The organism is Kribbella sp. NPDC059898, from assembly GCF_042730855.1.
Taxonomy (GTDB): domain Bacteria; phylum Actinomycetota; class Actinomycetes; order Propionibacteriales; family Kribbellaceae; genus Kribbella.
This window is the reverse complement of the sequence record NZ_JBHWKR010000009.1, coordinates 280,184-362,504: the sequence shown is the minus strand read 5'-3', so window position 1 is coordinate 362,504 and position 82,321 is coordinate 280,184. Positions and strand designations below refer to the sequence as shown.

The 82,321-nt window shown below is 68.9% G+C and carries 72 protein-coding genes and 1 pseudogene; 39 read left to right on the top strand and 34 right to left on the bottom strand.

Going from position 1 to position 82,321, the window contains the following annotated elements:
• Positions 1–1,767 (top strand): annotated as a pseudogene (locus tag ACFV9C_RS27990) (hypothetical protein); the annotation flags it as partial.
• 2,224 nt (positions 1,768–3,991) lie between these two features.
• Here the strand turns inward: ACFV9C_RS27990 and ACFV9C_RS27985 are convergent.
• Positions 3,992–4,357: a hypothetical protein gene (locus ACFV9C_RS27985; protein WP_380198273.1), complete on the bottom strand. Its 366-nt coding sequence runs from the start codon at positions 4,355–4,357 to the stop codon at positions 3,992–3,994.
• Between the two features lie 173 nt (positions 4,358–4,530).
• On the opposite strand from ACFV9C_RS27985, the gene ACFV9C_RS27980 reads away from it, so the two are divergent.
• Positions 4,531–5,118 (top strand): helix-turn-helix domain-containing protein, encoded by a 588-nt coding sequence (locus ACFV9C_RS27980; protein ID WP_380198268.1) that lies wholly within the window; start codon positions 4,531–4,533, stop codon positions 5,116–5,118.
• 11 nt (positions 5,119–5,129) lie between these two features.
• A complete protein-coding gene (locus tag ACFV9C_RS27975; protein ID WP_380198267.1) occupies positions 5,130–6,398 on the top strand; it encodes an MFS transporter in 1,269 nt (422 codons plus the stop codon).
• Here ACFV9C_RS27975 and ACFV9C_RS27970 read toward each other — a convergent pair.
• A complete protein-coding gene (locus tag ACFV9C_RS27970; RefSeq protein WP_380198266.1) occupies positions 6,328–7,431 on the bottom strand; it encodes a hypothetical protein in 1,104 nt (367 codons plus the stop codon). The two genes, ACFV9C_RS27975 and ACFV9C_RS27970, sit on opposite strands and share 71 nt — an antisense overlap.
• Before the next feature lie 100 nt (positions 7,432–7,531).
• Positions 7,532–8,857: an FAD-binding oxidoreductase gene (locus ACFV9C_RS27965; RefSeq protein WP_380198264.1), complete on the bottom strand. Its 1,326-nt coding sequence runs from the start codon at positions 8,855–8,857 to the stop codon at positions 7,532–7,534.
• Between the two features lie 259 nt (positions 8,858–9,116).
• On the opposite strand from ACFV9C_RS27965, the gene ACFV9C_RS27960 reads away from it, so the two are divergent.
• On the top strand, positions 9,117–9,875 hold the full coding sequence (locus ACFV9C_RS27960; RefSeq protein WP_380198263.1) for a response regulator transcription factor: 759 nt from the start codon (positions 9,117–9,119) through the stop codon (positions 9,873–9,875).
• Here ACFV9C_RS27960 and ACFV9C_RS27955 read toward each other — a convergent pair.
• Positions 9,862–11,418, bottom strand: a complete 1,557-nt coding sequence (locus tag ACFV9C_RS27955) for an acyltransferase (RefSeq protein WP_380198262.1) — start codon at positions 11,416–11,418, stop codon at positions 9,862–9,864. The genes ACFV9C_RS27960 and ACFV9C_RS27955 overlap by 14 nt on opposite strands.
• Before the next feature lie 107 nt (positions 11,419–11,525).
• On the opposite strand from ACFV9C_RS27955, the gene ACFV9C_RS27950 reads away from it, so the two are divergent.
• The 4 genes from ACFV9C_RS27950 (at position 11,526) to ACFV9C_RS27935 (ending at position 15,856) form a co-directional block, all read left to right on the top strand.
• Entirely contained in the window at positions 11,526–12,626 is a 1,101-nt protein-coding gene (locus ACFV9C_RS27950; protein WP_380198261.1) for a LacI family DNA-binding transcriptional regulator, read from the top strand.
• A 116-nt stretch (positions 12,627–12,742) separates the two neighbouring features.
• The gene (locus ACFV9C_RS27945; RefSeq protein WP_380198260.1) at positions 12,743–14,056 is read left to right on the top strand and encodes an ABC transporter substrate-binding protein; all 1,314 of its coding nucleotides are present in this window, start codon (positions 12,743–12,745) and stop codon (positions 14,054–14,056) included.
• Between the two features lie 2 nt (positions 14,057–14,058).
• The gene (locus ACFV9C_RS27940; protein ID WP_380198259.1) at positions 14,059–15,024 is read left to right on the top strand and encodes a carbohydrate ABC transporter permease; all 966 of its coding nucleotides are present in this window, start codon (positions 14,059–14,061) and stop codon (positions 15,022–15,024) included.
• Positions 15,017–15,856 (top strand): carbohydrate ABC transporter permease, encoded by an 840-nt coding sequence (locus ACFV9C_RS27935; protein WP_380198257.1) that lies wholly within the window; start codon positions 15,017–15,019, stop codon positions 15,854–15,856. Before ACFV9C_RS27940 ends, ACFV9C_RS27935 begins: the two co-directional genes overlap by 8 nt.
• Here the strand turns inward: ACFV9C_RS27935 and efeB are convergent.
• From efeB to thpR, 4 genes are read right to left on the bottom strand one after another with little or no spacing between them, the layout of a single operon-like run.
• Complete coding sequence (gene efeB, locus ACFV9C_RS27930) at positions 15,849–17,099, bottom strand: iron uptake transporter deferrochelatase/peroxidase subunit (protein ID WP_380198255.1); 1,251 nt, start codon at positions 17,097–17,099, stop codon at positions 15,849–15,851. The two genes, ACFV9C_RS27935 and efeB, sit on opposite strands and share 8 nt — an antisense overlap.
• On the bottom strand, positions 17,096–18,235 hold the full coding sequence (gene efeO, locus ACFV9C_RS27925) for an iron uptake system protein EfeO (RefSeq protein ID WP_380198254.1): 1,140 nt from the start codon (positions 18,233–18,235) through the stop codon (positions 17,096–17,098). Before efeO ends, efeB begins: the two co-directional genes overlap by 4 nt.
• 14 nt (positions 18,236–18,249) lie before the next feature.
• Positions 18,250–19,098, bottom strand: a complete 849-nt coding sequence (efeU, locus tag ACFV9C_RS27920) for an iron uptake transporter permease EfeU (protein WP_380198252.1) — start codon at positions 19,096–19,098, stop codon at positions 18,250–18,252.
• Between the two features lie 45 nt (positions 19,099–19,143).
• A complete protein-coding gene (gene thpR, locus ACFV9C_RS27915; protein ID WP_380198250.1) occupies positions 19,144–19,707 on the bottom strand; it encodes an RNA 2',3'-cyclic phosphodiesterase in 564 nt (187 codons plus the stop codon).
• A gap of 34 nt (positions 19,708–19,741) precedes the next feature.
• Between thpR and ACFV9C_RS27910 the strand changes: the two genes are divergently transcribed.
• Entirely contained in the window at positions 19,742–21,178 is a 1,437-nt protein-coding gene (locus ACFV9C_RS27910) for an LLM class flavin-dependent oxidoreductase (RefSeq protein WP_380198248.1), read from the top strand.
• A 438-nt stretch (positions 21,179–21,616) separates the two neighbouring features.
• Here ACFV9C_RS27910 and ACFV9C_RS27905 read toward each other — a convergent pair whose 3' ends face one another.
• Positions 21,617–21,835: a hypothetical protein gene (locus tag ACFV9C_RS27905; RefSeq protein WP_380198246.1), complete on the bottom strand. Its 219-nt coding sequence runs from the start codon at positions 21,833–21,835 to the stop codon at positions 21,617–21,619.
• A gap of 287 nt (positions 21,836–22,122) precedes the next feature.
• On the opposite strand from ACFV9C_RS27905, the gene ACFV9C_RS27900 reads away from it, so the two are divergent.
• The gene (locus ACFV9C_RS27900) at positions 22,123–23,301 is read left to right on the top strand and encodes a helix-turn-helix domain-containing protein (protein WP_380198244.1); all 1,179 of its coding nucleotides are present in this window, start codon (positions 22,123–22,125) and stop codon (positions 23,299–23,301) included.
• 145 nt (positions 23,302–23,446) lie between these two features.
• Here ACFV9C_RS27900 and ACFV9C_RS27895 read toward each other — a convergent pair whose 3' ends face one another.
• Positions 23,447–24,850 (bottom strand): mycothione reductase, encoded by a 1,404-nt coding sequence (locus tag ACFV9C_RS27895; RefSeq protein WP_380198242.1) that lies wholly within the window; start codon positions 24,848–24,850, stop codon positions 23,447–23,449.
• A 54-nt stretch (positions 24,851–24,904) separates the two neighbouring features.
• On the opposite strand from ACFV9C_RS27895, the gene ACFV9C_RS27890 reads away from it, so the two are divergent.
• On the top strand, positions 24,905–25,606 hold the full coding sequence (locus ACFV9C_RS27890) for a DUF4429 domain-containing protein (protein WP_380198240.1): 702 nt from the start codon (positions 24,905–24,907) through the stop codon (positions 25,604–25,606).
• On the opposite strand, the gene ACFV9C_RS27885 is transcribed toward ACFV9C_RS27890, so the two are convergent.
• Together ACFV9C_RS27885 and ACFV9C_RS27880 are read right to left on the bottom strand one after the other, a co-directional pair.
• Positions 25,603–26,913 carry an MFS transporter gene (locus ACFV9C_RS27885; RefSeq protein WP_380198238.1) on the bottom strand — a complete coding sequence of 437 codons (1,311 nt, stop codon included), beginning with the start codon at positions 26,911–26,913 and terminating at the stop codon, positions 25,603–25,605. The two genes, ACFV9C_RS27890 and ACFV9C_RS27885, sit on opposite strands and share 4 nt — an antisense overlap.
• The gene (locus ACFV9C_RS27880; RefSeq protein ID WP_380198237.1) at positions 26,910–27,359 is read right to left on the bottom strand and encodes a MarR family winged helix-turn-helix transcriptional regulator; all 450 of its coding nucleotides are present in this window, start codon (positions 27,357–27,359) and stop codon (positions 26,910–26,912) included. Before ACFV9C_RS27880 ends, ACFV9C_RS27885 begins: the two co-directional genes overlap by 4 nt.
• Positions 27,360–27,441: 82 nt before the next feature.
• Between ACFV9C_RS27880 and ACFV9C_RS27875 the strand changes: the two genes are divergently transcribed.
• A complete protein-coding gene (locus ACFV9C_RS27875) occupies positions 27,442–28,539 on the top strand; it encodes a hypothetical protein (protein ID WP_380198234.1) in 1,098 nt (365 codons plus the stop codon).
• Here the strand turns inward: ACFV9C_RS27875 and ACFV9C_RS27870 are convergent.
• Together ACFV9C_RS27870 and ACFV9C_RS27865 are read right to left on the bottom strand one after the other, a co-directional pair.
• The gene (locus ACFV9C_RS27870) at positions 28,466–30,535 is read right to left on the bottom strand and encodes a prolyl oligopeptidase family serine peptidase (protein WP_380198231.1); all 2,070 of its coding nucleotides are present in this window, start codon (positions 30,533–30,535) and stop codon (positions 28,466–28,468) included. The two genes, ACFV9C_RS27875 and ACFV9C_RS27870, sit on opposite strands and share 74 nt — an antisense overlap.
• Before the next feature lie 5 nt (positions 30,536–30,540).
• Positions 30,541–32,013, bottom strand: a complete 1,473-nt coding sequence (locus ACFV9C_RS27865) for an NCS2 family permease (RefSeq protein ID WP_380198228.1) — start codon at positions 32,011–32,013, stop codon at positions 30,541–30,543.
• 73 nt (positions 32,014–32,086) lie between these two features.
• On the opposite strand from ACFV9C_RS27865, the gene ACFV9C_RS27860 reads away from it, so the two are divergent.
• Positions 32,087–32,395 carry a DUF2530 domain-containing protein gene (locus ACFV9C_RS27860; RefSeq protein WP_380198226.1) on the top strand — a complete coding sequence of 103 codons (309 nt, stop codon included), beginning with the start codon at positions 32,087–32,089 and terminating at the stop codon, positions 32,393–32,395.
• A gap of 4 nt (positions 32,396–32,399) precedes the next feature.
• Here ACFV9C_RS27860 and ACFV9C_RS27855 read toward each other — a convergent pair whose 3' ends face one another.
• Complete coding sequence (locus ACFV9C_RS27855) at positions 32,400–33,182, bottom strand: DUF3027 domain-containing protein (RefSeq protein WP_380198223.1); 783 nt, start codon at positions 33,180–33,182, stop codon at positions 32,400–32,402.
• A 107-nt stretch (positions 33,183–33,289) separates the two neighbouring features.
• Here ACFV9C_RS27855 and ACFV9C_RS27850 point away from each other — a divergent pair, with 107 nt between their 5' ends.
• Complete coding sequence (locus ACFV9C_RS27850) at positions 33,290–35,137, top strand: MFS transporter (protein WP_380198222.1); 1,848 nt, start codon at positions 33,290–33,292, stop codon at positions 35,135–35,137.
• Between the two features lie 6 nt (positions 35,138–35,143).
• Here the strand turns inward: ACFV9C_RS27850 and ACFV9C_RS27845 are convergent, their stop codons facing one another.
• Positions 35,144–36,673, bottom strand: coding sequence for an MFS transporter (locus tag ACFV9C_RS27845; RefSeq protein WP_380198221.1), 1,530 nt, complete (start codon positions 36,671–36,673; stop codon positions 35,144–35,146).
• Positions 36,674–36,774: 101 nt separating this feature from the next.
• Between ACFV9C_RS27845 and ACFV9C_RS27840 the strand changes: the two genes are divergently transcribed.
• Positions 36,775–37,503, top strand: coding sequence for a TetR/AcrR family transcriptional regulator (locus tag ACFV9C_RS27840; protein ID WP_380198220.1), 729 nt, complete (start codon positions 36,775–36,777; stop codon positions 37,501–37,503).
• Positions 37,504–37,505: 2 nt separating this feature from the next.
• Here the strand turns inward: ACFV9C_RS27840 and ACFV9C_RS27835 are convergent, their stop codons facing one another.
• The gene (locus tag ACFV9C_RS27835) at positions 37,506–37,889 is read right to left on the bottom strand and encodes a cold-shock protein (protein WP_380198218.1); all 384 of its coding nucleotides are present in this window, start codon (positions 37,887–37,889) and stop codon (positions 37,506–37,508) included.
• Positions 37,890–37,995: 106 nt separating this feature from the next.
• A complete protein-coding gene (gene larE, locus ACFV9C_RS27830) occupies positions 37,996–39,471 on the bottom strand; it encodes an ATP-dependent sacrificial sulfur transferase LarE (RefSeq protein ID WP_380198216.1) in 1,476 nt (491 codons plus the stop codon).
• A gap of 111 nt (positions 39,472–39,582) precedes the next feature.
• On the opposite strand from larE, the gene ACFV9C_RS27825 reads away from it, so the two are divergent.
• Genes ACFV9C_RS27825 through ACFV9C_RS27815 form a run of 3 tightly spaced genes read left to right on the top strand, consistent with a single transcriptional unit; the run spans position 39,583 to position 42,108 of the window.
• The gene (locus tag ACFV9C_RS27825) at positions 39,583–40,512 is read left to right on the top strand and encodes a TauD/TfdA dioxygenase family protein (RefSeq protein ID WP_380198215.1); all 930 of its coding nucleotides are present in this window, start codon (positions 39,583–39,585) and stop codon (positions 40,510–40,512) included.
• Positions 40,513–40,567: 55 nt separating this feature from the next.
• On the top strand, positions 40,568–41,161 hold the full coding sequence (locus ACFV9C_RS27820; RefSeq protein ID WP_380198213.1) for a TetR family transcriptional regulator: 594 nt from the start codon (positions 40,568–40,570) through the stop codon (positions 41,159–41,161).
• The gene (locus tag ACFV9C_RS27815) at positions 41,158–42,108 is read left to right on the top strand and encodes a R2-like ligand-binding oxidase (protein ID WP_380198211.1); all 951 of its coding nucleotides are present in this window, start codon (positions 41,158–41,160) and stop codon (positions 42,106–42,108) included. Before ACFV9C_RS27820 ends, ACFV9C_RS27815 begins: the two co-directional genes overlap by 4 nt.
• A 173-nt stretch (positions 42,109–42,281) precedes the next feature.
• Here ACFV9C_RS27815 and ACFV9C_RS27810 read toward each other — a convergent pair whose 3' ends face one another.
• From ACFV9C_RS27810 to ACFV9C_RS27770, 9 genes are all read right to left on the bottom strand, one after another.
• Positions 42,282–43,343 carry an MSMEG_0565 family glycosyltransferase gene (locus ACFV9C_RS27810; RefSeq protein ID WP_380198209.1) on the bottom strand — a complete coding sequence of 354 codons (1,062 nt, stop codon included), beginning with the start codon at positions 43,341–43,343 and terminating at the stop codon, positions 42,282–42,284.
• Complete coding sequence (locus tag ACFV9C_RS27805) at positions 43,343–44,161, bottom strand: carbon-nitrogen hydrolase family protein (RefSeq protein WP_380198207.1); 819 nt, start codon at positions 44,159–44,161, stop codon at positions 43,343–43,345. Before ACFV9C_RS27805 ends, ACFV9C_RS27810 begins: the two co-directional genes overlap by 1 nt.
• A complete protein-coding gene (locus ACFV9C_RS27800; RefSeq protein ID WP_380198205.1) occupies positions 44,152–44,979 on the bottom strand; it encodes a carbon-nitrogen hydrolase family protein in 828 nt (275 codons plus the stop codon). The genes ACFV9C_RS27805 and ACFV9C_RS27800 overlap by 10 nt, the downstream gene beginning before the upstream one ends.
• The gene (locus ACFV9C_RS27795; protein ID WP_380198272.1) at positions 44,976–46,331 is read right to left on the bottom strand and encodes an MSMEG_0567/sll0787 family protein; all 1,356 of its coding nucleotides are present in this window, start codon (positions 46,329–46,331) and stop codon (positions 44,976–44,978) included. The genes ACFV9C_RS27800 and ACFV9C_RS27795 overlap by 4 nt, the downstream gene beginning before the upstream one ends.
• A gap of 44 nt (positions 46,332–46,375) precedes the next feature.
• On the bottom strand, positions 46,376–47,443 hold the full coding sequence (locus ACFV9C_RS27790; RefSeq protein WP_380198203.1) for an MSMEG_0568 family radical SAM protein: 1,068 nt from the start codon (positions 47,441–47,443) through the stop codon (positions 46,376–46,378).
• Positions 47,444–47,455: 12 nt separating this feature from the next.
• A complete protein-coding gene (locus ACFV9C_RS27785) occupies positions 47,456–47,977 on the bottom strand; it encodes an MSMEG_0572/Sll0783 family nitrogen starvation response protein (protein WP_360379116.1) in 522 nt (173 codons plus the stop codon).
• A 17-nt stretch (positions 47,978–47,994) separates the two neighbouring features.
• Positions 47,995–48,813 carry an amidohydrolase family protein gene (locus ACFV9C_RS27780; protein ID WP_380198199.1) on the bottom strand — a complete coding sequence of 273 codons (819 nt, stop codon included), beginning with the start codon at positions 48,811–48,813 and terminating at the stop codon, positions 47,995–47,997.
• Position 48,814: 1 nt separating this feature from the next.
• Positions 48,815–50,071, bottom strand: a complete 1,257-nt coding sequence (locus tag ACFV9C_RS27775) for an MSMEG_0569 family flavin-dependent oxidoreductase (protein ID WP_380198197.1) — start codon at positions 50,069–50,071, stop codon at positions 48,815–48,817.
• A gap of 131 nt (positions 50,072–50,202) precedes the next feature.
• Positions 50,203–50,628 carry a winged helix-turn-helix transcriptional regulator gene (locus tag ACFV9C_RS27770; RefSeq protein WP_380198194.1) on the bottom strand — a complete coding sequence of 142 codons (426 nt, stop codon included), beginning with the start codon at positions 50,626–50,628 and terminating at the stop codon, positions 50,203–50,205.
• A gap of 50 nt (positions 50,629–50,678) precedes the next feature.
• Here ACFV9C_RS27770 and ACFV9C_RS27765 point away from each other — a divergent pair, with 50 nt between their 5' ends.
• Positions 50,679–51,845: an MFS transporter gene (locus ACFV9C_RS27765; RefSeq protein ID WP_380198192.1), complete on the top strand. Its 1,167-nt coding sequence runs from the start codon at positions 50,679–50,681 to the stop codon at positions 51,843–51,845.
• Here the strand turns inward: ACFV9C_RS27765 and ACFV9C_RS27760 are convergent.
• Entirely contained in the window at positions 51,781–53,403 is a 1,623-nt protein-coding gene (locus tag ACFV9C_RS27760) for an AMP-binding protein (protein WP_380198191.1), read from the bottom strand. The two genes, ACFV9C_RS27765 and ACFV9C_RS27760, sit on opposite strands and share 65 nt — an antisense overlap.
• A 154-nt stretch (positions 53,404–53,557) precedes the next feature.
• Here ACFV9C_RS27760 and ACFV9C_RS27755 point away from each other — a divergent pair, with 154 nt between their 5' ends.
• Genes ACFV9C_RS27755 through ACFV9C_RS27730 form a run of 6 tightly spaced genes read left to right on the top strand, consistent with a single transcriptional unit; the run spans position 53,558 to position 58,804 of the window.
• A complete protein-coding gene (locus ACFV9C_RS27755; RefSeq protein ID WP_380198190.1) occupies positions 53,558–55,015 on the top strand; it encodes a restriction endonuclease in 1,458 nt (485 codons plus the stop codon).
• A gap of 57 nt (positions 55,016–55,072) precedes the next feature.
• Entirely contained in the window at positions 55,073–55,702 is a 630-nt protein-coding gene (locus tag ACFV9C_RS27750) for a nucleotidyltransferase domain-containing protein (protein WP_380198188.1), read from the top strand.
• Entirely contained in the window at positions 55,702–56,079 is a 378-nt protein-coding gene (locus ACFV9C_RS27745; RefSeq protein ID WP_380198186.1) for a HEPN domain-containing protein, read from the top strand. Before ACFV9C_RS27750 ends, ACFV9C_RS27745 begins: the two co-directional genes overlap by 1 nt.
• A gap of 33 nt (positions 56,080–56,112) precedes the next feature.
• Positions 56,113–56,721: an SIMPL domain-containing protein gene (locus ACFV9C_RS27740; protein ID WP_380198183.1), complete on the top strand. Its 609-nt coding sequence runs from the start codon at positions 56,113–56,115 to the stop codon at positions 56,719–56,721.
• 60 nt (positions 56,722–56,781) lie between these two features.
• Complete coding sequence (locus ACFV9C_RS27735) at positions 56,782–58,017, top strand: Nramp family divalent metal transporter (protein ID WP_380198181.1); 1,236 nt, start codon at positions 56,782–56,784, stop codon at positions 58,015–58,017.
• Between the two features lie 19 nt (positions 58,018–58,036).
• Complete coding sequence (locus ACFV9C_RS27730) at positions 58,037–58,804, top strand: metallophosphoesterase (RefSeq protein WP_380198179.1); 768 nt, start codon at positions 58,037–58,039, stop codon at positions 58,802–58,804.
• On the opposite strand, the gene ACFV9C_RS27725 is transcribed toward ACFV9C_RS27730, so the two are convergent.
• On the bottom strand, positions 58,778–59,341 hold the full coding sequence (locus tag ACFV9C_RS27725; RefSeq protein ID WP_380198176.1) for a TetR/AcrR family transcriptional regulator: 564 nt from the start codon (positions 59,339–59,341) through the stop codon (positions 58,778–58,780). The genes ACFV9C_RS27730 and ACFV9C_RS27725 overlap by 27 nt on opposite strands.
• Before the next feature lie 76 nt (positions 59,342–59,417).
• Between ACFV9C_RS27725 and ACFV9C_RS27720 the strand changes: the two genes are divergently transcribed.
• Together ACFV9C_RS27720 and ACFV9C_RS27715 are read left to right on the top strand one after the other, a co-directional pair.
• Positions 59,418–60,467, top strand: a complete 1,050-nt coding sequence (locus ACFV9C_RS27720) for a hypothetical protein (protein ID WP_380198174.1) — start codon at positions 59,418–59,420, stop codon at positions 60,465–60,467.
• A gap of 41 nt (positions 60,468–60,508) precedes the next feature.
• Positions 60,509–60,871, top strand: a complete 363-nt coding sequence (locus ACFV9C_RS27715) for a DUF427 domain-containing protein (protein ID WP_380198171.1) — start codon at positions 60,509–60,511, stop codon at positions 60,869–60,871.
• Here ACFV9C_RS27715 and ACFV9C_RS27710 read toward each other — a convergent pair.
• Positions 60,861–61,628: an alpha/beta fold hydrolase gene (locus ACFV9C_RS27710; protein ID WP_380198170.1), complete on the bottom strand. Its 768-nt coding sequence runs from the start codon at positions 61,626–61,628 to the stop codon at positions 60,861–60,863. The two genes, ACFV9C_RS27715 and ACFV9C_RS27710, sit on opposite strands and share 11 nt — an antisense overlap.
• A 102-nt stretch (positions 61,629–61,730) precedes the next feature.
• Between ACFV9C_RS27710 and ACFV9C_RS27705 the strand changes: the two genes are divergently transcribed.
• The 5 genes from ACFV9C_RS27705 to ACFV9C_RS27685 are packed head-to-tail and all read left to right on the top strand — an operon-like array spanning position 61,731 to position 67,522.
• Positions 61,731–62,513 carry a GNAT family N-acetyltransferase gene (locus ACFV9C_RS27705; RefSeq protein WP_380198168.1) on the top strand — a complete coding sequence of 261 codons (783 nt, stop codon included), beginning with the start codon at positions 61,731–61,733 and terminating at the stop codon, positions 62,511–62,513.
• Positions 62,510–63,037: a kinase gene (locus tag ACFV9C_RS27700; RefSeq protein ID WP_380198166.1), complete on the top strand. Its 528-nt coding sequence runs from the start codon at positions 62,510–62,512 to the stop codon at positions 63,035–63,037. The genes ACFV9C_RS27705 and ACFV9C_RS27700 overlap by 4 nt, the downstream gene beginning before the upstream one ends.
• On the top strand, positions 63,034–65,316 hold the full coding sequence (locus tag ACFV9C_RS27695; protein WP_380198164.1) for a helicase-associated domain-containing protein: 2,283 nt from the start codon (positions 63,034–63,036) through the stop codon (positions 65,314–65,316). Before ACFV9C_RS27700 ends, ACFV9C_RS27695 begins: the two co-directional genes overlap by 4 nt.
• A 56-nt stretch (positions 65,317–65,372) precedes the next feature.
• Positions 65,373–67,013: a DNA repair helicase XPB gene (locus tag ACFV9C_RS27690; RefSeq protein ID WP_380198162.1), complete on the top strand. Its 1,641-nt coding sequence runs from the start codon at positions 65,373–65,375 to the stop codon at positions 67,011–67,013.
• Positions 67,010–67,522 (top strand): HD domain-containing protein, encoded by a 513-nt coding sequence (locus tag ACFV9C_RS27685; RefSeq protein ID WP_380198160.1) that lies wholly within the window; start codon positions 67,010–67,012, stop codon positions 67,520–67,522. Before ACFV9C_RS27690 ends, ACFV9C_RS27685 begins: the two co-directional genes overlap by 4 nt.
• Before the next feature lie 4 nt (positions 67,523–67,526).
• Here ACFV9C_RS27685 and ACFV9C_RS27680 read toward each other — a convergent pair whose 3' ends face one another.
• The 3 genes from ACFV9C_RS27680 to ACFV9C_RS27670 are packed head-to-tail and all read right to left on the bottom strand — an operon-like array spanning position 67,527 to position 70,260.
• Positions 67,527–68,237, bottom strand: a complete 711-nt coding sequence (locus ACFV9C_RS27680; protein ID WP_380198158.1) for a FadR/GntR family transcriptional regulator — start codon at positions 68,235–68,237, stop codon at positions 67,527–67,529.
• Positions 68,238–68,268: 31 nt separating this feature from the next.
• Positions 68,269–69,201 carry a dihydrodipicolinate synthase family protein gene (locus tag ACFV9C_RS27675; RefSeq protein WP_380198155.1) on the bottom strand — a complete coding sequence of 311 codons (933 nt, stop codon included), beginning with the start codon at positions 69,199–69,201 and terminating at the stop codon, positions 68,269–68,271.
• A 15-nt stretch (positions 69,202–69,216) separates the two neighbouring features.
• Positions 69,217–70,260 (bottom strand): exo-alpha-sialidase, encoded by a 1,044-nt coding sequence (locus tag ACFV9C_RS27670; protein WP_380198153.1) that lies wholly within the window; start codon positions 70,258–70,260, stop codon positions 69,217–69,219.
• Between the two features lie 47 nt (positions 70,261–70,307).
• Here ACFV9C_RS27670 and ACFV9C_RS27665 point away from each other — a divergent pair, with 47 nt between their 5' ends.
• From ACFV9C_RS27665 to ACFV9C_RS27650, 4 genes are all read left to right on the top strand, one after another.
• Positions 70,308–71,930 carry an extracellular solute-binding protein gene (locus ACFV9C_RS27665; RefSeq protein ID WP_380198151.1) on the top strand — a complete coding sequence of 541 codons (1,623 nt, stop codon included), beginning with the start codon at positions 70,308–70,310 and terminating at the stop codon, positions 71,928–71,930.
• Positions 71,930–72,874 carry an ABC transporter permease subunit gene (locus tag ACFV9C_RS27660; RefSeq protein ID WP_380198149.1) on the top strand — a complete coding sequence of 315 codons (945 nt, stop codon included), beginning with the start codon at positions 71,930–71,932 and terminating at the stop codon, positions 72,872–72,874. The genes ACFV9C_RS27665 and ACFV9C_RS27660 overlap by 1 nt, the downstream gene beginning before the upstream one ends.
• Positions 72,871–73,758 carry a carbohydrate ABC transporter permease gene (locus tag ACFV9C_RS27655; protein WP_380198147.1) on the top strand — a complete coding sequence of 296 codons (888 nt, stop codon included), beginning with the start codon at positions 72,871–72,873 and terminating at the stop codon, positions 73,756–73,758. Before ACFV9C_RS27660 ends, ACFV9C_RS27655 begins: the two co-directional genes overlap by 4 nt.
• A 72-nt stretch (positions 73,759–73,830) precedes the next feature.
• Complete coding sequence (locus ACFV9C_RS27650) at positions 73,831–75,837, top strand: HelD family protein (RefSeq protein WP_380198145.1); 2,007 nt, start codon at positions 73,831–73,833, stop codon at positions 75,835–75,837.
• On the opposite strand, the gene ACFV9C_RS27645 is transcribed toward ACFV9C_RS27650, so the two are convergent.
• On the bottom strand, positions 75,826–77,016 hold the full coding sequence (locus ACFV9C_RS27645) for an MFS transporter (protein WP_380198144.1): 1,191 nt from the start codon (positions 77,014–77,016) through the stop codon (positions 75,826–75,828). The genes ACFV9C_RS27650 and ACFV9C_RS27645 overlap by 12 nt on opposite strands.
• A gap of 88 nt (positions 77,017–77,104) precedes the next feature.
• Here ACFV9C_RS27645 and ACFV9C_RS27640 point away from each other — a divergent pair, with 88 nt between their 5' ends.
• The 3 genes from ACFV9C_RS27640 to ACFV9C_RS27630 all read left to right on the top strand — a co-directional run bounded on the left by ACFV9C_RS27640 (position 77,105) and on the right by ACFV9C_RS27630 (position 82,281).
• Positions 77,105–77,416, top strand: a complete 312-nt coding sequence (locus tag ACFV9C_RS27640) for an ArsR/SmtB family transcription factor (RefSeq protein WP_380198142.1) — start codon at positions 77,105–77,107, stop codon at positions 77,414–77,416.
• A 67-nt stretch (positions 77,417–77,483) separates the two neighbouring features.
• Complete coding sequence (locus ACFV9C_RS27635) at positions 77,484–79,733, top strand: PQQ-binding-like beta-propeller repeat protein (protein ID WP_380198140.1); 2,250 nt, start codon at positions 77,484–77,486, stop codon at positions 79,731–79,733.
• 172 nt (positions 79,734–79,905) lie between these two features.
• Positions 79,906–82,281: a hypothetical protein gene (locus ACFV9C_RS27630; RefSeq protein WP_380198138.1), complete on the top strand. Its 2,376-nt coding sequence runs from the start codon at positions 79,906–79,908 to the stop codon at positions 82,279–82,281.
• The last annotated feature ends 40 nt before the right edge of the window (positions 82,282–82,321 follow it).

Below are 82,321 nucleotides of genomic sequence, written 5' to 3'. Positions count from 1 at the left end.
GGCCGGTTGAAGAAGATCGTCACCGCCGCCCTGTGGCAAGCCGACCCCGAACAAGCCCAAGCCGCCGCCGAGGCCGCCGCGAAAACCCGCGGCGTGTTCGTCGCGCAGTCCGATCCCGACGACGACCACGGCACGAAGCGCATCTTCATCCGCGCCGCCACCGGCGCCGTCATCCGCTTCGACGCCACCGTCGACGAACTCGCCCAAGCACTGAAAGCCCTAGGCGACACCGACACCCTCGACGAACGCCGCGCGAAGGCCATCGATTGGCTCGCCGACCCCGCCGCCGCCGACCGCCTCCTCCAACTCGCCCGCCACCTCGCCCGCACCACCCGAACCAACCAGGGTGAGACCAGCACCCATGGCCAAGACGCCCCCTCCGCGGCCGAGATCCTCAAGCCACCTGAGCAGCCTGAGCCGCATGAACAGCCCGAGCCACGTGCGCCCCGGCATAGTCACACGGCTGCCGACCAGATCCCGACCGCAGCCGACCACGACGACCGGGACTACCGCGACGACTGCCAGGCCCCTGCCACCGACGCCACCAACCCCGCAGACGATCTGGACAGCGAGCCCGGCACGTACGAGACGCACCCTGACAACGCCACGTTCGCCACCGCTGGGTACTACACCGCTGGGTACTACACCGCTGGGTACTACACCGGTGGGTACTACACCGGCGATGCGGACGCTGAGTACGACATCAACAACACCGGCAACGTGGACGACGAGCCTGCCACCGACGGCACGCGCGACGTCGACGGTCGACCCAACACGGACGACGCGGACTACGCGGGCGATGCGGGCGATGCGTACGGCATGGACCATGACAACGAGAAGCAGGCTGAGCGTGCCGCGAGAGTCGACGGACCTGCGGGTGCTGGGGGTGCTGTGGATGCTGCGGGTGCTGAGGGCAAGGAGTTCACGCGGCGGGCGCTCGCCGACACGCTCAAGGCGCGGTTGGCTGCGATCAAACGCGACGCCCACAGCAACGGGCCCGGCGCAGGCGCAGGCACGGGCAGGCGGAACCGGCACACCCTCTACGTTCATCTCACCGACAACACCCTCGCCACCGGCACCGGTGTACTGCGCACCGAAGACCTCGGCCCACTCCTGGCAAGCCAACTCAGCGAACTGCTCGGCCACGACCAGGTGATCGTCAAACCGGTGATCGACCTGCACGACCAGGTCAGCGTCGACTGCTACGAGATCCCCGACCGGATCCGCGAACGAGTACGACTACGCCATCCGGTCGACATGTTCCCCTACGGCGGTCGTGAATCCACCGCCTCGATGGACCTTGACCACATCACGCCGTACAAGCACGCCCGCACCCCCGACCACACCAGCCAGAACCACACCGGCCAGGACCCCAGCAACCAGACAGACACCAGCCCCGATCCCTCCAACGACCTGGACGGCGCCGGCCGATCGGACTGCGTCGCGCGATCCGGCTCCCCAGCACCGGACAGCCGGAGAGGTCTGTCTCCAGACGCCAGGCCACCCGGACGAACAACGGCGCCGGCGCCGCCCGGACGGGCGGGGCAGACCAGTGTCGACAACCTCATACCGCAAGGACGACTCCACCACCGCGCCAAGACCTTCGGCGGCTGGCGCAACAGGCGGCTGCCCGGCGGAGGAATCGAGTGGATCAGTCCCCACGGGTTCACCTTCCTGGTCGACCACACCGGGACCCACCCGCTGTCACTCGGTCTGCCCGCGGCGAGCCCCCTGGGAGATCCCGTAGATCGCGACGCCACGGACTGAGGCTGCAGGTATCCCACCGCACCAGCAGCCGACAATCCAGCCCGCTCGTTCTCCATGAAGAGCCGCCACGTCAATCCCTGCGAGTCACAGTTGCGGGTGGTCCTGCAACGACAGGATCCTTCGCGGGCCACAGGGTCTACGGGAGGCAGACAACGCTGCCCAGCCTCACAGCAGAGTCGCTCGCCTGGTACGCCCATTGCTCTGCATCCCCAGGGGTTGCGAACCCGATGGATGCGAGAACTCCTCGCCCCGGACTCTGTGCTCCCGTTGACATCCCGCCACCTCAGAACAACACCTCGACAGAGCAACACAGCCCCGTTGCTGAGTCGAGCCGTCACTCTCAGACGTGACATGGTCGGCAGGTCGACTCCGGCGACACGTGGCAACGATGAGACATGGCCACGATCAGCTGTCACACGAGAGCTCGCTCCAGTCGCGTGACTCAAGCCGAGCATTCACCGACAACCTGTGCGTGGCCAAGGAGCGCCGGTATCCGGCCAGCCTTCCAACCAAGACTGCGGTCAGGTCGCTGCAGGCGCATGCCCGGCAGCATCTCCAGCACGCCCGCAATCACGTGGAGCAGACCATCCGCCGCCGGCGTCTAACCCACGACCACACCAGGACGAAGGTGGATCGGCAGGCGACACATCAGCCTTCTGCGTCCCACCTCGCGAACCCCGTGCATCCGCCGGAGGTACGCAACCAGCAGCACCTCCTTGGCCCCGTCAACCAATTGCTCGCCGTCGCCAGCATCTGCCCGGGCTGAGAAGGCATGCACTCAGTGCGGTACGCCCGGGCCGGCCGCACCCACGACGACGGACCGCTCCGCGCCCGATGCGTCCTCTCAGGCGCCCGTCCGAACGAGCTCGTGATTCGCCGCCGGCCCGCACCCGAAGTACGCCATGCCGCGCAACGCTGGAGGAGGTCATAACACGGTCCGCAAATCGTTGCGGGTAAGGCCTACATGGACAAAGACGGAGCATCCAAGACGGCGGACCGCTACTGGCACCGGCGAACCACCTCACGCCTCGCCGAAGTCCGTACCCCGACAACGCTTTCTAACCACGGCCAACGAAGTCGGAATGCCGGCACGGGCTCGCGGCGTCAGACGCACTCCACAACGTCCGGCACGCCGGCAGCTGGGCTCAACTGCAGCTGGCAGCTCCCAGCTCACCCGCAAGGCGGTCCCGCGCTTGCCCAGGGCCCACACCCGACACCACGTCTGCATCCCGCAGGCGACTCTGAGAGACAGTCGCCAGCTCTCCGTTCCCTCACCCCGGCCACGGGCAGACCAGTTGCCGAGACGGCGGCTTCCTCGCGCGCCCCTGAGCCATGTCGTACTTCACTACCGGATGCGTCCGGCTGCACCTTCCGCGCCGCCGCAGTCAGCCCGAGTCGCGGTTCCCGCACCAGTCCCACATCCGCTCAGTGGCGGCGGCATACCGATCGGGGCGGCGGCCCTTCCACGGGTATCCAGGAACCACCTCACGCTTCGCCGACGGTCAGCGCCGGCAGCGCCTCCTGCGCGAGGCCAAAGTGGCGGAAGACAGTCGCCGCTCCATCCATCAGGCACCCCACGTCCACGGGAAGTCGGCAGGCGAGGCGGCGGCCTTTCCACGCACACCCCGCGAACCACCTCATGCTTCGCCGACAGCCGCTAGAAGAGCAGTCGCCACCCCTTCCGCCCCGCAAGCACCTCACGTCTACGAAGGACCGATCAGCTGAGGCCGCGGCATTTCCTCGCACACCCCGCGGATGGGGATGCTTCGCCGGGGCCCGCGCACGGCGGCACCTCCTGCGCGCCGCCGGAGGCGGCCAGAAAACAGTCGCCGGTGCCCTGCAAGCAGCCCTCGCCCAGGGGAAGGCAGCAGCCCTGGCGGCACTTCCACACATACACACACCCCGAACCACGTCTTGCTTCGCCGGAGAACTGCGCCGGAGGCGCCTCGTGCACGCCGCCGGAGGCGGCCGGAGGACAGTCGCCGCCCACTCCATCCAGCAAGCACCCCACGTCCACTGGAAGCCAGCAGCCGAGGCGGCGGCCTTCCACGCACACCCCCGCGGAAAATAGATGCTTCGCCGAGGCCCGCGCACTGCAATGCATTCTGCGCGCCGGCGGAGGCGGCTGGAAGGACAGTCGTCGCTCGCCTTGTCTCGCAGGCGCCTCACGTGGGCGGACGATCCATCGGTTGGGGCGGCGGCCTTTGCATGTACGGCTGGCGGGCTAGGCGGGTGGGGTGGTTGGGGTGGGGTCTTCTTCGAGGATGCCGATGGTTCTCAGGCGGGAGATGATGCCGCCTTCCTGGCGGCCGAGGGTTTCGGTGAGGTCTTCCAGGGAGGCGCCGTTGTTGTACATGTCGGTGAGGGTTTCGGTGTCTTCGGGGGTCCACTGGCGGAAGGCGTTGGGGGCGGTTTGGCGGGCCTTCTGGATCTTGCGGGTCATGGAATTGGGGTTGATGGGCTCCAGGGATCGGATCCGGGACTGGCGGTGGCGGCCTACCTCCTCGCCCTTCTGCCAGAAGATCACTGCTCCGTTGTCGAAGGTCATCAGGTCGGCGGGGACGTCGCAGTAGTCGGCCTCGTCGAGCATCACGCGCATCATCTCTGGGGTTCCTCTTTCGGTCCTGAGGGATCTGGTCGGCAGAGAAGATGCCCGGATCCGCGGCACCTCGGCAGACGATCTGGAAGCTGTGGACAACCGATCGCACAACCAGTTTGCAAAAACTCTTTGCAAAGAGTCTTTGCAGTCGTAGAGTCGGTGTCATGAGCGACAAGAGCAGCAACGAGGCGCCACGGACGGTTCGGCTGGATCGGGAGTTGGTGCGGGCGCTGGCACATCCGATGCGGAACCGGATTCTGGGGTTGCTCCGGGTGTACGGGCCGCAGACCGCGACCACGCTGGCCGGGCGGCTAGGGGTGAACACCGGGGCGACCAGCTACCACCTGCGGCAGCTCGCGGAGGCCGGGCTGGTGGCGGAGGACGACAGCCGGGGCAACGCGCGCGACCGGTGGTGGAAGGCGGCGCATCAGGGGACCGAGTTCGACAAGGCCGAGCTGCTGGACCAAGAGCCGGAGCTGGCGCTGGGCTTCCTGCACGGTGTCGGGCAGACGTACGCCGAAAACATCTTCAGCTTCATCGACGCGATGCAGACGATGCCGGCGGACTGGCGGGACGCGAGTGTGCTGTCGGACTACTTCTTCCACCTGCGCGCCGACCAGCTCGACGCGATGATGCACGAGGTGCTGGCGGTTCTGGAGAAGTACAAGACGCCCGACCTGACCGCTCCCCTGCCGGACGGCGCCGAGCAGGTGACCGTCCAGATCCAGGCGTTCCCTCGCGAGACGCGGTAGGAGGACCAGCAGTGAGGCAATCGAAGCCGTTGGTCGCGTTCCTGGTGGCGAACGTGGTGTCGATCTGCGGCACCCGCGTCAGCGCCATCGCGATCCCCTGGTTCGTACTGATCACCACGGGCTCGCCCGTCAAGACCGGTCTGGTTGCCCTGGCCGAGATGGCGCCGCTGGTCGTCGTGAAGGCCGTGGGCGGCCCGATGATCGACAAGGTCGGCGCCCGTCGGATCAGCGTCCTGGCAGACACCGCCAGTACGGGCGTGGTTGCCCTGGTACCACTCCTGCACACCCTCGGTCTGCTGCACTTTCCAACGCTGCTGGCGCTTGTCGCGGTCGCCGGCGCGCTCCGCGGGCCAGGGGATTCCGCCAAGGAGACCCTGATCCCGGACATCGCCCGGGCCGCCAGGGTCCCGCTCGAGCGGGTGACAGGCCTGGAGAGTACGACGGAACGCCTGGCCGGCTTCTTCGCGTACGCACTGGCCGGCGGACTGATCACGCTGGTCGGAGCAGTCAACGCACTGTGGATCGACGCCGCGTCGTTCGGCATCTGCGCCGTACTCATCGCCCGCTGGATCCCCAAGCAGGACGGGCAGCCGGTCAGCAACGAGGAGGCGTACGGGCGGCGCCTGCTGGAAGGCTGGCAGTTCCTCCGCAGCGACAGGTTGCTGCTGCCGCTGGTCGTGATGATTGCCGTCACCAACCTGCTCGACGCCGCGACCAGCACGGTATTACTGCCGGTCTGGATCAAAGAACACGGCTACGGGCCTGGGCACACCAGTCTGATCCTCACCTCGTTCGGCGTGACCGCAACGGCGTTCGCCCTACTCGCGTCGGCGATCGGCGATCGCATACCGCGCAAGCTCGTGTTCACGCTGGCCTTCCTGATCGCCGGCGCCCCGCGCTTCGTGGCAATGGCGACCGATGCACCGGTGTGGGCGTTGATGGCCGTGTACGCCGTGGGCGGCATCGGCGCCGGCTTCATCAACCCGGTATTAGGTGCGATCCGGGTCGAACGGATCCCCAGTCACCTGCTCGGCCGGGTCAACTCGCTGTCCAACGCGGCCTGCTGGACCGGCGTACCGCTGGGAGGTGTGGCGGCCGGTGCGGCGATCGCTGCGATCGGCCTGGCGCCCGCGCTGCTGGCAGGTGGTGTGATCTATCTGATCGCCACCATGTCGCCGGTGCTGATCGGCCGCCACGAGAGCTGGAAAGCTACACCGGATCCGACGGGTCCTCCGGGAACGGCGGCAGATCCGGCCCCGGTGGCAGCCGGTGCGTCTTAGCCTTCGCACTGTCGTCCACCGCTCGCCGCATGCGGTCCCGCTCGGCCCGCAGCAGCCCCAGCATCACCAGGTCCAGCAGCATCCCCCCGGCGGCCGCGAACTGCGTAGCGGCGAACTGGAAGACCTGTGTCATCAGCAACGACACCAGCACCGCCAGCTCGAACAGCCGGACCGCCCGCGCCCGGTTGGCCTTCCGCAACGCCAGCGCACCACGCACCGTGAAGGTTGCCGACAGCAAGCTCCCGGCCGTCACGCCCAGCACTGGAAGGGTGTTGAGCCCGTTCCCCAGTACGGCGGCGATGACGAGCTCACCGACCACCTGGATGGCCAGTACGGCGACCGCGACCGTCGGGGCCTTCGGGTGCGTGGCCAGCCGCTCGAAGCCGCGCTGGACCGCCTGCCAGGCCGCGTCCACCGGGGCGGCCAGCTCCACCTCGTCCGGCGGGCAGGCCGCCAGTAGGTCGGCGGTCTCCCGGCGGCCGCCGATCTCGCGAGGCACCTGGCCCAGCAGCTCGGACGCCTCCGCCCGGCGGCGGCGGGACAGGCCGCCCGCGACACCCTCGACGGCGTGGTCGATGACGTTCGCGAGCTCCTCCCGCGGGTCGATCGGCCGCCGGGTGGTGAGGAAGCGGAAACCCAGCACGATCAGGACGAAGACGATGTACACGATCGCCGCGGTCGGCTTGTAGAAGTAGTTGTTGTCCGAGGTGACGAACTTCCCGACCTCGTCGATGAACAGCCCGAACCCGATCCCGCCGATCGTCGCCGCGGCCGGCCGGACCACCGGGCCGACGTACCCGAGGAGCAGCGAGATGGCGACGAACATCAGCAGCCCGCCGGGCAGTACGTGCGCGATGTGCAGGCCCTTGCCGCCGATCTGCGGGTACCCGCTCAGGCTGAGCAGCAGCCGCGTGATCAGCACCGTCGCCACCCCGGACACCACGAACGTCGTCAGGTGCTCCCCCGACCGCACGTTGCGGACCATCCCGGCCCGCATCAGGTACGACGAACGTTCACCGGCGGAGGTGGTCATGCGGTGACGTTACCGGAGGAAGGCTGCCACCACGACGATGGCGACCAAGGCTGCCAGTACGAGGGAGGTCACCAGTCGGCGCGTGCGGGGGTCCACGTGGTCAGGGTAGGCGGAAGTTCCCTACGAACGTGTCATCGGGGTCCACCCGCTGCTTGATGTCCCGCAACCGGGCCAGGTCCGCCGGGCTGTAACAGTCGTCCAACGAGCCCCACGCAGACAGACCGGTCGGCGACATGTCACCGGCATGCCACGGAGTCAGCGCCTCCTGGAACTTCTGGAGCACGGCGATCGCCTGGGGGTCCTGCACGATCGAGACAGCCAGCAGCATGTACTGCGCTGCCGGGTCAGTCGCCGCCACACCAGGGCGTTCGGCGTCAGCACTGGCGCGGAGGTGCCGTACCTGGACCTGGAAGATCAACGATGGCTGACCGCAGTACTCGAGCAAGGTGCAGATCAGGTCCGGTGTGAGCTCGTCGAACGTACTGGTGATCAGCGAAAGCGCCTGCGGTGGCGCCGGCACCGAGTTGAACTCTCCGACGCCGCTGGGCTGCAGTGACTGCACCGTGTCGCTCACAGGCGTGCCCGCTGCCCTGACTGTCGAGAGAGCCGCTTCCAACGCTTCCGGCTGGTACGGCGTCATCCCGTCGACCATGCAGAACGACTTGCCCCGTACGCCCTCCGGCACCGCCGGTACGTCGGGATAGTGGACCAGGTACGCCCACAGCGTCACCTGCGACGCCGCCTCCTGCGTAGCCTTTCCGTACGCCGTGAGCACCTGCTCGGCCTGCTCGATCGGGAACATCAACCGTGCGCCGGTGATCGCCGGTGCCAGATGCAGATCGACCTCCGCAGCGGTCACCACGCCGAAGTTCCCACCGCCGCCGCGCAGCGCCCACATGAGGTCCGCGTCGGACGCGTCGTCGATCCATCGGCGCTCCCCGGCCGCATCGACGATCTCCGCGGCCCGCAGGCTCGCCGCACCGCTCCCGTACGGCCGGGAGAACCAGGAGGACCCACCGCCGGTGCAGAAGCCGACCACGGAGATGTTCCCGGTCGAGCCAGGCAGTCCGGTCAATCCCGTACCGTCCAGCGCAGTCTGTACGGCTCCCCAGCGCACGCCAGCACCGATCCGCGCCACCCGGGCATCCGAGTCGATCCAGATGTCGTCCAGTGCGTCTGTGCGTACGACGATCGTCCCGTCCAACGCACGGGTGGCACCATGGCCGCCCGCTTGCGGAGCCACCTTCAGCCCGTGCGCACCGGCGTACGCGACCGTGTGCTCGACGTCGCTCGGGCCGGCTGCCACCACCACCGCACGAGGCCGCTGGTCGACCGAGAGGTTCCACGCACGCCTGACCTGCTCCCAGTCCGGGTCGTCCGGTGTCACGAGCCGTCCAGTCAGCACCTGCTGCAAGTCTTCGAACATGCCCACCACCATCCCGCCAACCGGCCCGTACCGGTACCCCTGGTTTCTGGGATGCCTGCGTGACCCGTCGCGGGCGACACTGGAACGGTGAAGACCTACCACGCGGAGTCCGCGCGGGCCGGGATCGAGGCGGCCGCGGTGGCCGGCCTGTCCTGGGAGGACTTCGGACTGACGGCGATCGAGCTGCTGGAGCGGGCGATCCCGAACGACGGCATCTGCCTGGGGCCGGCCGGAGCTGAGCGCCCGGCACCGGGACGTGGTGGCGAAGACCGGGCTGCGGCACGAGATGCGCGGCACGATGCGATCCAGCGGCCGGATGTGGGGCTTCTACACGATCTACCGCGAGCTCGGGCGTACCGGGTTCTCCCCGGCCGAGGCCGGGTTCATGCACCGGCTCGAACCGGTGCTGACCCGTGGACTGCGACGCGGACTGATCACCGCCGAGGTTGAGCGGCAGGACAGCGGTGCGGCCGTCGTGATCGTCGACGCAACCGACCGGATCGTCTCTGCGACACCGGCCGCCGAGGAGCGGATCACCGACCTTGGTGGTGCGGTCTGGGACCGCCTGCCCGTGGCTGTCGCCATCGTGGTGTCAGCGGCGCGCGGCGTACCCGGACTGGCCACGCAAGTCCCTAGAATGCGGCTCCGCAGCCAGTCCGGCCAGTGGCTGACTGTTCACGCCGCCCAGGTCCGTGGGCCGAACGGGCTCACGCAGGACATCGCCGTGACGATCGAACCGGCCGGTGCGGCCGCGGTGATCCCGTTGATCGTCGCAGCGTACGGACTGACCGAACGGGAGCAGACCGTCGTACAGCACGTGCTGAGCGGCGCAGGCACGAACGAGATCGCGCGGCGTCTGAACCTGTCTCCTTACACCGTGCAGGACCACGTCAAGGCGGTGTTCGACAAGATGGGTGTGTCGTCACGAGGAGAGCTCACGTCACGGCTGTTCCTCGACCACTATGCCGGACGGCTCGGTCAGGACGTCGGAGCGGACGGGTGGTTCAGCGAAGGCTGACGAGGGGCTCCGGTCGGTGGACGCCTCGTGGGCGGTAGCCGAGCGCGTCTGACACGCCGAGGTAGTCGGACAGCAGCCAGATGATCGCCAGCCACATCTCCGTCCCCTGCAACCCCGGGATCGCCCGGTCGTCGGTCCCGTCCGGCGCGAACGCGAACCCGGCGCCGTCGACCCACCGCGGCAGGATCGCCCGCAGTTGCTGCTCGGCCCAGCGACGCCCCTCTGCCTCGCCGTACGACGTCTGCTTGCGCGCCAGCCACAGCGGGTGGATGACGTCGAGTACGTTGCAGGCGTTGTAGTTGTCGCCGGTGAACATCCGCTGATCGTTGCTGTGCGCAAGCACTGTGGCGACGGCCTGCTCGGGGTACGGCAGCGGGAGGCCGAACTGCGCGTACGTGCCGCGGGTCAGGCGGTAGAAACCGTTCACAATCTGGAGCAGGCCGTCGTCCGGATGCGGCGATCCCCACATCCCGGTCTTCGGGTCGACGCGGGTGTGCAGCCAGCCCATCAGCAGCTCGAGATGGCCCGGTACGCCGCCGTTCTGCAGCGCCAGCGCCGTACCGAGCGAGTCGATGCCGGAGCCCGCCGTCCAGGCTCTTCTTGCCCAGGGCAACTTGTCGAGTTCCGCGACCTCGAAGCTGGTGTCGATCGGGTGCTCGAAGTCGCTGCCGAGGAGGCGGAGCGCGTAGCCGACGCAGAGGATGTGATAGTTCGTAGGGCCTTCCAGGACAGTGATTTCGGACGTCGACGAGCGGAGGAGATCGACCAGGTCGTCGCGCGTGTGGCCGGCCGGGGTACGGCGTACCAGCAGGTCGGCGATCTCGACGGCGTCGCACCACGGGCGGATCTCCGGCGCGCGCTCCGGACCGGGACGGTCGACGAAGCGCGCGCCGTCCCAGCAGCGCGCGAGTACGTCGTCGGTCTGCGCGCGCGCCTTCGCGGCGAACGCGGTCAGCAGAGTGGGCAGATCACCTGACATGGATGCTCCTGTCCGCGAGCGGAGGACGCGAGCCGGGTTGCCGGCCGCGACCGAGTTGGCCGGGATGTTCCTGGTGACGACCGCGCCGGCGCCGATGATGCTGTGCGGGCCGACCGTGACGCCGTCCAGGATCGTCACGTTCGACCCGATCCAGACGTCGTCGCCGATCGTGATGCCGAGCGCGGTGTGCGGCTGCGTGAAGATCGGCTCGCCCGGCGCGGTGCCGTGGTTGAACGCGAGCAGCGACGTGTGCGCGCCGATCCGGACGCCGTCGCCGATCGTCACCACACCGCGGACGGCCGCGAACGGGTTGATCGTCGAGTCCGAGCCGAGCGTGATCCGCCCGGTGACGTAGGCGTGCGCGGCGATGTACGAACGCTCCCCCATCCGGAGGTCGTCGCAGTACACCGCCGCCGACTCCGCGACATACACGTCGGCGGCCAACGAGACCGACCCGCCGAGCCGCGCCTGCCGTTCGGACTGCCGGTCGCGCTCGGCGGCGGAGGCCTTCCGGGCGTACTCCCAGGGCAGGAAATCGAGGCGCAACGGCTCGTTCGGCAACATGGGAAAACGCTATCCAAATCTCCCGGTGAACGCTAGGCCGGGGAGGCCGCTGCTAATCTCCGGTCTGACATGAGCACTTTTCCGTCTGCGCGAGGGGTGGCCGGGCGATGACGACGAGCGGATCCACCGCGGACGGCGACGCCGGCACCGACGGCGCCGACGGCCCACCGAACGGCACGCGCCGCAGTCATCGCGTCACGATCAGCGATCTCGCCCGCCGGTTGCAGATCTCCAAGGCGTCGGTCTCGTACGCGCTGAACGGCCGCGCCGGCGTCAGCGAGGAGACCCGGCAGCGGGTGCTCGACCTGGCCGAGGAGCTCGGCTTCCACCCGAACTCCGCCGCGGTCGCGCTGTCCGCGAGCCGGACCCGGACGATCGGGATCGTGATCGCCCGGGACCCCACGCTGATCTCCACCGAGGCGTTCTACATGCGCACACTGGTTGGCATCGAGCAGTACCTGAACGAGGTCGACTCCTCGCTGCTGCTCCGGCTCACCGGCGAGCACGGCGAGGACCTCGACGTACTGCGGCGTTGGTCGCGCCAAGGCCGCGTCGACGGGTTCATCCTGTTCGACGAGCTCGAGGACGACCAGCGGATCCCGCTGCTGAAGGAACTCGGCGTACCGTGCGTCGTGGTCAGCTCGAACGAGCCGGACGACTCGGTCGGGCGATTGATCAGCTCGTCGTCGGAAACGGTCGACCTGATCCTGGACCACCTGGTCGGGCTCGGGCACACCGACATCGCGCACATCAGCGGGCCGTTCACGTTCATCCACGAGCGGTCGCGGGTGCAGACGCTGCACGAGGGCGGGGTGCGGCGCGGGATCACCGTGCGGCACGTCGAGGGCAGCTACCGGTACGACGACGGGGCCGAGCTCACCCGGCAACTGCTGACCGGGCCGAACCCGCCGACGGCGATCGTGCTGGGGAACGACCTGATGGCGGTCGCGGCGCTGCGGGTCGCGATGGATCTCGGTACGGCGGTGCCGGAGCAGGTGTCGGTGGTGGCGTGGGACGACTCGCCGCTGTGCGAGCTGGCGCGGCCGGGGATCACCGCGGTCGACCAGAAGACGATGGAGCGGGGGCGGGCGGCGGCGGATCTGCTGCTGCGGATCGTCACCGGCAACTCCACGCTGCACGAAGAGGCGCCGGCGGGCGCACTGCGGGTACGGGAGTCCTCCGGCCCCTCCCAGGTCACGAGGTCGTAACGAACACGCTTCTACTGAACCGGTTAGGGTTTCGAAACTTAACCGGTTAGGTCAGTATGGGGCCGATCCGCCCCCGCAGGTCCGCGGGGGCTCGCAACGGGACGAGGGAGTCCGACGTGAGACTGCGTTCGCTTGTAGCCGCGGTGGCTGCGACCGCCATGGGAGTCAGCCTGGCCGCCTGTGGTGGTGGCAGCAAGAACGACTCCTCCGGCGGCAGTTCCGGGGACCAGACGCTGACCTACTGGGCCAGCAACCAGGGCACCAGCCTGGACAACGACAAGGAGGTGCTGACCCCGGTCCTGCAGAAGTTCACCCAGGACACCGGCATCAAGGTCAACCTCGAGGTGATCGGCTGGAACGACCTGCAGACCCGGATCCAGACCGCGATCACCTCCGGCCAGGCGCCGGACGTGGTCAACATCGGCAACACCTGGGCCGCCTCGCTGCAGGCCACCGACGCGTTCCTGCCGTTCGACGGCGACGCGATGACCGCGATCGGTGGCAAGGACAAGTTCGTGCCGACGGCTCTGGCGACCGGCGGCAAGGAAGGCACCGACCCGACCTCGGTCCCGCTCTACGGTCTGGCCTACGGCCTGTACTACAACAAGGCGATGTTCGCCGCGGCCGGGCTGCAGCCGCCGAAGACCTGGGAGGACATGGTCACCGACGCCAAGAAGCTGACCATCCCGGGCAAGCAGTGGGGTATGGCGCTGGCGGCCGGCAGCTACACCGAGAACGTGCACTTCGCGTTCATCGACGCCGCGCAGAACAAGGCCGACTGGTTCGGCAGCGACGGCAAGCCGACGTTCACCGGTGACGGCAACGTCCAGGGCGTGCTGCGGTACCTCGACCTGATGCAGAAGGACAAGGTCGCGAACCCGTCGAACGCGCAGTACGACAACGGCACCAAGTCGGTGAACGACTTCGCGACGAAGAAGGTCGCGATGGTGATCAACCAGAACAACGCCGACTCCTCGATCGTCGCGAACGGGATGAAGGCCGGCGAGTACGGCGTCGTACCGTTCCCGGCGCCGTCCGGTGGCGAGCAGGTCGCCAGCCACGTCGCGGGCATCAACCTGTCGGTGTTCAAGAACACCAAGCACAAGGACGCGGCGCTGAAGTTCGTGAAGTACATGACCGACGCGACCACGCAGAGCACGCTGGACAAGCCGTTCTCCGCGCTGCCGGTGCTGAAGGACGCCAAGCCGAACTTCACCACCGACGCCGCCGAGGCCGCGACCTTCCAGGACATCTACAACACGAAGTCCAAGCCGCTGCCGCTGGTGCCGGCCGAGGACCAGTTCGAGAGCACCGTCGGCAAGGCGATGAACTCGATGTTCGCGAAGATCGCAACCGGCGGGACGGTGAGCGCCGACGACGTGAAGGCGGCGCTGAAGACCGCTGAGGACCAGGTGGCGGCGAGCAGCTGACGATGGCCGTCGCAACCGAGACCGCGGCTCCGGCGCAGACCAAGCGCCGGGGCCGCCCCGAGCACCGTCCGGGACTGAACCGGTGGCTGCCGTACGCACTGCTCGCCCCGGCGGTCCTGCTGGAACTGCTCATCCACATCATCCCGATGCTGGTCGGGATCTGGATGAGCTTCGTGAAGCTGACCAAGTTCTTCATCGCGAACTGGTCCTCCGCGCCCGGCGCCGGACTGAACAACTACAAGGTCGCGCTCGACTTCAACAACGCCGTCGGGCAGGGACTGCTGAAGTCCTTCGGCGTCACGATCGTGTTCTCGCTGGTCACGGTCGCGTTCTCGTGGGTGCTCGGGATGGCGGCCGCGGTCGCGTTGCAGCCCGAGTTCCGCGGCCGCGGCGCCGTACGGACGCTGTTCCTGGTGCCGTACGCGCTCCCGGCGTACGCCGGAATCCTGACCTGGAACTTCATGCTCCAGCGGGACACCGGGGCGGTGAACCACGTCCTGCACCAGCTGCACCTGAGCGACGGCAAGACGTTCTGGCTGATCGGCGGCAACGCGCTGGTCGCACTGATCACGGTGGCCGGGTGGAAGCTGTGGACGTTCGCGTTCCTCACCCTGATGGCCGGCATGCAGAGCATCCCGCGGGACCTGTACGAGGCCGCGTCGGTGGACGGCGCCGGCAACATCCGGCAGTGGCGCAACATCACGCTGCCGTCGCTGCGTCCGGTGAACCTCGTGCTGGTGCTTGTGCTGTTCCTGTGGACGTTCAGCGACTTCAACACGCCGTACGTGCTGTTCGGTACGGCACAGCCGCCGGCCGGTGACCTGATCACGTTCCACATCTACAACGCGTCGTTCCTGACCTGGAACTTCGGTACCGGTGCGGCGATGTCCGTGCTGCTGCTGATCTTCCTGATGATCGTCACCGGCATTTATCTGCTCGTCACCGGAAGGAGGACGCGTCGTGCGTGAGACCAGAGGCTTCAAGATCTACCGCGGCGTCACGCTGACCGTGCTCGGGCTGTTCGTGCTGGTCCCGCTGTACGTGATGGTCACGTCGTCGCTGAAACCGCTGAAGGACGTGCAGGGCGCGTTCACCTGGTGGCCGTCGAACCTCACTCTGGCGCCGTTCGTGGACATGTGGAAGACGGTGCCGCTGGCGAAGTACTTCGTGAACTCGACGATCGTGTCGGTGTCGGCGACGGTGTTCTCGGTGGCGATCGCCATTCTGGCCGCGTTCGCGGTGTCGCGGTTCAAGTTCCGCGGGCGGACGGTGTTCACCACGACGGTGCTGTCCACCCAGATGTTCCCGGGCGTGCTGTTCCTGCTGCCGCTGTTCCTGATCTTCGTGAACATCAACAACTCGTTCGGGCTGCAGCTGGTCGGGACGCGGCTCGGGCTGATCATCACGTACCTGACGTTCAGCCTGCCGTTCTCGATCTGGATGCTGGCCGGGTACTTCGACAGCATCCCGCGCGAGCTCGACGAGGCCGCACTCGTGGACGGGTGCGGTCCGATGGGCGCGCTCTGGCGGGTCGTCCTGCCGGCCGCGCGGCCCGGGGTGATCGCCGTGGCGATCTACTCGTTCATGACCGCGTGGGGCGAGGTCCTGTTCGCGTCGGTGATGACCACCGAGGCGAACCGGACACTGTCGGTCGGGCTGCGGCAGTACTCGACGCAGACCAACATCTACTGGAACCAGATCATGGCCGCCGCCCTGGTGGTCAGCGTTCCCGTCGTCATCGGCTTCCTGCTCGCACAACGCCACTTCGTCGCCGGCGTCACCGCGGGCGCGGTCAAGTAAACAGCTTGTCGCCCCAGAACCCACCCGGCTGCACGCCGGGTGGGCAGGCGAAGATGCCACTGCCTACGTGATGGATGTACTCGTTCATCTTGTCGTTCTTGGCCAGCTGGTTCTGGATCGGGATGAACTGTTTGCGCGGGTCGCGCTGGTAGGCGAGGAAGAACAGGCCGGCGTCCAGGCGGCCCAGGCCGTCGGAGCCGTCGACGAAGTTGTAGCCGCGGCGGAGGAGTTCGGCGCCGTTGTTGAAGTCCGGATGCGCGAGCCGGACGTGCGAGTCGGCCGGCACCTTCGGTTCGCCGTCGGAGTTCTTCGCGGCGAAGTCGATCGCGTCGAACTCGTCCGCCTTGCCGAGCGGGGCGCCGGTGCCCTTGCCGCGGCCGACGACCGCCTCCTGCTCGCCGAGCGACGTACGGTCCCAGATCTCGATGTTCATCCGGATCCGGCGCGACACCAGGTACGAGCCGCCGACCATCCAGTCGGGGCCGTCCTCGGGCTGCACCCAGAGCTGCTGCTCGAGCTTGGCGGCGTCCTCGAGTTTGAGGTTGTTCGTGCCGTCCTTGAAGCCGAACAGGTTCCGCGGGGTGGCCTGGGCGCGGGACGTCGACGACGTCCGGCCGAAGCCGAGCTGGGAGTAGCGGACGACCGTACGGCCGAAGCCGATCCGGGCGAGGTTGCGGATCGCGTGCACCGCGACCTGGGGGTCGTCGGAGCAGGCCTGTACGGCGATGTCGCCGTACGAGCGGGCTTCCTCGAGGTCGTCGCCGATGAAGTGCGGGAGGTCGACGAGGGCCTTCGGGCGTTTCGCGGCGAGGCCGAAGCGCTGGTCGAACAGGGACGGGCCGAAGCCGACGGTGATCGTCAGGTGCGCCGGCGGCAGGCCGACGGCCTCGCCGGTGTCCTCCGGGGGTGCCTCGTCCGGGCCGTTCACGGCGCCGTACTGGCCGATGTCGCGACCGGCGGTGAGGAGCGCGGCCGCGGCGGTCCATTCCTTGAGCAGCGCGATCAGCTCTTCGCGCTTGGTCGTCGTCACGTCGAACGCCGCGAAGTGCAGCCGATCCTGCACCGGCGTGGTGATCCCCGCCTGATGCGGCCCATGAAACTCCACTGGCCCGTTGTTGTCCGCCGCCTGTGACTTGTCGGTCGCGAGCGCCGAGTGCGCGGCGTATCCGGCGACCCCGGTGGCAACAGCAGCACCCGCGGCCCCGAACAGGCCGCGCCTCGAAATCCCCTTACCGTCGGTCATTTCTTTGCGATTACTCCGGCTACCTGGCTGACCGGTTCGGCGAGGCCGTCCACTACGGCGCCGAGGGCCTTCTTTTCGGGCTCCGACGCGGTGTAGGGCTTGAAGCCGTCGCCGGTGCGGTACTTGTCGAGGGCGGTGAAGACTGCCTTGAAGTTCGTGTCGAGCTGGGTGACGAGGGCCGCGTCGCGGGTCTGCAGGGCGGGGCGGAGGGCCTGGATCGCCGCCTGGGAGCCTTCGACGTTCGCCTGGAAGTCCCACAGGTCGGTGTGCGAGTAGCGGTCCTCCTCGCCGGTGACCTTGCCGCGGGCTACCTCGTCGAGGAGTTCCTTGGCCCCGTTCGCCATCTGCAGCGGGTTGAACTTCACGGCCTTCGCCTTCGCCACGACCGTCTTCACGTCGGTGAGCAGCTGGTCGGCGTACTTCTCCATGCCCTTGGTGCTGTTGGAGACCCAGAGCGCCTGCTCGATCCGGTGGTACCCGGTCCACTCGGTGCCGGGCTCGACGTCGTTCACCCGGGCGTCGATCTTCGGATCGAGGTTGCCGAACGACTCCGCGACCGGCTCGATCCGCTCCCAGTACGTCCGTGACACCGGGTACAGCGCCTTCGCCTTCGCCACGTCGCCGGCCTTCACCGCGGCGGTGAACTCGGCCGTCTTCTGCTCCAGCGCGACCGCCTGCGAGTTCACGTACCGCTGGTAGCTCTCGGTCGCCTGCTTCAGCGCTGCGTCCTCGGACGTCTGCGCGGGCGCGTCACCGGTGACGGTCAGGTCGCCGCGGATGCCGTCGCCGACCATCCCGGGCTTGCAGACCGCCTGGTACTTCCCGGTCGGCAGCTCGACGATCAGGTCCCGCTTCAGCCCGGGGCCGATGTTCTCGACCTCGCCCATCACCCGGTCGCCGTCGGCGTACACGTAGAACTCGGTGATCTTGCTGCCGCCGTTCGAGATCGAGAACGTACTCGTCCCGGACTTCACGTCCCGGCGGCTGAGGTCGCAGGCCGAGTCGGACGCCTTCACCGACACCGGACCGGTGCCGTCGTCCTTCGCGGCCGGCTCGTTCTTCGCACACGCGGACAGCGCGGCGAGACCGATGACGGCACCAACGATCGAGGCCTTGCGGCCGAATGACGCAGACATGTTTCTCCTGAGGTTCAGGCCGCTTTGTGGGCGGTCGTCGCCGGCACGGCAGGCGGGGTGGAACTCTTCACCGGGCGGAAGTACAGGAACAGCACCGGCACGAGATAGACGACCCAGGCGGTCGCTTCCAGCACGGTCGGTGCCGGGTTGAAGTTGAAGATGCCCTTCAGCAGTACGCCGTACCAGCTGGCCGGCGGGATCACGTGCGAGACGTCGAACGCGAGATGGCCGATCCCGGGCAGGATGCCGGCCTCCTGCAGGTCGTGGAAGCCGTACGCGAAGATGCCGGCCGCGACCAGCACCAGCACCGCACCGGTCCACTTGAAGAACACCGCGAGGTTGACCTTCACCGCGCCCTTGTAGATCGCGATCCCGAGCAGCACCGAGGTGGCGAGGCCGAGCAGTACACCGATCAGCGGTACGGCGGTGGTCGCGGTGGCGGCGGACGCGTACACGATGAACGCGGTCTCGATGCTCTCCCGGAAGACCGCGAGGAAGGCCAGGATGACGACCGCGCGGGAGCCGACCTCGAGCGCCTGGCCCATCCGGTCGCGGAGCTCCTTGGCGATGCTCCGGGACGCCTTGCGCATCCAGAAGATCATCCAGGTGACGAAGCCGACCGCGAGGATCGACATCACGCCGCCGACGGTCTCCTGGGTGGTGAACGACTTCGCGGTCAGCGCGGTGACGAACTGCAGCAGGCCCCAGGCGGCGGCCGCCACGGCGAGGGCCGTGGCGACACCGATCCAGACCAGTTTGAGCCGATCCCGATGCCCGGACTTGACCAGGAACGTCGCGAGGATGCTGACCACCAGCGACGCCTCGAGTCCTTCACGCAGACCGATCAGATAGTTCGCGAGCATGGCGGGAGACCTTCGTCTTCTTAGGTACGGCTAACCTTGATGAGGTTAGCCTAAGAAGTCCCATTCGCCTACCGTGACGTACGCCGCACTGTGGCCCGGGCCCTCGCCCAGCCGGGACTCGATCAGCTGCAGACTGCCCGCGGTCCACGCCGGGCCCTGGTAGTTCTCGAAGATCCGCACCCACTTGGTCACGTCCAACTGCCGGCGCAGCCGCGCGAGCGTCAGGTGCGGCGTGAACTTGCGTCCCTCGACCTCGACCCCGGCCCGGTTGGCCGCGGCGCGGGTGGTCGTCGACAGGTGTTTGAGTGACTCGCTGTCGTCGCGGACCCCGGCGTACAGCACCCGGGCATCCGGTACGCCGGGGAACGCGCCGGCTCCGGCGATCTCCAACTCGAACGGCCGCTGCCGTCCCGCGGCCCGCTCCAGCCGCTCCTCCAGCTCCTCGGTCTTCCAGTCCGGTACGTCGCCGAGGAACGCCAGCGTGATGTGCCAGTGCTCGTCCGACGCCCAGCGGATGTCGTCGTCCGGATGCTCCCGGCGGGGCTCGACGAACTTGCTCAGATCCTCCACAACCTCGTTTGGTGGCACCACGGCCACGAACAATCGCATCCGAAAATGCTAGCGGTGGTGGAAACTGCATTTCATGGAGCTCAAGTTGCCCGCGCCGTGTCTGGTGATCCTGGCCGGTCCCGGGGCGGCGGGGAAGTCGACGTGGGCCGCTGAGCACTTCGCGCCGGAGTTGATCGTTTCCAGTGATCGGTTGCGGGCGCTGGTGGGGTCCGGCGAGGACGACATCGCCGCCAGTACGGACGCTTTCGCGTTGCTGGAGGAGGTGGTGGAGCAACGAATCGGCCGCCGGTTGACGACTGTGATCGACACCCTGGGACTGGATCGGGAACGGCGGGTGCGCTGGTTGGCGGCGGCGCGGGATGCGGGGATGGCATGTGTCGCGGTGGCGTTCGACACGCCGGCCGACGAGTGCCGGCGGCGGAACCGGGAGCGGGCGGAGAAGCGGATTCCGGCCGACGTGCTGACCTCGCAGTTGCGGGCGTGGCGGGGCGTCAAGGGCGAACTCGCGGGTGAGGGGTACGACGACCTACTCGAGCCGGCCGCGGCGCGGGTCGTGCCGACGGCGTTCGTCGAGTCGGGGGCGGCGCGGGCGCGGCAGTCGGAGGCGCCGGTGGGGTTGCGGTTCGGGCTGCAGCTGAGCTCGTACACGCACAAGGGGCCGACGGCGGAGTGGATCCGGGAGGTCGCGGGGCGGGCCGAGGCGGCTGGGTTCGACGCGATCTACGTGATGGACCACTTCCGGCAGATTCCGCAGGTGGGGCGGGCCTGGGAGGACTTCCTGGAGAGCTGGACGACGCTCGGGTATCTCGCGGCGTGTACGACGCGGGTTCGGCTGGGCACGTTGGTTTCGGGGATCACGTACCGGAATGTCGCGCATCTGGGGAAGATCGCGGCGACGCTCGACGTGTTGAGTGGTGGGAGGGCCGTGTGTGGGGTCGGGCTGGCGTGGTTCGAGGCCGAGCACAAGGCGTACGGGTGGACGTTTCCGTCGGTGAGTGAACGGTATGCGCTGCTGGAGGATGCGTTGCAGCTGCTGCCCGTTTTATGGGGACCGGGCAACAAACCCTTCCACGGCAAAGTGCTCGACGTACCGGACACCACTTGTTATCCGCGTCCCCTGCAAGAGCATTTGCCTTTGCTGGTTGGTGGGAGCGGGCCCAGGACCCTCCGGCTGGCAAGCCGCTACGCGGATGCGGTGAACGTCTTCGGCGACGTGGCCGCAGTACGCGAACGAGCAAAGCAGCTGAGGAAACCGATCGAACTCACGCACCTCTCGACGACGCTGGTAGGAAAGGACGGCAACCAGCTCGACCAGTTGATCCGTACCCTCCGCCCGCGCAACGTCAACCCGGAGAAGTACGCCGCAACCGTCAACGCGGGAACGGTCGACGACCAGATCGGGCGGTTCCGGGAACTGTCCGAGGCCGGGGTGTCCGAGGTGATGCTCAGCCTCCCCGACCTCGAGACCGTCGAGGTCGTCGCCGACGTGATCTCAGCCTTCCGGATGTAGACAGCAGGTCATGGGACCGTCAGACAGGTGGCTGGAATCCTGGCAGCTTCCCCTCGCCGCCGCAGGTTCGGCACTCCTCGAGGACCCATGCGGTAGCGGCCGGCCCGGACGGCTGGTTGCCTTGCATGTGGACGATCCCGCGAGCAACGCGGATACCACCGCTGCCCTCACATGTCGGGCAGATCGTGTTTATCGTCCCCGGTTCGTCCACCCTGATCCTCCACACTGCGGACACGGATACTGCACGTTCTCAGTCGTCATCTTGCCGTTCTTCATCCGCGCCTCCCGCTTGTGTTTCCACCCCGTACCTCTGCACGACGGGCAGACCTGCTGCGGTGGCCGGTTGTCTCTCGGCATCTCGTCTCCTTCGATCGTAGCTCAGCAGTTGGTACGGCGGGGCGGCGCGGATGCAGGGGTCAGCACGCCGCCCCACCGGGTCTACAGTTGGCCCGCCTCTTCGCGGTACAGGTCCGCGAGCTCGCGTAGGCGGCTGACGTCGAGGCTCGCAGCCTCGGTCTTGTCTACGAGCCGGTCGGCGTGGAACGCCGCACAGTCCATGCCGTCGTTGAACCCCGCGTCGTACCCGCGCGCCCACGGCGACCAGCGCTTCCGTACGACGAGCCAGAAGTAGACGCGATCCGGCAGCAACCTACGCATCAAGCCACTCAGCCCCCCGTCGCGTCGCGGTGGCAGCCGCGGTGCCACCTGAGCACGCACAGCGCCGCGGTCTCCGGGTGCACGCCGTCGCACGGTTCGTTCGCGATCTCCTGTGCCGATCGCATCTCTGGCCACCGGTCACCGTCGGGAACCGGTGCCGGCGGTAGTCGCGGTGCTTCCCCCCTGTCCACTCAACCCCGTCACTCATGGTCACAGGCTGCCGCGTTCCACGCCCGTCGGCGACAGTTCCCGCGTATCCCTCCGCATCGGAAGACAGGGATACGCACATGGGTAACACTGGGGACATGACGTTCGGGAGCCGACTCCGTGAATACCGTAACCATCGCGGGTGGTCACTGGCGGATCTCGCTCGGGCTACAAACTTCAGCCGTAGCTACCTCTCGAACGTGGAGAACGGGCGCAAGATGCCCACCGAGCACCTCGCCCGTGCTTGTGACGCAGCGCTCCGCGCCAAAGGCGCTCTCATCGTGGCCGCGAAGGGCGCCGACGTTCTCCGGCTGGAGCAGATGCCTTGGCAGACGGCCGAACTCGTTCACCGTATGCGCGCCAGCGACACGACCACCGACACCCTGGAAGTCCTGCACTCCACGGTCCAAGAGCTGTGCTGTCAATACAATCGCCGCGACGCCCTGGAGCTTCGCCAGGAGGCTCACGAGTGGTTGAAACGGGTTTCAGCCCTGCTCAGCCGCCCCGTTGGCCTGAAGGCTCATCAGGAGCTATTGGTGGCCGCGGGCTACCTCGCGCTCCTCGCCGGATGCGTCGAATACGACCTCGGCCTCATGACCGCCGCCGAGTCGACCCGAATTGCCGCGCAACAGCTCGGCGAAGAGGCCGGCCACCCGGAAATTGTTGGCTGGGGCCATGAAATGACAGCATGGTTCGCGCTCACGCAAGGTCGGTTTCCCCAGGCGGTCGCCGCCGCTCGCCGCGGTCAGGCAGCAGCGGGTACGTCGAGCGTGCACGTCCAGCTCATCGCCCAGGAGGCCAAGGCCCGCGCTCGTCTCGGTGAATCCGGGTTGGCGGATCTTCTTGCTGAGGGTCGCGCGATGCTCGACGGCATGCCGTATCCCGACCGCCCGGACAACCATTTCAAGATCGACCCCGCGAAATGGGACTACTACGCGATGGACGTCCACCGGATGGCGGGAGACGACGACCTCGCCGGCGATTACGCACGTGCGGTCATCCGCGACAACACCGCGCCCGACGGCACCGAGCTGAGCCCGATGCGGATTGCCGAGAGTCGCCTTACCCTCGCGTTCGTGGCCGGCCGCGACGGCGATCTGGAGCAGGCCGTCAACCTCGGTCGCGAAGGGCTGAAGGCCGGTCGCCAGAGTCGCGTGCACCTCTACATGGTGGCCCACGAACTGAACCACGAACTGCGAAGCCGATACGCCGGCGAAGCACTTGTACGGGACTTCGGCGAGTCACTCCGCACAGGCTGACTGCCTGCCGACAAGCTCGATCTCAACACACCGAGGTCGGCGGCAGGCGACGGGCTTCCGGCCGATCACCGTAGCCGACCACCTCTCTGAATCCCTTCTTTTCTTTGCTCTTGTTCTTTGGTCTTCCCTTCCTTTGCCTTTGTCTTCAGCGTTTCGGGTGTACGTCCAGCTTCAGCAGCGCGTTCTCGAGTAGCTCCGGCATTGCCGGGTGGATCCAGTACTGGCCGCGGGCCATCGTGTAGGCGTCGAGGCCGAAGCTCATCGCCTGGATGACCGGCTGGATCACGGTCGGCGCCTGCGGGCCGATGATGTGGCAGCCGATGATCTGCCCGGTTGCGCGGTCGGCGATGACCTTGGCGAAGCCGGTGGTGTCCTCCATGGCCCAGCCGTAGGCGATGTCGGCGTACCGCTGGATCGCTGTCACATAAGGGATCCCGCGTTCCTGTGCCTGCTGCTCGGTGAGCCCGACGGAGGCGATCTGGGGTGAGCTGAAGACCGCGTGCGGGACGAAGCGGTGGTCGGACTCGATCCGGTCGTCGGGGTTCAGCAGGTTGTGCTTCACCACCCTGGCCTCGTGGTTCGCGACGTGCTTCAGCTGGTGCGGGTTCGTCACGTCGCCGAGCGCGTAGATGCCCTCGACGTTCGTCTCCTGGTATTTGTCGACCACCACGCGGCCGGCGCTGTCGACGTCGACGCCGGTCGCGGCGAGGTTCAGCAGGTCCGAGTTCGGTTCGCGGCCGACCGCGATCAGCAGTTCGTCGACGACCAGTTCGTCGGTGCCGTCCGGGTGCAGCATCTTGATCCGTACCGTGCCGTCGTCCTGCCGCGAGACGTGCACGGTCTCGTGGTTCAGCCGTACGTCGTACTTCTGCCGCGCGATCTCCGTGTACCGCGCGGCCACCTCGGCGTCCTCGGACCGGAGCAGCTCCGCGGACCGGGCCACGATCGTCACCTCGACGCCGAACGCCCCGAACACGTGCGCGAACTCGGCCGCGACGAACCCGCTGCCGATGATCGCGATCCGGCGCGGCAGCTCGTCGAGCCGCATGATCGTGTTCGAGGTGTGGTACCCGGTCTCCTCGAGCCCTGGGATCGGCGGGACGATCGGCCGGCTGCCCGTCGCGATCACGAACCGCTCGCCGCCGAACACGCTGGTCGACCCGTCCTTGTTGTCGACCGTCAGCTCCTTGAACCCGGTGAACCGCCCGGTCCCGTCGTACATGTGCACGTTCGCGTTGTCCGCGTTGTGGTGCCGGTACTCGGAGCCGCCGGCGGAGATCGGGTCGATCCGGCCGAAGATCCGGTCCCGTACGTCGGTCCAGCGGACGTCCAGCAGCTGCTCGTCGACGCCGTACCGCGAGCTCACCGCCGGGGTCGCGGCGACGTCGGCGGCGTGCACGAACATCTTGGTCGGGATGCAGCCGAAGTTCAGGCAGGTGCCGCCGAACGTCCCGCGCTCGACGATCGCCACCTTCCGGTCCGCGAACCGCCGGTTCACGATCGTGTTCCCAGAGCCGGTCCCGATGACGACGAGGTCGTAAGTGGTCACACCCCATTGTGCGCGTTACCTGCAATCGACCCGCTCACCAGGGAGAATGGGTAGGTGGCAGGTGGTGAGCTGGCGAGCATGAACGGCACGGTGGTCTGGGACGGCGTCGGGACCCTACGGATCCGGTACGACCGGACGCCGACGGGGCTCGAACCGATGGCCGGCTCGCTGTTCGCGCGCTTGGGCGAACGGGTGCTGCCGGTCGAGGCGCTGCAGTCGGTCGAGGTGGCCGGGGACGGGCTGCGGTTCGTGCTCCGCGACGGGGCCGATCCGCTGCAGGCGGTCAGCGGTGTGGAGGTCCTTGGCGACCTGTACGACTTCCCGGGGGCCGATCCCGCGCTCGCGGAGCGGGTCGCCGGCGAGATCCGCCGTACGCTCTCCCGCCGCGACGTACCGGCGGCCGCCGCGCGCTGGTTGCTCGCCCCGCCGCCCGCGCCGGACCGGATCGCCGGGCGGGACGCGACGTTGTCGGTGGCGAACGGGCAGCTCACGTTCACCTACGAGCGCCGCGCCGGGCGCCGGAAGAAGGCGCACGGCAACCCGTGGTCGGTGCGGCTGGACACGATCCTCGACGTGCGGTGGCGCCCGGAACAGGGCGGGCTCGGCGGCCGCGGCTACCTGCGGATCGGTACCGACCGGACGCCGCTCGACCGGCCGAAGCCGAAGCACGACCCGGCCGCGATGGTCAGCGCCCGCGGCGCCGACCTCGACGTACTGTTCTTCGCCGCCCGCCTGCTGACCCGGATCCGCCCTTAGGCCACCCGAGGGCTCGTCGGGGCCGCGTCCACAGCCGCCTTGTCGGCGAGCAGTTCGGTCTGGGGCAGTACTTCGAGGTGCGGGCGCGGGAGCAGCCGCGGGCGGATCGAGAGGCCACGCTTGCGGGAGAAGTACAGCACCGACCCGACGGCACCGACCACGGTCAGCCCGCCGCCGACGATCAGCGACCAGCGGGCGCCCATCGTCTGGCCGACCCACCCGATGAACGGGCCGCCGATCGGCGTACCACCCATCAGCAGCGTCATGTACAGCGCCATCACCCGGCCGCGCATGGTCGGCTCGATGCTCAGCTGCATGGTCGCGTTCGCCGAGGTCAGCATGGTCAGCGAGGTCAGCCCGACCAGCGGCAGCACCAGCGCGAACGTCAGGTACGTCGGCATCAGCGCGCTGACGATCTCGAACAACCCGAACAGCACCGCCGCGCCGATCACCAGCCGGGCCCGGATCCGCACCCGGCGGGCGGCCAGCAGCGCGCCGGACAGCGACCCGATCGCGAGCACCGACCCGAGCAGGCCGTACTCCCCCGCGCCCTTGTGGAACGCCTCGGTCGCCATCAGCGCCGACGTCATCTGGAAGTTCAGCCCGAAGGTCCCGGCGAAGAACACCGTGACCAGCACCATCATCAGCTCCGGCCGCCGCCACAGGTATCGCATGCCGTCCCGGATCATGCCCTTCTCGCGGGCCGCGGGCTTCGGCGTGTACAGCTCGGCGACGCGCATCATCCGCAGCGACACGATCACCGCGATGTAGGTGAACGCGTTGACCATGATCACCGGGCCGGTGCCGATCCAGCTGATCAGCACACCGGCCAGCGCCGGGCCGAACAGGCGGGCCGCGTTGAACGAGGCCGAGTTCAGCCCGACCGCGTTGGCCAGCTCGTCCCGGCCGACCATCTCGACCACGAACGCCTGCCGGGCCGGCGCGTCGAACGCCGTACCGACACCGAACAGCAGCGCGAGCAGGAACACATGCCACGGCTGGACGACGCCGACGACGGTCAGACCGCCGAGGATCAGCGCGACGAAGCCCATCGCGATCTGGGTGTAGGTCAGCAGCTGCCGCTTGGGCATCCGGTCGGCCAGGACCCCGGCGTACGGACCGAGGATCAGGGCGGGCAGGAACTGCAGGCCGGTGACGATGCCGAGCGCGGCACCGGAGTGGGTCAGCTCCAGGACCAGCCAGTCCTGGGCGACGCGCTGCATCCAGGTGCCGACGTTCGAGACGATCGCGCCGGAGGCGTAGAGCCGGAAGTTGCGGACTTTGAAGGCGGCGAACGTGGGGCTCATCGAGCCGCCAGTCGTTCGAGAACAGGTGCTGCCTTGCGCAGGATGTCGCGCTCCTCGGGGGTCAGTTGCTTCAGTTTGGTCTGCAGCCACTCGTCGCGGCGCCGGCGGTTCGCCAGGATCAGCTCGTCGGCGCGGCCGGTCAGCTCGACCACGATCTGCCGCTTGTCGGTCGGGTGCGGGCGGCGGACCACCAGGCCCGCCTCCTCCATGTTGGTGACGATCCGCGTCATCGACGGCGGCTTGACCTGCTCGTGGGCGGCCAGCTCGCCGATCGTCATCGCGTCGTGCTTGGACAGCGCGCCGAGCACGCTGAGCTGGTTCGCGGTGAGGTCGTGACCGGGCTCGCGCTGCCGGCGGATCTGCCGGGACAGCCGCAGCGTCGACGACCGCAGGGCGCTCGCCAGTCCGACGTCACTCTTCACCTGCTGCGCTACGACCTCGGGCATGTCTTTACCTTAACTCATTACCTTTGCTAAATAAAAACCCAGAACCAGGGGCTGGTATTCCCGGGCCGCTAGAGTTCCGGGCATGAATGGCCAGCTGGAGCGGTACGAGCAGCGGTTCCGGCGCGCGGGGCTGCCGCTGTTCATCGAGGACTTCTCGCCGACGCACGACATCTTCACGCGGGCGGCGCCGCTGCTCGTGGTGGTGTTCGGAGTCGAGATGCTCGGCGCCACGTCGCTGGACTGGCACTGGTGGCAGAACCTGCTGGCCGCGCTGGGCGGTCTGGTCGCGCTGGTGGTCGGGTTCGGCCTGCTGAACCGGTTCCGCGGGCGCCCGTTCTGGTCGCTGCCGACCCGCTTCGGCATCCCCGAGCTGGCCGTGTTCGTGTTCCTCCCGGCGCTGCTGCCGGTGGTCACCCAGGAGCAGGTCCGCCAGTTCTTCGGCATCGCGCTCGGGAACCTGGTGCTCGTCGGCATCGTGTACGTCGTGGTCGGCTACGGCCTGATCGCGACGATGTACTGGGGTCTGCGGCGGCTCGCGAGCGAGCTCGGGAACTCGGTGGCCAGCCTGGTCCGCGCACTCCCGCTGCTGCTGGTCTTCTCCCTGGTCCTCTTCGTGACCGCGGACATGTGGCAGGTCTTCGGCGGCATGCCGACCGCGTTCATCGTGCTGCTGATGGTCGCGTTCACCGCGCTGAGCACGCTTTTCCTGCTGATCCGGCTGCCACACGAGGTCGACGCGATCGAGCGCGACGCCGGCTCCGGACCGCCGCTGCGCCGCAGCCAGCGGATGAACCTGAGCATCAACCTGGTGATCCGGCAGTGGATGCAGGTCCTGGTCGTGAGCGCCGGCGTCGGCCTGTTCTTCATCGGGTTCGGGATGCTTGCGATCAGCAAACACGTCTACGACCAGTGGGGCGTGACGCCCGGCTCCTGGTCGTACGACATCACGTTGATGCACCACCCACTGCTCGTCAGCGCGTCGCTGGTGAAGGTCGCGGTCGGGATCGCGAACTTCACCGGTCTGTACTACTCGATCGCGCTGCTCACCGACTCGACGTTCCGCACCGACTTCCTCGACAACGTCAGCGCGGAACTCCGAGACCTGTTCACGGCGCGGACGGAGTACCTGGCGCTGCGGGAGTCAAATGGGCTGACAGGAAGCCCAACTCGTAGTGCGTGAGGCTTGAGGTGTCGGCCATGTGGGTGGCATTCGACAACGGCAGGACCTGGTGCGGGCGGCCGGCCGCGGTGAGTGCCGCGGACAGCCGGAGCGTGTGCGCCACGAACACGTTGTCGTCGGCAAGCCCATGGACCAGGAGCAGCGGACGGCGGAGGTCAGCGGCGTACGTCATCAGCGACAGGCGGTCGTAGACCTCGGGGTTCTCGTCCGGGTGCCCGAGGAACCGCTCGCGCCAGTGGGTGCCGTACAGGCGCTGGTCGGCCGGTGCGGCGCCCGCGACGGCGACGTGGAAGTCGTCAGGACGGAGCAGTACGGCGGCCGCGGCGAGCAGGCCGCCGTAGCTCCAGCCGCGGATGCCGACTCTGCTGAGGTCCAGGGCGCCCGTCTGCTCCGCCGCAGCGTGGAGCGCGGTGACCTGATCCTCGAGCGGCGCCGTCAGGTTGTCGAGGTGCACGGTCTTCTCCCACGCCGGCCCGCGGCCCGGCGTACCACGGCCGTCCGCGATCACGACCGCGAACCCGTGCTCCGCGAACCACTGCGCGGTCGCGAACGCCCCGCTCGACCGGCGCATCACCAGCTGCATCGCAGGACCGCCGTACGGCGCCATCAGCACCGGGAGCGTGCCGCCCTCGTACCAGGACGGGAGGAGTACGGCGGTCCGCAGTTCGCGGTCGCCCGCGCGCAGCCAGGTGATCCGCGGCGTGACGACCGGCTCGGCGGCCCGGGAGTCGATCGTCCGCTCCGGCTGACCGTTGCGGCGTACGACGAAGGACCGGCGCGTCTCGGTGTTCGACTCGACGAGGAGGGTGTCGCCCGTGCGACTCGCGGTGTGCGTGCCCGGTACGTCGGTGAGCCGGCGGAGCGTGCCGTCGTACTGCCAGACGTGGCTCTCCGTCGGCTCGTCGCTCGCCTCGAACAGCACCGCCTCCCCGGTGACGTCGAGGACACCGCGGAGCTGCAGGCCGGCCGGCGTGACCGGTACGCCGGCGATCGTCAGCCGCCGGGTTTCGCCGTCGTCGACGGGGTGCACGAGCTTCCCGGACGCCGTCCGGGCGGGGGTTCCGTAGATCAGCTCGACCCACGCCGGGTCCCGCTGCTCGTGCAGGAGCTTCGTCACGCCGGTGTCCGGATCGCCCGCGAGGACCTGGAGCGTCCGTTGGTCGCGGGACTGTACGGCGAACAGCGGGCCGTGCGCGTCCCACGTCACCGCGGTCAGGTACTCGTACGCCGCCCGGTCCCAGCGCAGCTCGACCGACCCGCCGGTGAGGTCGAACGCGTGCAGCGTGACGATCGCGTTCGGCGTACCGGCCGCCGGGTACGCGACCTCGCGGGGCGGCCGGTCCGGGTTCGCCGGGTCGGCGATCCACCAGCGCCGCACCGGCGTCAGGTCGACGCGGGCCGCGAGCAGCCGGGTGCCGTCCGGCGACCACCAGTGCCCGCGGGTCCGGCCCATCGACTCCGCGGCCTCGTGCTCGGCAAGGCCCCAGCCGACCTCGGGGTCGTCGTCCGCGGCCACCGCCACGTCGTTGCCGTCGGCAAGATCCACGACGTGCAGCTCGCGGCCGGTGACGTACGCGACCCGGCGGCCGGTCGGGTCGATCCGCGGGTCCACCACCCGGCCCGCGGTCCAGATCTCGCGGGGCAGCGCGTCCAGGCCGTCGAGGTGGTACAGCACGCCCTGGAGCGCGAAGACGAGCTGCCGGGCGGTCCGGTCGGCGGAGTACGCGACGATGCCCGACGTCCGTTCGCGGGTGCGTTCCCGCCGTACCCGCTCCGCCTCCGGGAGCGAGCCGTCGGCGTGCAGGTCCTCGGGCGCGACCACGAGCTGTTCCTCGCCGTTCGCGGTGAGTTGCCACAGGCAACTGGTGCGGTCCTCCGGGCCGGTGGTCCGGAGGAACAGCACATGCTCGTCACCGAGGGTGAAGGACCTGGGCAGGCCGTGGGTGAAACGGCCGGTGCGTACGGATTGGGCGGGGAAGTCCTCGAGCGGGTCCACTCTGCTCAGGTTAGCCAGTCGGTCAGCGGGCCGATCGCGAAGTACACCACGAACAGCGCCGAGACCACCCACATCAGCGGGTGCACCTGGCGGGCCTTGCCGCGGACCAGCTTGAGGATCACGTACGAGACGAAGCCCGCGCCGATGCCGGCCGAGATCGAGTACGTGAACGGCATCAGCACGATCGTCAGGAACGCCGGGAACGCGACCTCGACGTCGTCGAAGTCGATCCCCTTCACCTGCGTCATCATCAGGAACCCGACCAGGATCAGCGCCGGCGTCGCGGCCTCGTACGGCACCAGCGTCACCAGCGGCGCGACCACCATCGAGATCAGGAAGCAGATCCCGGTGACCACACTCGCCAGCCCGGTCCGCGCCCCTTCACCGACACCGGACGCCGATTCGATGTACGACGTGTTGCTGGACACCGAGGCGGCGCCGCCGGCCGCGGCCGCGATGCTGTCCACGATCAGGATCGCCTGCGACTTCGGCGGGATGCCGTCCGCGTCGTTCAGCCCGGCCTCGGCGCCGATCGCGGTCATCGTGCCCATCGTGTCGAAGAAGTCCGCGAGCATCAGCGTGAAGATCAGCAGGATCGCCGACACCACCCCGATCTTCCCGAACGAGCCGAACAGGTTGAACTCGCCGATCGTGTCCAGGTTCGGTTTCGTGAACCATTGGTCCGGCAGCTTCGGCACGCTCAGGCCCCAGCCGCCCGGGTTCTTGTCCGTGCGGGCGCCGATGGTGCCGATCGCCTCGACGACGATCGCCAGCACGGTCGCGGCCAGGATGCCGATCAGGATCGCGCCCTTCACCTTCCGCGCGTACAGGATCGCGATCAGGATCAGGCCGAACACGAACACCAGCACCGGCCAGCCGCGCAGGTTGCCGCCGACACCGAGCTCGACAGGCGGGCCGGAGAGCGCGGCGGGACGGCGTACGAACCCGGCGTCGATCACACCGATGAACGCGATGAACAGGCCGATGCCGACGCTGATCGCGACCTTCAGCTGCAGCGGTACGGCCTCGAAGACGGCTTTCCGGAAGCCGGTGAGGACCAGGACCAGGATGATCAGGCCCTCGAGGACGACCAGGCCCATCGCGTCGGCCCAGGTCATCTTGGTCGCGACCGAGAACGCGAGGAACGCGTTCAGGCCGAGGCCGGTGGCCAGCGCGAGCGGGAAGTTCGCTACCACGCCCATCAGGATCGTGACCACGCCGGCGACCAGCGCGGTCGCCACGGCGATCTTCGCGATCGCCGCCGCCGGGTCGGTCCCACCGCCGACGAACTGGCCGGAGCCGTCCTTGACCGTGCCGATGATCAACGGGTTCAGCACGACGATGTACGCCATCGTGAAGAACGTGACCAGCCCGCCACGGATCTCGCGCCCGAGCGTGGATCCGCGGTCACTGATCTTGAAGAACGAGTCGAGTGGACCGTACAGGGAGCGGGCCGACGTGGCCTGGGGCGAGCTCATGATCCGCATAGTGCCAGTTCCTACCGGGCAGTTGCGAGCACTTACGTCAAACCGTTGCGGTTAAGCTGGGGGCGTGACCGAGGAGGCTGGATCCAAGAAGCGCACGGACCCGACGAGCCAGTTGGCGCGCGGGGAGCTGGTGCATGCCGAGGTCAAGCCGCTCGACCTGTCCGGCATCCCGAGCGTGATCACCGGGATCGCACTCTGGGTGGTCGCGTTCGTCGTACTGCTGATCTTCCGGAGCCAACTGAAGGACAACGGCCTCGACTGGTGGCTCTGGGTCCCCGTCGCCGGTTTCGTCCTCGGCCTGATCGGCCTCTGGTACTGCAAACGCCGCTGGACCGCCATCCAAGCCGGCCACCGCCCCGCCACCGAAGACTGAAAGGTCAGTCCTCGGACGGAGCCAGTTCGAGGGTGTCGTAGCCGGTGGTGTCGAAAGCGTGTTCGGTGGTGGGGTGGTCGGGGGACTCGACGGTGGCGTCGGAGTGGGCGCCGCAGCCGTAGTCGTAGGCGACGACCCGGGCCTCGCCGGGGGCCATTTCGTTGGCGCAGACGCCGAAGGCCTGGCCGAGGCTGTCGGCGAGGCGGATCCAGTAGCCGCAGGAGTGGCACTTGTACGGGACCGCCTGGGCGATCGCGGACGACGGGCCGAAGTCACCGGCGTACCAGCGTTCCGCCGCCTCCTCGCGGCCGAACGGCGACAGCACCCGCTCGCGGCCGAGGCCGAGCTCCTCGACCACCGTGAGGACGTCCTCGGGGGCGTCCGTGGTGTCGGTGAAGCCGGGCTCCAGACGCGGGTCGTCCGGGAGTGTCGGGAACAGGTCGCCGGGACGCAGGTCGCCGGGCTGGACACGCTCCGACCACGGGACCCACTCCGGCGCGACCACCGCGCCGTCGCCGGGGAGCATCACGACCTCGTTGACCGTGACGGTCTTCGCCCGGGACGCGCGGGTCAGCGTGACGGCCCAGCGCCAGCCGCGGTACCCGGGATGCGCGGAGGCGAAGTAGTGCGTGACGAGGCGCTCACCCTCGACCAGATGACCGAGGTGTTCCCCGATCTGGGCGGCGCCTGCTTCGGCGATCGCGGCCTCCCGGGCCGGTTCGACCGCCGCGACGCAGACGGCGTCGGGCTTGGCACGTGCCGCATCCGGTGCTTTGACGGGAGTCACAATCGCCCATTCTCGCACGCCTCCCGCCGTACGCCGAACCGCCCGCGCAACCCGGTTCGTACGCGCGGTGCCTGCGGTCTGTCCCCGGGAAGAGGCAGGATGGTTCCATGCACTCCCCCGACCCGTCCGACCCGAACGCCCGCGAGAACCGCGGAGCGGCCACCGGTCGTGGCCACGAGCCGGGAAACGGGCGCGAGCGGTCAGGTGGGGGTTCCGGTTCGCGGGGTGGTGGCAAGTCGGCCGGCGACCGGTTGGGGGACGCTCGAGGGCGGGTGGGGAGTGCGGGGAAGAAGGTCGGGCACGCCTCGAAGGTCGGCGCCGAAGGGGTCGCGTCGGCGTCCCGGAAGGCGGCGACGGCCGGCGGGAAGTTCGGCCGGGCGACCGGGCGGCGGATCCGCGGGCTGACCGGCGCGCAGGGTGCGGGCGAGTCCGGCCTGTCCCGGCTGATCGAGCTCGGCGCGGTGAACGCCGCCGGTGACACCGCGTTCGCCGTCTCGCTGGCCGGGACCGTGTTCTTCACCGTGCCGAGCGACCAGGCGCGGGACCGGGTCGCGTTGTTCCTGCTGCTGACGATGGCGCCGTTCGCGTTGATGGCGCCGCTGATCGGCCCGATCCTCGACCGGTTCCGGCACGGCCGCCGGTGGGCGATCGGCGCCACGCTCGGCGCCCGCGCGTTCCTGGTCTGGGCGCTGGCGTCCTCGATCACCAGCCAGAACTCCGTCTGGCTGTACCCGGCGGCGCTCGGCTGCCTGGTGGCCTCCAAGGCGTACGGCGTCACGCGCGCGTCCGCCGTACCGCGGCTGCTGCCGAAACAGATCACGCTGGTCACGGCGAACTCCCGGATCTCGCTCGCCGGTGTCGCCGGCGGGGCGATCGGCGCCGGGCTCGCGGGCGCGTTCGCCGCGATCGGCCCGCAGTGGTCGCTGCGCTGGGCCGCGCTGGTGTACATCGTCGGCCTGATCCTCGCGATCCGGCTGCCGAGCGCGGTCGACTCCCCCGCCGACGCGGAGGTCACCGGTACGGCGGGCCGGGACGCCCGCAGGCGCGCGATCACCGCCGCGGTGGCGCGCGGGATCCGCTGCAACCTCGGGCTGCGGTTCGTGTCCGGGTTCCTGACCATGTATCTGGCGTTCCTGCTCCGCGACCAGCCGATCAGCGGAGTGAAGGGCGCGGTCGCGGCCGGCGCGGTGATCGCCGCGGCCGGGATCGGCAACAGCCTCGGCACCGTGCTCGGATCGTTGCTCAAGGCCCGTAAGCCGGAGGGCGTCGTGCTCGTAGTGCTGCTCGCGGACGCGGCGGTCGCGATCGCGGTCGCGGTGCTGTACGGGCTGCCGATCCTGGTGGCGCTCGGCCTGGTCGCCGGGTTGTGCAGCTCGCTCGGGAAGCTGTCCCTGGACGCGATGATCCAGCGCGACGTACCGGAGTCCGTGCGGACGTCGGTGTTCGCGCGCTCGGAGACCGTGCTGCAGCTCGCCTGGGTGATCGGCGGCGGGTGCGGGATCGTGCTGCCGCTGATCCCGCGGCTCGGGTTCGGGTTCCTCGCCGGGGTGCTGCTGATCGTGGTCTTCCTGGTACTGCGGATGCGCCCGGCGCCACACCCGACCGAAGGACCGCTGCGTCCCGGCGGGCTCGGTGGTCCGCGGACGGACGGCCCGCATCATCCGCACCGGCAGGCGCCGTACGACGAGCACCCGGAGAGCACGTCCCGCACCATCCTCAGCGTCGCCGAGGAACGCGCCAACCGCGCCCGCCGCTCCACCACCGAGGACGAACCCACCGTGGAGTGGCGGACCGGCGCCCCCGAACAACCCGTCGGCCGCTGGTGGAGCGGCCAACCGGAAGAAGACGAGAACACCACCGAAGAGCCGGCCCCCTGGTCCGAAGAACCCACCGAAGAACGCAACCCCTCCCCCTTCAAACGCCGCCCCAACACCCCTCGCCGTCCACCCCGCTGAGTGGGGTCAGGCGGTGGGAACCAAGTCCGCCTCCTCGGTAGCCGGTTCCTCGGCGGGCTTGGTGCCGTGGAGGGTGAGGGTGGTGGCTACCGCGGTGGTCAGGAGGAGGATCGTGCCGACCAGGGCGACGACGTTCATGCTGTGGGTGAAGGCGTGGCGGGCGGTGGTGAGGACTGTGCCGGCGAGCTGGGCCGGGAGGTGGGCGGCTGCGGCGGTGGCTGCGGGGAGGCCCTCGCGGACGGCGCCGGTGGCGCCGGCGGGGAGGTCGGAGCGGTAGACGGCGGTGCCGATCGAGCCGAGGATCGCGATGCCGAGCGCGCCGCCGAACTCCGAGCAGGTCTCCATCACGGCGGACGCCGACCCGGCCCGCTCCGGAGCGACCGAACCGACAACGGCCTCGGTCACCAGCGTCATCACCATCACCAGGCCCGCCGCGAGCAGACCGGCCCCGACCAGCGGGACGGCCAGCGACGAGTCGACGTGCACCTGGGTGAGTACGCCGTACCCGGAAGCCGCGAGTACAAAGGCCCCACCGATCACGTAGGCCCGGTCGAACTTCCCCGCCAGCGCGGTCGCCAACGGTGCAGCTCCACCGACGAGCACCGACGGCGCGAGTGACCACAGCGCGGCCTTCAGCGGCGACAGCCCGTGCACCAGCTGCAGGTACTGCGTGAGGAAGACCGCGTTGCCGACCAGCGCCAAGGTCCCGATCGTGTTCGCGGCCAGCGACCCGCTGAACGCCCGGTTCCGGAACATCGACAGGTCCACCATCGGGTGCTCCGCGGTCCGCTGCCGCCGTACGAACAGCACCCCGAACACCAGCCCGGCAACAATCGCGACCACCGGCAGCGCGGAGACACCGTTGGCCGCCAGCTCCTTGATCCCCCAGATCACCGGCAGTACGGCGGCCAGTGACAGCACCGAGCCCAGCAGGTCGAACCGCCCGCGCACCGGCGCCTTGAACTCCGGCAGCAGCACCGGCGCGAGCACGAGCAGCAGCACCATCGCCGGGGTGTTGATCAGGAACACCGAGCCCCACCAGAAGTGCTCCAGCAGGAACCCGCCGAGCACCGGCCCGAGGGTGATCCCGCCCATCATCACCGCGCTCCAGAACGCGATCGCCTTCTGCCGCTGCTTGGCGTCGTGGAACATGTTCCGGATCAGCGCCAGCGTCGACGGCATCAGGGTCGCGCCGCCGATGCCGAGTACGGCGCGGGCCGCGATCAGCTGCTCGGGGTTCTGCGCGTACGCCGCGGCGACGGAGGCAAGGCCGAACCCGAGCGCGCCGAACAGCAGCAGCTTGCGGCGGCCGATCCGGTCGCCGAGCGAGCCCATCGTGATCAGCAGGCCGGCGAGCACGAAGCCGTAGATGTCGAAGATCCACAGCTGCTCGGTCGCGCTCACGCCGAGGTCGGCCGAGATGAACGGCACCGCGAAGTAGAGAACCGAGACGTCCATCGAGACCAGCAGCAGCGGCAGTGCGAGCACGCCGAGCGCGATCCACTCCTTGCGTCCCGCCCGTTCGTTCGTACCCATGACGACCCCTCCGGTTTATCTGTCTACGCCGCACACTGTGTGCGCCGTACACAGACCATGACACATGACTGTCTATGCTGTAAACAGATAGAGTGGAAATCATGGAAGAGCTACCGAGGGTCCTGCAGCAGCTCTGGGGTTTCGAAGGGCGCAGCAGGCCAGGCCCCAAGCCGGCGTTCCACATCAGCGACATCGCGCGGGCCGCGATCAAGCTGGCCGACGCGGGTGGGCTGCCGGCGGTCTCGATGAGCAAGGTGGCCGCCGAGCTCGGCTTCACCACGATGTCGCTCTACCGGTACGTCGACGCCAAGGACGACCTGTACGTCGTCATGCTCGAACACGCCTTCGCCGAACCACCGGCGCTCAACCCGGGGCAGAGCTGGCGCGAGCAGGTGACCACCTGGGCGACGGCGTTCCGTGACGGGCTCCGCGAGCACCCGTGGATCCTGCAGATCCCGATCGTCGACCCGCCGCTGTCACCGAACCAGCTGGCGTGGATGGAGTCCGGGCTGGCAGCGTTCGACGGCACGCCGCTGAGCCCGCAGGACAAACTGTCCGCGATGCTGCTCGTGAACATCTACATCCGCGGTACGGCGCAACTCACCGCGAACATGCGCACCGAACCGGACGACGTCCGCGAGGCGGACCGGCTCTACACCCGGCGCCTGACGATGCTGGCCACCCCGGACCGCTTCCCCGGCATCGCGGCCACGCTGGAGCAACCAGAGGACGACGTGTACGCGGGCGACTTCGACGCGGCGGAGTTCGGCTTCGGGCTGGACACCGTGCTGGACGGCATCCAGTTCCGGATCGATCGATTGGCCGGCTGAGCTCAGACGTCGAGCTTGTCCGCGACCCCGCGCAGCACGGTCGCGACCTGGCGGGCGGACTTGTTGTCGGGCTGCCGGCCGTGCCGGTAGCCCTCACCGATCCGGTCGAGGAGTTTGATCAGGTCCTCGATGACGACCTGCATCTCCTCGGGCTTCGGCCGCATCGCCTTGGCCACCGACGGCGGCGGGTCGATCAGCCGGACCTGCAGGGCCTGTTCGCCCTTGCGGCCCTCGACGACGCCGAACTCGACCTTCTGGCCCGGCTTCAGGTTGGTCACACCCGACGGCAAGGCCTCGGCGCGGACGTAGACGTCCCCGCCCTCCTCCTTGCTGAGGAATCCGAACCCCTTCTCGGAGTCATACCACTTCACCTTGCCAACGGGCACGGGAACCTCTTCAGTCGTCAATGTGGGTAATCGAAAACCAAGCGTACGTGAACCGGCGCAACCGCGCCTCCGGGAAACTACCTGATCCGGCAGCGTCCCGCACCCCTCAAAGGTTTCGGTACTTTTCGGGTTCCGGCAGCCGTTCGTTCATCGACCCGGAGCGGAATCCGCGCGGGTCGACCTGCGCGGTCGCGAACCCTTCCGCGACGACGGCCGCCACCAGTTCCCGCTGGTCGACGCGATCGAGCAGCGCCGCGTCGATCTCGATCGAGGCGCTGTCCCCGAGGTCACGGACGCGGACGTTCTCGACGCCGTACGACGACAACCTCGTCCGGACCGCCTGCTCGGCGCGGTCGACCCGGGCGAGCAGGTTCGGGGTGATCCGGATGCCGTACGCGATCCGGCTCGACAGGCAGGCCGCGGCCGGCTTGTCGGACGTCTCCAGTCCCCAGCTGCGGGACGCCGTACGGATCTGCGCCTTGGTCAGCCGGGCATCGCGCAACGGCGTCAGCGCGCCGCGTTCGAAGGCGGCCCGGATGCCCGGGCGGAAGCCGGCGATCGCGTCGTCGGCGTTGGTCCCGGTGCCGATCGCGGTGATGCCGAACTCGTCGGCGATCGGCTGCAGCGTCTCGATCAGCTCGGCCTTGCAGAAGTAGCACCGGGCACCCGAGTTCGCCTGGTACCCCTCGCGCTCCATCTCGTGCGTGTGCGGAGTGACATGCCGTACGCCGAGGCCGTCCGCGAACCGCGCCGCCGGCTCCAGCTCGGCTGACGGGAGCGACGGCGAGATCGCGGTCGCGGCGATCACGTTCGCCGGGCCGATCGCCCGCGCCGCGGCCGCCAGCAGGAACGCCGAGTCGGCGCCGCCGCTGAACGCGACGACCATCTTGTCGTACGACGACAGCCGCCGCATCAACGCCTCGAGCCGCTGCTCCAGCACGTACTCCTCGAGCCACGCCGGGAACTCGGTCAGGTCGTTCAGTACGACGTCGGCGCCGTACGCGCGCAACTCGTCCGCCGTGAACGGCCCGGTCGCCACCGACACCGCGATCGCGCCCGCGGCGTGCGCGCCGTCGATATCCGCGGTGTGGTCACCGACGAAGACCGTCGCGCCGTGCTCACGCAGCGCCGTGCCCTTCTCGGCCCCGTGCAGGTCGCCGACCGGCTCGTCGACGTCCAGGCCGAGGTGCTCCAGGTGCAGCCGGACGGACGGGGCGTACTTCGCGGACACCACCATCGTGCGGCCGCGGAGCGCGCGGATCGCGGCCAGCGACTCGGCCACACCCGGGAGCGGCAGGCTGCCAGAGATCGCGTGCGACGGGTAGTGCTCGCGGTACCGCGCGACCATCGCGTCGACCTGCTCCGGCGGGAACCAGTTCGCCATCTCCCAGGTCAGCGGCGGCCCGAGCCGGCTGACGACCAGTTCGGAGTCGATCGGTACGCCGGTCTCCGCGGCCAGCAGGTCCCACACCACCTGGATCCCCGGCCGCGAGTCGATCAACGTCATGTCCAGGTCGAACCCGACAACCAACTCCGGCACATCGGCGGTATCAGGGGCAGGTTCAAGAGCGGCGGTCGACACACCCCCACACTACGTGACCCGTCACGCACCCGGTCTCGCATCCCGAAACAACCCCAAAGTCTACTAATTCAGTTGGATTATTGAACTTAACCGACCGTGAGGGAGCGAACCATGACCGTACAACTGCAGGCACCGGAGATCACCGTCAACAAGGTGGGCGGGGCACTCGGGGCAGTGATCGGGAACGTCCAGCTGGGCGGGGACCTGGCGGCGGAGACCGTGGCGGCGATCCGGGCCGCACTGCTGGAGCACAAGGTGATCTTCTTCCGGGAGCAGCAGCACCTCGACGACGCGGGTCAGCTCGCGTTCGCGAAGCTGCTTGGTACGCCGACGCTCGCGCACCCGACCTCGCGGAGCCTCGACGGGGCCGCGAACGTGCTGCCGATCGACTCCGACTACAGCAAGGCGAACAGCTGGCACACCGACGTCACGTTCGTCGACCGGATCCCCGCGATCAGCCTGCTCCGGGCGGTCAGGCTCCCGGCGTACGGCGGCGACACCACCTGGGCGAACACGGTGACGGCGTACGCGAATCTCCCGCGCGCGCTGCAGGCGCTGGTGGATCGGCTGTGGGCGGTGCACAGCAACGTGTACGACTACGCGGGGCACGCCGACGAGGGGCGGATCGGCGGGGTGGACGTGAAGTACGAGGAGCACCACCAGCAGTTCGAGTCGAGGCTGTTCGAGACCGAGCACCCGGTGGTCCGCGTACATCCCGAGACCGGTGAGCGCTCGCTGATCCTCGGTCATTTCGTCCGGCGCTTCGTCGGCCTCAGCTCGACCGAGACCACGGCCCTGTTCCAGCTGCTGCAGAACCGCGTGACGAACAACGACAACACCGTCCGCTGGCACTGGCAGCCCGGCGACCTGGCGATCTGGGACAACCGCGCCACCCAGCACTTCGGCGTCGCCGACTACGACGACCTGCCACGCCGGCTGCACCGGATCACGCTAGCCGGCGACGTCCCGGTGAGTGTCGACGGGGTCCGCAGTACGTTGCGCACCGGCGACGCCTCGCACTACTCCACGCTTGACAGCTGACGACACACTGTCCGGCCTCTTGACATCGGGAGCATTTTTGTAAACCCTCGTCCGCATGGACTCGTTTGCCGACCGGACCAAACGCCGCCTTCGTGACGAGTTGCTGGACGCTGCACAGGACGCCATCGAGACAGGTGGGTACGACGCGCTCCGGATGGCGGAGGTCGCTCGTCGGACCGGGGTGTCCCGGCAGACCGTGTACAACGAGTTCGGCGACAAGTGGGGCGTACTGGAGGCCGTCGCGGCACGCGAGACCGAGCGGTTCCTGCTGGATGTGAACACAGCGCTCGCCGAGGAGTCCGACCCGATCGACGGCCTCCGGGCCGCGGTCGAGCGGGCACTCACGCTGGCCGGGGAGACCCCGCTGGTGAAGGCCGCGCTGAGCCAGCCGGGATCGGACCAGGCCAGTCAGCTGCTGACGACACGGGGACAGCAGGTGCTGGAACTGGCACACCTCCGGCTGGATGCCCATGTCAGGGAGCACTGGCCGGAGGTACCAGCGGAGGACGCGACCAGCTGCGTCGACGTCGCACTGCGCGTCGTCATCAGCCACATCGTCACCCCGGGCCCTCCCCCCGCGGTGGTGGCGGCGCAGCTGGCCCGCGTCCTCTCACCCTTCCTCGCCGAGTCTCGGAGGCTGCACGTATGACGAATCCACTGCACCGGCAGGGTTTCAGTTCCTTGAAGTCTGGTGGCTTCAACTGGGACGCCCTGCCGCTCAGGCTCTTCGACAAGGGCAACCGCAAGTTCTGGAACCCGCGCGACATCGACTTCAGCCAGGACGCGAAGGACTGGCAGGAGCTGAACGACAACGACAAGGACAACGCCCTGATGCTCTGCTCGCAGTTCATCGCGGGCGAGGAGGCGGTGACCGAGGACCTGCAGCCGTTCCTGCAGGCGATGTCGGCCGAGGGGCGCTTCGGCGACGAGATGTACCTGACGCAGTTCTGTTTCGAGGAGGCCAAGCACACCGCGGTCTTCCGGCTCTGGCTGGACGCGGTCGGCGTCACCGAGGACCTGCACCGGTACGTCGAGAACAACCCCGGGTACCGCGCGATCTTCTACGAGGCGCTGCCGGTCGCCCTGAAGTCGCTGGCCGACGACCCGTCGCCGTCCAACCAGGTGCGCGCGTCGGTGACGTACAACCATGTCGTCGAAGGAACGCTCGCCCTCACCGGATACCACGGGTGGAACTTGCTCTGCACGTCTCGCGGCGTTCTGCCCGGCATGCAGGAGCTGATCCGGCGGATCGGCGACGACGAGCGCCGGCACATGGCCTGGGGCACGTTCACCTGCCGCCGGCACGTCGCCGCCGACGAGTCGAACTGGAAGATCGTCACCGACACGATGGAGGAACTGCTCCCGCACGCGCTGACGCAGATCCAGTGGGCGATGGACAACTCCCCCGAGCTCCCGGCGGAGATCAACCCGACCGCACTGATGACGTATGCCGGCGACCGCGCCACCCGCCGCCTCGGCGCGATCGAGTCGGCAGTCGGCGCGGACGTCGCCGGGATCGACCTCGACTACTCGCCCGAAAAGCTCGAGGACACCTTCGGCGACGAGGACTCAGCCGCCCTCGCCGCCGTCCGCTGACAGGTCCTGTCCGGTCAGCGCGGGCAGCCCCAATCCCGCGAGAAGTTTGCGGAATTGGTCACGGCTCTGCGGGCCTAACGACAGGAGGTGTCGGTGGCAAGGTAGTGCACCTGAGCGTCGTCGCGTCGACGCGTACAGTGTCTCGCTGGTGCACTACCTGTCGATCGGTCCCATCAGCCGAGGCGCGCGTAGAGGTCGAGGTGCGCCTGGGCTGCGGCAGACCAGGTGTAGCTGCCGGCGACCTTGCGGCCCAGCTCCGCCCGAGTGCGGTCCGCTGTGCGCAAGGCTTCGGCCAAAGCGGTCGGGCCGGTTGCGTACGTCGCCGCGTCGCCGAAGATCTCGTGGAACACCGGGAGATCCGACACCACCAGCGGCACGCCGGCCGCCAGCGCCTCCAGGGGCGCGAGACCGAAACCTTCCTTGGCCGACGGGAACGCGAACACCTCGGCGCCCGCGACCAGGCTCGGGAGCTGCGCGTCGTCGACCGTGCCGAGCACGACCGGCTCGACACCGAGCTCGGCCGCCCGCTCGTCCCACGCGGTGCGGTAGCCGCGGTAGTCGAACAACGTCTCCCCGCCCGCGACCACCAACCTCAGCTCCGCCGTCCCGAGCCGGGCGTAGGCCTCCAGGAGGTCGAGGGAGCCTTTGCGCGGCTCGATGCCGCCGACGGTGAGCACGTACCGGCCGAGTCGCCGGCGCCACCTGCCGACGGCCGCCCCGTCCGCCGCGGCGGCCGCGAACCGCGCGGCGTCCACGCCGTTCGGGATGACTGTTGCCTTGAGCCCCCAACCGGCGAGCAGTTCACCGGCGACCGCGGTGGACACGCAGACGTGCGCGTACGGTCGTACGATCGCACGTTCGTGGCAGGCGGCCAGCTCCGGCGTGGTGAACCGGTCGAGGTGATGCACGGTTCGGATGCAGCGCCCGGCGGCGTTCGCACTGATGCAGTCCTGGGCGTGCACGACGTCGTACCGCGATCCGTCGAAGGCGTCCCGCAGTACGGCGATGAACCGGAGGATGCGCGCGCCGACGCCCTCACCGGGCCGATCCGGGAACGGAACCAGCGACAGCCGCACCCGCGGGTCCACCGGCCGGAAGAACCCCTCGTCGCCACCACGCGCGAGCGACCAGACGGTGACGTCGGCACCCGCCGCCGCGAGTGCCTCGGCGAGGTAGAGCGTGTGCACGACACCGCCCCGGGGTTTGGTCGAATAGCTGAGCAACGCGATCCGCATCAGTAGACCTCCGGCCGGCGCTCGTCGAGGTGGTGCAGCACCCGCCGCGCGGTCTCGAGCTCGGCCCGTACGTCGACGTCCGCGATCGCGATCCCGGCCTTCGACCAGGTCCGGGCGACGATGTCACCGCCCGGGCCGACCACCTTGGACTGGCCGAGGAACCGCAGGCCGCCGATCGAACCGGTCAGGTTGGACGAGACCAGCACCACCTGGTTCTCGGCGGCGCGCGACCGGTCGTAGAGGTCGAACAGCCGCGACTGGCGGTCCTCGTTCATCCGCGCCGCCCGGTTGGTGATGCTGGTCGGCCACGCGCACAGGCAGGCGATCAGGTCCGCGCCGTCCACCGCCAGCGCACGGGCCGCCTCCGGGAACGTCTTGTCGTAGTCGATCATCATGCCGATCCGGCCGGCCGGCGTGTCGAACCCGGCGAATTCGTTGCCCGCGGCAAAGATCGCGCGCTCGCCCGGTGGCTGGTGCACCTTGCGGTGCCGGCCGAGGATCCCGTCACCGGTGACGCACAACGCGGTGTTGTAGCGCTGCGCACCGTCGCGCTCGCAGAAGCCGAAGCAGACCACCATCTCGCCCGCCATCGCGATCACCTTGGAAATCAGCGGATCGTCGAGGGTGAGCGCGGGTGGGAGGTCGTCGAGCGCCGGGTTGCTCAGGTCGTCGAGGTACCCGCCGAGTACGGCGTCGGGCAGTACGAGCAGCTGCACCTCGTCGCGGCGGCCGTGCCGGATCAGCGCCTCGACCCGGGACAGGTCGAACTCGAGATCCCGCGTGAACCCCGCGGCCACCGCTCCGATCTTCAGGCCCATGCCGGCTCGTACGCCTCCGGGCGCCGGTCGCGCAGATGCCCCATCGAGCGCCGGGCCAGCTCCAGCGCCTGCCCGACGTCCAGCTCGGCGATCGCCATCCCTCCGGTGACGCCGGTGTCCGCGAGGATCTCGCCGCCCGGGTCGACAACCTTGGCGCTCGCCACGAACCGCAGCGAACCGAACGTGCCGGACTGGTTCGCCGACAGCCAGACCACCTGGTTCTCCAGCGCCCTGGCCCGGTCGAACAGGTCGAACCGCCGCTTCCACCGGTCCTGCGCCAGATCCGGATCCGGGTTCGTCCGCGCTCCGGGCCAGGCCGACATACACACGATGATCTGCGCGCCGTCCAGGGCCAGCGTCCGGGCTGCCTCCGGGAATGCCTTGTCATAACAGATCATCAGGCCCAGCCGCCCGACCGGGGTGTCGAACGCCTCGAACCGGTCGCCCGCCGCGTAGTGCTCGTCCTCCCGCAACGGCTGGTGCACCTTTCGGTGCTGCCCGAGTACGCCGTCACCCGTCACGCAGACCGCGCTGTTGTAGATCAGTCCGCCGGCCGCTTCGGCGTACCCGGCGGTGACGACCATATCGCCGGCCAGCCGCGCGAGCCGCCGGATCTCGGGGCTGTCCGGCGTGAAGGCCGGCGGCGGCTCCGCCGTGCCGTCGAGGCTGAGCAGGTACCCGCCGAGAGTGCCTTCCGGCAGTGCGAGCAGACGTACGCCGGCCTCGCGGGCCTGCCCGATCAGGCGCTCCACCCGGGCGAAATCCGCCTCCAGGTCGCGGTCGAAGTTCGCGGCCACCGCCGCCATCCTGAGCGTCATGCTGCTCCCATCCCGGTCACGCCGGCGGTCAACGCCGGGGTGACATCGCCGTCCGGCCAGCGCAGTACGACGCCTTGGCCCGTGGTCAGTTCGCCGCAGATCGCGCTGGTTGCCGGGCCTGCATCCAGCTCCCGGGCACCCGTGGTGAGCATCGCGAAGCCGGGGAAGCAGGTCAGCCAGTCCCCCATCGATGCCATCGAGGGCTTCGGTATGTCGGAAACGTCGAGGACCGCCCCACAGCCGGACGCTTCGGCGAGCATGCCCAGCGTGCCGACAACACCCGCCATCGACACATCCTTCGCCGCTGACGGTTGCGCGCGGCCCACCGCGGCTGTCATTGCCTGCAACTCGTCAGGTTGCCGATGGGTGGTCGAGTCCCATTGCCGTCCGGCGTACCCGGGTCGCCAGCTGCCACCGAGGTCCACGGTCAACCGGACCTGCTCACCCGGCCGTCCACCGCCACCGGCCACCGGCCGTGCGGTCCGGCCCAGCGCCGTGACGCTGAGCGCCGCCGGTACACCGAGCTGTGTGTGGCCGCCGAGGATCGGTACGCCGTACGCCTCCGCCGCCTTCTTGAGTCCGCGCAGCACACGTTGAGCGCTGGCGGCGTCGCGTGCGCCCAGAGCGTCCAGCAGGCCGACCGGTACGGCGCCCATCGCGGCGAGATCGTTGACGTTCACCAGCACCGCGCACCAGCCGGCCCATTCGGGATCGCGCTCGACCATCGCGGGCAGAATCGCGTCACAGGCCGCAACCAGGTCACTGCCCGGCACGGGTGCCCCGTCGTCGCCGACGTACCCGGCCGGCCCGATCCCTTGCAGCAAAGGGCCCAGCTCGCCCTTCGTGGTCGCAGCCAACCGAGCGATCCGCCCGATCGGCCACCGCATCAACACATGCGGTGTCTCCGCAACCGTCACCGGCCTGACGGTGTCCCAACCAAGCCGCTGAAAGAACCGCTGAGTCCCAAGCTGCACAGTCGCGTCAAACCGCACAGCACCAGTCGCCTCGGCCCGGGCACACGCAGCCCGCACCAATGCAGCTCCCACTCCCCTAGTCGAGGGAGCCGCCACCAGGCGGCCGCCTTGCCACCAGCCGATGTCAGGCTCTGGCGTTGCCGGCCCCAGCCGAACACCACCTATGACGGTCCCGGTGTGATCCCTCGCTGTCAGAACGACCGTCCGTGGGTCGTCGTCGCGGTCGTCGAGGTCGGTGTGGCCGAAGAGGCCTTGGTGTTCAACGAAGGCCTGGTGCCTCAGATGGTGGTAGGTACGACGGGCCGCGACGTCTGCTTCCTCGATCAGGAACGGCGGTGCCGGGTCGCCGAGGAGGGCGTGGACGTCGGCCGCACGCATCACACCAGCCGTCTGAACCAGCGCCGCAGGGCCGGCCGTCGTACTCATGCGCCGGCCGCCGACAACAAGCTGCACGCACCACAGGCCGCACAGCCGGCGCCTTGGTCCGCGCCCCGCATGTCCGCCTCCGCAAGCAGCGCGGCAACCCGGGCCGTCACATCACGGACCACGGCGGGATCCGGGGCCGTCACTCCATCGGCCCGGGCGAGCGTACCGAGCATCGGGCGGAGCGGTACGACGAACGGGTACACCCCGCGCTCGATCAACCGGCCGGCCCCGGCGACCAGCTCGTCCGGGTCCTCCCCGAGACCGATCAGCAGGTACGTCGACACCCGGTTCCGCCCGAACACCCGGACAGCCTCGTCCCACGCTGCCTCGTACTCGGCCATGCTGACGGTCGACTTCCCCGGCATCCACCTCCGCCGGACGGCGTCGTCCAGCGCCTCGACGTGGATGCCGATCGAGGTCGCACCGGCGTCGCGGAGCTCGGTCAGTACGGACAGGTCCCCGGGCGGCTCGATCTGGACCTGGATCGGCAGCCCCGGTACGGCGGCCAGGACCGCCGTGACCGACCGGACCAGGTTCCGGGCGCCCCGGTCCCGGCCGGTCGTCGTACCCGTCGTCATCACCATCTGCGTGACGCCGTCGAGCAGGACCGCCGCCGCGGCGACCTCGGCCAGCTGCGCGGGCGTCTTCGCCGCGATCGTCGCCCCGGCACGCAACGACTCCTCGATCGAGCAGAACCGGCACCGCGTCGACTCGTCGTACCGGATGCAGGTCTGCACCACCGTGGTCGCCAGCACGTCCTTGCCGTGCAGCAAGGCGATCTGGCGGTACGGGATGCCGTCGGCCGTGGTCAGGTCGTAGAACCGCGGTCTGCGGACCGGCTCGACCGACAGCCCGAGATCCAGCCCGTTGCGGAACACCGCGCCGTCCCGAACCTGATAGGGGCTGTCAGCAACTATCGGGAGGGTCGCGTTGGCGCCGTCGACGACCAGGTGCCCGTCGTCGCTCGGCCCCGCGCCTTTGGTGCGGCTGACGGGGGCATCCACCTGCACGCCGTACACGGCCAGTTCGGCCCTGACTGTCAGCGAATCGGTGCCAACACTCATCGGACGTACCTCTCAGAACATATAGGTCGAGTTGATGATGGCGCCCTTGCGGGCGTAGTGGATCAGCGCGTCCTGTACGTCCAGCGGGTGCGTCGGGATCACCCCTTCGATCAGGTCCTCCTCGCGGGCGCCGTGCAGCGAGAGGCCGAACCGGCAGCAGTACACCTTGCCGCCCTCGGCGATGAACGTCTTCAGCGACTCGTTGATGTTGTGCTCACCGGGGAAGGCCGAGTTGCCGGTCGTCGGGAAACCGCGGGTGGCCAGGCAGTTCAGCGAACCCGGGCCGTAGAAGTAGATCGCGGACTCGAATCCCTTCCGTTGTGCCCGGGTCGCCTGCAGGATCGCGACGAAGCTCACCGAGGACTCGTGCGCGATGCCGTGCACCAGGGTGAAGTACGTCTCGCCGTCCTCGGCCTGGTAGTCCGGGAACACCTTGGTGCCGCCGTAGATGCTGGAGCCCTGGGGCAGCGAGGGGTGCGGGATCTCCTCCAGGCTCTTGGTCTCGAGGTCGGTCAGTTCGGCGGTTTCGGGCATGTCGTTCGCTCCTTGGATCAGTCGTACAGGTGGGAGAAGGTGCGGTGGAACACGTGGCCGGCGAGTTCGCCGTCGCCCATCGCGGCGCGGATCCGGGCGAGTTCGCCGGCGTGGTCGCCCCACGGCTGGTCGCTGGCGAACAGCACCCGGTCGTGCCCGGTGCCGCGGCGTTCGATCTCGGCGGCCAGCCAGCCCGGGGCGAAGCCGATCGCCCAGGACAGGTCGGTGTAGATCTGCTTGCCGGCCTCGATCCAGTCGAAGAACCGGGAGCCGATCAGTTTGATGTGGCCGCTCATCCCGCCACCGAAGTGGACCAGATGCAGCGGCACGTGATCGGCGTACGTCTCGACCAGGTGACCGATGTGGTCGATGTCGGACGCGGCGCCGGGTGACGTGTGCACGTGCACGACGAGGCCGTGGGTGCGTGCGGTCGCGAAGATCTCGTCGAGCTGTGGACGGACGGCGTCGTCGGTCGGGTGACCGCCGAGCAGGAAGCTCAGTTTGAGCGCCCGCACGCCGGGTTCGGCCGCCAAGGTCAGCGCCTTCGCGGTCAGCTCCGCGTCCTGCGGCCGGGGCGAGACCCACAGGCCGGCCCGGATCCGGTCGTCCCGGGCGGCCGCCTCGACGACGAGCTCGTTGAAGCCGAAGGAGACCGCGACGTCGGGGACACCGTAGTTTGGGATCACCAGCGCTCGCTCGGTCCGCTCGGCGTCCAGGTCGGCGATCAGCTCACCGATCGTCGCCCGCGCGGTGATGTCGGGGTTGACCGGAGGGCCGCCGTAGAAGGGATACGCCGGAAGTACGCCGAGGTGGCGGTGGGCGTCGCAAACACGCATCTCAGGCCACCGTCCGATGCAGGCCGGCGATCCAGTGCACGCCGGCCCGCTGCTCGACGATCCGTTCGGCCAGGTACTCCGCGTCGTCCGCAACGCCACCGAAGCGGCCCGAACCCCAGGTGTGCTGCCATGGGAGGCCGATGAAGTACAGGCCCGGTACGTTCGTCACCCCGCGCCGGTGGGTCGGATAGCCCTGGCCGTCGAAGACCGGCACCCGGATCCAGCCGTCATCCCGGCGGAAGCCGGTGCTCCAGACGACCGCCCCGATCCCCTGCAGGGACAAGGATTCCGGCACTTCGGACGGCTCCCAGACCGGTTCGTACCGCGCCTCCTCGAGAGCGTCGATCCGTTCGGCGGAGATGTACGCGTCGATCGCGTCCTTGATTCCTTCGGAGACGGCGTCCGCGTGGTCGAGGTTCTGCTGCAGATCGTCGGCGAAGTGCAGCGTGTCGCGGTCCGCGTCTAGCAGGCGGCCGTACAGGCGCATCCCTTCCCGGGCGAACTTCCGCAGGTCGATGTCGCGTCCGCCGTCGCGGCCAGTGACGTAGTGGTTCGCCCGCAGGCGCACCGCGTCGGCATCGTCGAACTCGTCGATCCCCTTGCAGTAGTAGCCCATCCGATCCAGCCAGGTCACCACGTCGAGGCCGCGGTAGCGCCTCGCCACCCGCGGCGCCGTACCGGTCGCGAGGTGGACCGTCCGCCCGGCCAGGTGCAGATCCTCGGCGATCTGGCACCCGGACTGGCCGGTGCCGACCACGACGACGTCACCGGGCGGCAATTGCTCAGGACGCTTGTACTGCGAGGAATGCAGCTGCACGACCTGGATCCGCTCGGCCAGCCGCGGGATCCTGGGCGACTGGTACGGACCGGTCGCGACCACCACCTGGCCGGCCGTGATCGTGCCGGCGGTGGTGCCGATCCGGAACCCGGCCTCGAGCCGCGTCGCTCGGACGCACTCGACGATCGGTACGTCGAACGCCCGGCGGTAGTCCTCCAGGTAGCCGACGATCTCGTCGCGGACCATGAAGCCGTCCGGATCCGGACCGTCGTACGGGAAGCCCGGCAGCCGGCACTGCCAGTTCGGGGTGACTAGGCAGAACGAGTCCCAGCGGCGGTTCCGCCACTCGCCGCCGACCCGGTCCGCCTCCAGCACCACGTGGTCCACGCCGTACCGGCGCAACTGCCAGCTGGTCGCAAGGCCCGCCTGACCACCGCCGATCACGACGACGGGATGGTGTGCACCGTCGGTGAGTTGCATGCCGGCTCCCGGGGTTTCGGTCTTTCCTGGATGTGTTCCAGTGAAGGACCGCCCGGTTGCCCCGCTGTTGCCCCCGGAACAAACTCAGGTTTCCGAATCGGCCGCCGGTGTTTCGCGTGGGTAACCACGCATCAGGGCAGTTTGCGTACCTCGGTGTCGTCGGGAGTGACGCGGCGGCCGTCGGCGGCGCGGACCTCGAGGGGCCGCAGCGGCTGCTGGTTTTCGCGATCCAGCAGCTGCGAATGCGGTTCGCCGGGCTCGAAGGCGAAGGTCTCGCCCCATTGGCGGAGCGCGACGATCACCGGGAAGAGCGCCTCACCCTTGGTGGTGAGGGTGTAGTCGCGGTCGGTGTGGTCGAGGATTCCGTTGTCCACCAGGGATCTGAGGCGGGCGGTGAGGATGTTCTTCGCGACGCCGAGGCTGCGCTGGAAGTCGCCGAAGCGGCGGCTGCCGTCGAACGCGTCGCGCACGATCAGCAGCGACCACCAGTCGCCGACCACGTCCACCGAACGCGCGACCGGGCAGCTCTCGTCGTCGAATCTGGTTCGTTTGACCATTCCACACCTCCTGGTTGCAACATGCTACCAACATCTCTTACGGTGGCAAGATGCAACCAAATCTTGGAGCTGGTGGACGGGTGCTGCTCGCGGTGGCCGCCGGTGTCGCGGTCTCGACCGTCTATGCCGCGCAGCCGCTGCTGGTCACGATCGGCGCCGGCCTCGGGGTCCGGCCGGAGACGGTCGGTGCGCTCGTGACCGTCACCCAGCTCGGCTACGGGCTCGGCCTGTTCCTGCTGGTGCCGTTGGGCGATCTCCTCGACCGGCGGCGGCTGATCCGCCTCCAGTTCACGCTGCTGGCCGTTGCGCTACTGGTCACCGGACTCGCCGGCAACGCCTTCATGCTCCTCGCCGGCCTGGCGGCGGTCGGCGCGCTCGCTGTCGTCACCCAGTCGCTCGTCGCGTACGGCGCCGCGCTCAGCGACCCCGCCGTACGCGGGCGTACGGTCGGCACCGTCACCACGGGAATAGTCCTGGGCATCCTCCTCTCCCGAACCACCTCCGGCATCCTCACCGACCTGCTGGGCTGGCGAGCCGTCTACCTGACCGCCTGCGCCGCGTGCCTGGTCATCGCCCTGTTGTTCGTCCGCTCTGCCCCGCAGCCCCGGACTCCGTTGAACTATCGGGAGCTCCTGCTTTCTACTGCTGGGCTTTGGCGGGAGCAACCGTTTCGGGAGAGTGCTGTTCGGGCGTTCTTCAGCTTCGCGTCGTTCAGCACCTTGTGGACTTCGATCGCCTTGCCGCTGAGCGAGCGCGGGTTGTCGCACACCGAGATCGGAGCGTTCGGGTTGATCGGGGCGGCGGGCGCACTGGCGGCGGGGCCGGCGGGCCGGTTGGCTGATCGGGGGTGGGGGCCGGTGGTGACGGTAGGCGCTTCGGTGCTGTTGGCAACGAGTTGGCTCGTGACGGCACATTCCCTGGTGGGGTTGGCGATCGGGGCCGTCCTTCTCGACCTCGCCGTCCAGGCGATCCACGTCACCAACCAGAGCATGATCTACCGGCCCGGCTCCGGCGGCCGGCTGATCGGGGCGTACATGGTGTTCTACTCGCTCGGCAGCGCCGTCGGGGCGATTGCCTCGACAGCGCTCTACGAACGCGCCGGCTGGACCGCCGTCTGCCTCCTTGGCGCGGCCTTCGGTCTCGGGGCGCTGGTCAGCTCAGTCCGAGCAGTTCGACGGACTTCTCCCGCATCTCGACCTTGCGGATCTTGCCCGTGACCGTCATCGGGAAGTCGTCCACGAGTACGACGTACCGCGGGATCTTGAAGTGCGCCAGCTTCCCGGTCGCGAACGCCCGTACGGCGGCGGCGTCCAGCGGCTCCACGCCCGGCTTCAGCTTGATCCAGGCGCACAGCTCCTCGCCGTACTTCTCGTCGGGTACACCAATGACCTGGACGTCGGCGATCGACGGGTGCGTGTAGAGGAACTCCTCGATCTCCCGCGGGTAAACGTTCTCGCCGCCGCGGATCACCATGTCCTTGATCCGGCCGACGATGTTCACGTATCCGTCGTCGCGCATCGTCGCGAGGTCGCCGGTGTGCATCCAGCGCGCCTGGTCGATCGCCTCCGCGGTCTTCTCCGGCTCGTCCCAGTACCCGAGCATCACGGAGTACCCGCGGGTGCACAGCTCCCCCGGTTCACCTCTTTCGACGACCAGGCCGGTCGCCGGGTCGACCAGCTTCACCTCGACGTGCGGCATCACCCGGCCGACGGTCGACGTACGGCGGTCCAGGTCGTCGTCGCGGCGGGTCTGCGTGGACACCGGGGACGTCTCGGTCATCCCGTAACAGATCGCGACCTCGGCCATGTGCATGTCCGCGACGCACCGCTTCATCACCTCGACCGGGCACGGCGACCCGGCCATCACCCCGGTCCGCAGACTGCTCAGGTCGTACTCGTCGAAGTCCGGCAGGCCGAGCTCCGCGATGAACATCGTCGGTACGCCGTACAGCCCGGTGCACCGCTCGTCCTGAACGGCCTGCAACGTCGCGGCCGGATCGAACGCCGGCCCCGGGATCACCATGCAGGCGCCATGAGTGGTGCAGCCCAGATTGCCCATCACCATGCCGAAGCAGTGATAGAAGGGCACCGGGATGCAGAGCCGGTCGTCGGCGGTGAACGCGATCGTCTCGGTGACGAAGAAGCCGTTGTTCAGGATGTTGTGGTGGCTGAGCGTCGCGCCCTTCGGGAAGCCCGTCGTACCGCTGGTGTACTGGATGTTGATCGGGTCGTCGAAGGACAGCTCGGCCTCGCGGGCGTTCAGTTCGTCGACGGTGATGCGATCGGCGTCGTCGCGGAGCGCGTCCCAGTCGCCGGTGCCGAGATAGATGGTTTCCTCGAGCGACGGGCAGTTCGGGCGCACCTCGTCGACCATCGCGCGGTAGTTGCTGGTCTTGAACTCGGTCGCCGAGACGAGCAGCCGGACACCGGACTGGTTCAGCGCGTAGGCGAGCTCGTGGGTGCGGTACGCCGGGTTGATGTTCACCAGGATCGCGCCCATCAGCGCGGTGGCGTACTGCGTGATCGTCCACTCGGCCTGGTTCGGCGCCCAGATGCCGACCCGGTCGCCCTGCGCGATCCCGCGCGCCATCAGGCCGCGGGCCACGAGTTCGACCTCCGCACCGAACTCGTCGTACGTCCAGCGCCTTCCGGTCTGGACCTCCACCAGCGCTTCGTGGTCGCCGTACGCCGCGATCGTCCGTCTGAGGTTCGCGCCGATCGTCTCGCCCAGCAACGGAACCTCGGACACCCCGGACGCGTACGACGGAAGGCTCATGCTTGTCATATTCACCCGCCACGAATGCCCCTGCAAGTGCACGTGCCGCAGGAAACAGGGGGTGGACGGCAAGCAATGTCCTTACCAACTCTCCGTCATATTCGGTCGCACAGCGTGGTTGGACCGTTACATTGGAGGAGAGAGGTGTGAGGCGATGGGCCGATCTGCCGAAGGTCATGCCCGCAGCGACCGTCCGCCCGGCCGCACAGCCGAGGCGGCGCAACGTACCGCTGCGGTGCGGGAACACGTCCAGGCGCTGGAGAACATCCTCGCCGGTGCGCTCGCCGTCGCTGTCCACGGTACCGATCTGCAGACCCTCAAACGGGCACCGCGGCGGGCTCCGCCGACCGTGTCGCCGGCTGATCTCGAGGCGCATCCCGGACCTGTCTGGGATGCGTTCGTGCCCCACCCGCCGTTTCGGTGGTGGGGTGCCCAGCGCCGGTTCGCGCGACGGCTCGCCGACGCGGAGGACCGGTTCGCGGAGGCGATCGAACGGCACCGGGCCGCCGAGGAGACCCGCCGCGAGCGGGTCACCAAGGCACTGCGGGAGCAGGTCGAGCGACAGCGCCGGCTCGACGAGACCACCGCGGAACAGCATGCGCGGATCGACGCGTACGAACGGGCCGTGGAGAGCCGGGCCCGCGCGGCGGTGACGCGGTACTTCACGAAGGCGCTGGACAGTCACCCGGAGCCGCTGGACTTCCCGCGGCGCCACAAGGTCGGGTACGTGCCCGAGTCGACGCTGCTCGCGGTCGAGTGGGACCTCCCGGACGTCAGCGTCGTACCTGCGGAGGCGTCGTACCGCTATGACCGCGCGTTGGACGCCGTACTGGCGGTGCCGCGAGACCCTGTCGAGCTACGACGGCTGTACCAGCAACTGGTCGCACAGCTCGCGTTGCGCGCGCTACACCTCGTTTTTGGCAGTGACCGGTACGGCGTGGTCGAAACAGTCGTGTTCAACGGCATGGTGGAGTCGGTCGACCTCACGACCGGTCAAACCGTACGGCCGTGCCTCATCACGCTGCGGGCGACCCGGGAGCAGTACCAGGCGCTCGTACTCGACCAACTCGACCCGGTGGCCTGTGTACGGCACTACTTCGCTGCTGAGGTCTCCCGGCACCCGGAGGAGCTGCAGCCGGTGGAACCGGTGCTGGAGTTCGACCTGACCGACCCGCGCATCGTCGAGGCGGTGGACGTGATCAGCGAGATCGACGCCCGCCCGAACCTGCTGGACCTGAGCCCGGAGTCGTTCGAGCACCTGGTGCACAACCTGCTGACCCGGATGGGCCTGGAAACCAGACTGTTCCGCCGCGGCACCGACGGCGGCATCGACTGCGTCGCGTACGACCCACGGCCGATCACCGGAGGCAAGTTCGTCGTACAGGCGAAGCTCTGGACCCGTACGGTCCCACCGTCGGCCGTCCGCGACCTCTTCGGCACCGTCGTCGACGCAGGCGCCACCAAGGGCATCCTGATCACCACCTCAGGCTTCGGCCCCACCAGCTACCAGTTCGCCAACGGCAAACCCCTCCAACTCATCGACGGCACCGCCCTCCTCTCCCTCTGCCACCTACACGACATCCCCGCGCGCATCGTTCGTAGAGCCAGTTAACTATGTTCTAAAAAGTGGCCATATGCCTGATATAGTGGGCAATGGAGGTTGATTGGCATGCGCTTCTCAGAGCCGGTTTCCAGTGTCGTCCCGGGACTCCACGGCCGGATTCTCGGCGTCCTCGCGCGCACCGATCGTGCACTGACCGGACGCGCGGTGGCGGGACTGCTGCATTCGCCCGCAAGCCCGAGCGGCGTACAGAAAGTGCTGGACGACCTGGTCAGCAACGGCGTTGTCCTCGCGGAGCCGGCCGGGCGCGCTCGGCTGTACACGCTCAACCGGGATCATGTAGCAGCTGACGCAATCGATCAGCTGGCGCGGCTCCGCGACGTACTTCTCGAACGAATCAAGGCAGAAGCCGACTCCTGGACGATACCTGCGACGGCGGTCTGGCTGTTCGGTTCGACAGCTCGCGGACAGGGCGACGCCGACAGCGATCTGGATCTCTTGGTTGTCCGGCCGGACTCCGTCGACGATTCGGATCCGACCTGGCTCGAACAGGTCGAATCACTCGCGGCCCACACAAGCCTGTGGTCCGGCAACTCGTGCGAGGTCGTCGAGTACAGCGCCGGAGAGGTCCAGGACCTCATCGGTCATCGAGCACGCCTCGTGACGGAGCTCAGACGGGACGCCCTGCCTATCGCCGGCGCCACCCCACAACAAGCCCTCAAGCGAAAGGCCGGCTAGTGCCAGCACTCGACGAAGCCCGAGCCCACCTGGCAAAGGCCCGCGAGTTCCTAGAAGCAGCTGAGCTGACCAACGACCTCCAGCTCTACAACGCAGCAGCATCCAACGCGGTCACGTCAGGCATCAATTCCAAGGACGCGATCTGCCTCGCCCTCACCGGCCGGAGCAAGAAGTCCGACAACCACGCCGAGGCGATCGCAGAGCTGAAGGGTGCCGGCGCCACCGGCCGGGACTGCAGTACGACGCTGTCCCGGCTGCTGAGGCTCAAGTCCAAGTCGCAATACCAGAGCGCCTCCGTCTCCACTGCGGACGCAGCCAAGAGCATCGAGTGGGCAGCCCGCCTGCTCGAAACAGCAGTGGCTGTCACGCCTAACTGACTCGGGCTTGGTGGCGATGCAAGACTGGCGGGCATGGACACAGGGGTGCGTGTTGTCGGGTCAGGGCAGGTCAGTGGTACGCCGGATGTGTTGCGGGTGACGTTCTCCGTGGAGCACTCGGAGCCGGACGTCGCTGGTGCGCTTGCGAAGGTGAGTGAGCGGACGGACGCGGTGACAGCCGTGCTCCGGGCGCAGGGTGTCGACCAGCTGGCGACCAGTGCGGTGAACGTGTACCAGGACTACCGGGAGCCGGGGGCGCCGACGGCGTTCCGGGCGGCGCACACGATTCACGTGGAGACGAAGGACCTGACCCGGTTCGGGGCGTTGCTGGACGCGGCTGTCGGTGCTGCGGGCAACGATCTCGGGCTGCACGGGATGCAGTTCGACATCGAGGACAAGTCGGCGCTGCTGGTGCAGGCACGCGAGCTGGCGTTCCGGCAGGCGCGGGAGAAGGCGGAGCACCTGGCCGGGCTGGCCGGGTACTCGCTCGGCCCGGTGACAACGGTGTCGGAGACACATAGCCCGGACGGCGTCCCCGTGGTCCGGATGCTGGCATCGAAGCCCTACGAGTCGAACCTGAACATCACGCCAGGTGAGCACACCGTCGAGGTTTCGCTGCAGGTGACGTTCGCCTGGGCGTAACGGGCGTCTCAAATCGCGCACAGGGGTTGCGCGGTGGGTTCCGTCGGCGAGACTTCTCTCATGTACGCACCGGCCCCGCTGCGGCGGCAACTGAGTCGGTCCGGGCTTTTGCTGCTCGGGCCGGCGTTCGTCGCGGCCGTTGCGTACGTCGATCCGGGGAACTTCGCCACCAACATCGCCGCCGGTGCGACGTACGGCTATTTGCTGTGCTGGGTGGTCGTCGGGGCGAACCTGATGGCCGTGCTGGTGCAGTACCTGGCGGCCAAGGCGAGCATCGCGACCGGGCGGACGCTGCCGCAGCTCTGCCGTGACCACTTCAAGCGCTCGACCTCGACCGGGCTGTGGGCGCAGGCCGAGATCGTCGCGCTGGCGACCGACCTGGCCGAGGTGGTCGGCGGGGCGATCGCGCTGAACCTGCTGTTCCACATCCCGCTGCTGCTCGGCGGCGTGATCACCGGCGCGGTGTCGTTCGGGCTGCTGATCTACCAGTCCAAGCGTGGGCAGCGCCCGTTCGAGGCGGCGATCATCGGCCTGCTCGCCGTCGTACTGCTCGGCTTCGTCGTCTCGACCGCGCAGGCCGGGCCGTCCGCGAGCGGCGTGGTCGGCGGACTCGTGCCGCGGCTGGACGGCACCCAGTCGCTCGTCCTCGCGGCCGGCATGCTCGGCGCGACCGTGATGCCGCACGCGATCTGGCTGCACGGCGCACTGGTCACCGACCGGCACTGGAAGGCGATCCGCTCCGACGACGGCAAATCCCGGGTACTGCGCGCCACCCGGCTCGACGTCGCGGTCGCGATGGCACTCGCCGGCGCGGTCAACCTGGCCATGGTCGTACTCGCCGCGGCTGCCCTGAAGGGCACCGGTGCCGACTCGCTGAACGCGGCCCACGTCGCGATCGGCGACCGGATCGGCCACCTCCCGGCGCTGCTGTTCGCACTCGCCCTGCTGGCCAGCGGTTTCGCCTCCTCGTCGGTCGGCACGTACGCCGGATCCGTGATCCTGGACGGTTTCCTGCAGCGCCGCGTACCGCTCGCCGTACGACGGCTGGTCACACTGACGCCCGCGCTGCTGGTGCTTGCGATCGGCATCGACCCGAGCCGCGCGCTGGTGATCTCGCAGGTGGTGCTGAGCTTCGGCATCCCGTGCGCGCTCTGGCCGCTGGTGAGATTGACCGCATCCCGGCGCGTCATGGGCGACCTCGTCAACCGCCGGGCGACTACTCTCACCGCATGCCTGGTAGCCACCGCCGTCACGGCCCTCAACGTCGTACTGATCGTGCTGACCGTGCGAGGCTGACGTGACCCGGGTGTTCGCCGTGAGCGACGTCCACGGCCACCTGGAGAAACTGAAGCCCGCGCTGCATGCGGCCGGCCTCACCGATGCCGACGGCAACTGGGCCGCCGAGGACACCCGGCTGTGGTTCCTCGGCGACTTCTTCGACCGGGGTCCGGACGGCATCGGCGTACTGCGGTATGTGCGCGAGCTGATCGGCCAGGCACCGGAGGGCGCCGTCCGGATGCTGCTCGGGAACCACGAGATCCTCGCGCTCGGGATGCACAGGTTCGGCGACACGTTCGTCCCGCACGACGGCATCACGCTGCGCAGCTTCGAGCGTTCCTGGGCGCTGAACGGCGGCCAGGACCGCGACCAGGAGCTGCTCACCGACGACGAGGTGGCCTGGCTGCTCGACCAGCCGTTCCTCGCGCAGGACGCGGACCAGCTGCTGATGCACTCGGACACCGCGGAGTACGTCGAGTGGGGCGACACGCTCGACCAGATCAACACCACGGCCCGCGCCGAGCTGCACTCCGACGACATCGAGGTGTGGTGGGAGATCTGGCGCCGGATGACGTCGCGGTACGCGTTCCGCGGCGACAGCGGCCCGGAGGTCGCGCGGATCATGCTGCAGCACCTCGGCGGGACGCGGATCGTGCATGGCCACAGCATCATCGCCGACCAGCTGCACATCGACCCGGAGTTCCTCACTGGCCCGCACCTGTACGCCGACGGCCTGGTGCTGGGCATCGACGGCGGCGCCTTCGACGGCGGGCCGTGCCTAGTCGTCGAGCTCTCGGCCGAGTGACGCGACGACGGCGTCCAGGCAGGACCGGAAGGTCTGCTGCCCGCGGCCGTCGATCCAGCGGCTGAACGCGTTCTGGAACACCGCCGAGCCGATCTGCGCCAGCAGGTTCGCGTCCTCGGCGGACAGCCCGCGCTCCACGAGCCCGTCATGTAGCGCCGCGGTGACCGAGGCGAGCTTGGTCCGCTCGCGCTCCTGCAGCTCGGGACTCGCGGCGATCACGGCGCGGCGTACGTCGGTGTCCTCGGCCAGCTCGGCCAGTAACTCGCCGACGGTCGCGGCGGCCTGCAGCACGGCGGGCCACGGGCGGACGTCGGCGTCGACGGCCCGGAGCGCGTCGAGCACCGCGGCCGGCAGCCGTTCGGAGCCGGCGAACAGCACCTCGCGCTTGTCCGGGAAGTAGCGGAAGTACGAGCGCCGGGTCAGGCCGGCGTGCTCGGCGATCTGGTTGACGGTGACCGCGTCGTACCCGTGCGCGGCGTACAGCTCGAGCGCGGCCTTGCGCAGCCGCTGCTCCGCACCCGGGTCCCATCGCGCCATGCCCGGAGTCTAGCAAGCGTGATGTCTCAGGGTGTTATCGTGAGTGATGACACTGTGAGACATAAGGAGTATTCGGATGATCTGGATTCTGGGCGCGACCGGCCGGACCGGGCGGGAGATCGCGCGTGCGGTGGCGGCCCGTGGCGGTACGCCGGTGCTGGTCGGGCGCAGCGCGGAGCGGCTCCGGAAGACGGCCGCGGACCTCGGGCTCGGTGCCGCCGAGGTGGTCGCGACCGCTGATCCGGCGGCGGCGATCGCCGCGGAGCGGCCGGCCGTGGTGGTGAACACGATCGGCGGGTACGCCGAGACCGCCGTACCGATCGCGCGGGCCTGCCTGCCCGGCGGGCATTACGTTGACCTGGCCAACGACCTGGTCGCGATGCCGCGGTTGCTGGCACTGCACGACGAGGCGGTGGCGGGCGGCAGTACGTTCGTGACCGGGGCCGGGTTCGGCGTACTGGGGACCGAGGCGGTGGTCGCGTGGCTGTGTGCGGATCGGCCGGCGCCGGTTCGGGTCCGGGTGGACGCGCTGCCGTCGGTCGCGATCACGGCGGGTCAGCTGGGCGAGGCGCTGGCGCGGTCGATCGTGTCGGGGCTGACGACGGGCGGCCGGCGGTACGAGGGCGGTCGTCAGGTCCCGGCGCGGCTGGCTGCCGAGCCGCGGACGCACGCGTTGCCGGACGGGCAGACGGCGAAGTCCGCGGGCGGTCCGACCGGCGAATTGCTGGCGGCGCACCTGGCGAGCGGAGCGCCGGACGTGGTGGCGACGAGTGGTCTGGTGCCGTCGGCGCCGCTGGTCCGGGCGATCCTGCCCGCCGCCGGTGCGCTGCTGAGGATCCCGGCGCTCCAGCGGTTCGCCGTACGGCGGATGGCGGCGATGGAGTTCAAGCCCGCACCGCGGCCGCGCGAGCACTCGTGGGGACACGCGGTCGTGACGTGGGCGGACGGTACGACGCGCGAGGCGTGGCTGCGCGCCGACGACGCGATGGACTTCACCTCGGCCGCGGCCGCCGAGACCGCCGTACGACTGGCCCGCGGCGAGGGCCGGCGCGGCGCGTACACGCCGGCCTGCGCGCTCGGGCCTGACCTGGCCGAAGCCGCGGGGGCCGCCATCTCGCAGCCGTGAGTGCGGGAATGGCCGGCGGGCGCGCGGGGTTGTCGGTGGTTATGGCGGAGAAGACTGTGAAGATTCCCGGGCCGGACCACCCGATCACCGTGGTGAAGAATCCGGACCGTGTCGTCGTGAAGGTCGGTGACCGGGTCGTCGCGGACACCCGGGACGCGCTGTCGCTGCAGGAGGCGAACTGCCCCGCGGTGCAGTACATCCCGCGGGCGGACGTCGACTTCACGCAGCTCGAGCGCACCGACCACCAGACGTACTGCCCCTACAAGGGCGATGCCTCCTATTACAGCCTCCCGGACGCGGAGAACGCGGTCTGGACGTACGAGCAGCCGTACGACGCGGTCGCCGACATCCGGGAGCACGTCGCGTTCTACCCGGACAAGGTGACGATCGAGATCATCGCCTGAGGAAGTTCTTCAGCACCGGAGCCAAGGCCTCCGGAGGTACGGCGTGCTGCTGGCCGGGCAGGTCGGCGTACGTCGCGTTCGGCAGGATCTCGGTGACGCGGTGCGCGGCGTCGATCATGAACGGCGCGGTCGCGGTGCCGGCGAGGACGAGCGTGTCCGGCGTGACTCGTCGCAGCAGCGCGACCGGCGTACCGCCGTGGTCGAGGGCGTGCCCCATGACGGCGAAGTCGTAGGGCAGCGTCGGCGCGACGTCCGCCAGGCCGGGCGTGGCGGCCACTTGCTGCGCGACCTCCTTCGGGAGACCTGTCATCAGCAGGAACTGCTCGACCGCGTCCTGGTTCCGGCCATCGCGGAGCGCCTCGATCACCTGGCCGCCGTCGTCGTCCGTGTCCGCGTTGTCCGGGCCGTACGGCGGCTCGTGCATGACGACCTGGCTGAACGGCAGCGTGACCGCCGCGATTGCCGCGAGCGCGGCCCCGGACGAGTGCCCGTAGATGGCCGTCGTACCACCGGTCGCCGTCAGCAGCGCGGCGATGTCCTCCACCTCGCGTTGAACGTCGTACGGCGCCGTGTCCCCGGAGTCACCGCGGCCGCGCCGGTCGTACGTGATCACCTCGTACTCGTCCGCCAGCGCTTCGGCCAGCGGGCGGTGCGAGTTCCGGTCGCACAGGGCGCCTCCTACCAGGATCACCGGGCTCCCGGTGCCCACGCGGTCGTACGCGATCGTCGTACCGTCCGCGGACGTCACTTTCTCCATCTGCTCCTCCTTGGCTGCTGTCGGACGGTACGTCGGAGCGGGCCGCGGCATTTCGACATAACCGTTGGCGAGTGACCGGTCCGGGTGGTTCACTGCTTCGCGATGATTACCAGAGTCGACGACTACCTCCACGCTGTCCCGCTGTCCGGGGCGGAGCCTGAGCAGGTCGGTCCCTTCACCTTGTTCCGCAGTACGACGGTCTGGCCGTACTACGCGCGCCCTGTGCCCGGTTCCGGCGTCACGATCGAGCCTAGCGACGTCGAGCTGGTGCGGAAGCGCTGCGCCGAGCTGGACATCCCGCTGGCCTTCGAGTGGGTCGTGGAGACCTGCCCGTCGCTGGGAGACGCTGCGGCGGCTGCCGGGCTCGAGGTCGTTCAGCACCCGTTGCTGGTGCTGGACCGTGCTGACTTCCGTCCTGCCGTGGCTGATGCGCGCTGTGAGGTCCTGTCTGGTGACGAAGACGTCATCCGCCAGGCACGGGCTGTCGTCAACCTGGCCTTTGGCGAGTCAGGTACCGCCGTTGGGAACGCAGGGCCTGCTGAGCGGGACACTGCGGCCGCCCAGATCTCAGACGAGATGGTGGCGACGTTACGCGAACGGGTGAGCCGTGGCCTGTTTGTCGGCGCTGGAGCGTTCACCAAGGACGGCCTGGTCGCTGCTGGTACTCACCAGCCGGTTGGCACGGCTAGCGAGATCGTCGGCGTCGGCACGCTGCCCGCGCTCCGGCGACGCGGCCTGGCCGCAGCCGTGACCTCAACGCTCGTCCAGCACGCGTTGGACAACGGTGTGGACCTCGTACTGCTCTCGGCCGAGGACGACGCGGTGGCTGCGGTCTACGAGCGCGTCGGCTTCCACCGGATCGGCCACACCGGAGCAGCCGAGTGACGGGGAGCCCGAGCACCCGCCTCGTCGTACTGCGTGGCAACTCGGGCTCCGGCAAGAGCACAACAGCCCGTACGCTCCGCGAGCAGCTCGGACGCGGTACGGCGTGGGTCGAGCAGGACCACCTGCGCCGCATCCTGCTGCGCGAGCACGACGTACCGGGCGGGCTGAACATCGGGCTGATCGACCTGAACGTCAGGTACGCCCTCGACCACGGGTACGACGTGGTGCTCGAGGGCATCATGAACGCCGGGCGGTACGGCGACATGCTGCGGCGGCTGACGGGCGAGCACCGCGGGACGACGCTGCACTACTACTTCGACATCCCGTTCGCGGAGACCGTCGTACGGCACGGGACCCGGGACATGCCTGGCGTCGACCCCGCGATGATGCAGGAGTGGTACCGCGAGCGGGACCTGCTGGACGGCGTCGAGCAGACCGTGATCGGCCCGGACAGCGCTCTCGACGAGACGGTGGCACGGATCCTGACCGACCTCCGCGCGGATCCCGTACCTTTGGAAGGATGAGCACTACCGAGCCGACCCGCCCCCGTACCCTCGCCGAGGCACTGCGGGGCTGGGACGACGCCGCGCTCGGCGAGCTGCTCCGCCGCCGGCCCGACCTGGCGCTGCCGATCCCGGCCGACACCGGGCAGCTGGCCGCGCGGGCGACCAGCAACGCCTCGGCGGCGCGCGCGATCAATCGGCTCGACGAGTTCGGTGTGGACCTGTTGGAGGCACTGTCCGCGCTGCCCGAGCCGGTCGACCTGGAGGCGCTGGCGCAGGGCGTCGGGCAGCCGACGGAGGTCGTCCAGCCGCGGGTCGCCGAGCTGCTGGAGCTTGCCCTGGTGTGGGGCACCGAGGACGACCTGCGGTCGATCCGGGCAGTGCACGAGCTGCTCGGGCCGACACCGGCCGGGCTCGGTCCGAGTACGACGCGGCACTTCGGCGACCTGGACAAGCTGATCGACGACGCGGGACCGGACGCGCGCGCCGTACTGGAGAAGCTGACGTGGGGTCCGCCGACCGGTTCGGTGGAGAAGGCGGACCGGCCGGTGACGATCGCGTCCGCGCGGACGCCGGTGGAGCGGTTGCTGGCGCGCGGGCTCGTCGTACCGAAGGACCCGAACACCGTCGTGCTGCCGCGGCAGATCGGGCTGCATCTGCGGGGCGGACGGGTGCTGGCGTCGACCCGTCCGGTGCCGCCGCCGGTGGACGGCAAGAAGGTGTCGGCCGCGATCGCGGACCGGGCTGCCGCCGGTGCTGCGCTGGACGTGGTGCGACTGGTGGATCGGGCTTTGGAGCAGCTGGGGACGGAGCCGCCGCCAGTGCTGCGTACTGGCGGCATTGGGGTCCGGGAGGTCCGCAGTCTGGCCGGGAAGATCGGCGCCGAGGAGCATACGGCTGCGGCTGTGCTGGAATTGGCCTATGCGGCCGGGCTGGTCGCTGCGGTCGAAGTCGGTAACGGCGAGCTCTGGCTGCCGACTAGTGCTTACGACGACTGGCTCGAGCTGGACCTGGCGCATCGGTGGGCTCAGCTGGTGGTTGCGTGGTTCTCCGGGCTCAGGGCAATCGGGCTGATCGGACGGCGCGACAGCACGGGCAGTACTGCGGCTGCGCGCGAGCGGCTGATCAACGCGTTGGCCCCGGACCTGGAGCGGTTGCTGGCGCCGGAGATTCGCTTGCTGGCGCTGCAGGCGCTGGCTGACGCCGGCTCGGGTACGGCGCCTGCACCGGAGACTGTGGTGACGTGGGTGGCCTGGCACCGGCCTCGGCGTGGCGGCCAGTTCCGCGACGACCTGGTCGAGTGGAGCGTGTCTGAGGCGGCTCTGCTTGGGCTGACGGGGTTGGGGTCGTTGGCGAAGCATGCGCAGCCCTTGCTCGGTGCTGAGCCGACGGTTGACGAGCTGGCCGAAGCGATCAGCCCCCTGATGCCGGAGCCGGTTTCTGAGGTGTTGTTGCAGGCTGACCTCACGGCTGTTGCTCCTGGTCCGTTGGTGCGCTCTGTGCAGGACGAACTGTCAGCCATGGCCAATGTGGAGTCGGACGGCGGTGCTGGCGTCTACCGGTTCAGTGAGAGCTCTGTGCGACGTGCTTTCGACCTAGGGCGTACGGCTGAGCAGTTGCACGCGTGGCTGGCGGAACACTCACGTACTCCGGTGCCGCAGCCGCTGGCGTACCTCGTCGACGACGTAGCGCGGCGGCACGGCGTACTGCGGCTGGGGACGGCTTCGACGTACCTGCGGTGTGACGACGAGGACGTGCTGACGCACCTGATCAGTTCGAACCTGCCTGGCGTGCGCTTCCGCCGGTTGGCGCCGACGGTCGTGGTGTCTCCGTCACCGCCCGACATGGTGCTCAGCCGGCTACGGGACGCCGGGCTGGCGCCGTTGGCGGAGACGTTCGACGGTGCGCTGCATGTGACCGGTACGCCGCGGCGGGGCGAGGCGCCACGTCGCCGTACCAGCCGGGACTTCAACGAGAGCGCCTTCGACCTCACCGACGACCAGGTGAAGGCCGTGATCGAAAAGGTCCGCACCGGCGACCGCATCGCCGCCGAACGCCCCGGCGACGAGGGCCTGGTCGAGCCCGCCGCCCCGGCCGAGACCATCGCGATCCTGACGAACGCCGCCGAGGCCCACACCCGCACGTGGATCTCGTACGTCGACCACAACGGCCACGCATCCGAACGCATCGTCGAACCGGCCCGGGTCGCCGACGGCTGGCTGACGGCGTACGACGAAAGCACCGAAGCACCCCGCACCTACGCCCTCCACCGAATCTCAGCCGCCCGCCCCGTGGAGTGAGGGGTTTGGCGGGAGCAGGCACAATGGAGGGTCGGGTGTCGTGGATGGGAGCTGTGGTGACGGACGGTCCTTTGATCGTGCAGTCGGACAAGACCTTGTTGTTGGAGACGGCGCATGCGGACGCCAACGAGTGCCGGAAGGCGATTGCGCCGTTCGCCGAGCTGGAGCGTGCGCCGGAGCACGTGCACACGTACCGGCTGACTCCGCTCGGGCTGTGGAACGCGCGGGCCGCGGGGCATGACGCGGAGCAGGTGATCGACGTACTGCTGCGCTACAGCCGCTACCCGGTCCCCCACTCGCTGCTGGTCGACATCGCCGAGACCCTGGACCGGTACGGGCGCCTGCGGCTGGAGAAGCACCCGCAGCACGGCCTGGTGCTGGTGACGACCGACCGGCCGGTGCTGGAGGAGGTGCTGCGCAGCAACAAGGTCAAGCCGATGCTGGGCGAACGGCTCGACGACGACACCGTCCAGGTGCATCCGTCGGAGCGCGGCCACCTCAAGCAGACCCTGCTGAAGCTGGGCTGGCCCGCGGAGGACCTCGCCGGGTACGTCGACGGTGAGGCGCACCAGATCGACCTGGTGACGGACGGGTGGGAGCTCCGCCCGTACCAGGAGCAGGCCACCGACTCGTTCTGGCACGGCGGCTCCGGTGTCGTCGTACTCCCCTGTGGCGCCGGCAAGACGATCGTCGGCGCGGCCGCGATGGCGCAGGCGTCCGCGACCACGCTGATCCTGGTCACGAACACGGTGTCCGCGCGGCAGTGGAAGGACGAGCTCCTGCGCCGTACGACGCTCACCGAGGACGAGATCGGCGAGTACTCCGGGGCACGCAAGGAGATCCGGCCGGTCACGATCGCGACGTACCAGGTGATGACGACGCGGCGGAAGGGCGTGTACACGCACCTGGAGCTGTTCGACGCGCGCGACTGGGGCCTGATCGTGTACGACGAGGTGCACCTGCTGCCGGCGCCGATCTTCCGGATGACCGCGGACCTGCAGACGCGGAGGCGGCTCGGGCTGACCGCGACGCTGGTCCGCGAGGACGGCCGCGAGGGCGACGTGTTCTCGCTGATCGGGCCGAAGCGGTACGACGCCCCGTGGAAGGACATCGAGGCGCAGGGCTGGATCGCACCGGCGGACTGCGTCGAGGTGCGGGTGGACCTGGAGCAGACCGAGCGGTTCGTGTACGCGACCGCGGAGCCGGAGGACCGGTACCGCCTGGCTGCGTCCACGCCCGCGAAGTCCAAGCTGGTACGCCGGATCGCCGAACACCACGCGGACGAACCGCTGCTGGTCATCGGCCAGTACATCGACCAGCTGGACGAGCTCGGCGAACGCCTCGAATGCCCCGTGATCAAGGGCGAAACCACCGTCCGCGAACGCCAGCGTCTCTTCGACGCGTTCCGGCACGGCGAGATCACCCGCCTGGTGGTCAGCAAGGTCGCGAATTTCTCCATCGACCTCCCGGAGGCGTCGGTCGCCATCCAGGTCTCCGGCACCTTCGGCTCCCGCCAGGAAGAGGCCCAGCGCCTCGGCCGAGTCCTCCGCCCCAAGGGCGACGGCCGCACCGCCCGCTTCTACTCCATCGTCGCCCGCGACACCATCGACGCCGAATTCGCCGCCCACCGCCAACGCTTCCTCGCCGAACAGGGCTACGCCTACACCATCGTCGACGCCGAAAATCTCTTCGCTTGAGGCAGCTGCCCGACGAGGCGACCGAGCTACTGCACCAGCTGAAGGCGCCGCGACGTTTGATGGCTCACCTTCGGTTGGTGCACGACGTCGCCTGCGAACTGACGGACTGGCTCGATGAGACGTACCCGGCGATCACGTTCGACGCGACCGCGGTCCGGTTCGGCGCGGCCACCCACGACATCGGCAAGGTACGGCACCCGGAGGAGCTGTTCGCGCCCGGACATCTCCACGAGGCGGCAGGCGAGCAGCTGCTGCTCGACGCCGGCGTACCGCCTGACCTGGCGCGCTTCGCCGGCTCCCACGGCACATGGGGCGGTGAGTCGCCGCTGGAACACCTCCTGGTCAGCCTCGCCGACAAGGTGTGGAAGGCAAAGCGTGTGCCTGATCTGGAGCAGCTCGTCGTCGAGCGGATCGGTGGTGAGCCGTGGGAGGTGTTCCTGCGGCTCGACGACTTGCTCGACGGGCTGGCGGCGGGTGCCGACGAGCGGCTCGCGTTCCAGAACAGGTGACGGCCTACTCGCCCAGGCGGGTGTGGATGCCGTTGAAGTGGGACTTCATGGAGGTGGCGTAGGTGGTGGGGTTGCCGGATTCGAGGGCTCTGAGGAGGTCTCGGTGCCAGGCGGCGGCGTCGGAGGGGGTGTAGCGGGCGCCGGGGAGGCGGGCGTCTACCTGGGCGAAGGTTCGCCAGAAGACGGACAGTAGGTCGATCACCAGGGCGTTGCCGAGGGGTTCGTAGAGGGCCTGGTGGAAGGCCCAGTCCTCGTCGGGGAAGTAGTGGCCTTCGGCGGCCTGGGCTTCCATCCGTTGGACGATGGGTTCGAGGGTTTCGTACCCGTGCTGCTTGAAGTGGTCGACCACGTCGTCGGCGAGGCCGACCTCGATGGCCTGGCGGACCTCCAGGACGTTCTGTACGTCGCGGAGGTCGCCGGCCATCGACTGGGACATGCGGAAGGCCAGGCCGTCCTCCAGCGACTGGAGGTTCACCTCGCCGACGTACGTGCCGTACCCGTGCCGGATCTCGATGATCCCGACGGCCTGCAGTGCCTTCATCGCCTCGCGGAGCGGGTGCCGGCCGACGCCGAGCTGCGCCATCAGCTCCTGCTCGTTCGGCAGCGGATCTCCGGCCTTCAGCCCACGCTCCAGGATGTACGACTTCATCGCGTCCCGGATGAAGGACTGGTTCCCGGCCGCACCGCGTGCCCGACTGAGTCCACCCGTTGTCACTGCCGGCCTCCCTTGGACCCCGTTGGACCGCTCAGTGTAATCCGGCGCGGTCCAGCAGCGGCCGGATCGCTTCGATCTCCGTGTCGTTCAAAGGAATACAGGGGTACGCCGTGAGCGGGCAGTCGATCACGCCCAACAGGTAGAGGCCCGCCTTGAACGCGCCCAACGCCGACGAACTCGCGCCCATCCGGAACCGATCCGGGACCTTGATGATGTCGAACAGCCGGAACAGCCGGTCCTGCTCGTCCCGCGCCGCTGCCGCTTCGCCGGCGATGGCTGACTTGAAGAGCCGTACGTAGCCGGCGGGGTCTACGTTGCCGAGGCCGGGTACGACGCCGTCGACGCCGAAGGCCAGGGACGAGTCGACCGTTACCTCGGAGCCGGTCATGATCGTCAGGTCCAGCTGTTTCTCGCGGCGTTGGAGGACGAGCTCACGCAACGAGGTTTCCTGGCCGGACGAATCTTTTACTCCCGCGATCACGCCCTGTTCGCCTAGGGAGGTGATGAGGGATGCGGGGAGTTTGGTGCCGGCGCGTGGGGGGATGTCGTAGGCGTAGAGGGGGGTGTCCTCCGCCAAGGCCTTGAGCCGCACGAAGTGGCGCTCGATCTCGGCGGGATGTGTGGCGGCATAGAAGGGGGCCGTGGCGACCAGGCCGTCCACTCCGGCTTTCAGGGCGGCCGAGACGTGGGCGGCGACGCGGTTGGTGGAGGTGTCGATGACGCCGGCCAGCACCGGGACCTGTCCGGCGACCGTCGCGACCGTCGTCTCCAGTACGACCTGGCGCTGCTCGTCCGTCAGGAACGTTCCCTCGCCGGAGGTGCCGAGCACGAACACCCCGTCCACACCCCCGGCCAGCTGGTACTCGATCAGCCGCGCCAGCGATGCGGTGTCGACGTCGTACGACGGGGTGAGCGGGGTGACCAGCGGCGGTACAACGCCGGACAGCCGGGCGGACTCGGTCAAGAGAAACTCCAACCTCTAAAGGGCGAATGTGGCGAAGCGCAAGGTCGCGAACGAGGACGTCTCACCGGCCTCGTAGAAGATCCCGACGGAGCCGTCCGGGAGCAGCACCAGATCGGAGTACCCGGCCATGCCCTCGTGCACGACCAAGGCCGGTTTCCAGCACATCCCGGCGTCCTCGGACACGAAAACGGTCAGTTCCCGGCGGGACGTCGGGTTCACCGGCGTGGACAGCAGCAACCGCCCGTCGGGCAGGCAGAGCACGCTGCCCTGGATCCCGGGTGCGGTGATCTCGGGGATCCCGGCGTACGGCGCGTCCAGGGTCCGGCCACCGTCCGACGACCAGGCGTGCACCCGGGCCGGACCGGTGCCTTGGTGGTTGCGGGCATTGAAGTAGAGCCGCCCGTCCGGCAGCTCGGCGACGGCGGTCTCGTTCGCGTTGATCTCGGCGCCGTCGTTGCGGTCCACGAACCCGACCGACCAGGTGACGCCACCGTCGTCGCTGTAGATGCAGTGGCCACCGTTGAGGCCCTCCGCCGGCGCAAAGGAATGATTGGCCGGTACGACGAGACGCCCCGAGCGCAGCGTGATGCCGTGACAAGGACCCGTCGCGTACCACCCCCAGTCGTCCGGCTTCACCTGCGCCGTGATCTCCACGACCGAGGACCACGAAGCACCGTCGTCCGGCGAGCGCTGCACGAAGACCCGCCGGCCGTCGACCGGATCGGTGCCCCGGGCAAGCGACAGCTCGACCGCGTCCGCGCCGTTCTGCACGGTCACGAGCACGATGTCGCCGGTCCCCGGGTCGAACAGCGGCACGGGGTTCCCGCAGGTCTTGCCGGGTGCTGCGGACACCACCTGCAGCGGCAGCCAGGTCCGGCCGCCGTCAAGCGAGCGCCGCAGCACGACCTCGATCTCACCGGCGTCGCCCGGCCCGTGCAGCCGGCCCTCGCAGAACGCGAGCAGCACCGAGCCACGCGCCAGCACCGCCGGGATGCGGAAGGTGTGGTACCCGCTGCCCGCCGGATCGAAGATTTCCGAAGCGCCGACTCTTGAAGACATAGGACGTACTATGTCATGGTGTGGCCCTCCGATGGAAGTGAGGCCTCATGCCGGTCAGCAGAAGAAGTTTCCTCGGTGGCGGTCTGGCCGCCGCCGCTGTCGCGGTCACGGGTACGCCGCTGCTGGCGGGGTGCGCGTCCGACAAGAAGACCACCGCCGCCGCGAACGCGGCCGTGAAGCTGCCGACGTACGTGAAGTACGGCGAGGTGAAGCCGGACCTGCCCGGCACCGACGTCGTACTGGACGGGTTCCTGAAGTACCCGGCGAACCCGGTGCAGGCGATCGCCGACGCCCCCGGCGACGGCAAGCCGATCACGTTCATGACGAACATCCCCGGCGCGATCCCGCCGGCCGCCGACCAGAACCAGTTCTGGCAGGAGGTCAACAAGCGCCTCGGCTCCGAGCTGCAGATCAGCATGGCGTCGAACGACGAGTACAAGGACAAGTTCGCGACGAGAATCGCGGGTGGGGACCTGCCGGACATCCTGAACATACCGACCGACACCCCGCAGATTCCCGGGCTGGTGAAGTCCAAGTGCATGGACCTGACCGAGCACCTGTCCGGCGACGCCGCGAAGAAGTACCCCTTCCTCGCCAACATCCCGACCGAATACTGGAAGGGCTGCGTCTTCAACGGCGCGATCTACGGCGTCCCGGTGCCGCGCGGCATGTCCCGGACGTCGCTGCCGCTCTACCGCACGGACCTGCTGGCCGCGAAGGGCATCAACGACCCGGCTCCGAAGAACTTCCAGGAGTTCTTCGACCTCTGCAAGGAGATGACCTCGGCGAAGGACAACCGCTGGGCCTGGACCCGGGTCCCCCTGTCGTACCTCCGGATGATGCTTGGTCTGCCCAACAACTGGAAGCAGGACGGCGGCAAGTTCACCTCGATGTACGAGGCGGACGCCGGCACCGACGCACTCGAAGCGGCTCGCAAGATGGTTGCCGCCGGTGTCGTCAACCCGGATGCGTTCAACGACAAGGCGAGCGCCCGCAAGCAGTGGTTCAACGGCGGGATCGCGGCCTTCGACTACGACAGCTTCGTCGCCTGGAACCAGTACTACAGCGACAACACGGCCGGGCCGGCGTTCGGCGTGAACATGCTCGACGTACCCGGATTCTCCAGCGGTGAGGGCAAGCCGTGGATGGGTGCGGCGTTGAACAACGTGACGTCGTTCAACAAGGACAGCAAGCACTCCGCGGAGACACTGCTGAAGGTCGCGAACTGGATGGCGGCGCCGTTCGGCACCGAGGAGTACCTGTTCCGCAAGTACGGGGTGGCCGGTCGGCACTACACCTTGCAGGGCACGGACCCGGTCCCGACGAAGGTCGGTACGGTCGAGACCGGCATCGGCCTGCAGTACATCAGCGACTCCACGCTGGCGCTCTACTGGGCAGGCAAGCCCGACGTCCCGCAGAAGCAGCACGCGATCCAGGAGAAGGTCGCGGACCGGCTGGTGTACGACGCGTCGTACGGCCTCTACTCCGACACGTCCTCGAAGAAGTCCGCTCAGCTGGTCAAGGCGATGAACGATCTGGAGAACCAGATCGTTCAGGGAAAGAAGCCCGTTTCGGACTGGGCCGCGGGAGTCAAGACGTTCCTGTCGTCCGGCGGTGAGAAGATCCGCGGCGAGTTGCAGGACGCGTTCGCCACGGCGGGCGGGAAGTAATGCTGCAACGGACCTCCAAGCGACCGCGGCAGCGGTTGAGTCTCGGGCGGCGGCTGCTGCGGGACCGGGTGCTGCTGCTGTTCGCGCTGCCCGGTGTGGCGCTGATCATCGCGTTCCACTACGTGCCGCTGCTGGGCAACGTGATCGCGTTCAAGGACTACCAGCCGTTCCTCGGGATCGGCGGCAGCGACTGGTCGGGCTGGGAGAACTTCAGCGTGATCTTCAACGGGGACCCGGCGTTCCTGCGGGCGTTGAAGAACACGCTGATCCTCACCAGCCTGCAGTCGGTGTTCGTGTTCCCGGCGCCGATCCTGCTGGCGCTGCTGCTGAACTCGCTGTTCTCGGAGCGGATCAAGCGGATCGCGCAGAGCATCCTGTACCTGCCGCACTTCATGTCGTGGGTGATCGTGGTCGCGCTGTTCCAGCAGATGCTCGGCGGCAGCGGGCTGCTGAACAACTACCTGCGCTCGCACGACCTGTCGACGATCAACATCATCGGGAACTCCGAGCTGTTCCACGTGCTGCTGACGTCGCAGATCATCTGGAAGGACACCGGGTGGGCGACGATCCTGTTCCTGGCCGCGCTGTCCCAGATCGACTCGCAGTTGTACGAGGCGGCGAGTGTGGACGGCGCGACCCGGCTGCGGCAGTTGTGGCACGTCACGCTGCCTGGGCTGCGCGGGATCATCATCCTGCTGTTCATCCTGCGGCTGGGTGACTCGCTCACGGTCGGGTTCGAGCAGATCGTCCTGCAGCAGCAGGCGGTCGGGCGGGACGTCAGCGAGGTACTGGACACGTACGTCTACAACAACGGTGTGCTCGGCGGCGCGTGGGGCGTCGCGGCGGCGGTCGGCCTGGTGAAGGGCGTCGTCGGCGTGATCCTCGTACTGACCGCGAACAAGGTCGCGCACATCTTCGGCGAGCAAGGGGTGTACCAGCGATGAGCCGGAAGATCGTCCAGGGCGTACCAATGCCCGGCTGGCCGATGCGGATCTTCAAGGGCCTGGTCCTGCTGGTCTTCTGCGCGGTCGTGATCGTGCCGTTCGTCGGGGTGATCTCGACCAGCGTCGCGCCGAACAAGCAGATCAACGAGTCCGGCGGCCTGGTGCTGCTGCCGAAGTCGGTCAACTTCCGGGCGTACGAGTCGCTGTTCGCCGGCGGCGTGGTGACCCGGGCCCTGTTCGTCAGCATCTTCGTGACGATCGTCGGCACGTTGCTCAGCCTGATCGTGTCGTGTCTGCTCGCCTACGCATTGTCCCGGCCCGGCTTCACGGCGGGCCGGCCGATCCTGCTGATCGTGCTGTTCAGCATGCTGTTCTCGCCCGGCATCATCCCGCTGTACCTGACGGTCAAGGGCGCCGGGCTGCTGGACAGCATCTGGGCGCTGATCGTGCCGACGATGATCAGCGCGTTCAACGTCGTCGTACTGCGGGCGTTCTTCATGAACCTGCCGAGCGAGATCACCGAGAGCGCCCGGATCGACGGGGCGGGTGAGCTGATGACGTTCTCGTACATCGTGCTGCCGCTGTCGAAGGCCGTACTGTCGGTGATCGGGCTGTTCTACGCGGTGGCGTACTGGAACGCGTTCTTCTCCGCGCTGCTGTACCTGAACGACTCCAAGCTGTGGCCGTTGCAGCTGGTACTGCGGACGTACGTCATCAACGACACGCAGCTGGGCAGCGCGGAACTCGGCACCGAGTTGCTGCCGCCGCAGGCATCGATCCAGATGGCGATCCTGGTGGTGTCGATCGTGCCGATCCTGATCATCTACCCGTTCCTCCAGCGCCACTTCGCGAAGGGGGTGCTGACCGGCGCGGTGAAGGGCTGAAATTCGGTTCCTTGCCGCATGGTGGTCAAGTAACGTGGCTGGGCTCCCCCCACACTCGCCGGAGGTTCCCGCATGCCCGCAGACACGTCCGACACCCTCCAGGCGGAGCAGGACTATCTGAAGACGTCCCGGGCCGCGCTGGCGCTGATGCGGGCGAAGACCGGCTCGCTGGAGATCCACAGCGCGGACCGGGTCAACCAGGAGTTCCTGCAGGCCGCGATCTTCCAGCGGATGAAGGAACTGGAGGACGACCCCGACGTACCGCTGTTCTTCGGCCGGCTGGACTACCTGGAGCCGGTCGAGGAGACGTTCCACATCGGCCGCCGGCACGTGAACGACGCGCTCGGCGAGCCGCTGGTGGTGGACTGGCGGGCGGACATCTCGGTGCCGTTCTACCGGGCCAGCAAGACCGAGCCGATGGGCGTCGGGATCCGCCGCAGGTTCGGGTTCACGCACGGCGAGATGACCGCGTTCGAGGACGAGGACCTGACCGCGAGCGGCGCGGCGGAGCAGCACAGCGACATCCTGGACGCGGAGATCGAGCGCCCGCGCTCGGGCCCGATGCGTGACATCGTCGCCACGATCCAGCCGGAGCAGGACGTGATCGTCCGGGCCGGCGTCGACGAGACCATCTGTGTCCAGGGCGCGCCCGGCACTGGGAAGACCGCGGTCGGGCTGCACCGGGCGGCGTACCTCCTCTACGCGTACCGGGACCAGCTCAGCCGCGCCGGTGTCCTCGTGGTCGGCCCGAACGCCAGCTTCCTGCGCTACATCGGCGACGTCCTGCCGGCCCTCGGTGAGATCGAGGCGAAGCAGACGACGGTCGAGGAGATGGTTGCCCGGGTCAAGATCGCCGGGCCGGGTCCCGCGCTCGTCGACGTCCTCAAGGGCGACGCCCGGATGGCGGAGGTCCTGTATCGCGCGGTCTGGGCGCACGTACGGCGGCCCGAGGACGCGCTTGTCGTCCCGCGGGGCGCGCACCGCTGGCGGGTGGCGACGTACCAGGCCGAGGAGCTGGTCGACGAGCTCCGGACGCGTGGCATCCGGTACGGCGCCGGTCGCGCGATGCTGCCGCAACGGCTGGCGCATGCGGTGCTGCTTCGGATGGAGGCGGCCGGTGACTCGCCGGACGACCGGGTGCAGGACTCTGTCGCCAGGAGCCGTCCGGTGAAGCAGTACGCCGAGGCCCTGTGGCCGGCGGTGGATCCGGCCAAGCTCCTGTTCCGCCTGTTCACCGAGCCGGACCTGCTGGCCCAGCACGCGGACGGCATCCTCTCCGCGGCGGAGCAGGCGCTGCTGATCTGGGAGAAGGTGCCGCGCTCCCCCGGCGCGGCCAAGTGGTCCGTTGCCGATGCCACCCTGATCGACGAGATCGCCGACCTGGTCGACCGTACGCCGTCCCTCGGCCACGTCGTGCTGGACGAGGCCCAGGACCTGTCCGCGATGCAGCTGCGCGCTGTCGGCCGCCGTTGCTCGACCGGGTCGATGACGGTCCTCGGTGACATCGCGCAGGGCACCACACCGTGGGCTACGCCGTCCTGGGGCGAGGCCCTGACGCATCTTGGCAAGACCAGCGCCCATACGGAGGAGCTGACGGCCGGCTTCCGCGTACCGGGTCAGGTGATCGAGTACGCCGCCCGCCTGCTCCCGACGATCGCCCCGCACCTCAAACCGCCGACTGCGGTACGGCGGGCACGTGGTGAGCTGACCATCACCCGCGTACCGGACAGCCTCGCTGCTGCGGTCACCGCCGTAGAGGAGGCGTCCGAGCGGCTGGGGTCGATCGGGCTGATCGTTCCGGACGCCCTGGTCCCGGCGACCCGGAAAGCCTTGCAGGGCGTGGCTTTCTCGGTGCTGGGCGACGAGGACGACGTCGATGCGCACCTGGACGTCGTACCGGCATCACTTGCCAAGGGTCTCGAGTTCGACCATGTGGTGCTGGTGGAGCCGGCCGGCATCGTGGCTGGTGAGGCCGACGAGCGGACCGGCCTCCGGCGCCTTTACGTCTGCCTGACGCGTGCCGTCACCTCACTGGTCGTCGTACACAGTGAGGACCTGCCTGAGGTGCTAGTCAGCTGAGGCTGTGATGTACAAGTCCTCCTCACGCTCCAGTTGCTCGACCCGGCGCAGCGACGGGTCGCGCCAGAGCAGGTAGACCAGCCCCAGAACGACAAGCGACAGCACTGCCGCCAGTACGGGCAGGTAGCCGACGCCTACCGTCTGGATCACCAGTCCGCCGACTACAGCGGACAACCCGGCGCCTAGGTAGATCGCAGACGCGTTGAGCGAGATCAATAGGCCGCCGCCCAGTTCCAGCAACAGGTTCTGGATCGGCGGGTTGAACGCCCACGTCAGCATGCCCCACACGACCAGGGCGATGCCGGCACCGGCCGCTGTTGTCAGTGTGAGGTCGAGCGTTGCCAAGACTGCGGTGATGCCCAGCATCAGCACAACCAGCGTGGGCAGGCTGCCGAAGCGGTCGGTGATGCGCCCGCCGACGAAGTTGCCGACGACCGCGCCCACGCCGTACAGCAGAAGCAGCAGGCCGGTGACGCTGCCGGTCAGGCCGGCGGTGTGCTTGAGCAGCGGGACGATGTAGATGTACACGCTGAACGCCGCCAGCACAGCAAGCACTGTCATCGCCAGTACGACCTGCACGCGTCGGTCGGTCACGCCGGCGAAGCGTTCACGCAGGCTGACCACTGGTGCCGCCTCGACCTTCGGCAGCGCGGCCCGCTCGACTATGGCGACCAGTACGGCGACCGCGGTGATCAGTGCGAAGACGCCCTTGTAACCGAGTGTCGGGCCCAGCAACGTGCCTGCCGGTACGCCGAGAACCAGAGCGAACGTGAGACCGCCGAAGACGATGGCCACTGCCCTACCGCGTTCCTCGGGAGGTAAGAGGCTGGTAGCGAAGAGTGTGGCGGCCGGGGTGTACACGGCGGCCCCGAACGCGGCCACGACGCGGCCGAGGATCAAGATCGGGTAGTTGTCGGCCAAGGCGGCGATCAGATTGCCGAGCGCGGCCAGGACCAGTGCGGCGATCAGGAGGGTACGGCGCTCCCACCGGCCGGTCAGCGTGGACAGGATCGGTGCACCGATCGCGTACGACAGCGAGAACGCGGTGGCCAGCTGGCCCGCGGCGGTCAGCGAGACGTGCAGCTCCGAGCTGACGTCGGGCAGCACCCCGGACACGACGTACGCGCTGGTGCCGACCGCGAAGGCGCCGGCGCCGAGCAGGTAGATCCGTGCGGACATCTGAGGACCTTCCGGAGAGGTTCATTAGTTCGACGGTCATCGTACTACGAAGATCATCGAACTTCGACAGGCGTCGTACTATGGAGGCATGGCCACCAAAGTCCTCCCGCAGCCGGAGCGGGGCGAGATCCGCGTCGAGGCGGTTCTGCAGGCGTTGGGCGAGCCGGTCCGGCTGACCATCGTCCGGGCGCTCGCCGACCACCCGGCCGGCGTCTGCTGCGGCGAGATCGAGCTCCCGGTCACCGCCTCGACCCGGGCCCACCACCTCAAGATCCTGCGCGAGGCCGGAGTGATCTCGACCCACACCGACGGCACCCGCCGGGTCAGCCTGCTGCGCCGCGGCGACCTGGAAGACCTGTACCCGGGTCTCCTCACAGGCGTGCTGTCAGCCAAGCAGTAGGCAACCGCAAGGTGGCGGTGGGGTGATCGTGGGCTGGTTGCAGTAGTGCGTTTGGCAGACTGAAGCGGTGGTGGAACTCCGGGCGCGCTGGGACGACCTGCTGCCCGGCTCTGCCGCGCTGGCGGACGACCTGGTCGCGCGGTACGTCGACCGGACCCGCCGCGCCTACCGCGACCAGTACCTGAACATCGTGCTGACCGCCCTGGACTCGCTGATCCAGCTCTCCACCGACCCGACCAGCGTCCGGCTGGCGGCCTGGTTCCACCGGGCCGTCCACGAACCCGGCGGCACTCCGCCCGAGGACGCCGAGGCCTCCGCCCGGCTGGCCGAGGCCCTGCTCCCGCGGTACGGCGTACCGTCGATCCGGATCGCCGAGGTCGCGCGGCTGATCCGCCTGACCGGGGACCTGGCCGCGCCGCCGCCGGACTCGTACGCACCACCTCGCCGCGACGCGAACGGCGACGTACTGCTCGACGCCGTGAACTCGATCCTCGCCTCGGATCCCACCCGGTACGCCGTGCACACCGCCGAGGTACGCCGTGACGCCGGCGAGCGGAAGACCGCGCTCGAGCACCGGTACGACGACGTCCGCGATCTGCTCGACGGGCACCTGTACCGCACGCAACTGGCTCGTCAACGGCTCGGCCAGGTCGCACGGCTCAACCTGGAGTCAGAGCTCGCCGGACTGGACAGCGAGCTGCCCGCACCGTGGCGCGGTTGGCAGCAGGCCGGGCTGACCGCTACGGCCACGTTCGGCGCGGTTGCGGCCGCCGTGGTCGCGATTGCCGCGTCTGGTGCTTCCTGGCAGGTCCCCGCCGCTGACGACGAAGTCGGCTGGCCTGCGGTCGCCCTGGCCACTCTTTCGTTCTTCAGCGCACCCGTGCTGTTCCGTTGTGCCCGTAGCGCGAGTCAACGCGCCCGCCTGATCGCAGGCGCAGTACTGGCCATCGCTGTCACAGGATTGCTCGTTGCTTGGGCCGAGATCCCAAGAACCAACGCAGCCACCGGCGTAGGCCTTCGTGTGCCGCTCCTGATCTCAGCACTGCTCCTGCTGCTCGTAGCAAGCGCAGCCGCGTTGGTCGCATCCCTGCTCCGTACCCGGACCGCCCGCTACCTCCCGGCGCGCAACCTGGGCCAGCAGCTCGCGTGGCTCGTAGTACCGGCCGTTGTCGCTCTTGTGCTCTTGTTGATCGTCCAGCCGCTCTCACGCAACTACGTGCTCTCGTCCAACGAACGGCTCGAAGGCTCCCCGCAGGAGGCCGGTCGGGCCAGCCCGTCCGTACTCGACGGAGGCGTCGCGTGGGTCAGCGAGTCCGTCGCCGGTACCGGTGCCGAGGAAGCGATCGGCACCCGCTTCGGTGTGGCCATTCCCCGCCCGGACGGCGTGGTCGAGATGCTGGACGCGGCCACCGGGGCAGTGCGCTGGCGCTACAGCCGTTCTGACTCCGACGAGAAGCCTGTGATCACGGCCACCGGCAACGGCGAGTACGTGCTCGCCCTGTTCGCCGACGTCGGCTACCTGCTGCTCAACGCGGACACGGGCCGCCGTGAGGCCGCCTGGCCCGGCCGGATGCGGGACAGGTTCATCCAGCAGCCCCAGCCGCTCCTGACCGGCGAACGCAGCGGCAAGCTGCACGGTGTCGATCCCAGCGGGCACGAGCGGTGGACGTACGAGTCCGGCAGCTGCACAGACCTCGGTGCGATCGCAACAGCCGAGACGGTGCTCGCGTTCGTCAGTCACACCTGCGACGAGCAGCCGGACGAGATGACAGCGCTGGACGTGCAGACCGGCAAGATGCTGTGGACGAAGACCGCGCCGAACAGCTACCGACGGCCGGTCGTCGTCGCCGGGCTGGTCGTCGTGGCCGAGCCCGGCGGCGACACCGACGTACCGGCGGCGCTGACCGCGATCGAGCCGAGTACAGGCGACATCCGGTGGCGCTGGGACGTACCCAAGGGCTGGGCCTGCCGCACCCTGCTGAACGCGGCCGGGAAGTACCTGATCGTCGTGGACTGCCCCGGGCCGAGCACCGTGGAGAGCCGCCGGACCGTGGTCACGGCCATCGACGCGAACACCGGCCTGACCGCCTGGCAGACCGTGGCGCCGGTCAGCCCGCGAGCGAAGGTCACGGTGACCGCCGACGGCCGCGTGGTCTCGCTGAGCCGGGCGGGCACCGGCTGTGTCGCGAACGTGATCAACCGGGCCGGCTTCCGGCAGGTCCGCCTGCCCACCGGCATCATGTGCGAGCGGGACCCGCGGGCGGTCGGCAACCTCGTACTCACTTCCGGCCCGAACACCGTGATCGCCCTGCGTTAGTGACTCCAGGTAGTCGACCGTTGGCAACCCCTTCGGAGTTGACGGCGGAGTGTGACCTGTACCGCAGTTCCTGGGGGTCAGGTGACGAGCCGATAACCCTTTGGCCACGGACCGATTCGGGAACCCCGGATCCGTCCTTACGGACTCCCAACGGGTGCCAGACTCCATAGCCATGGACCTGCGCGACCAGTGGAATCGCCTGCTGCCGCACGCGCAGCCGTTGGGCGACGATCTGCTGGCTCGTTACGCAGAGCAACATCGCCACTATCACGACCAGCAGCACCTGACCGAGGTGCTGACCACGATCGACGACCTGGCCGAGTACGCCGACGACGCGGACACCGTCCGGCTGGCGGCCTGGTTCCACGACGCGATCTACGACCCGCAGGCCGACCCCGGCGAGAACGAGGAGGTCTCGGCGCAGCTGGCCGAGCTCGAACTGGCGGCGTACGGCGTGGACACCGACCGGGTCGCGGAGATCGGGCGGCTGGTCCGGCTGACCGCCAAGCACGACTGCGCCGCGGACGACCGCAACGGCGCCGTGCTGTGCGACGCCGACCTGCGGATCCTGAGCCTGCCGGCGCCGCGGTACGACGAGTACGCGGCCGGGATCCGGCAGGAGTACGAGCACGTCGCCGACCGGGACTTCGCCCGCGGGCGGATGTCGTTCCTGCAGGCGCTGAGCGAGACCCGGCTGTACGTGACCCCGAGGGGGCACGAGGAATGGGAGAGACCGGCCCGCGAGAACCTCACGCGGGAGGTCGAAGCTCTGGGCCCTAGGGCCGCCCGGCCGATCGGCGGGCTGATCCCGGTCATCTACTTCGGCGCGGCCCTCGGCGCGGTGGTCGCCTCCTCGGTCCTGCTCGGCCGCGGCCTCGGCGCGGCGGCCAAATGGCCGGCCGAGCCGTCCGATGTCAGCGGCTTCCCGGTGTGGGCACCCATCGCCGGTACGGCGGTAGCGGCCGCCTTGACCTGTGCGTGGTTCCGCCGTACGCAGCGGCGGCTGGTGACCGTTCCGGCGATCGTCTTCGCGGCTGTCGGGCTGATCGCGATCGGCGTCTGCTGGTGGCGCTGGCCGGCGGCTCAGCCCGGTGCGGCCATGTCAGAGCGCTGGCCGTACCTGCTGATCGCGTCCGCGGCACTAGTACTTGCGGGAGCGTTGCTGGCGTTGGCGCTCCGGCTGCGGCTGGCACCGGCGTACGCGCAAGCACCTCCGCGTTGGGTGGGCGTTGGTGCCACGGCTGTCTGTGGGGCGCTGCTCGCGTGGGTCGTGGTCTCTGCCGGCGAGCCTTTCGTGCAGGCGCGTCTGGAGACCGCCAACACGGTCAGCACAACCACCACGATCCAGCCGACCCAGCAGCCGGTCCAGCTCGACGGGACGCTCGCGTGGAGCCGTGAGGTCCCGGCAACGGGTGCCATCACCGGTACGGCGGGCGGTGTCGCGGAGCTGCGCCCTGACGGCGTGGTGATGTCCGACGCGGCCACGGGCCAGATCCGGTGGCGCTACTCGCGGGCCGACATACAGGACGCGGCGTCTAGCGGCTCCCGGGGCCTCGTGGTGTCGGCTGACGGACAGGTCATCGCCGCACACCTGCCCCGAGCGCAGGAGCCCACGGGCATCAAGCTGCCGACGTACGCCGTACTCGACGCCGTCAGCGGGAAGGTGCTCACCGAGGTCGACTCCGACGGTACTGCGCTGGCTGTCGACTCGGACCAGCTACTGGTGGCAGAGGGCAACTACGTCGTCTCGCATGGCGTGAGCAGCCCGACGCACTGGCAAGCCCAGGTTCGCTGCAACGTGACGCAGGGCGCGCTGGTAGGCGACCAGGCGGTCGTGGTCGACGCCTGTGCCGGCAACGGCGCCGTCGTACGCGGACTTGACCTCAAGACCGGTGCCCAGAAGTGGGAGGTCAGCCTGGGCGCCCGGATCGACCTGAGCGCCGAGCTGGACCCGTCGACGTGGGTCGGCGAGCTGGTCTCGGTACCGGACACCCGTGAGGTCTCCGGCCTGATCTGGACCGGCGCCGCGGGCGGCACGCTCTACCAGTGGTCCGTGGACACCAGCACGGGCAACCTGCTCTGGTCGTCGCCCGTACCAGGCACACCACGACCACGGCTCGGCTCGTCGTCCTGCGACGCACAGCTCGCCGCCACGCACGCGTCCCTCGTACTCATCACCTGCCGCACCGGCAACGACTCAGGCCAGCCGCAGACGTACGACGTGTCCGCGTCGAGCCCCGCCGACGGTACGCCGCAGTGGCACCACCTGCTGCAGGTACCGCCGAAGTTGCAGCACCCGGAGTACCCGCGGGACGGGTTCGGGCTGCTGCCGGACGGACGGGTCGTCACGCTGATGCCGCAGGCCAACGGCAGCTGCTCGCCGGTGCTGATCGGCTCGAACGGCATCCAGCCCCGACCGATCCTGGCCGGCTCCGAGGCGCAGCCGGTTGCCAAGTCCGAGTCCGTCACGTGTGACAAGCCGGCCGTCACGGTGGCCGCCGCTCGCCCGATCTTCTCCGACGGAACCCGGCTCTTCGCCCTCAACTGATCCCCGGGAATTATGTTGCTCCCGGTGCGGTTCCTCTCTA

Bases quoted from the DNA above. Each gene is read 5' to 3' on its own strand.
- ACFV9C_RS27985 (WP_380198273.1), bottom strand. From the start codon at position 4,357: ATGCTCGACGAGGCCGACTACTGCGACGTCCCCGCCGACCTGATGACC.
- ACFV9C_RS27980 (WP_380198268.1), top strand. From the start codon at position 4,531: ATGAGCGACAAGAGCAGCAACGAGGCGCCACGGACGGTTCGGCTGGAT.
- ACFV9C_RS27970 (WP_380198266.1), bottom strand. From the start codon at position 7,431: ATGACCACCTCCGCCGGTGAACGTTCGTCGTACCTGATGCGGGCCGGG.
- ACFV9C_RS27965 (WP_380198264.1), bottom strand. From the start codon at position 8,857: ATGTTCGAAGACTTGCAGCAGGTGCTGACTGGACGGCTCGTGACACCG.
- ACFV9C_RS27955 (WP_380198262.1), bottom strand. From the start codon at position 11,418: ATGTTGCCGAACGAGCCGTTGCGCCTCGATTTCCTGCCCTGGGAGTAC.
- ACFV9C_RS27950 (WP_380198261.1), top strand. From the start codon at position 11,526: ATGACGACGAGCGGATCCACCGCGGACGGCGACGCCGGCACCGACGGC.
- ACFV9C_RS27940 (WP_380198259.1), top strand. From the start codon at position 14,059: ATGGCCGTCGCAACCGAGACCGCGGCTCCGGCGCAGACCAAGCGCCGG.
- efeB (WP_380198255.1), bottom strand. From the start codon at position 17,099: ATGACCGACGGTAAGGGGATTTCGAGGCGCGGCCTGTTCGGGGCCGCG.
- efeO (WP_380198254.1), bottom strand. From the start codon at position 18,235: ATGTCTGCGTCATTCGGCCGCAAGGCCTCGATCGTTGGTGCCGTCATC.
- efeU (WP_380198252.1), bottom strand. From the start codon at position 19,098: ATGCTCGCGAACTATCTGATCGGTCTGCGTGAAGGACTCGAGGCGTCG.
- thpR (WP_380198250.1), bottom strand. From the start codon at position 19,707: ATGCGATTGTTCGTGGCCGTGGTGCCACCAAACGAGGTTGTGGAGGAT.
- ACFV9C_RS27910 (WP_380198248.1), top strand. From the start codon at position 19,742: ATGGAGCTCAAGTTGCCCGCGCCGTGTCTGGTGATCCTGGCCGGTCCC.
- ACFV9C_RS27905 (WP_380198246.1), bottom strand. From the start codon at position 21,835: ATGCGTAGGTTGCTGCCGGATCGCGTCTACTTCTGGCTCGTCGTACGG.
- ACFV9C_RS27900 (WP_380198244.1), top strand. From the start codon at position 22,123: ATGGGTAACACTGGGGACATGACGTTCGGGAGCCGACTCCGTGAATAC.
- ACFV9C_RS27885 (WP_380198238.1), bottom strand. From the start codon at position 26,913: ATGAGCCCCACGTTCGCCGCCTTCAAAGTCCGCAACTTCCGGCTCTAC.
- ACFV9C_RS27880 (WP_380198237.1), bottom strand. From the start codon at position 27,359: ATGCCCGAGGTCGTAGCGCAGCAGGTGAAGAGTGACGTCGGACTGGCG.
- ACFV9C_RS27875 (WP_380198234.1), top strand. From the start codon at position 27,442: ATGAATGGCCAGCTGGAGCGGTACGAGCAGCGGTTCCGGCGCGCGGGG.
- ACFV9C_RS27865 (WP_380198228.1), bottom strand. From the start codon at position 32,013: ATGAGCTCGCCCCAGGCCACGTCGGCCCGCTCCCTGTACGGTCCACTC.
- ACFV9C_RS27850 (WP_380198222.1), top strand. From the start codon at position 33,290: ATGCACTCCCCCGACCCGTCCGACCCGAACGCCCGCGAGAACCGCGGA.
- ACFV9C_RS27845 (WP_380198221.1), bottom strand. From the start codon at position 36,673: ATGGGTACGAACGAACGGGCGGGACGCAAGGAGTGGATCGCGCTCGGC.
- ACFV9C_RS27840 (WP_380198220.1), top strand. From the start codon at position 36,775: ATGGAAGAGCTACCGAGGGTCCTGCAGCAGCTCTGGGGTTTCGAAGGG.
- ACFV9C_RS27825 (WP_380198215.1), top strand. From the start codon at position 39,583: ATGACCGTACAACTGCAGGCACCGGAGATCACCGTCAACAAGGTGGGC.
- ACFV9C_RS27820 (WP_380198213.1), top strand. From the start codon at position 40,568: ATGGACTCGTTTGCCGACCGGACCAAACGCCGCCTTCGTGACGAGTTG.
- ACFV9C_RS27815 (WP_380198211.1), top strand. From the start codon at position 41,158: ATGACGAATCCACTGCACCGGCAGGGTTTCAGTTCCTTGAAGTCTGGT.
- ACFV9C_RS27810 (WP_380198209.1), bottom strand. From the start codon at position 43,343: ATGCGGATCGCGTTGCTCAGCTATTCGACCAAACCCCGGGGCGGTGTC.
- ACFV9C_RS27805 (WP_380198207.1), bottom strand. From the start codon at position 44,161: ATGGGCCTGAAGATCGGAGCGGTGGCCGCGGGGTTCACGCGGGATCTC.
- ACFV9C_RS27800 (WP_380198205.1), bottom strand. From the start codon at position 44,979: ATGACGCTCAGGATGGCGGCGGTGGCCGCGAACTTCGACCGCGACCTG.
- ACFV9C_RS27795 (WP_380198272.1), bottom strand. From the start codon at position 46,331: ATGCGTGCGGCCGACGTCCACGCCCTCCTCGGCGACCCGGCACCGCCG.
- ACFV9C_RS27790 (WP_380198203.1), bottom strand. From the start codon at position 47,443: ATGAGTGTTGGCACCGATTCGCTGACAGTCAGGGCCGAACTGGCCGTG.
- ACFV9C_RS27785 (WP_360379116.1), bottom strand. From the start codon at position 47,977: ATGCCCGAAACCGCCGAACTGACCGACCTCGAGACCAAGAGCCTGGAG.
- ACFV9C_RS27780 (WP_380198199.1), bottom strand. From the start codon at position 48,813: ATGCGTGTTTGCGACGCCCACCGCCACCTCGGCGTACTTCCGGCGTAT.
- ACFV9C_RS27775 (WP_380198197.1), bottom strand. From the start codon at position 50,071: ATGCAACTCACCGACGGTGCACACCATCCCGTCGTCGTGATCGGCGGT.
- ACFV9C_RS27770 (WP_380198194.1), bottom strand. From the start codon at position 50,628: ATGGTCAAACGAACCAGATTCGACGACGAGAGCTGCCCGGTCGCGCGT.
- ACFV9C_RS27765 (WP_380198192.1), top strand. From the start codon at position 50,679: ATGCAACCAAATCTTGGAGCTGGTGGACGGGTGCTGCTCGCGGTGGCC.
- ACFV9C_RS27760 (WP_380198191.1), bottom strand. From the start codon at position 53,403: ATGAGCCTTCCGTCGTACGCGTCCGGGGTGTCCGAGGTTCCGTTGCTG.
- ACFV9C_RS27755 (WP_380198190.1), top strand. From the start codon at position 53,558: ATGGGCCGATCTGCCGAAGGTCATGCCCGCAGCGACCGTCCGCCCGGC.
- ACFV9C_RS27750 (WP_380198188.1), top strand. From the start codon at position 55,073: ATGCGCTTCTCAGAGCCGGTTTCCAGTGTCGTCCCGGGACTCCACGGC.
- ACFV9C_RS27740 (WP_380198183.1), top strand. From the start codon at position 56,113: ATGGACACAGGGGTGCGTGTTGTCGGGTCAGGGCAGGTCAGTGGTACG.
- ACFV9C_RS27735 (WP_380198181.1), top strand. From the start codon at position 56,782: ATGTACGCACCGGCCCCGCTGCGGCGGCAACTGAGTCGGTCCGGGCTT.
- ACFV9C_RS27725 (WP_380198176.1), bottom strand. From the start codon at position 59,341: ATGGCGCGATGGGACCCGGGTGCGGAGCAGCGGCTGCGCAAGGCCGCG.
- ACFV9C_RS27720 (WP_380198174.1), top strand. From the start codon at position 59,418: ATGATCTGGATTCTGGGCGCGACCGGCCGGACCGGGCGGGAGATCGCG.
- ACFV9C_RS27715 (WP_380198171.1), top strand. From the start codon at position 60,509: ATGGCGGAGAAGACTGTGAAGATTCCCGGGCCGGACCACCCGATCACC.
- ACFV9C_RS27710 (WP_380198170.1), bottom strand. From the start codon at position 61,628: ATGGAGAAAGTGACGTCCGCGGACGGTACGACGATCGCGTACGACCGC.
- ACFV9C_RS27705 (WP_380198168.1), top strand. From the start codon at position 61,731: ATGATTACCAGAGTCGACGACTACCTCCACGCTGTCCCGCTGTCCGGG.
- ACFV9C_RS27695 (WP_380198164.1), top strand. From the start codon at position 63,034: ATGAGCACTACCGAGCCGACCCGCCCCCGTACCCTCGCCGAGGCACTG.
- ACFV9C_RS27670 (WP_380198153.1), bottom strand. From the start codon at position 70,260: ATGTCTTCAAGAGTCGGCGCTTCGGAAATCTTCGATCCGGCGGGCAGC.
- ACFV9C_RS27665 (WP_380198151.1), top strand. From the start codon at position 70,308: ATGCCGGTCAGCAGAAGAAGTTTCCTCGGTGGCGGTCTGGCCGCCGCC.
- ACFV9C_RS27660 (WP_380198149.1), top strand. From the start codon at position 71,930: ATGCTGCAACGGACCTCCAAGCGACCGCGGCAGCGGTTGAGTCTCGGG.
- ACFV9C_RS27655 (WP_380198147.1), top strand. From the start codon at position 72,871: ATGAGCCGGAAGATCGTCCAGGGCGTACCAATGCCCGGCTGGCCGATG.
- ACFV9C_RS27650 (WP_380198145.1), top strand. From the start codon at position 73,831: ATGCCCGCAGACACGTCCGACACCCTCCAGGCGGAGCAGGACTATCTG.
- ACFV9C_RS27645 (WP_380198144.1), bottom strand. From the start codon at position 77,016: ATGTCCGCACGGATCTACCTGCTCGGCGCCGGCGCCTTCGCGGTCGGC.
- ACFV9C_RS27640 (WP_380198142.1), top strand. From the start codon at position 77,105: ATGGCCACCAAAGTCCTCCCGCAGCCGGAGCGGGGCGAGATCCGCGTC.
- ACFV9C_RS27630 (WP_380198138.1), top strand. From the start codon at position 79,906: ATGGACCTGCGCGACCAGTGGAATCGCCTGCTGCCGCACGCGCAGCCG.